Raw genomic sequence first — 115,343 nt, 5'->3', positions numbered from 1 at the left:
AAGTTGTGGAGCCTTCATTTTTCAAAAACAAAAATCGAAAAGCTGGCAAAAGTAATTTCTATTTTGATGAAGTTTCATTGGTGAATCTAGGTGACGATATCCTAGGGGAGAAGAATACTCTTGCTTTAGTTGGCCGATTTGTTAAACAGACCAAACTTGAACGTGAGCAGTATCGTGATGCAGCTGGAAAGTTAGTAAAAGATAAGAAAAAACTTGATTCGGCACCTTCTGCGATTTTTGCTTTAATTTTAAACAACCATAGATTACTTTATGCTGCTGAAACGAAATATGCTCCAACTCCAGAAAATTTTAGAAGTACATTGTCATATTTTTTAAGAAATGAACAAATTAATTATAAAGATAGTTTACCGAAAGAAGAAAGAAATCCCTTTTTAAAAGAATTCCCAATTGTTGAGCTGACACTGACTCCGCTGACCAACCAAAAAACTTTAAATGAGAATATATACTTATTCAATAAGTTGAAAAAAGTTACATTTATTCTCAATGATCGTAATTCTGAAATTGATGGAGAGGATATGTTCCGTCAAATGCAAGAAACTTCAGATGAAGCTGGAGGTCAAGGAAAATTTGAAATTACTAATAACAAAGGTTTAAACCAAAAAGTTATTGCGAAAGAAGCTAATAAAGCAACTATACAAGGCAACCAAAATATTATACTTCTTGGTACTGACGCCACTGGAAAAAAATTAAAAATTGACAATGAAGATGTTAAAATTCAAACAACTATTGATGTCGTTCAAAATAATATTTTTGCTACCGTTGTACATATGTTTTCAGCCTTTACAAAACTTATTCAGTCCAAAGAAATTAAAGTCAAACAAACAGATGCGGAAACCCAAGAAATTCTAAATACTATTGATACAAATAAGGTTATGACAATCCATCAGAATGAGACCGAATGATGAACGGATTATTGGAAGAAAAAAATATTCGTGAGATCTATAAAAAATCCAAAGCTATACCTTTGTCAAATTTTAATAAGTTTTTCCCAATCCTACTCGGCCTATTCTTTTTCTTCATCCTTATAATTAATAATGTAAGCATTGAAACAAGTTACACTAAAATTAACGAGTTGGTTTCTTTCTTGTTTTCATCATTATTTGCAACATTAGGTTTTTTAGTAGCTGGATATACAATATTTTGTACAATAACTCCCTTAGATTTACAAAAAAAAATGATTGAATACACTGATAACAAATCTAAGCTAATTTTTTTTAAGAAAGTTCATTTTACATTTATTAGAGTATTCATTTATTTTATAATATTCAGCTTCTTATTGTTTATTATATATTTTTTTAAAGACCTAAATTTAAGTTTAGGAAGCGATACTTTTAAAATAGATACCCTAAGGGACATCTATAAATACACTAACTATTTAGTTCTTACATTCTTAGTAGCTGGTACTACTTTTCTATTTTGCGAACTTAGCTCATTTATTTTCAATATTTATAATTCAGTTGCTACAACTTTGCACTGGTTGATAAATATTAAATCTGATTCCAATAAAGACCATTAAATATATCCACTGATAGGAGTAAGGGGTTACACCTTATGATTATCGACTTGCATATTAACTTCAATCAATTGATCCCCAAAACCACATCAAGTAATTATTTTCTTTTCCCTGTGCATAAGCCCACTCCGCCACTTTATGCGACCGCTCCTTATCTGTCAGAAAACCAAGCACTGAGATCCGATCCACAATAATCAAATCGTGTTCTTCATTGCGCTACTGCCATTTATGCAAAAACTCATCTGATGCCAGTAAATTACTTTTCTTAGAATTGCAACTTGAGTCCGCAAGCACAAAATTATGCCCTGTATCCGATGAATACATTGACCAAGGGATAAAATGATCGACGGCATAACGACCTTTCCGCATCGATTTATTGCAGTAGAAACATTTGCAATCTTGTAACTCAACTAAGATATTTGCCACTGCATTTAATTGGTTACGACTTGGCTCAAACATGAATTGTTCAAGGTTAGGTAACTGATTCAAAATCGGTGCATTACTACTGTTCTTACGGATGTAGTCTATCTTTCCATATCAACGTTTAACGATGCTTGTGCAAACTCATCCGCATGTTGATTGTAATAATCTATTGTTTTCATTCTTAGTACTTAGGCTAAAACTAATCTTAGTCTACAAAAAAATAAAAAAATAAGGGAGCAAAGCATCCCTTATTCTCGACTCGCCAACTTATTTTCAATCCACTTATGGATCTCATAAGCTGACCAGCCAATACGGTTTTGGGTAATTTTAACTTTCTTTGGAAATGTCGGATCATAATACGGTGAGTTTTCATCCATCATTTCATAGATTGTAGAACGTGCAACACCCACAATTTCTACAACTTGCTTAATACTGATGAGTTGATTCATTTGAAAAGTTTGACCAACAAACGCATTCATGAGTTTACTCCTAATCATTCATGCGAGCGGTTATTCGCTCAAATGATACGCAGCTCCATAAAAATTTAATCTCCTTAAAACTCAACAATCATTCAATTCAAAGTTTGAACAGAGCGCTGTAACTCATTCTGTAAATTCAAGCTTGTGATTTTCTTTTGTTGAGCATCTTCGCTGCCTTCATCAGATGGATAAAACTCTTCAATAACGTCTAACCCATCACCTGAATCCATTTCAAAAACTGCATTTGCATAACCCTGCCTCGCCTTATGATCTAAAGCTTCCTGATTAAAACCACTAGATTTACTCTGTTGATCAATTTCTTTAGCAGTCTGTATTGCTGACTTTAAATCAACTCCCTCACGTAAAGTTAAATCCACGTAATACACAGGCTGGCGGTAACTTTGGGTTGTAGATTTACCCCGAAGGGTGAGTTGCAGCGGTAAACATGAAAGTAATCCATTCGATGCTGCATGGTAGTAGCTCAGACGTGCAGCCAAGGTCCTTATACTGTTAAAACCAGTGGTTCTAAATATAAAAGTACCAAGCTCATCCGACTCATCTAAATTGACATGTAGTCGACCGTAAGGCTTGCAGTGTCCACCTTGAGCCATTGAACATAAATCAGGGGATGGACAAAGATGCTGCTCTACACCTTGACTAGTCAAGCGCTGGCAGGTTTCACCATTACCCACACAAACGGGTCGTCCTGTTTGACGATCAAATAAGCTGTACTCTGCACGCAGATTCAGCTCAGGATCATTGAAGATCATCCGTACAGGTATTGAGCGGAGTTTTTGATTGGATGCTTTAGCCCGCAGCTGTTCATCTAACGGATGTTTGATCCAACCACTATCTTTACTTTGGATTTGACTGGTAATGGTGAATTGGTCATCCTTTTCAGGCAGACGCTTGCCATTCTTTTCCACCATTCGGCCAATGCTGATTCGCCCTAAAATAGGCGGTGTGATTGCTAAGCCTTTAATCATGATATTCCTCTTTTTAACAATGAAATCGGCATAAAAAATCCCATGCTGTTTGGCATGGGATCGTTATGTCCTTAAATTGATTTGCTTGCGAATAGCAAAAGATTGATTTCATCTCATTCACCATCTGGATAAATATTGAAGCGTCTTGAACCAGATTTACTTTGCGGAAATTGGCTCAGATATTCAGGGTACTGTTTTAGTAGTGCTTTGCTGTCCAGGCTAATCGAGTCTTTGGCCTTTTTCCATGTCACCGAACCAGCTTTAAAGGTTGCGCGCTCAGCCTCCTGCATCTTGGCCTGCAGCTGGTGCTTCAGCAGATCGAATTGCTCTTGGTGCTTTTCAATTTGATTGCGTGCTTGAATCAGCTGCTCAAACTGTTGGTTGGCTTGATCATCTAACGAGAGATCGGTCGTACTTAGCGGTACATGCTCTGGATACAGTAATTGCAAAGCTTTAGCGGCCGATTCACTAGCATCTGCATCAGGCGGTGTATCCTTTTCCACGCACTCCCAGAAGTAACGCTCTGCATTCACGATATGCTGAATCACCGATTCTGAACGGATCACTTTAAATATACGGGTTTCATGTCCGCAAATCAGCACACAGATATGTGCTGCCTTCTTCCCCGTCACAGCCAGTTGATGCTGTACCTGACACAGTACATATAGAGGCACACCATCCCGCCAAAGCTTAGCGCCATATTCCCCTGCTGTTTTACATTCCAAAATCTGCACATCTGCGTCACCCACTACAGAGTAATCCAAGTTTGCTAACATGAAATGCTTGTCTGGATCAGGATGCTGCAGCACAGCATTCACCCGACGGACTTTATAGTTGGTATGCATGCTGTAGTATTCAGCCACTAAGGGTTCCAAACGCTTGCCCCAATATAGCGGAGCATGGCCTTCGCTTTCATCTTCAATCGATTGCTTGATCCGTCCAGTCTTGATCATCCAGAGTTCCAGCATCGACATATAAGGGTTGAGCCCACAGGCTGCTGCACAGTCACTGCTGCCGATGCCTTGCCTTCGCACTTCCAGCCATTCGGCCTGAGTCATATTTTTAGTCGCCATAAAACGTTTTGCGGTAAAATTTTTAGGAGCACGGAATACTTTAGGCTGTGCAGATGCTGCAGGTAGATTTGATAAATGATTCATTGTTAATTCCTCTAATTTAAATTTTGGGCATAAAAAAGCCGTGCCTAAAGACACGGCTTTAAGAGCTTGGTATTTGATTCATAAGTGAAGAAAATATTTGGCCTTGTTCTGTAATACTTAGGCTAATTTATAAAAAAGAACTATTGGGCTTAAGCAAGCATACGCAGCGCTTGTTCGAGTCCACGTTGCTTCAACCCAGCACCTGCGCCAAACCATGCTGAATCGAGTCGGTGATCTTGACTCATAGCCCGGCGTTCATGATCGGCAAACTCGGTGATACTGCAAAGTAAGCCATAAGCGGTATCTTTAGCTGAACTCAGTTCTGCCCCACGTCCATGCCCATTAAACATAGTCATGACTTTAGACATGGCACGGCCATTCGGCTCGGTCTTGTTTTCAGCTTTAGGGGCTGAATTAGCTTGGGTAGCGACATTTCTGTAGAACTGAATAATGCCTTCATCCTGTTCCGTTGGACTCAAGCTGCTATTGTTAAACACGGCATCAAAATAAGCTACTGCTTCGCTTTGAGTGACTTTACGCTGACTGAGCTGTTTCATTTCATACATATGTTCATCCCATGCCCGGACAGAAATTCCCAACTGCTGTTTAATCTTTTGGGCATCAAAGCGAGTGCTGTGCGGGACTTTGACCACACCTGCACTGCTGTTCTGTCCTTTGAGAGCAATCGCTAAGGTGTTATTGCACACCACACGGATTGAAGTGAACTGTGCAGTTGTCGCTAATGTTCCATCACAGCCCGTAGCCAATAAGATATAGCCATTACTGACATCTTTACTTTTGAGTGCTGCTGTCTGTCCGGTTTTAGCCAAAGCCCAGAATTTTTTTCCGCCTTTGAGTACCCCAGCTGTTTCTAGCTCAAAACCTGATTGTTCAGTTAAATCACGGTAGAACTCTAATATCTCAGCAGGCTGGACTTCCTGATAGCGCTGACTGACCACAGATAGAGGTGCATGGGTGTCCGAGCGGTAAAGTACACGCTGTTCCTCGAAAGGCATGATGATGCTTTGCCCGCGTTCGTTTTGCGCCATGTAGCTGACATTGGATGATTCAATACGCCAATCCATGCCTGCCTGTTTCGCCCAGACTTCAATCGGCTGATTTTGCGACAGTTGATTGCCAAGACCGTGCCAAGGGGTTTCTCCGACATAAGCCATTTTTTCAATTAAATGTGCCATATACTTATTTCCTTTTAATTTTTGCTGACTATTCAAATTAGGGGGATTAAAAACAACTACCGTCTAAATTCCATCAAATCTAGTTAAAGTAGTGTCCGCACTCCAAACAATGGTGATGTACTTGCGGCTGAGATTCATCTTTCATCAGGGTTTCGGAATGCTGCTCGTGGATGTGTTTCAAGATGCAGGCTGCACAGCCAACTGCCCCACCGATTAAAGCCCCAAATACATAAATCATCGTACGCTGCCCCTTAATCAGTCGAGCGCTAGATGCACCCATCGCGGCATAATTCACAACGTTCTGAATCAGATTTTGAATAGGCGGCTTTAAAGATCTTGGCTGCTGAAATTCAATGGATGTAGAAAGTTGAGGGCCGACCCTTTCAATTTGGTCACCGCCACATGCAGGACAAATAATTAAATTCATCTTTATTTCCTTAAAGTTTAGACATAAAAAAAGCCGAGTCCTTCATGGACTCGGCTTTTTGATTCGTTGATTTTGCTGTCTTAACCAATGAGATCGGCTAGTTAAAGCTATAACTTACAGTTCCTTCAGTGGTTTCAATATCTACCTGTACCACATTGGCAAAACTGCATTTAGTGATTCTTAATCTAGCAAGTTGCCCCATCTGAAAATGCAATGGAAAGTTAAATCTTCGATCATGACCGATAAAGCTGCACTGTCCGTTATTGACTATGACATTCGTCACCTCTATCGGTTCAGCTGTATTAGAACGAATGGAAATCACTGGAGTACTCCACGAGTACAAACCCGCTTCATTTAACTCTACTGAAAACGTATCAGGATCAAGACTTGAACTGCAGCCTTGTAAAGTCAGTACAGATATAAATGCCAATACAGCAAAGCTCAGATTTTTAAATAAGTTATTCATTATAAATTTTTCCTAAATCGTGTATTCAAATGTAGATATATACTTTCCCAGTCAATTGGCATTGAGAAGAGAAAGCCATTACATCTGGGTAATATGTATTTGAAATTTCTTTATTTTTAAAAAGCACTAAAATACAAATTTTTCATTTTCACCCATGACCCAAATACTGAAGCTCATCAGGTTCTTTAGGAATTTCTGGCTTAACGTATTTTTGTAATAATGATTCTGGAGATAAATAGTTTTCTAGGCCAAACTTAAATTTCCATATCGGTGATGTCAGCACGTCTTTAAAAGGTATTGTGTCAATTTCCTCAACAGCATCATTGTTTTTCCAGAATACATTGACCGCACTTTTTTGCTTAAATGTATTCGGCTTAATGATTGGGGAGAGATACAATCTAGAGGTATAGTTCTGCTGATCAGGATTGCCATAACGTACTAAATAAAAAAATATCCCATCCAAATTCAAGGTGTTATTTTTGGGTGTAAATACATAGCCGATGTTAAGTTGTCCAAAGTTTTCTGCGAGAGTCTTTGCTAAATCAGGCGGAACCTTGATGATTAGTTCTGATTTAACCACAGAGGAAACATATCGGCTTTTCTGTTTAAAGTTAATTGTCATTAACTCTTTATCAGCATTATATTGGTAAGCGCTTTCGCTTCCGATTGAAGTAATATCAGGAGCAATATAATTCAACACTCTTTCCAATAATTCAACATCATAGTCGATTACATTATTTAGGGAATTTTGCTGAGCTTGCTTAACTCGTTCCTCATAATGCTGTGTTTTTTCAAATTCCTGTTTGGGTTTAACCTTTGGTACTTGTAAGGCACGTATATAGTTTATGGCGAGATTGTTAGCATATTTGAAATATTCATCATTACTCAAATCGACTAACATATTGTTGTCTAAGTTATGCCCCGGCATTCCAATAACAAGAAGCTGACTCTTATCTAAATGTAATTGTTTCTTGATAAATTCATGATTGTCGGGGAAGAATAAATCATTCTCAAGCTTGCTCGGTTCTTTGTAATGGAGCACATTCATTTTTTCAGGGTAAAAGTAAATCAAATTACTTCGCAGTACATCACTGTCTATTTTCTCCCAACTTTGATCAGGACTGATTTCCGCTTTCGGTACAATCACGACTGATGTTTCAGTAACACTCTGCAAAGCTTCTTTGCTTTCTGTTGTTTGCTCTTCTACAGCAGGATCACTTTCAGGCTGATCTTTACTAGAGCAGGCGCCCAGTCCCATCAATAAAATACATAAAGACAGATACTTTAATTTTGTTGTCATCGTGCATCATTCTCTTTCTTTGTCCATAAGTGCCTCTCAGCAATCGCAAAGCTGGACTTATAGCGGTTTGATGTTCTTCTTGGAGTTCTGCCTTTTATTCTGATGTAACTGTTGCGTAGAATGAGTTGATCTACAAATCAGCGATAAAATAATTCAGATGTGCAGGCCAATAAAGGAACAAGCGCCTTTACTGAGCGTCCCCCAATTGCTAAATTTTTAAAATGCGGTTCTATCCTGCGAAGACAACGCCACAGAGAGTACTGGGGTAAAAAAGAGAATGAGAATTTAATAATGTAGTACGCATGGCGGACTCCTTTGGGTATAAAGAAGTTTCACCACATTACTGTCAAATAATGGTGGCGAAACGAAAGAGGGTTGACAGACTGATACCCAAAAAGATCAGCACATCCGAAGATGTCCCCCTCCCGTTCCGCCGCAGAGGGGGCACGTAGGGATGCCCACAAAAAAGAGAGACTTTTTCGTGTGCTTTGGGTAAACGGTCTGTCAAAACCGACTGACCATATGGGCCAGCAGGTCAAGGATAATTGGCAGGATTTAAAGTGTCAACGTTGTATTTTTACTAGAATAATCAATTGAGTGTTTTCGCTATACTTCTGATTCAGAATGACTATTGAATAATCAATATCATCTAAACTTCAACTGAGACTTCAATCTCAACATGAATTAGACAACATACTCAATTATAATGGTGTTTAGCGTTATTAAAGGAATCTGTATATGCAGCGTTTGAAGTGTATTGGAGGTCCACTGTATGGGCTCGAATATTCACACTCGCAGGATTCATTGATAAGCAAACAGGCAAAGAAACCCTTTACTGTAAGCTAATCTTAGACTTTACCCCACCTCAAGCATTCTTCATTGCAGAAGCAATGTCTCCTGATTTTGCTTATGCGCTGGCATTACAACTGATGGGGCAAAAATCTCATTCATAGCTTTGTGTTTTATCTCAATTTGTGATCATGCTACGTTCACTGATCTTGTGACTAATCCATGCATTGACCTCATGCGCAATCCACCCCACTCGATTACTGGTTAAATTAATCTGTTGAGGAAAGCTGGCATTCCATTACTTTAAATTAGGAATTATGGGAATAAATAGTGGTACATAAGCCTAAGTTCAATACTGTACGTATCGAAAGTCCCATCTATCCACTAGATTAAATACAGGGATCTATCTATTTTCATTGACTTGGATGAGCTCCAATCACCGTTTCCTTCCATTGAAGATTTTAAAACCACGTGTTGTGATACATATCTTATTCATCTGCTCATTTACGCTCGTCAGCGTATCAGGTAAGTCACTAAGATCATCCAATGGATTTTTAGGCTCAGGAAAGTTCAAAAGCCCATCTGGGTTATATCCAAAGGGATTACCCTGTGGTTTCTGTACTTCTTCATCTGGAATGTCAAATAAAATACCCATACCGTACGTAACATCTTGCCACAGTCTTAGAAGATCAATTGAATAGTCAACATCATCGGAATAAAAAGCTTTTTGAAAGGTAAGGAAGAATCTGATCACGTAACAATTTCGTGTAGTGTCGCGTATCAAGTGATAATAGCTAAATATCACTTGTGAGCGAAACCATGGCCGGGACGTTAACTTCTTTTCAAATTCTCGAAATGATTGAATCACCTGATCGACTGATAGCAACAGTTCAGTACCTGCTAGATAACTCAGATAGAATCTTAATTCAGGCGCATCTACACTCAATTTACTGACATCACAATAAAGGTCACGTAATTGATTAACTCTCTTCTCGTACTGCTCATTAGTTTGATTTAAAGCCTCATGGAAACCAGTTGTTACAAATAACAGTTTCAATTTACTTAAAATATGCTCAGTCAGCCATTTCTCTGTATGTTTGTCCGTTGGAATAAAATAGTACTGACGGAGGTCGATTTTCTGCAGAACAGTAAAATATGCATTTCTGAAATGTGTCACCCAAAAACTGCAATCTGACTCCCGATGATGAAACATCAGCTCATTCCACTCTCGAAAGTACTCCAATAAAACTTGAGTCGTTTGTTCAATGATTTTCTGAATATGTTCATCAGGAGTCATCGGTGGGATTGGTGAACCGAAACGCACTTTGGTAAAGAAACTTTGTATATCCTGTTCTAAATTTGGCGCGGTCTGGTGTTCAATGTGTGTAATGTCCATTAGATCAGTCCTATGTATTGATATCATTCATAGAACTGTCCACTCCATATTTTTTTACAGTTAAATGACGATTGGCTCATCCAATCAATCTTCATCATCTCGTGCAGAACAAACTCCTGCCAATGTTGGATCATTAATCTTGTACTTACGTCCATGCACGCGGTAAATACCTTTAAAGAAAGTTCTTTTGTTCGTTGGCTTAATCAACATCCGCTGCATGAACTTTTCAGGCTGAGTGAGATAACGGGCAACATTCAAAGCATTCTGCTCTTCTAAAGACTGATAGCGATGAATCATGCCTATCCCTAATAAGCCTCGATCAGCGTATTGTTTTTTCTTTTCAGGGGTATTGTTATTGAGTCCGTAACCTAAGCCTTGAGTGATCTTTTGCCACGTTTGAATCACTTCATCAGCCAAGTACCAATCCTGACAACGCTCAGAACCGTTGTAGATCAGCATTAAATGTGCATGGTAGCCTTTTGTAACACCCTGCTCTAATGCCAGCCCATAACCCAAAAGATGCTTAAAACAGCCATTCTTATCTTTCAATAAATTACGCACTGACTCAATATGGTTATAGAAATCCTGCACCATAATATTTGACATAGATACTTTTAAATATCCCAAATCAACACGCACAATCAAGACTTTATAATGATCTTTAATAATCCTCTGCACATAAGCTAGAAAACTCTTTTGGTTATCAGTTTCCTGCCCTTCGAACATTCGAATTTCATCTAGGTATAGTGACCTATGACGTCTCAACTGATTTCGAAGATTAGATACTTCTCTATATCGTAACTGTGTCAGATATTCGTCAATCCCTAAATCACCTCGACCAGCGTCAACTAAGCGCACCATTTCTTTAAACGCGCCAATCAAAGTACAGCATTCAATATCCTCCTGGTCAAAAACCTTAAATGCAGGAATCAATTTGCAAAGGTGATAAATGAACGATGTATCACATAGCTCAATATTCAATAAGTAATCAACAAAGTTAGTCACTGCATTCATTACAGCAGCTTGATGAGAGAGATCGTATTGCAACATCTGAAGATTCCTTAGTTATGTTTGATGCATAACTAAGGAGTTACAGTTATTTATTATGTATATGTGATCTACACTGTCGATATCTATGATCTGTATAAGTAAATAAATTTATAATTAGTTTATTAATTAATAATATTATTTACCGACTTGGTCTACAAACCAACTGGAACAAAACTAATCTGTATATAAGGTAGTGTACTTTTCGCTCTCACAAAATTCTTGCAATTTTACTCAAATATCTATTTACGAGAGTTAAGGCAGAAATTAGCTTTTATTTTTTTAGGATTGAACAGTCCATACAGCTTCTGATCCGCTAAGCTTAGGTCCAACTCTTTGCTTTTAAGTGCATACTCAACAGGATCAACTGAAATTCGCTCTAACTCAAGTATATGAAAAGCATCTTGTTCAGTATTTTGCTTTAACTCTTCAGCACCATATCGACAAAAATAAACTCGGTCACAAAGGCTTGCTTTTTGTAATGGTAATCCCACAAGATCAAAATATACTTTTGAACTTACTAACTTGCACACATCTTTGATGATAAGCATCATTTCGCTACGTAATAGGGTTTGGCTTATGGCATATAAGATTTTTGCTCTTGATTCTTCAACTAGCTGCTTCAGTGGAATTTGTATAACCTGAGTGTTTTCTTCACAGGAAGTTAGCTGAGATTTAACTTCAGGTAATGTAATTTTAGTTAAATTCCTATCAAACCAATCTAGTAATGATCTTGGCATTGGTGAATTCCCCCACACTTGTGCTTGATCTAAATTTGAAATTTTTATCTGAAGTAAATAGTTAAGTAAGAAATCAATTCTAGTAACATTCGATTGATCAGTGTTCAATGATGATTTCCCCATGCGGAAGCTGGGTAAAATAAGTTGTATATACTGACCAAAATTCTTTTCGAATTTACTCACAAAATTAAACTCTTCTCGAATCTCATAGCTCAGTTTGCTTTGAATAATTTGATAATTAGTTTCATCGGATACTTTGGCAAGCTCTTTCACAACACTATCGCAAGGGTGTGATGCTTTGTTTGCTTGATCAAATGCAGCCAGATACTGTATAAAATTAAAAGCTTGCTCTACGACAGATGTATATTCATTGGGTAATTTCAAAAAGTAATAATGTCCAAATATCCTCTTTTTACTCCAAATGGAGGCTGAGAGATTTAAGCAATACACCGGAGCAACAGAATTAAGTAAATTATTATTCAATGTTCCATCTAGTTTGGAGCGAAGAATCCCCATGTCAAATAAATCAGCAATTGCTCTTTGCAATGCATTACGGCTCATTCCAGTCCATTTAGATAATTCATAAGTTCCGACATCAAAAATGATCCCATTAGAATCACTAGACAGCACCATGTTCACTAAAACAAGCCACTGCTTATAATTGAGTTCCAACAACTCATTAGCATTTTTTTGCTTATGGCTAATTTTGACATCAAACATTAAACCAAATAAAACTTCCAAAAAATCATGTCGTGGATGACTAGCTACAAGCTCAGAAGCAGTTTTTTTTAACCTCATTTTTTTTATACTTTGTTTACCCAATTTTTTCTCTTTTAACTCTAATGCAGATTGATCACTATCTTTTGCTTTATCTAAAGCAACAATCAACTGGTCAGATGGTTTTCCCCCCCATTGATAACCTACTTGTCTCGGTAGAAGTACTTTATTCAGTTTTATAACTTTTTCTTCTGCCCGTTCGCATAACCCTTTTTCAACCAATACATCCAATGTTTTTTTTAATGTTAACCAATTCACTTTCACGTCTTCAGCCAAAGCCTTCAGATCCGATATTAAAATTTTACGACCTCCATAACAGACCAATAATCTTAGATAAATTATCCGATCTATTGGAGATAAAGTAGTTTCCATCTGCCTTAGCATAAGTATTGAAATTGATCTTAGTTCCCCCTGTCTATTTAGCTTATTCTTGGATTTTTTCATAAAAACAACTATTAAAAATTAAATAACAATTAGTTTAATTTAATATATAATGTTTATTAACATAATTAATTAAATATCGTTTTAATCATTTACTTAATGATTAAAAATCGATTTATCGGATATAAAAATGGAGCCAATATGGGCCGTCCTCAAATTTATTTAAAAGATTGGTGTTTAGAAGATAGTCTACTTAAAGCAGAATTCTTGAAAAACGAATCGGAAAATCCGATAGGTCTAGTTATCAAAGATCCCCAGCAAGGCTACATTCCAAATTTCAATAACTACCCTCAATTTAAGACAGGAATTTTTAATCTTGGGATGCTGAGGAATGGCACACAAGTTCGAATCACGCAAAGCTGCTATGAAAAATTAAAAGCTAAATTCCGCACTTTTAAGAAAAAAGACAAAGACAAAGACAAAGTTAAGAAGCAATATTATCTAGACCGTAAAACTGCGAATTTTTTATCTAAATTTAAAGAAAAAAACCACTTTGATCGTGAAGAGATTGTCATTGAATATCTAGTCAGCAATAAACAGAACCAAGAACTACAAAATGAACACTTTAAAAAAATAGACCAATCAACTATTCGTGTTCAAAACTTAAAAAATGAATTGGAAAATAATAAAAACTTATGTGCACAAGCCCTAAAAGATACACAAAATTTACGTATTCGCATTGATGCATTAGACGACCTCTTAGCCAGAGCATATATTTTAAATGACTTCTTTAAAGAGACTTTACAAAAGAACGGAGTTAATTTTAACCGACCTATAATTGATGATGAGACTGTTGAAAAGTATAAATTTGAAATAAGAAATAATTTAAGAACCTACTTAGATTGAAAAGTAGTAGAAACTAGCGCTTTTATATATTCTTGTTAGTTACATTCTTATTTTAATGGGCACTAAATTACACTTAGCTGTATTAGCTCAAACCTAATCTGACAGTTACCCGTTTTTTATTGTGTCTGTCAGGTTAAATTTGATCTAGATTTTTCTCCTTGTGATTTATTTTAACCAAGCACTCACTTTTGTCCCATACCACTCCATAATCTTTACACGCTCATCCCAATACTGTGCTCGGTTATATGCAGAACGAATACGGTTCTGTGGCACATGCGCAAGCTGACGCTCAATTGCATCTGAATTAAACAAATTTGACTCATTCAGTACTGTACTAAATAGCGATCTAAAACCATGGGTTGTCATTCGACCTGTATAACCAGAACGCTTAATTACAGCTAAAATTGTTTCACTACGCATAGGTTCTTTATTGTTTAAACGATGTGGGAATAATAGATCTTGGTTGTGAGTCAAACGTAGTGCCTGAAGCTCATCAATCATCATATCTGTTAAGGGTACACGATGGGGTAAACCATTCTTCATACGCTCAGCAGGGATATCCCACTTACGTTCTTCAAGATCAAATTCTTCCCAACGTGCTTGCAACAACTCACTTACTCGAACGCCAGTCAACATAACCAGAATGATTGCATGGTGAGTCTGAGCATCTGCTGGATAGGCTTTAATCCTTCTAAGAAATTCAGGCATTTCACTTTCAGGTAATGACGCTAAATTCTTCACTTTTTTATTCTTAAGCGCATAAACCAAATCACTGGCTGGATTGTCATATCGGTAGCCGTGGGCTATGGCATATTTCATCACCATACCGCATCGAGATAGCGTGCGTTTAGCTACTTCAGTAGAACCTCTAGCTTCAATTTTTTTAATAACCTGCAAGATCTCAGGTGCCTGAATCTGATTGATTCGTTTATTTGCAAGTGTACCGTAAAGCTCGTCCAAAGAAGCTCGTACATTACTAATATGTTTAGATGACCAAGTCTCTCTTTGGTTATCAAACCAATCTTCTGCCACCTCTTTAAAAAATGGCTTGATGTCTTCGTATAAGACTGACTTGGAATGCTTGTATTTCAGCTCAAGGGCAAGCTCTCTTGCTTTCTTTAAGCTCATATCAGGATATGGACCCAGTGACTCTGACTTGCGCTTACCATGAACGGTATAGCGCACATTCCAATATTTTTGCCCTGCTGGTGTAACCAATAGAGATAAGCCATTTTCATCAGAAAGACGATAACGCTTATCTTGGGTCTGTGCTTTTCTGCATTCCGTATCTGTGAGTTTCATCTGTATATACCCTTTATCAAGACTAAAAATAATTGGGTAAATTTTCCCAATAATTACCCACAAAAGGCAAAAATTGGGTCACACAGCTTAGGATAGGATCGGACAATATAACCAATAAAAAAGCCCTTAAACATTGAATTTAAGGGCTTTTTCACATTCAGTCGAACATCTCTGAATTGAATTTTGGTGGAGATGGCGGGAGTTGAACCCGCGTCCGCCAGCACTACGCTCGAGAATACTACATGCTTAGATATCGTCTATTGATTTAGCTCTTTGTGACCCGACGAACAGGGTACAAATCGCGATCCTTTAAGATTTAGTATAAGACCCCAAGGCTTGATCTTATACGGACTTGTGTGCGTTCGCTTCAGTCGGGACCCCTAACCACAAGTATTCAGGGATGCGGACAAGCTGCCCTTAGGCAGCTAGAGCGTAAGTTTCGTCGTTTGCGACTAAAATATGCAAATTTGATTTACGAGAGAAAATGCGCTCTCGACATGCATCTATGAGTTTCATCACCAGCGTCGAAGCCAGAAACATCCCCAAAGTAGCGTCATCATAGCATAACTTCAAAAAATTGCGATGCAATTTCGAAACAATTACACATTGATCTGCGCTTAATTACATAATTGCGTTAATATTTTATTTTTCAAGACCGCAAAAGAAAAATATATGAGCTATTTATTGGCACTCGATCAAGGAACGACTTCAAGTCGTGCGATCATTTTTAACGAACATGGACAAGTTCAAGCTACAGCTCAACGGGAAACCCATATTCAAACCCCGCATTCGGGTTGGGTGGAGCAAGATGCTCAAGAAATTTGGAGTACACAAATTGCCGTCGTGCAACAAGCACTCGCTTCTGCTCGTATCCTCGCAAAAGATATTAAAGCCATTGGACTGACCAATCAGCGTGAAACCACTGTGGTTTGGGATAAACGCACAGGTCAACCCCTTGCTCCTGCAATTGTTTGGCAAGACCGCCGTGCAACCGAGTGGTGTGGACAACTGACCCAACAAAACCTCAATGACCTCATTCACAAAAAGACCGGTTTACGTATCGATCCCTATTTTAGTGCTGGCAAATTGGTTTGGTTATTAGAGCACACTCAAGGTCTACGTGAACTCGCAGAGCAAGGTCATGTGGCTTTTGGCACGATTGACAGTTGGTTGGTGTGGAACCTGACGCAAGGTGCAGAGCATGTGATTGAAGCCAGCAATGCCTCACGAACCATGCTAATGAACTTACAGCAACAAGCTTGGGATGAAGAACTCTTAGAATTATTCGATATTCCCCTGTCGGTCCTCCCTAAAATCATCAGTTCAGATGAATATATTGCAGATACCGCGACAGGTTTACTTGGCGCAAACATTCCCATTACCGGCATTTTAGGTGATCAGCAATCTGCGTTATTTGGACAATCATGCTTTGACGCAGGAACAGCAAAAAATACCTATGGTACAGGCTGTTTCATGCTCTTTAACACCGGCACTGAAGTTCAATATAGCCACAATAAATTACTCTCAACCCTTGCATGGCAAGCTCAAGGTCAAACCCATTATGCACTTGAAGGCAGTGTATTTATGGCTGGCGCTATCGTGCAATGGCTAAGAGACGGTTTAGGGATTATTCAAAAAAGCAGTGATGTTGAAAAACTTGCGTGCCAAGTTGAACACACCGATGGCGTGGTTCTGGTTCCTGCCTTTACTGGGCTAGGCGCTCCGCATTGGGACAGTGATGCCCGTGCCCTCCTCTGCGGCATGTCACGTGGTACCAATAAATCCCACATAGCTCGTGCTGCCCTTGAGTCCATCGCCTTTCAAGTGTCGGATGTATTGACCGCCATGCAGTCAGACCTGTCTAGTCCACTTAAAGAACTCAGGGTCGATGGCGGTGCCAGTAGCAATGATATGCTGATGCAATTTCAGGCCGATATTTTAAATGTGCCTGTACTGCGTCCTAAACTTTTAGAATCAACAGCATGGGGCGCTGCCGCAATGGCCGGACTCAAAGCGGGTGTGTTTTCAAATCTTGATGAAATTGCCGCATCATGGCAATTAGAACGTGCTTTTGAACCCAAAATGAATGCTGATCAATGTGAATTTCATTTGGCTCAGTGGCAGTCTGCACTTAAACGGGCGCGCTCGGACCTTTAATTTTTTCCAATCAACGCCGTACGCAAAAAAACCGCTCGAATGAGCGGTTTTTTATACTTGATGATATTTAGTGTGCATGACCACCACCCACACCTGCTTTAGGTCGCGGACAGAGCCAAATGATCAGTGCGGCGAATATAAAGACACCCGCCAAGACTAAAAACACATGATTAGCTGAAAGCGTTAAGGCTTCTTTATCCACCAAACTGGAGATGTAACCCAGAGCAGCTTCTGAACTCATTCCATGATTCACCAAGGTATTTTGTACCTCAGTAACATGTAAATTACTGACCATTTCACTGCGTGCGACTTTGGTGTGATCATCCCAAATGGTTACTGCAATCGAGGCTCCAATTGCCCCTGCCATGGTTCTTAAGAAGTTCATCAAACCTGCTGCAGATGCCATGTCTTGTGGCAGTACAGATGCTAAGGCCATATTTGACAAGGGAATAAAGAAAAATGGCACGGCAAAACCTTGTAATATTTGCGGTAAAGCCAAAGCCATAAAGTCTGCATCCGTGGTCCAAAAGGCGCGCATAAGGGTGACTCCGCCCAAGATACTTAAACCAAAACTCGCCAAAGCACGTTGATCGTATTTGGTTGCAAGCTTTGCAACAATTGGCGACATGGTCAAACTACCGACGCCCATCGTTGCCGTGAGATAACCGGCCCACGTTGCGGTATAGCCCAAGTTAATTTGTAACCACTGCGGAATCAGGACAATACTGCCAAAGAAGGCACCAAAACCAAACGCCAAAGCCAAGACCGAAATGGTAAAACTTCGGTACTTAAACAGCAGTATATTCACCACTGGATGCCGCTCAGTCAGCTCCCAAATCGTGAAAACGATCAGCCCAACAAATGCCGTCAGTGCCAGCACCACGATAAATGGATTATTAAACCAATCTCGTTCATGGCCCAAGTCCAACATCAATTGCAAGGCACCGATCCATAACACCAACAGCAGCAAGCCACCGCGGTCAATTTTCAATTTCTGTGTTGGAGTTTCAGCCGTTTTCAGTAAGCGCATCGCTGCGATAGCACAACCGATTCCGACAGGAATATTGATAAAGAAAATCCAATGCCAAGATAAATTATCACTGATCGTACCACCCAAAATTGGACCTAAAATAGGGCCAACTACAGTGGTCATTGCCCACATCCCCATGGCTTGGGATTGCTTTTCAGGAGGGAAAATGCGCATTAACAACGTTTGGCTCAGTGGCATAATCGGACCACCAAACAAACCTTGCCCAATTCGGCAAAACACCAACATTTCTAAACTGGTCGACAAACCACACAGTATCGAAAATACTGTAAAGCCAAACAGGCTGATCACAAAAACCCGTACAGAACCAAAGCGCCCAGCGAGCCAACCGGTTAATGGCACACAAATCGCTTCTGCCACGGCATAAGAGGTAATGACCCATGTCCCTTGGGATGCCGACACTGCAAGGCTACCGGTAATATGCGGCACAGATACATTGGCAATGGTCATGTCGAGCACAACCATAAAGTTCGCCAATGCCAAGACCAAGGCAGCGAGAATCAGACGACCACCTTTCAGGTCAGTCATTTGCATTTGCTGATTCATAGGCAATTACTTCGATTTCAAGTCAATCGTCGCTTCCATAGACAGCCCCACACGTAGTGGGTGTTCTGCCAACTCTTTTGGATCTAAACGTATCCTCACAGGTAAACGCTGAACCACTTTAATCCAGTTTCCTGTGGCATTTTGTGCTGGAATCAAGGCAAATGCTGAACCTGTGCCACCAGAAAAACCGGTCACTGTGCCATTAAATTTAACTTTGTCACCATAAAGATCAGACGTCAGCTCAACTTTTTGACCCGCTTGCACCCCTGCCAATTGGCTTTCTTTAAAGTTGGCATCGACATATAACTGAGAGACTGGCACCACCATCATTAATGACGTTCCCGGTGCAATGCGTTGCCCAACTTGAATATTACGACGTGTCACCACACCATCAAAGGGTGCTTTGATTTGTGTACGTTCTAAGTCCAACTGAGCTTGTTGTAGACGTGCTTGTGCAACTAAAACATCTGGGGTTGAGTTTTCATTGCTGTCTTGAATTAATGCATCATTCGCTGCTTTATTACTTTGTGCCGCTTTTTGACTAGATTTGGCTTGAGCGAGCCCTGCTTGAGCCACATCAAAACTGGCTTTAGCGGTATTCACAGCACTTTGCGCTGTGCTTAATTCTTCTTTAGAAATCGCACCCGTAGCAGCCAATTGTTGACGGCGTTGTAATTCATCTTGTGCTTTATTCAGATCGGCTTGTGCTTTGGCCACTTGTGCGCTTGCACTATGAATTGCATCATCACTGACAAAGATTTGTGAATTTAAAGAACTACTATTCGCCGCAGTTTGTTTGTATTGGCGTTTTGCTTTAAGTAATTCAGCCTGTGCCTGAGCTAAGGCAATTTCAGCATCACGAGCATCAATGCGAACAAGCACATCACCTTTTTTCACTTGCTGCGTATCACTCACCAAAACCTCTGCCACTTGCCCCGTGACCATCGAGGTAATCGACGCTGTTTCTGCACCGACATAGGCATTATCGGTACTGACGGAATGATTTAGAAATATTGACCAAATCAAATACATCACCAAAGTAATCACGATCAATACAGCCACTATACCAAGGCCTTTTTTTCTGCGTGCTTTTAATTCCTGATCGGTGGGCTGCTCTGTAGATGGGGTTTCTGGCAGGTTACTAACGGTATCTGTCATAGATTTGTCCTAAATCTAGCAGACTTGGTCATGGCATCATGAGCTTTGCAAAGCATGTCAACTTTGCTGTCAGATAATGGTGTCGTGAGAAAGTCTATCTTCTTCAATTTTCCGGCATTTTAAAGCTAAAAAATCATATCCTGAGAATAGAAAATGTAACTCGTCAGTCTTTTTTTCGTCGGCAACAGGATAAAATCATGCCCTGCTGCCAATACTGGACTTTATTTTTTCATCATTTTGAATGTGTTAACTTAAAAATGGCTTAATAAGCATACGATGCAATCGCCGTTGCAATCGCTTTACCTTCATCATTGACCATGGTCATACGCATAGTGCAACCCTTACGGCCTAAACGTAAGGTTTCAGCTCGTGCAACGAAATACTGTCCACGTCCTGGCGCCAAATAATCCACACGCATATCGACGGTCGCTAAGCGAGATACCTTTTTACTCGTTTCTGCTAGATCTTCAGCTGTGGCCTTTTTATACAATTCAGCCATCGCTGAAATACCACCGATACTGTCGAGTAAAGTTGCCGCAACACCACCATGTAAAATTTGGAATGCGACATTTCCTATTAGATTACTGGCCATGTCCACACGTGCTTCGATCTGACCATCGATCACCGTCATTTTCATGGCATTGTGTACAAAAAATGGGGAGCTGTTAAATGCTTGAGCAATGTTATTTAATAAAGTATCGATTTCATTCTTCGAGTTTAGGTCAATATTACCGGTCCAACTCTTATTTACATCTGTCATAGCCTACTCGAATCGCTGTCATTGAATAAAAAAATAATACGGGGTGCGCCAAACCCTCATTATGCGTCTACAATAGTCAAAGTTTAATACTGATCAATGAGATTGTTATGACCTATACGTTCAATCGTCCAGCTTTTCCTGCTACCCGCATGCGTCGCATTCGTAAAAATGACCAGCTTCGCGCTATGGTGCGTGAAACTCAACTGACGACTGATCATCTCATTTATCCAGTATTTGTGTTGCCAGGCCAGCAACAAACTCAAGATATTCCAAGCATGCCAAACGTACAGCGTCTATCTGCTGACTTGTTACTAAGAAAGGCAGAACGTTTACTCGAATTGGGTGTTTCAAAATTAGCTTTGTTCCCAGTTACACCACAGGAAGATAAAAGCTTAACGGCTGAAGCAGCTTGGCATGAAGATGGCTTAGTCCAAAGCACCATCCGCTTATTAAAAAAAGAACTACCAGAAATGGTTCTCATCACTGATGGTGCGCTCGATCCATACACTACACATGGTCAAGACGGTATCATTGATGATACGGGCTATGTACTGAATGATGAAACCGTTGAATGCTTAATTAAACAAGCGCTCAGCCATGCCGAAGCGGGTGCAGATGTGGTTGCACCTAGTGACATGATGGATGGTCGTATCGGTGCAATTCGCCAAGCCCTTGAAGCCAATGGCCATATCTATACCAACATCATGGCTTATTCTGCAAAATATGCGTCTAGCTTTTACGGGCCATTCCGTGATGCGGTAGGTTCTTCAAGCAACCTCAAAGGTGGCAATAAATATAACTATCAAATGGACATCGGTAACCGTGCAGAAGCTTTACATGAAATCGCACTCGATATTCAAGAAGGCGCCGACATGGTGATTGTAAAACCGGGTATGCCGTATTTAGATATCGTCCGTGAAGTCAAAGATAATTTCGGTGTTCCAACATTTGTCTATCAAGTGAGTGGCGAATACGCCATGTTAGCAGGTGCCATTCAAAATGGTTGGCTATCTGAAAACGTGATTATCGAATCGCTTATGAGCTGCCGCCGTGCAGGTGCAGATGGGATCTGGACTTACTTTGCTGAAGATGCAGCACTCATGTTGAAAGACATGAAATAACCTGCAAAGCCTTCCTGAAATGGTAACGTTCAGGAAGGCTTTTTTATATCTGTAAAAGTTAAAAAACAGTCTTGGAAGAAAAACTTCGGCGTTGCTGAAGTTAAGATCAAACTCATACATTCATCGGTTAAAAGAACATGAATATTGCCATTATTGGGGCGGGTATTAGTGGTTTACTCAGCGCATTGGAACTCGTTGAACGCGGTTGTACGGTGACGATTTTCGACCAACAACGCACAGGTTCTGCCGCATCTTGGGCTGGTGGTGGCATCCTCTCCCCGATGTATCCTTGGCGATATCCCAATGAAGTCAATGCGCTCACACGTTATGGCAAGCAGAGCTACCAAAAATGGAATGAAAAATTAAAACCTATGACTGGGATTGATTTTGAAATTCATGAAACTGGCATGTTGATTTTTGATGAAGATGATTTTGAAATTGGCTTAGATTATGCCCGTTTGCACCAAGACCCAATGCAACAGTCGGAATATTTACAATCCGAGCAAATTGAGCAGATTAATCCTCACATTTCAGCACGCTTTGCACATGGCATTTATTTTCCGCAATTAGCCAACATCCGTAATCCACGACTTTTGCAGTCATTAATGGCTTATTTACAGCAGCATCCCAAAGTTCAGATTTATGAACATTGCCTGATCCACCAATTAAACCGTTCGGACAATCGAATCCAGTCCATCACCACCGCAGATGGTACGCAACATACAGCAGATCAATTCGTTATTGCCACGGGCGCTTGGTCAGCCGCATGGAGTGAACAACTAGACATTGAGATACCCGTACAACCCGTGCAGGGACAAATGCTTCTCTTTAAAACTCCGCAGAACTGGTTGCCGACCATGTGCATGAATAAGGTCATGTACTTAATTCCACGCCAAGATGGTCATGTGGTTTGCGGCTCAAGTATGCGCCAATGTGGCTTTGATACTCAGACAACAAATACAACCTTGCAGCATATTCAAAAATCCTGCTTTGACATGGTACCAGAGCTTGCCAACTTTCCGATTGTGAAATCTTGGGCTGGCCTGCGCCCATCTTCGCCTGAAGGGATTCCATATATTGGGCAGATGCCAAATTTCGACAATCTTTGGGCAAATTTTGGGCATTTTAGAAATGGTTTATGCATGGGACCAGCTTCAGCTCAGTTATTGGCTGAACTGATGACTGGGGAAACGCCTTCATTCAATGCAGACCACTATAGTCCGAGTCGCCTGTTTCAAGATGCATTGTTAAGCGTCGAATAATGGTCGATCCGTCAAATTCAACTAAGCCAATAAATCCTGCAAGGCTTCTTTTAACGTCGGAAATTTAAACTCAAAGCCTTGCTGTAATAAAGCAACTGGCTGAACCAATTGACCATTTAAAATTAATTGCGATTGCTCACCCAATAAAATTTTAAAAACAATTGCAGGCACATTGAGCCATGGCTTTTTCGCTAATTGACATGCTGCAATCTGCGCAAACTGAGCCTGCGTCGATTTTTCAGGCGCAACTAAATTAAAAATATGCGGATCGATTGGCGTGGGTTCAAGCAACGCATGTTTTTTCTCAGCTTGTTTCATTAAAAACAGCATACTTCGGATCACATCTTGTATGTGTATCCACACAAAAGGCTGCCGACCAGAACCTATTTTATTGACCAAATTGAACTGAATCGGTCGCAGCATTTGCGGTAAGATCCCGCCACCTTCAGCCAAGACCACACCTAGTCGTGTGATAATGGTATTTTGTTCAGGAAATTGGCGTGTGACTTGCTCCCAACTTTGGCATAGCTCTGACATAAAAATGGCTTGTGGTGCAGTATTTTCATCGCACACTTTTGTCCATTGTTCTTCAATATCAATACCATAATAGCCAACAGCCGAACCTGAAATAATGCATTTCGGAAAAATTTTACGTTTACGTAAATATTGATACAGCGCTTCCGTGGTTTTGACCCGACTTTCTAATAATTGCTGTTTACGCGTCTCTGTCCAGCGACCTTTGCCGATACTTTCACCTGCAAGATTAATCACATAATCAATTCTGTCATGAGGAATTTGATCGAGCTGCTGTACCCAAGTTAAATGTGGTGATTTAGAAATACGCCCAGCCTTACGACTGAGCCCAATCACTTTATAATCCGCAGCTAAAAGTGCCTTGATGAGATGTGTGCCAATAAAACCGCTGCCACCTGTCATCAGTACTGTGGGCTGATGCATAATTTGTTCTTATCTATATGAAATAATACTATTATCTATAGAACAAGATCACCAAACGATCAAGCTTTATGCACCAAACTTTTGAGCAGCCATCCGCTGTGCTTGCGGACCATAAAACCAATAGGTGATTAAATACAAAGGGATAGCCATCAGTAATAACATGATCACCATTAAACTCATAAACTGAGGATGTTGAACATAGAGCATTAAATTTTGCCAAATTTCAGGATTTTTTCTTGAAAAAATTGCGATACCCAAAAGTACAAAACCAAAATTATATAACCAAAAAATCAGGCTAAAACCTAGGGTAAATTTTTTACGTTCTGCCTGTGTCGGTGCTCTCTGATTTTTATTTAAAAACCGAAATAACACCACGATCATGGCAATCAGATAGGGTACGACCGTTAAAATACCACCCACACCCTGTGGCAATAATGCTGCGATCACACCGCAAATACAGGTCATGATTAAACAAATGAAAAAAAACAAGAAAAAATAACGTGTTAAAGACACCATGACCCTAACCCAAGAAGAAGTTGACACCTAGTATAAAAAAAAATGCATTTATTTTCATTTTCATGTCAACCAATCTGTAATCGACTACGTTATATAGGGTACAAGGTCTGTAGCAACCGATGATTTGGACGGCATCCACAATGTTTCGGTGACCTTTTTAAAAGCAATAAGCTTCATTTTGAATTTAAGTATGAACAGCAGCCATCACTTAAATTTAAAATCGATTTTTTGACCGACGATTTCATCATCACTCGAATCGTCGGTCTTTTATTTTGTGCCTCATGCATTTAGCATCGAATTTAATTTTTATATTCTACACCCCAAAAAAATCAGCCGATAAAATATCGACTGACTGAAAAATATATGCAACTTTAAAATAATTCACAATTGCAAATCTATGTTATGCAGCACAGTAGCGATTACGCCCCTGTCTTTTGGCTACATAAAGGTTTTTATCAACTTGATCCAGAAATTGCATTGGATTATCCAGATCTGAAGGAATAATGGTTTTTACCCCCATGCTGAGTGTGACGAGTTCCGACACCGCAGAGGCTTTATGCGGTAATCGTGCAGCACGCACGGCATCCATAATTCTATCGGCCATCACTGCTGCTGCGGCTTCATTGGTCTCTGGTAAAATCCAAGCAAATTCCTCGCCACCAAAACGCGCAACTAAATCACGAGGTCGTGTACAACAAGATTCCAAACTTTTAGCAATTTGACGCAGACATGTATCCCCAATCACATGACCATTCAAGTCATTGTATTGTTTAAAATAATCTAAATCAATCAAAATTAAACTCAGCGGCTTTTGCGTGCGGATTGCGTTTAACCATTCACGCTGGTAAAAGTCATCAAACAAACGTCGATTTGCAATACCAGTTAAGCCATCTTTATATGAATATTCTTCGAGCTGACGTTGCAATTTTTGTAGTTGTTCCTCTTGTTTTTTCCGCTCGGAAATATCAAACATAAAGCCGACAAGACAATCTACATCACCATTTGGTTTACGCACGACATGAACAACATCACGTATCCAAAGATATGAACCATCTTCTTTAAGTGCACGATAATCTGCTTCATGATCTATACCAGCCATAGACTGTGAAACACAATAATTCAGTACATAATTACGGTCTTCCTCGTGCATACGTGATGCCCAATCATCTACCGTTTTCCAACTACTTTGTTTCCAACCGAGTAACTTTTCAATTTGCGGTCCAATATAACTAAATGTTTTACTGTCCCAATCAATACACCAAGGAATGGCTAATGTAGACTCTAATAAAGTCTTATACACCATATTATTTGCAAGTTTTTCTTCATCAAAAGGATTATTTGGCATGTTGCATCTCCTGCTACCCCAAATGCAGGCAATATACCCGCTGTACAATAATTCACCTATATACAGGATTAGAACAACATTTTATATTCCTAGTTCTTGGTATTTTTTAACCTAATTTCAGATCTCTACTATTTGAAACGTGTAATCCATCAAAGAAAATATAACAACAATGAACCCGCCTACTATTTTGAAATACAAAGTTCTGATACCAAGCGTTAAGTTGTCTATTATTCTGCCGTTTTTGGTTGGTCATTTACACGAGTTACAGGATTCCCTAATCAGTAACCCCAGACTTCATGGTGACCTCTTAGAATGCTCTGTACAGACTCCACCGATGCATTGCATTACCAATACATTTACTCGTAGTTTTGAAGTTAAAGATTTCAACCAAATCACTAAGAAAATTCTGGTACAAGATGGCCAAATTGCTATAGAAAAATTTGTGATACTTGGATAATACTGGCAAGGCTATTTCATATATACAGCCCATAATACTTTTTGCCTCCTGCAAGTGGATGCAAATGCACATTAATGCAGTTATGGCATAGTTTAGATTGGATACTTTGTAACTGTCGAAAACGACTTAGTTGGACTGATGAATGATTAATCTCCCTCGTAAACATAACCATCTGTGATACTTTATAGCCCAATCAATTTTTTGATTTTTTGGTGCTTGCATGACTGTTCGTTTTTTTCATACTTCAGATTGGCATTTAGGACAATTTTTTCATAATCATGAGCGTGACTACGAGCACACCCAATTTTTAAATTGGTTACTTGAGCAAATCCAAGAAAAACAACCGAATGCATTACTGATTGCAGGCGATATTTTTGATGTGGTGAATCCAGCATCCAGTGCACAAAAACAACTGTATCAATTTTTAACCGATGCCCATGCTATTGCCCCACATATGCAAACCTTGATGATTGCAGGTAACCACGATTCGGGTTATCGCATTGAACAGGTTGAGCCTTTTTTAGCGAAGTTTAATGCCAAAGCCGTGGGGATTATTTCAAAACAAAACCAGCAATTTGACCTCGATCGTTTACTTGTCCCGATTTATGATGCTAATAAAAACATCATTGCATGGTGTTTAACTTTACCTTATTTACGCAGTGCTGAAATCACAGGTTTAAATGAGCAAACCACCAACAGTCAAAATGCCATTGCTTATTTACATCAGCAGTTGATTGCGGCAGCAAAAGCTCGTAAACAGCCTGATCAGGCGTTGATTCTGATGTCACATGCACATATGCAAGGAGGTGAAACGTCTGATTCGGAACGCCCGATTGTGGTCGGTAATGAAGAAGCTTTATCAACAGCGTTGTTTGATGATGTGATTGATTATGTGGCACTTGGACACTTGCATAAACCGCAAAAAGTGGGACAAACGCATATTCGTTATAGTGGTTCACCTATTCCATTATCATTTAGTGAACGAAATTATAAACATCAAGTGGTCGATGTCCGTATTGATCCTAAAGCAAGCGTAACTGAGCGCTGCCAATACGAATCGCTGATTATTCCTCGTACCGTTGATTTAATTCGGATTCGTGAAGAATTAAAAGATTTGATTAGTGCTGTACAAGCCTTACCGCAAGGTGAAATTGAACATTTGAATGCGCGACATTTTTTAGAGATCGAGTACACCACCGATGCACCGCCCCCTGTTGATTTACGTCAGCAAATTGAAATGGCACTACCTCCGAATCGTTATCGTTTGCTGCGGATTGCGCGCATCTATCAAAAGCAAACTGAGCAACATGATACTTTCACTACAGTCGATCTTAAGCCACCAACGCCTGAACGACTGTTCTTGAATCTTTGGGAAAAGATGGGCTATGAGCAAGATGAATCGGTTAAACGTGATTTTTTAACATTGCTCGAAGCCGCGCAACACGATTTGGATCAAAAAGTACAATAAGGATATGCCATGAAAATTTTACGACTCAGTTTAAACAACTTGGCATCTTTGGCGGGTGAACAACATATCCATTTTGAAAATAGTCCATTATCTCAAGCAGGTTTAATTGCGATTACGGGAAAAACAGGTGCAGGTAAATCCACGCTACTCGATGCCATGTGTTTAGCCCTCTATGACGAAGTACCTCGTCTGCGTGGCGCTGCGGGCAGTATTCGCGATGTTGGTGGTAAAGATATTTCCATTAAAGATTCCAAAAATATTTTGCGCCGTGGGACGACTTCAGGTTTTGCTGAACTCGAATTTATTGCCCTGGATGGCAAACGCTACCAAGCGCGTTGGGACATTAGCCGTGCGCGTAAAAAAATCGATGGTAATCTCAAAGTTGACCGCGCTGTCATCTGCCTTGATGACGGTACGACCCTGACGCAAAAAATCTCTGAAGTCACTCCACTGATCGAAAAGCTGATTGGTTTAAGTTTTGAACAATTTACTCGTGCGGTATTATTGGCACAATCTGAGGTTGGGGCATTTTTAAAAGCCAAAGATCATGAACGTGCCGACTTGTTGGAATATCTCACGAATTCGCAAATTTTTAGCGAAGTGAGTAAAAAATCAGCAGATAAATATAGTGAAATCAAACAGCAACGTGCCGACTTGGAAAAACATATTGGACATTTAGAGATTTTATCGGAAGATGAACTCGCCACGCTCAATCAACAACATCACGCCATAAAACTTGCCTTACATCATTTAGCACAATCCGAAAAATTGCTCGAAAATGATCTGAAATGGCACAAAGATAAACATGAGCTATATGCAAGTGTTCAAGCGAAAAAAGAAGTCTATGATGTTCAAGTGGACGCTGATCTAAAACTGCAACCACAAAAAAAATTATTAGCACAATTGGATTCATTTCAGCCGATTCGTGCACAGTATGAGAGACAAAATGCTGCTCAACTGCAACTTAATCAATTGACACAAGCACTGAGAGATTTTCAGCCGCAGTTACAACAGGCTCAATCGCAACACGAACAAGCACTACAGCAATTACATCAAGCTGAGCAAAATGCGCAATTATGGCAAACACACCTCGAACAGCTTAAACCGCAATTAGAAATTGCGTATCAACTCGATCACGACATTCAAAGCAAAATTAAGCAACATCAGAGTGTTAAGCTTGAGCAACAACAATTTGCCCATCACCACGTTCAACCCCTTGAGCAACAATGCGCTCAGCAGCAAGCAAACTTAAATCAAGCGCTGCAACGCAAGCAACAACTCGAACAACAACTCCAGCAACAACAGCAATGGGCGATTTTTGATGCAACAATTGCCACTACAGCACAACGTCTAGATGATTATGTACAGCAATATCAAGCTTTGAACAGCAAACAACCTGAATTATTGCAACAGTCAGTAGAGAGCTTGCAACAACAATACACTGACCTCAAACAACGTATGCAGTCATGGTCAGCGCAATACCAAGACATTGCCTTACTTGAGAAAAAAACGCAGCAAACTCAGCAAACATTGCAGCAGCAAGATCAAGCTACTCGCATTTTGGAACGTCTTGAACAACAAGCCACACACCTCTCACAGCACGAGCAACAATGTCAGCAATTGCAACGACAATTACAAGCCGATGCAAAAATTGCAGCGGATTTAAAACAGCAGACCATTACACAGCAGCAACACGTACAACTTAGCCAAACGTCTCTGCAACAACTCGAGCAAATGTTCGAACAGCAGCGTTTGCTGCAACATCAGAGTGTGCAAGATTTACGTGACCAACTTAAACCGAATGAAGCCTGTATGGTCTGTGGTAGCCATGCGCATCCCTTTGTGGAACATAAAGATTTGCTGAAGCATGCTTTGGAACAATTGCAAGACCAACAATTACAGCAAGCCAAAAAAGATCACGAGCATCTGTGCAAACAGCTGAATCAATTAGAAATACAATCTTCAAAAATCGAAGCAACGACGCAGCAACAACAGCGTCAAATCGATGAACTCTCACAAAGCATCAGCGTGCAGAAGCATAAGTTTGACAATGAACTACGATCACAGCACTTGGACTTTGATACACAGCAATCTTCTGCTGATCTTTTACAACAGATTCAAGTGGCTTTAGCGCAATCAACGCAAACAACGCAACAACTGCTTGATGATTTACAGCAAGATCAACACACCCTCCAAACATGGCGTTCAACACAGCGACAAGCTGAACAACTACAATATGGTTTACAACAGCGACAACAACTCGAATACCTGATCGAACCTATTACTCAGCAACTTAATAACATGCAGCAACAGCATTGGCAGGCGCATCCACTTCATTATGCTCAACAGATCTTGCAGGAATTACAACAACGTCAGCAATTATTAACGCTAATCAATGAGCAACAAAAACAGTGTGAGCAGTTGCAGGCTGAACAGAATCAACAGCAATTAAAACTTGAATTTTTACAAAAACAATCTCAGGAAAAATTAGATCAATTGGCAGAGATTTCTAGCGCTGGTAAACACTTACGTGAACAACTCAATACTCTGACCGAAAACTATGCAGGTCGTCAGTATCAGTATGTCAGCGAATGGCAAGCAACGCTTGATCGAGAACAGCAGCAATTACAACACGCAATTACTGAAATACGTCAGCAGCTCAAAGGCTCTGAAGACGTATTACAGCAATTGCTTTTAAAACAGCAAAATTTAAATAGTCAAATCAGCTTAAATACACAACAGCTTCAGCAGGCAAGCCAACACATTGCAACATGGCAAGAAACGCATCCTGATTTCTATCCAAGTCTTATTGAACAATGTTTGACGATTGACCATGACCAGCACCAAGACATCCGTCACAACTTATTGAATCATCAGTACACATTGGATACTGCCAAGACTTCATGGCAAACGCTTGAAGAACAATATCAAAAGCATCTCAAACAACAGCCTGAACTCAGCTTTGAAGAGCTACAAAGCAAACTGATGACATTGGCATTGGAGAAAGCGCAGCAGCAAAATGCGTTTAACGAAGCTGATGCGCAACTGCGTATGAATGCTAATAATCAAAGTAACTACGCCAAATATCAATCACAGATTGAGCAAATCAAAACTGAAGAATATCGTTGGGGTCGCATCTACGACTTAATCGGGCACAAAGAAGGCACGAAATTTAAGAAAATCGCCCAAGAGCATCATTTGGATATCTTGGTGGAATATGCTAACCAACAATTACAGCCTCTTTCACAGCGCTATCAATTACATCGTATTCCTGACAGTTTAAGTCTAGCGATTATCGACCTCGATATGAACAGCGAAGTCCGCCCTGTCCTCTCCCTATCTGGTGGTGAAACTTTCTTGGTATCTTTAGCGCTGGCTTTAGCGATTGCCAATATGGCGTCAGGCTCCATGAAGCTCGAATCACTGTTTATTGATGAAGGTTTTGGTACGCTTGACCCTGCCTCCTTACATATGGTGATGAATGCACTCGATCACTTACAAAGTCAGGGTCGTAAAGTTGTCTTGATCTCGCATGTACATGAAATACATGAACGGATTCCAGTACAGATTCAAGTCAAACCTGTCGGTGCTGGTGCAAGTACCATTCAAGTCGTATCTTAAAAAAAGCCTGCTTAAAGCAGGCTTTATAATTTTTGATTCTCTAGATCATTACGTCCCGAGTGGACGTAGCGTTAAAATCTGTTCACTACGCCCAAATGGGCCATGGACATCATGCAATACAGAACTACTCAAACCAACACCATCCGCTCCATACTGCTGCACGGTTTCCAGACCTAACCACTGTCCCTGTGGTAAACGGTGCAAATGGATTTGTAGATCCAGATTTGGAAAGCCCCAGCCAAATGGCCAATCCTGACGCGGAACAATACCATTGGCGGTATCAACCATGCCCATTAAACGGACAAAATCAGCAGTCGGCTCACCTTCAACCATGTCATGCTGTGTTCTCAGCCACACAATGCCTTGACCTGCACGGCGCCCATGGCTTCTTGCTTCAATCGACTGAATATATCCCCCCGGCCACTGACGGATACCGTCCCAAATCGGCGCAGTTTCTGGCCCAGTCACATCAGCATCCTCCAAACCTTTCACGGACTGGCTATTTTGCGTCATCATGCGCCAAGTGCGTGCCAGAATGCAGGTTTTGCCCTGAGCCCGCATTTCAGATTCAATCAGTTCAATGGTTTTTCCCGGACGAATCACTTGCGTGATTATTTCAAACTCGCCAGCAGGAATTAAGCCCAAAATATCGAGGCTAATGCGCCCGATACGCATATCATGACGTGGTGAAAAACGGTCTAATTCAGCACAAATAATGCCTGTAGCTGGTGCCATGTGTTGCTCATGTGCATTCCATGCACCTTGTGCTAAATTGGTCGAATGGTAATGTGCCGTGACACAGCCTTGCGCATCTACGTCGCGTTGAATCAACTGATAATATGCCGTCATGAACTTCCCTATTTGTCCAAGTGTGAATTACTTCAATATCAAAAACATCCTGATTATTTTGTACTCAACTTTAATGGAAAGTTCAAATTAAAAGGCTCACTTTGAACCCATAGGTTTCATCTATTGTGAAAATTTATCTGCTGTGCTTACACTTTATAAGCCTAGTTTTTGAAAGCAGGCTGAATCTTCTGTCCTATTTTGAATAATCACGTGCGCCAAACAATGCTGTCCCCACGCGAACCATCGTTGAACCCGCAGCAATAGCATCAGTCATATCGCCTGACATCCCCATACTTAATGTATCCCAATCTTCAGGTTTCGCATGCTGTGCTTTGACGTGTTCAAAGAGCATTTTGGCATCAGCAAACGCTTGCGGATTGTTTGGAGCAGGAATCACCATCAGTCCACGTAAGCATAAATTCGGTAGCGTAGAAATCTGAGCGACCAAATCTGCTACTTCATTCGGCTGACAGCCATCCTTCGTATCTTGCGCATCAATATTGACTTGTAGGCAAATATTCAAAGGCGGTTGAGTCGCTTCTCGCTGGCTTGATAAACGCTCCGCAATAATCAAACGGTCTACCCCATGCACCCAAGCAAAGTTTGAAGCCAAATGTTTTGTTTTATTGCGCTGTACATGACCAATGAAATGCCATTCAATCTCTAAATCTGCCAAAGCCTCTATTTTTTCAAGCGCTTCTTGCAGATAATTTTCACCAAATGAGCGTTGCCCCGTTGTATACATTTCTCTTAGTATTTTAGCAGGATGCGTCTTAGATACAGCCAACAATTCAACCGACTGCTGTGGTCGACCCACAAGTTGGCAAGCCTGCTCAATTTGCTGCAAGACTTGATTTCGTGCTTCTTGAAGTTTATTCATTGACGGGGTTCTCATTTCATTCATCTTTTTTTGCATTGCCCTGCAACTAAGTGTTGGTTAAGCTGTGGGAAAGCCTTATTATTCTATCAAAATAATTAAGATTTAATTTTTATCTCGGGGATTTTATGGACATTACAGAACTATTGGCCTTTGCTGCCAAAAATAACGCTTCGGATTTACATTTATCTTCTGGTATGCCACCAATGATTCGTGTGGATGGTGAAGTTCGTCGTATCAACCTTCCTGCTCTTGAACACAAAGAAGTGCACAAATTGGTTTACGACATCATGAACGATAAACAGCGTCGTGATTACGAAGAAAAATTAGAAACTGACTTTTCATTTGAAGTACCTGGCGTGGCTCGTTTCCGTGTGAACGCATTTAACCAAAACCGTGGTGCTGGTGCCGTATTCCGTACCATTCCTTCAAAAGTACTAACCATTGAAGATCTTGGCATGGGCCAAATCTTCAAAGATATTTGTGAATATCCACGTGGCATCGTATTGGTGACCGGTCCAACAGGTTCGGGTAAATCAACCACGCTTGCTGCGATGGTTGATTACATTAACGACAACCGTTATGACCATATTTTAACGGTCGAAGACCCGATCGAATTTGTACACGAATCAAAAAAATGCTTGGTCAACCAACGTGAAGTACACCGTGATACGCACGGCTTTAACGAAGCACTTCGTTCCGCACTGCGTGAAGACCCGGATATTATCTTAGTCGGTGAGATGCGTGACCTTGAAACCATTCGTTTGGCACTGACAGCTGCTGAAACCGGTCACTTGGTCTTCGGTACACTACATACAACCTCTGCCGCAAAAACCATTGACCGTGTGATTGACGTATTCCCTGCTGAAGAAAAAGATATGGTTCGTGCAATGTTATCCGAATCACTTCAAGCCGTAATTTCACAAACCCTACTCAAGAAAAATGGCGGTGGTCGTGTGGCTGCCCATGAAATTATGATTGGTATTCCTGCGATCCGTAACTTGATTCGTGAAAACAAAGTCGCACAAATGTATTCTGCGATTCAAACCGGTGCCAACTACGGTATGACCACACTCGATCAAAGCTTAAAAAACCTTGTCGCAAAAGGCATTATTAGTACGCAAACTGCACGGACTGCAGCGAAACAACCCGAATCTTTCTTGTAATTTTTTTATTTTTCTGGGGCGATCGTTATGGATTTTAACGGCTTACTTGATTATATGGTGGAGAAAAAAGCATCGGATTTGTTTATTACAGCCGATGTTGAACCCTCGATTAAGATCAATGGGCAAATTTTGCCAATTGGCTCGACTAAGTTACCAGGCCCGACTGTCGGTCAAATCTTACATTCGATTATGTCTGACAAACAGCGTAAGGAATTTGCCGATACGCGCGAATGTAACTTTGCCATTAGTAATACCAGTAAATCTGCTCGTTTTCGTGTCAGCGCCTTTCAACAACGTGACCAGCCAGGTATGGTGCTGCGTCGTATCGAAACCGTTATTCCAACGATGGATGAGTTGAAATTACCACCCATTTTAAAAGAATTAGCGATGACCAAGCGTGGCATTATCATTTTCGTAGGTGCAACGGGTACAGGTAAATCAACCTCTTTGGCATCTTTGATTGGCTATCGTAATGAAAATAGCAAAGGTCATATCATTACGATTGAAGACCCGATTGAATTTGTACACCAACACCGAGGCTGTATCATTACCCAACGTGAAGTGGGTATTGATACCGACTCTTTCGAAGTTGCCTTAAAAAATACGCTACGTCAGGCACCTGACGTGATTCTGATTGGTGAGATTCGTTCACGAGAAACCATGGACTATGCGATTGCCTTTGCTGAAACGGGTCACTTGGTTTTTGCTACTCTGCATGCCAACAACGCCAACCAGGCCATCGACCGTATCATTCACTTCTTTGAAGCGGATCGTCATAGTCAGCTGTTCATGGACTTGTCTTTGAATTTAAAAGCAATGGTTGCGCAGCAATTGATTCCAACCATTGATGGTAATTCACGTCGTGCTGCCATTGAGATTTTGATCAACTCACCTTTAATTTCAGACTTAATCCGTAAGGGTGAAGTGCATGAAATTAAAGACCTGATGAAGCGTTCTCGTGAACTAGGTATGCAAACCTTTGACCAAGCCTTATATGACCTTTATAAAGCCAAGCAAATTAGCTACAAAGATGCGCTAAAACATGCCGATTCACCGAATGACCTGCGTCTACAGATTAAATTGTCTGAAGAAGGCGGTGAGCATTTACTGCGTGCAAATTCAAATATTACCTTTGATGGTCAACATTAATTTTGCTTAAACGCTTTCGGAAATAAAAAACAGACTTCACATGAAGTCTGTTTTTTTATTCATTCTCATCCGTATCGGATTATTTTTTACGATATGCTTCTTGGCATTCAGGCGCATCACAATAGCCATAAAGATTTAATGAGTGACCTGTAAGTTGGAAACCAAATTTTTCTGCCACTTGATGTTGCTCATGCTCAATCACATCATTAGTAAATTCCACCACTTTATTGCAGTTTTGACACACAATATGGTCATGGTGATCTTCTTGCATAATCTCAAAAACAGAATGATTGTTTTCAAAATGATGGCGTTGAATAATACCTGCAGCTTCAAACTGTGTTAACACGCGATACACAGTTGCTAAACCCACATCTTCACCCTGTTCAAGTAAAGTCTTATAAATATCTTCTGCGCTTAAGTGATGTTGTCTTGAATTTTCAAGCAATTCCAATATTTTAATTCGTGGAAGTGTAACTTTAAGTCCAGCTTTACGTAAATCTTGATTTGAAATAGGCATGAAAAAAGGTCTCTCAACAAAATTAAAGTTGGAATATGCAACAAAGTGTAGATGCAGTATGATCTATCCTTGGATCAAATGCATCATAATTAATTTGGGATAGTTTAGCAAAATGCAAAAAATCATGCTGACGTTATTCGTCACTTCATTGCTCGTAGGCTGTTCAACCTTGGGCGTTTATAAAGTTGATATTCCACAAGGTACACCTTTAACTCAAGCACAAGCGGCTAAAATTCAAGTGGGAATGAGCCACCAACAAGTTCGCTTTTTGCTAGGTAGTCCAACTGTTGCCGATCCAATGAATCCGTTACGTTGGGACTACATTTATAAGTATACCCCAGGAACATATGCTAAAAAAGCCAAGATTCCTGCTGCACATGGTCAACACTTAAAAATCTTCTTTGACCAAAACGGTATCGTTCAAAAAATTGAAGGCTTAGAAACCATTCCAGAGTCTCAACCGGGCTTACCAGGTTCTAAAGAAGCGATTTTAACTGCGCCACCACTATAGTCGCTTTAAGATAAAAATAAACCCCTAAATTTAGGGGTTTTTTTTATAAGTACAATTGCTTGAAACGATTGCCTCGACAATAACGGCCGACGGGATTTTTCTTGGCGCGATTACGACGAATATCTTTCGGATTAATGGTTAATGCACGATAGATTTCGACGCGATCACCTGCTTCAAGTAACTGAGATGAATCGCTTACACGCGCCCCGAAGATTCCTAGTGTTAATACTTCTGGTAAATCCACTTGTTTTCGAATGCCACTTTGCACAATAGCATCTTCAACCGTCATACCGGGATTAAAGCTCAGCGGAATTAATATCTGCTGTTCCACGCTCGCATAAGCGACCCATACTTGTAACTGAGCTGTCATTAGAATAACTGCCCAATCACAGCCACCAATGCCAATATTATTGACAAGGGCACTACGATACGTACGGCAATACGCCAAATATTATAAAAGGTTTCATGACTGAAGTTCATTGACTTACGTAGATGACTAATCTTCATAATCCAACCTGCGAAAATCGCATAAATCAGACAAATAATTAAGCCCCAAATCAACAAGGCAATATTAAATACTGGAACAACTGTGCTCAGTGCCCATACAAAAACCGCAACCAATAAAATCGCCCATTGCACCACTACGGCCAATTGGCGTTGTTGTAATTGTTCACGTGCCATTTGAATCAGAAATGCTGAAGCTGCGACTAAACCCACAACCAGTGCTAAAGCAGGTACTTGTGCTTTTGCTGCGAAAAAGGCAAAAGCAACCACTGCCAAAAGTTGAGCGATCCAAATTGGAAATACCGTTTTGCTTGCAATCTCTTGTTGCTTCACAGCTGGCAAACTTGACTGCCAGTACAAGCCCATCCCCAAACCACTTGCTACGAGCGCCAAGACGGTTGCATTGCCCCACTCACTAAATTCGAGCGCAGTCATTTTCCACTCTGGTAAGGCAGTTCCCATAACATTCGCTAAGACTACTGCAGCAATCACACCAATAGCGGTCAAAATCACTAAAAATTGGCGTGGTACAAACGACAATGCAAATGCAATGACCGCAAGGACAGCCAAAATAATGCTATAGGCAAAACCATTAGCTGTAAAAATTGCCACATATTGCGACGCGGCTGAAAGCATGGCACCTGCTAAAAATGGAATAAATACTACGGCAAGCCAACCGACTATACGCCATTTGGGTGAAGCATCCGCATCACGTGTTAGCGAAGACAGTGCTTGAACTGCTGTAATTTTTGAACGTTTTGCTAAAGCAATTTCCAAATAACATAGCGGTAAAGCTAAAATAAGCATTGTACCTAGCCACAACAGCCAGAAATCTAGCTGACGTTCAATTTGAATACCTGTTACCGGTGCTAAAGTTGCAATAATGATAAAAGATAAACAGAACGCCATCAGTGGCGATAACCATTTCGACATCGCATTGTCCTGCATGACAAATTCCTTTGAAAATTCTAGCGCTATTTTGCCTTGCTGTGCCTTGAAAATCAAAAACAAAAAGCAAATCACCTTAAAGGTGATTTGCTGCGCAAATGATATTATTATAATTTAATTGTTTTTATTTCCTTTTCTGAGGTTATGAAAAGAAACGTGCAAACCAATTTTTGCCTTTTTTCTTTTCTTTTTCTTTGATGATACCCATCATATTTTCTTTAACAGCACCGACATAATCAGCATCATCGTGCTGAATATGGTTAATCAGCCATTTTGAAAGCACTTCATGTAATTCATTTTCAATCGCATGCCCCATTTCAAAACGGTCGCGGTAAGATTCAATTTTTTTAATAAATAAATCATGTACGCGTTTATGTGGCACACGATATTTATAACCCGCTTCTTCTTGTAAAGATTCTTCGAAGGTAAAATGTGATTGCGTGTAATCAATAATGTTTTCCAGAATTTGTTTTACACGATCACGATCTGTATTTGCGTCAATGCCATCAATTTCATTGATGTAGTCAAGAATCCGTTTGTGTTGATCGTCAATCACATCGATACCAGTATTGTATTCTGGAACCCATTTCATTTTCATTACGACCACCTATAAATATGAAGGACTTATCACGTAAATTTCATCATATAATTAAAGGACTTAAATAAAAATGAAGTAAAAAGGTTGGTTTTAATTGAAATACTGCCATTTATAATGTAATCAATTGTTTTTATTATGTTAATTTATTTAATCCCGAGCATAAAGCTAAGATATTTTTTAATCAATTCAATATCTTAGAAACCACCCTTAATGCAATAAAGTGTAAGATATTCATTTTTATAATGAATATCTTTCATTCAAAATTAATACTGATCTGCACGTGTGACACGTTTTAAAGATGGGTCCAGCCGCTCACGTTCTAAACGTTCAACAACCGTCTTTGCAGCACGTATTGGACGACCATATTGAAATAAAATCATTTCACCCGGCTCAAATGCTGTCCAAACTTCATTTTGCGTTAAGGGTTCAGTGGTAATCACGGCAACACGGTCTTCAGGCGTAGTGACTTCACTAAAATCGACTTCAACATCAATATCAATCAACTGTGCAGGCTGAAATGGAAACTCTCGAACCAGCCAATGCAGCTTGGTAATCGCATAACTAAATAGCGCCTGCCCATTCGACAAACAAAAATTAAAGGTGCCATGTTCTGCAATTTTAGGAGAAATTTCTAATAACAGATCAAACACCTGATCGAGTGTAGGTTCGCTATAACCAAAACGTTTCACCATTTGCTCGAGCAAATAGCAAAAGGCCAATTCACTGTCGGTATTGCCGACGGGGCTGAAGCGCCCTGTGAGCTCAGGCTGAAAGCCATGCAGGTCGCCATTATGCGCAAAAATCCACTGTCTGCCCCACAATTCACGACTAAATGGATGTGAGTTTTCAAGATTAATTTTGCCTTGCGTCGCTTTACGAATGTGTGCAATCACATTGCGAGATTTAATCGGGTAGTTTCGGATCAGCTCAGCAATCGGAGACTCTACAGCAGATTGATTGTCGACAAATAAACGACATGCTTTATCTTCAAAAAAAGCGATACCAAAGCCATCACAATGATCTGAGGTAATTCCTGCTCGCTGCGAAAATCCCCGAAACGAAAAAGTAATATCGGTGGGAGTCGCACAATTCATTCCGAGCAGCTGGCACATATTGATCATTTCAGCAGTAAATCTATGATTTCTCTATTGTGCATGACAGTTTTAGTTGTTGTAAATCTAAAATAGGCGCCATTATAAGAGTTTTTATAATCCAACAGGGCAAATACTTTATTTGATCTATACAAATCTCACTTAGCCAACTGATAAATAATAAAAAAGCCTCAAAAGAGGCTTTTTTATATCAAAAAATGCTAAGTATCTTAAGCTTTTTTCACATTGGTTCGATTGGTGATTAATGTACCCACACCATGATCCGTAAAGATTTCAAGTAATGTTGCATGAGGTACACGACCATCAACAATATGCGCGCTGATTACGCCACCTTTGACTGCATCTAATGCACAGCCAACTTTCGGAATCATGCCGCCGTAAATCACGCCAGTTTCAATCAAACGATCGACTTCTTGGGTTGTTAACCCAGTCAACAGATTTTTATTTTCGTCTAAAACACCCGTGATATTGGTCAATAGAATTAGCTTTTCCGCACCCAATGCTTCCGCCACTTTACCTGCAACCAAGTCAGCATTGATGTTATAGGTATTGCCGTCTTCGTCTACACCTAATGGTGCAATCACAGGAATAAAATCGCTTTGGGTAAACATTTCAAGTACGTCAGTTTTCACACCAACCACTTCGCCAACTAGACCTAAATCAATCTGTTTTACTGAACCATCTTCGGCAGTTTTTTCCATCAATAATTTTTGCGCACGGATCAAATTACCATCTTTACCGGTTAAACCAATCGCACGGCCACCGTGTTTATTGATTAAGTTCACAATCGATTTGTTCACGCTGCCGCCCAAGACCATCTCGACAACTTCCATCGTTGCAGGATCAGTCACGCGCATACCGTCGATACGATCAGACTCACGGCCTAATTGTTTGAGGAATGAATCGACTTGTGGACCACCGCCATGCACCACAATCGGGTTTAAACCAACCGTTTTCAGCAGCACGATATCACGTGCAAATGAGCTCTCAAGCTCAGGATCGGTCATGGCATTACCACCATACTTCACTACCAGCGTCTTACCCGCAAAACGTTGAATATACGGCAAAGCTTCCGTCAGGATTTGTGCTTTGTCGATGCCAGTATGTTGATGTGGCATTTGCCTCTCCTTATTGAGCATCTGGAATGTCATGAGCAATGTCTGGATAGTGCTCAACTAACATAGAAACAAACAGATCTCGTATTTCTTTTAAGCGTGCTGATGAATTGGCATCAAAGCGTAAAGTGAAATACTCACCTGTATTCGATGCTCGAATGATGCCAAATCCATCATCAAAATCAAGGCGTATTCCATCAATTTTACTGATTTGTGCTGGAATTCGCGCAGAATTGGCTTCAACTTGCTTTAAAACTTCCGCTGGATCATGCTGATGCGTACTGACATATAAATCTTCGGTACTAAAGCGCTCTGGATATTTCGCCAAAGCTTGTGACAATGTCAGTCCCTGAGCTTGAATATATTCTAAGACCCTTAAAGCAGCATATAGACCATCGTCATAGCCACCACCACGACCATCATTAAAAACATAATGCCCTGCGTATTCACCACCAAAAACCGCTTTGCCTTTAGATTGGGAAATATATTTTCGCAAGAAACTACTACCTGTTCGAATCATCACAGGCTGTGCTTCTAGATCACACACAGTATCGCGAATCATCGTTGAACATTTCACATCAAATACCACTTCTGCATGTGGTTTTTGAGTCAAACAAATTTCAGCAAATAAACACAATAGTCGATCTGCAGAAACCACTTTGCCAGATTCATCAATCAACACTAAACGATCACCATCACCATCTAAAGCAATGCCAATATCGGCTTTTTGTAGCTGTATGGCTTGGCGGAGATGGGTTAAATGTTTGAGCTGTGATGGATCTGGAGCATGATCAGGGAAATGTCCATCAGCTTGGCAACGTAATGCCAAAACTTCACAGCCTAATTTATTTAATAATAAGGCTGCACAATGCCCAGCTGAACCATGCATGCCATCGATCACAACTTTAAGTGGTTGCTGTAAATGAATGTCATCTAAAATAAATTTCTGATAGGCCAAACAATATTCAGGCTTGATTTCGTGTGGCTCAAGTTCAATCATCAAATGCACACGTTCCGATGAAAAACAATTTCGTGCTTCGACTGCAACGTGTTGAATCATCTCTGGACAAGGTGGCTCACCTTTGATAATCCACTTGATACCATTATCTGATTTTGGATTATGGCTCGCCGTCACCATAATGCCATTGCCTTGAAATTGTCCCGCAATAAAATACAACATCGGGCTTGAGCAGCAGCCAATAATTTCCGCTTCAAGGCCAGCCTCATGGCAGACTTTTTGAATTATTTTTGCATAGGTTGGACTGGTTAAACGCGCATCATAGCCAATAGCAAGTCTCTTTTGCCCTACATCTAAATATTGTTTAACTAAGCCACAAGCAATTGACTGAACTAAATCAGCATTTAAGAGCGATATTTTCCCGCGAATGTCATATGCACGAAAAATATGTTGCGGAAAGTGACTAAACAGTGAACCCATACTATGTTCTTCTAATTACATCTTTATTAATTAAAAAATCTAAAATTCTATTGAGAATTTAAGCTTTTAATTAAAGGATAAAATCCTGAAAAAAAGTGTAGCTTTTTTTATAACAAATTTAGTTAACAATCAATTAATAATATTTAAATACTGATCTAAAAATTACACTCGCATTTATCCAATAATTTATTTTTAATAATTAAATCAACATCTTACGTTAATAAAAATATCAATTTATCATTTAGTCTTAAATATTTTACTTTTCAAATATTTTTGATTATTTATTCAAATGTGTATAAATATAGTAAATCGATCAAATTTAAACCAATACACAAAATTCTAATTATTCTTTACCCTCACCCCCTAAAATATAAACCAAGTAAACTCATCAGAATTAAAAATCCTGATAAGATCAAAAATACTCTAAATATAGATTTGAATTTGAATAAATTAAAATTTAAATAAAATGATATAAATAAAAACCATCACGAGGATGGTTTTTTATTAGCTACTTGATTGTAGGCATTTACTTGTCAACACACTGGAGCAAAAGTCTTGCGCTGATTAGTTTTTACCTGTATGACCAAAACCGCCAGCTCCTCGTTCAGTGGCTTCAAACTCATCTACAATATCAAACTGAGCTTGTACAACTGGCACTAAAACATATTGTGCTAAACGCTCACCCGGCTCTAGGCTAAATGCCGTTTGGCTACGGTTCCAAACAGATACCATCAATTCACCTTGGTAGTCAGAATCAATTAAACCGACCAAGTTACCCAACACGATTCCGTGTTTATGACCTAAGCCTGAACGTGGCAGAATTAAACCTGCATATTGCGTATCTTCGATATAAATCGATAGGCCTGTTTTTACCATAACAGTTTGACCCGGTTCAATCACGGTGGTTTCTTCTACACATGCACGTAGATCAAGACCTGCTGAACCTGCTGTTGCATAAGTTGGCATTGGCCATTCCGTACCTAAACGTGTGTCGAGAACTTTAACTTGAACTTTCATGGTTCATTCCTGTTTCAATAAAACGAATTTCAAAAAATAAATAATATATTCTACGCTTTAAGCTTTAACGCTTAATCAGCGCACGTAAATTTTCTAAATAATGCTGTGCTTGCTGTTTAGGATCGATATCCCCTGCCAGCTTTTTCTTGCGCCCTAACCACTCCAATTCATCTTGTGGCAGTTCGTCCAAGAAACGGCTTGGTGTCATTTGTCGCATTTGACCACCGGCTTTACGCTGCTCTGCAAGAGTCATGGTTAAACCTTGACGTGCACGAGTAATCCCCACATACATCAGTCGACGTTCTTCCTCAACCGTGTCGGCAGCAATGGAGTTTTTATGCGGTAGAATTTCTTCTTCCAGACCAATCAAATAAACGAATGGAAATTCCAGACCTTTCGACGCATGAAGTGTTAACAAATTGACTTTATCGGTGTCTTCTTCTTCTTGTTGCTGTTCTAACATATCGAGCAGCACCATTTTACGAATCACACTTTCAATGTTCTTTTCATCTACATCTTCAGCGCGGTTTATCAAACTTTGAATACTGCTATATAGCACTTCAATATTATCCAGTTTGGTTTTTTCCTGCGCAGGTGTAGCTGCAGATTCTTTAACATAGTCGATATAACCTGCTTCAATCATCATGCGACGAATGATCGGAACAGGTTCATCATCTTCTAATAATTCACGAGTAAAGGTCGAAATAAAGTCCGCAAATTCGGCCAATTGGGTTGTGGCTTTTTTCGGAATCGCCATGCTTAAGCGCTGGTCACCTGCTGCACTGAGTAAGGATAAATTACTTTCCTGCGCAAATAAGCCAAGCTTTTCCAAAGTCACAGGACCAATCGCACGTTTTGGCGTATTAATAATTCGTAAAAATGCACTGTCATCTTCAGGGTTGATGATCAAACGTAAGTAGCTCATCAAGTCCTTAATTTCAGCACGAGCGAAGAAAGACTGACCACCCGATAATTTATACGGGATCTGCATTTGGCGTAGCTGTGTCTCTAGAGCACGCGCTTGGAAATTACCACGGTATAAAATGGCGTAGTCTTTCCAATTTTTACCGTTCATCAGTTTGTGCGTAATCAAGTCTTTTACGACGCGTTCTGATTCATCATCGTCATTACGACAAGTAATCACGCGGATCACTTCACCATGGCCTTTATCTGACCAAAGCTTTTTATCGAAAATATGTGGGTTATTGCCAATAACTGTATTGGCAGCTTTTAAAATACGACTGGTCGAGCGATAGTTTTGCTCAAGCTTAATCACTTTCAGATTACGGAAATCTTCCTTCAATAAAGCCATATTCTCAGGCTTAGCACCACGCCATGCATAAATCGATTGGTCATCATCACCTACCGCGGTGAACTGTCCCATGACACCCACGAGTAATTTCACCAAAATATATTGCGCGGTGTTGGTATCTTGATATTCGTCGACCAATAAATAGCGGATTCGATTCTGCCAACGATCACGCACTTCTGCATTTTCTTGTAATAAGCGCGTCGGCATGACAATCAAATCATCAAAATCCACAGCATTGTAGGCACGTAAATTACGCTCATACAGTTGATACAGATGTACAAACTGAACGTCTTCTGCTGTTTCACAGGTGGTATGCGCTTGCTCAGGTGGAATCAGATCGTTTTTCCAATCTGAAATCATTTTCATGGCTTTGGCAATCAGCTCTTTACTTTCTGCACCGGATAAATTGTCGCGATGCATTAAGTCCATCAAAATGCGTTTGCAGTCATCTGCATCTAAAATTGAAAAGTTATTTTTCAGTGGTGTATTTTTTAATTCCAAACGGAGCATGTTTAGCCCGAAGTTATGGAATGTAGAAACCGACAGCCCTTTTGCCTCTTCACGGCTCATCAGCTTCGTCACACGCTCTTTCATTTCACGCGCAGCTTTGTTGGTAAAGGTCATCGCGGTGATACGGTGCGCAGGAATACCACAATGCTTCACCAAATAGGCAATTTTACGGGTAATCACCGATGTTTTGCCTGAACCTGCCCCTGCAAGTACTAACAAGGGTCCTTGAGTGTATTTCATTGCTTCAAGTTGCTTGTCGTTCAACTGACTTGCCAGTGACATAGTCTTTCCTCTTATTAATTCGAGGATGATTATAGTCATCTGAAACGATCTTGCCTAATGCAAAATGTATTTTATCGGTCATTAAAAATGCCATAAAAAAAGCCACCCGAGGGTGGCCTTTCGTTTCGAACTAAAACTTATTTAGTTTCGTAAACTGAGATTTCTACGCGACGGTTTTGTTCACGACCTGCAGCAGTTGAGTTATCCGCTACTGGAGAAGTTGAACCGTAACCACGTGCAGTAATACGAGTTGAAGAAATACCTTGAGACGCTAGGTAGTTTTTCACTGAGTTTGCACGGTTCTGAGAAAGTGGGTTGTTGATCGCATCAGTACCAGTGTTGTCTGTGTGACCGTGTACAACGATTGCAAGTTTGTTTGCAGTACCGTCTTCACGCAATACTTTAGCAACGTCATTCAACGCAGATTGGAACTGAGATTGAATAGTTGAAGAGTTAGTTGCGAAAGTTACTGATGGCATAACAAGGTTGATCGAACCATCTGGATTACGACCTACGTCAACACCAGTACCAGCCAATTCTTGTTTAAGACGTTTTTCTTTCTTATCAAGAAGAAGACCTGCACCACCACCAACTACAGCACCAATTGCAGCTGCTTGACCCATTTTGTCTTTATCAGCATTAGAATAAGCAATACCAGCGCCTAAAAGAGCACCTAGACCAGTACCGATTGCTGCTTTGTCATATTCCATGTTTTGACAACCAGTAAGTGCCATTGCCCCAACTACTGCCGAAATTACTAGTGCACGCATTGCATGCCTCCTTCTTTGTGTTTTGTTGTATGGTTGAAATGATGAAGTAAAACAAATGGCTGAACCATTGATTTTTTGTTAATAATAAAACGTTTAGTTACAATTTGTAATATGAATACGAGATTTATTTGTTAATTCCATCACAATTTCTTCACAGTTCTGCAGATGCCCTTTTTTATTTAATCAACTCGAACTATATTTATTAGAATCAATCATTATTTGGACAATTTCCGCTAGGACTTTTTATATGTCATCTCAAACAAATAAGCAACCGACACTAAAAAAAATTAGCAAAGGACTTACCGTCGGTTCAGTTATGACAGGCAGTACTTTTTTCCATGGTCCTCCTGTACTAGCCCTTGGTCTAACCAAACTCTTTAAAAAATCAAAAAAGGTTGATGAAACCAACATAAAAATTACCAACAGTTGGCTCATGGTCAATAACTGGTTAATTGATCACGTTTTACCCAACACAAAATGGGATATCACCATCGATGAAGGCCTCGACTTAAATTTGCAGGGTCGCTATCTCATGACCTGTAATCATCAGAGTTGGGTCGATACAACAGTTAACCAATATTTTGGTTTAACCCGTATGCCACTGACGCGTTTCTTTACCAAATGGGAACTCATTTTCATTCCATTTGTTGGACAAGCTTTTAAAATTTTAGGCTTTCCAATGATGAAACGACACAGCAAAGAACAAATCGCGAAAAATCCTGAACTTAAATATCGAGATATGGAAGAAGCGCGTAAATCTTGTGAACAGTTATTAAGCCAACCTTTTACCCTGCTGAACTATTTGGAAGGCACTCGCTTTACCCCTGAAAAGCATGCGCAGCAGCAGTCGCCGTATCAAAACCTTCTAAAGCCGAAAGCGGGTGGTTTAGCACTGGCACTCAATATTTTAGGGGATCAAGTTGATGCTCTCGTAGATATGACCATCGTCTATCCAAATGGTGCACCAGGTTATGGCGAATTTTGGCTCGGTGAAGTTCCACGCATAGCCGTGGATTTACGTAAAATTGAAATTCCAACGTGGGTGCATGGCGGCAACTATGAAGATGATGCAGAATTCCGTGAAAAATTTCAGCATTGGGTAGATGAGCTGTGGACGGAGAAAGACCAACTCATTACTCGTATGAAAGCTAAATACTCAGTTACTGAATAATTAAGAAGAAGTTTTTATGTCGCAGAACAGCATGCCGCAAAACAAGAAATCTAAATATCATCATGTCAATCCAAACAGTTGGTCATTCAAACTGTTTTTGATTTATGACATTTTCATGGTGTTTATTATTGTTTTTAACTTGTTCTGCCTGTGCATGAACTTTTTCCTCATGAGCAATCTTGGCAGTTGGTTCTTTAACAGTATCCACCTGCCCGATGTGCTGAGTTTTTACCGTGAACATTTGCATCCATGGGTGATTACCACCGAAGCGTGGTTTATTATCTTTTTGATTGTAGAACTGTTGGTGCGTTGGGCGATTGCTATCATCAACAAGCACCATCAGCGCTGGTTCTTCTTCCCGTTTATTCATTGGTACGAAATTTTAGCCATTGTGCCGCATTTACGTTTCCTTCGTTTATTTCGTGCGGGCGTGATTGCGTATCGACTATATGAAATGGGTTATCAGATCGTACCATCGGCATGGCAAAAGAAAGCTTTGTTTTATTATCGTGTGGTGATGGAAGAATTGTCTGATCGAGTGGTACTCACCGTACTCGATGGGGTTAGACATGAGTTAAACACCAGTACCACACATAAAGATTTGATTAGCAATGTCGTTCAGCATCACCGCGAATTATTCACCCAAGTCTTGGCCGAAATTTTGCAAGAAAATTTAAGCAAAGAGCTCCGTGCTGAACGTGAATTGATCGCCAAGAATGTCGGACAGATTGTCAGCCAGGCCATCGAAGATACCCCTGAACTCACGCAGCTATTGCGCTTAGTGCCGATCGTTGGCAGCCGCATTGAACAGCAGATTCAAAGTATTGGGCAACGTTTGGGCGAAAATATTACCCATGGTTTAATTTCCCCATTGGCTTATCCCAATACATCGACGGCTCAGAAACCCAATCTATATTTAGACATTTCACAGCGTATTAGCCGTATTGAAATCGAAAATAATGCCCAGCTGGATGAGTTGGTTCGCTCTGCGGTTTTTGAAAGTCTAGAAGCCATTCGTAAGCAAGTGAAAGTAAAACAGTGGCAGCAGATTATGCAGGAACAGGACCAAGCTACAGAATAAACACTCAGTCAAAAATAATTGTGAACTCCGCTAGAGTATTCATGAAAATTGTTCTAGGATTTGCTCTATTTACAACATAACTACTTCGGCACAAAAGTAATAGTTAGAAGTCTCAAGGATTCAATATGGCTGATATACGGATAAAAGGCAAAATGGTCAATGCGATTCGCATTCACCTCGATACCAATGATCATGATGCGATCCGCCAGCAACTTACTCCAATGTTCCAAAAGGCTTTTCCACCCGGAACATTAGCCGTGATTGAAAGTACGGTTGATCAAGAACTAATTGCACTGATTCAACTGCTTATTAGTATTGAAATTCAACCAATTGGTGTCACTGAGGGTCCGCTATCGGACCAAGCACGTGCTATCCAATTTCCCGTAGTTCCTGCGGATCGCAAACTACAACAAGTTAAACCGACACGCGAACAAGTGGTTGAAGAGCCCGCGCCTGCAGAAGAAAAAACCGAAGATAAAATTGCTGCAGTCGAAGTACCAACCATTCGTCATGCCACGTCGTATCACAATGAAATCTTGCGTACAGGTCAATGTTTAGTCCAAGACCATGGCGATATCATTATTAATGCTGGGATTAATAGTGGTTCAGAAGTAATTGCTTCAGGAAATATACATATTTATGGTAGTGCTCGTGGTAGAGTCATTGCCGGAGCTGGTGGGAACACGGCTGCACGTATTTTCTGCCATTCATTAGAAGCTGAATTGGTTTCAATTGCAGGGACTTACTGTGTCGCTGATGACATTCCACCTCATGTGGTCAAACAGCCAGTACATATTTATTTGAATGACCAGCAAGAGCTAGTATTTGAAGCTTTGCAATTTTAATGTATAAATAATCACCAAACCCCTAATTAAAAAAGGGGATTTAAACCATAACAGGAGTGGATTCGGTGGCGAAAATTGTTGTCGTAACATCAGGTAAAGGTGGCGTAGGTAAAACAACTACAAGCGCATCTTTTGCAACAGGTTTAGCCCTTCGCGGCCACAAAACTGTTGTGATCGACTTTGATGTGGGTTTACGTAACCTTGACTTGATCATGGGCTGTGAACGCCGCGTTGTATATGACTTTGTAAACGTATTGAATAACGAAGCTCGATTACAACAAGCGCTTATTCGCGATAAAGATATTGAAAATCTCTACATTTTGCCAGCATCTCAAACACGTGATAAAGACGCGTTAACAGATGAAGGTGTAGCACGAGTGATGGACGAACTTTCTCAAGAGTTTGATTACATTATTTGTGACTCACCTGCGGGTATCGAACGTGGTGCAATTTTAGCAATGTATCATGCTGATGAAGCGATCATTGTGACGAACCCAGAAATTTCTTCAGTACGTGACTCTGACCGTATTATTGGTATGCTCGACAGCAAAACCAAAAAAGTAGAACAAAACGAAGGTCGTATCCGTAAGCATCTCTGTATTACACGTTTCAATCCAGAACGTGCGGATAAACAAGAGATGTTGACGATTGATGACATTTCAAAAGATATTTTACGCGTTCCGACTTTAGGTGTTATTCCTGAATGTAAAAGCGTTCTACAAGCATCGAACGAAGGTAAACCAGTGATTCTGTTTACAGAAGAAGCGGCTGGCCAAGCGTATGATGACCTTGTTGCACGTTTCCTTGGTGAAGAGCGCCCTTACCGTCACATTACGGTAAAACCTAAGGGTTGGTTAGCACGTCTATTTGGAGCGTAATCATGGCAGGATTCTGGAGCAAACTTTTTAGCAGCGACGAGAAACCGTCAAGCGCACAAACGGCAAAAGATCGTTTAAAAGTCATCGTGGCATCTGAAAATGGTCTAGGTAAACGCCTCAGCCAAGACAAGATCGACATGATGAAAAAAGAAATCATGCAAGTGGTAAACCGCTATGTTCGTGGTGTAGATGAGCAACATATTCAAATGTCTGTTCGTTCTGAAGCGAATATTGAAATGCTTGAAATGAATATCAATTTGCCTGAAGAACGTTAATCTGAATTCTGATTAGCCAAGTAAATTGAATCAAGGCAAAATGTGAGGCTGGATCAGTAAAGCGCTGCTTTACCCAGCCGCAAGATGAGAAGCTTTGCTTCGAGTGGGCTGGATTAGTTTTATTCCTTTGTTAGATCAAAAGCTTTGCTTCGAGTAAACGGGATAAAAAAATAACTTTAGATCCAACCATAAAATGAGTCGCTTAACTTAGAGATGGCGAATAAAACCATTTTACTTGCGTACTCATTTTTGCCTTTTTGTATTTTTAAACCAGCAAGGAGATTGCGATGGCATTATCTCAGCCAGCAACGTTCAACGAAGAATGGTCAGATGAGCGTGTATTTGCCTACCTTACTCAGCTTCCTCCTGAAGGAGTGAATGGCGACTTTCACGTGCTTTACCATGCTTTCAAACATATGCGTCCAAATGACTATGAGCGTCTTTTGACTCAATTCGTTGCCGATGGCCGTGATGTGAACGCAACTAATCCTGAAGGTCAGCGTATTCATGACGTAATTGCTCAATACCCACGTCAAAGCGCAGGTTTCCTCGAAGTATTGGCAAAATTTGCTTAATTTCGAGTACCAAAAAAAAGCCCGCATGATGCGGGCTTTTTTATCAGATTTAAAATCGGCGTTATTGAATATCATCATGATCAATGCACGATCAACATGAGCAATGGAAACATCAAGCCAAAACCAATGGTTTGTACACTAATAATCGCCGCCATCAGTTGTGAATCGCCCCGATAATAGCGTGTCAAAATATAAGACGATGATGCCGTCGGCAAAGCAAAAAAGACCACTAAAATCATCCGCTCAAAATCAGTCAAACCCATCCATGTACTCAATAGATAAGCAATACATGGCATTAACATGAGACGCCCTATCGTATTTAAACTTAAACGACGTAGATCGGCGCGCATTTGCTGAAACTGTAATGCTGCCCCAACGGAAAGTAGTCCGAGCGGTAAACTCATGGCTGCCAATATTTTTAATAATTCAGGTAAGTCTTTAAACAGACTCAAGCCTGATAAATTAAACAATACCCCTGCCACACAGCCTAAAATTAAGGGATTTTTTGCGATGGACTGACTGGTCTGCCCCAATTGCTTCAGGCTTAAATTTGAAAACGCCAAGACTGAAATAATATTGACTAAGGGCACTGCAACGGCAATTAACATGGCAAACATCTGCATGCCTGTAGAGCCAAATAAAGCGCCCATGAGCGACAAACCAATATAGGTATTAAATCGGATATGACTTTGGATATACACACCAAAACGCTGCACGGGGATATGCATAAACTGCTTGATCCCCCACAACACGATGCTGATCAAACAGGTGCCCGCAACCAGTACTGTCAACATTCGTGAAACAGTGTTCATATCCAATTGCACGGCTGATACATTCAAAAAAAGCAGCACAGGAAATAAAACGTAATAATTGAGTTTTTCTGAATTTGCCCAAAACTCATCCTGAACAAACTGTGTGTATTTAAGCACATAGCCCATCGCGATTAATGCAACGAGGGGAAACAATGCGACGACGATATTCATGCTGTACGCCTTGAAATAAACAAGCTATTTCAACTTTAACCATTTATGTAGCACAATATAATCCTCATCTAGACTCATAACAAAATGAGTAATTACTCATGGCAATGACATTTTCTCAGCTTGAAATTTTTATTAAAGTCGCAGAACAACAAAGCTTTACTCTCGCTGCTCGACAGCTGGGAATTACTCAGTCAGCTGTCTCTCATGCCCTAAAGTGTTTAGAGCAACATTGGAATGTCAGTTTATTTAGCCGTGAACAAGGCGAAATTAGCCTGACTCATATCGGTCAGCAGTTATTGCTGCATGCCAAAGAAGTCATCAATACTGCACAAATCATGCAGCAAGAAGTGCATGCCGCACATGGTATTCAACAAGGAACGCTGAGAATTGGCTCTTTTGGTTCTTCTAGTTCGATTCATCTGCTTCCAGAGCTGCTCAAAGCGTATCGTGAGCGTTATCCGCACATTGAGATCTATGTCGAAGAAGGTACCGATGCAGAAGTATCTCGTTGGATTTCTGAGCGTCAGATTGATGTTGGTTTTGCCGTACTCCCTAAGCCACAGCTGTTCACTTTCCCGTTAATTCAAGATATTTTCATTGCCTTGATTCCAGATAGTTATTCAGTTTCCAAACACAGTCATTTAAATATCCAAGACCTGCAAAACTACCCCTTTATCATGACCCGTGCAGGTAGTCAGTCTCATGTGGAAAAGTTACTGCAACAACATCAAATTCAACCCAAAATCACCTATCAAATGTCGCAACTTTTAACCATTTTAAATATGGTGAATTTACAAGAAGGTATCGCTATCGTTGCAGATATGGCTATGCCCAAAGAATTATTAGCTTTACATCCGCATGTGGTGAAACGTCCACTTTCACCTAATACGCAACGGCAGATTGGACTCGCCGTAAAAAATCAAAAACTCATGAGCCCTGCCTGCAAAGCCTTTATCGAATTGGCCCAATCCATGTTTTACCAAGAAGAGTTCTCAATCTAAAAATAAAAAAAACCTGCCGAAGCAGGTTTTTTGTTTTAGGACTTAGACCAAGATATCTCGTTTACCATTTGGCCCCATCCCACTGACGATGCCATTTTCTTCCATCTGATCAATAATCCGTGCAGCACGGTTATAGCCGAGACTGAATTTACGCTGTAAAGATGAAGTCGATGCTTTACGTGTTTCCAAAACGAAACTAACACATTGATCATACAGCGCATCACGGTCTGATCCACCATCACCATCTTCAAAACCGCGAGATGTCGGCTCTTCATCATAAGGCGTGAGGATCTCATCGACATAATTCGGTTCACCGCGCTCACGCCATGCATCACAAATACGGTTCACTTCATCGTCTGAAATAAACGCGCCATGTACTCGTTCAGGTTCAATTTTACCCGGTCCGAGGAATAACATATCACCATGACCCAGTAAGTCTTCCGCACCACCAGCATCTAAGATAGTACGTGAATCCAGTTTACTGTTCACACGTAACGCAGCACGGGTTGGAATATTGGCTTTGATCAAACCTGTCACCACATCTACGGTTGGACGCTGTGTCGCCAACAGCAAATGAATCCCTGCCGCACGTGATTTTTGTGCAAGACGGGTAATCATTTCTTCGGCTTTTTTACCCACTTGCATGATCATATCTGCAAATTCGTCGGCAACAATTACGATCAACGGCATCGGCTGTAAACGTGGGGCACGACTTTGCGTTGCAGAGTCATCTGGCTTCCAAGTTGGATCGATGAGATCTTCACCATTGGCCATTGCTTCTTCAATTTTGCGGTTAAAGTCAGTCAGCTTACGCACTTTCATCAAAGACATCAGCTTATAACGACGTTCCATTTCATTCACACACCAGTTCAATGCACTCACCGCATCTTTCATGTCGGTTACAACAGGCGTTAACAAATGTGGAATATCGTTATAGTTGGCAAGTTCCAACTGTTTCGGGTCAATCATGATGAGTCGCAGTTGCTCAGGTGTATATTTCAACAACATCGATAGCAACATGGCATTGACTGCGACTGACTTACCAGAACCTGTAGTACCTGCCACCAACATATGCGGTGCTTTCGCCAAATCGGCCAAGACAGGATTACCGGAAATATCTTTACCCATCGCCATACTGAGTAAGGCATTTGGATCACGGTATGCAGGTGTTTCTAACAGTTCAATAAGACGAACCATTTCACGTGAACTATTTGGGACTTCAATCCCGATATACGGTTTACCCGGAATCACTTCCACCACACGTACAGAAGCCATAGACATCGAACGCGCCAAGTCACGTGAAATATTGGTGACTTTAGACGCTTTCACACCAGGTGCCAAGTCAAGTTCAAAACGTGTTACGACTGGTCCCGGCTGTGCCTCTACAACTTTGGCTTTGACATTAAACTCTTGCAGTTTAATTTCTAAAAGTTCAGACAAGCGAGACAATTGCTCTGCAGTGAAATTGACTTTCTTATTCGGATCAACCGGATCTAAGATTTCCAAGCCCGGCAAAGTCGGTAAATCCAAGCGTTTTTGTGCCACTTGCATCGCACGTGACATAGGACGACCAGAGGCATCAGTTAAAGGCGCATCAAAGTCAAAATCATCTTCGAAATCTAAATCGATGTCTTCAGGTTTGCCCGCCGTTTCTTGCCACACTTCACGGAAAGCATCTTTATTCGAGCTGATTAAGGCTTTTTCATCATCAGACACAAAAGTCTGCGGCTGCGTATTGATTTCAGCACGAACCAAAGGTGTAGATTGCGCATAACTACTGGTTGTGCGAACCGGCTGCGCCTGTTCTATCGCTCGCTCTGCTTCTTCAACCAGCAAATCATCGAGATCATTAAATTCAGTTTCAGCACTGATATTTTTCGGTGTGGTCAGCGGTGTAATCTGTGCAGCTGCTACACCTAAACCTGCAACTGTGGCAGCAGCACCTGTAGCAAATTCATTTGAATGCGTTGCTGGACTTTCATTTTGCGCTGTATTAAATGGACTATGCACATCCGTCGCTGTTTTACTATTTGGGACAGCCGCTAACAGCTCATCGAAGATTTCATCATCATCCCAATCCACTGATTTTTTAGCCGCTGGCGCCGCTTCTGTCGGAGAAGTCGAATGCACATCTGCTGTTTTGTTGAAATATTCAGTTTGATTGGCAGGCTGCTCTTCTTCTGCAGCTTTCAGTAAAGCATCAATATCTTGTTTGTGCCGTTGGTCATCATTTGAATGCAAGGCACGCCAAACCTCTCCCGTCGCAACAACACGTTGTTGATCTTGCTCAAGCTGACGCACTTTCGCCAAAGTATGTTCAAAATCTTCATCGGATGGTGTAGCAGTCTCCGGCGAATTTACCGTAGATAAATGCTGTGCATTGCCTTCTTTGTCTGCACATTCTTTATCAGCAATATCATCAAATAAACGCTCAGCAACACGATCACGTACTACAGGGTCAACCTCTACAGCATGATGCTCATGGGCGGGTGTGACTGGTGCAATCACTTTTGATACATTAGTAATCACACTGCCTTTTTTAGTAGATGGTACGGTACGGTCAAAAGCAGTATCTCCTTCTGGGACATTGCGATAGAACAAATCTTGGAGATAAGCCGGTGTGGACTTCATGGTTGCCCATGTCTTATTCCACTTGATACCAAAGGCCAAAGTGAACAACATGATCCAAAATGCAATGAGAAATACTGCTGCACCATAGACCGTTAAAATTTGTTCAAGACTTTGACCCAGTTCATAGCCAATGATCCCGCCCGATGCATTTTCTAAGGTATCTTCAGGGACGTTCCAAAATAGGAAAAGTAAACTTGAAGTTGCCAGTAAAATAAAGAACTGAGCGGCATAGCGAAATGGACGGTTTAGAAAACTACGTGGCCACCATACTTGAATTGCTTCGAGAAATAAATAGACAGGTATCAGCAGACTTGCCCAACCTAAAAATCCATAGAGTAAGTCAGCTATCCATGCACCTGCGACGCCGCTGGCATTTGAAACTTGCTGAGTATCACTGGATAAATGCATCCATCCCGGATCAAATGGCGTATATGTGACTGTTGCAAGGAACAGATATATCCCAAATGAAACAAGGAATAATGTCATTATTAAGCGCTGTGCATATGCACCCGACACCGCTGTCATATACGTTCCTGTAACCAATTCTTCATGAATGTTTTTGTCATTACCCACAACAAAATGGGCTGAATCTAAACCTGTTATTATGCACCTGTTCAATAAAAAAGATGCAAGATAATTTAAGTATAGTTGTTAACTTTATTGTATATAGCTCAAAACGATTTCGATGATCAATAATATCGACTTTAATCTCACACAATCGTTTCAAACTTTGACGTATAATTCCACAAATTATCATATAAAAAAAGGATTCTACGGATGAGCGCTCGTCACTCACGTCTAATTATTTTAGGTTCTGGTCCTGCAGGTTATAGCGCTGCGGTATACGCTGCCCGTGCGAACCTGAAACCGACACTCATCGCAGGTATTCAATTAGGCGGTCAATTGACTACAACGACAGAAGTAGACAACTGGCCAGGTGGTGCAGAAGGTTTAACAGGCCCTGCCCTAATGGAACAAATGCAAGCTCATGCTGAACGTTTTGGTACAGAAATTGTGTATGACCATATCAACGAAGTGGACCTCAATGTTCGTCCGTTCGTGCTTAAAGGCGATATGGAAGAGTTTACTTGTGATGCATTGATTATTTGTACAGGTGCAACTGCACAATATTTAGGTCTTGAATCAGAAGCTGCTTTCATGGGTCAAGGCGTGAGTGCATGTGCAACATGTGACGGGTTCTTCTACAAAAACCAAAAAGTTATGGTTGTCGGCGGCGGTAATACTGCTGTGGAAGAAGCGCTTTATCTTTCAAACATTGCTTCTCATGTCACTCTTGTACACCGTCGCGACACTTTACGATCAGAGAAAATTCTGCAAGATCATCTTTTTGCAAAAGAAAAAGAAGGTAAAATCAGCATCATCTGGAATCACCAAGTGGATGAAGTGATTGGTGATACGACGGGTGTGACTTCTGTACGTATTAAATCTACGCAAGATGATTCAACTCAAAATGTTGATGTCACTGGTATGTTCGTGGCGATTGGTCACAAACCAAACAGCGGTATTTTTGAAGGCCAATTAAACTTACGTGACGGCTACATCCAAGTTCAAAGTGGCACAGCGGGTAACGCAACACAAACGTCTATTCCGGGTGTATTTGCTGCGGGTGATATTGCCGATAGTATCTACCGTCAAGCGATTACTTCTGCAGGTTCAGGCTGTATGGCTGCACTCGATGCTGAAAAATACCTTGATGCACTCGGCGAATAATCTTTTGCTTCATTCATTTGCTTAGCTAAATAATTTTAAAAAATTAGCCGACCTGATGGTCGGCTTTTTTATGTATGATAAATATCCGTGTACCTCAATAAGAAGCTTGGCATGCCGATACTCCCTCCTTCTGAATTTACTTTCCCCGATCCTGTTGAATGCGATCCCGAAGGTGAAGGCTTAATTTGCATCGGTGCTGACCTCTCCCCTTCCACACTGTTTGAAGCCTATAGTCACGGTCTTTTCCCATGGTTCAGTGAAGGTGATCCGATTTGTTGGTGGTGTCCTGAACCCCGCTGCATTATTCAACCGCAGGACTATCATCCAAGCAAATCGTTATTACGCAGCATGAAAAAAATGGACTATAAGATCACCATTAATCATGCGTTTGAAACTGTGATTCGCTCATGTTCACTGCCGCGTAGTTATGCCAATGAAACATGGATTTCAGAAGATATTATTCAGGGATATTCTGCGCTGTTTGACGCAGGCTATGCTTATAGCATTGAAGTTTGGGAAAACGAGATCGTTGTCGGTGGCCTCTATGGCGTTAATATTGGTCATGGCTGCTTTGGCGAGTCTATGTTTAGTACACGAACAGATGTCTCTAAAATGGCGTTTTACACCTTAATGCTCATCGGGCAAGAGAGTCAGCTCCCATGGATCGATTGCCAATTGGTCAACGATCACCTCTTAAGCTTAGGTGCGAGTACACTTTCTCGCCAACAATACCTTAATTCGTTACAAGATGTTGTGAAACAACCCTCTATCGATTGGAAAAAGTATCAGGACAGTGTATTTTCAAGTAAAACAATAGCGCAATGGGCAAGTCTCAGCGCATGACAATAAAAGAGGGATATTACGATGAATTCCTATCAACCGAAGTCCCTGTTGAACGAATTACAGTACTACATCACGCCTCCGCATGATTGTAGCTACTTAGAAAATAAATCTGCCCGGATGGTCTTTCTTGATCCTGTCCATCGTATTGATGTGGTCACGTTATCTGAACTTTCCCGCATGGGTTTTCGTCGTAGTGGGGATTTTGTCTACCGCCCTGAATGTCATCTTTGTCGTCAATGTCTATCCTCTCGCGTTCCTGTTCATGAATTTCAAATGAACAGCGTGCAAAAAAAAGCGTGGAAACGGAATCAAGATTTAACGGTGAAAATTTGCCGTCCTCAAGATGCCGATGCAATGCATTATGCCTTGTATGAACGCTACATCAATGAACGACATGCTGATGGTGATATGTACCCACCTAGCCAAGATCAATTTGAAAAATTTTTAATTAATAGCTGCACTGACAGTTTCTTTTTAGAGCTATGGTTGGATGAGCAACTAATCAGTGTATCTACCTGTGATCCACTTGATGATGGTATTTCAGCGGTATATACCTTTTTTGATCCTGATGAAAGCCGTCGCTCACTAGGTACTTTTGCCATTCTGAAACAAATTGAGCATGCACAAAAGCTTGGACTGCAATATGTCTACTTGGGCTATTGGGTGCCCGATTCGCAAAAAATGAATTATAAATCTCAGTACATTCCACTGGAACTTCTGCTTGATGGACAATGGCGTCGACTCAACCGACCACTGACCCAAGAAGAAATTAGCCAACTGGGGGATTCCCTGATGACCACCTTACCTTCCGGCTGGAACAATCCTATTATTAAATAAAAAGGATCAAACAAAAGATATTCAATAAAATAGCATCCGTTTATTCACGAATGCTTTCTTTAAATTTGATCACTCTTCACCGCTTTTATTTAAATAAAGCTGCAAAATCATCACCACAAGTCTTCACCATAATAATGGCGTGCTCACGAGTTCCATCGGCATTTGGATAATAATTCTTTCGCAAATCGATTTGATGAAAATCCGCTTTTTCATATAAACGGATCGCTGGTTGATTACCTTCTCGCACTTCTAAGAAGATTTGAATGGGGTTATTTTTGAGTAAGGCAATAGATTCATCGAGTAATTGAAAACCTAATCCTTTGCCTTGCTGGCTCGGATCGATCGCCATTAACAATAAATTTGCTTCATCTAAAACGGGTTGTAAAATGCAAAAACCTACAACTTTTCCTTGTCGCTCAATCACCGTACTTTGATAGGCAGCAATCGATTCTTGAAATTGTTTTATGGTCCAAGGATGGCTTTGTACGCGGCGCTCGATATCGTAAACCTGCTGGACATCAGCGTCTTGCATCAAACGAATCATCTTCGTTTATCTTTCTATAGCTAGGGTATGCGCATTATAAAAAGTTTGCTTCTAAAGTTGAATAAAAAAAAGAGCGATTTACATCGCCCTTCTGAAAAAGTCACCACAGCGCTGTGATTAGAGACCCAAATATGCTTTCCACGTTTTTAACAAACCTGAAGTATCTAAATCATTCGGGTGAAAACCAGGTTTAAAATACATCAACATTTCTTTACCCATACCAGTGATGATGCCTTTTGAAGGGCTATAACCATAGGTATAAATATCTTTTAATGCTTCAAAATTAAGCTTGTTATCTTCTTTTAATAAACGAGCGACAAAATAACTTTGTACGAAGAATAAAGTCACCATTGCGCCAATCAATGAACCTGTACGGAGTGCGTAGGCCTTTATTCCCTGACCAAAGACACCTTCAAATACATCATAAGCTACGGCTTTATGCTCATTTTCTTCAATCGCATGCCATAACCACATATTTTTCATGGTTTCATCAGTCATCAAGGCTTGAATATGTGGGTTTACCAATAACTGTGAAGCAATTGTTGCAGTGAAATGCTCAAGTGCCGTAGTTGCAGTAAGATCCACCATTTCTTGAGTAATACCAACAGGTTTACCAATCCGTGCAAAGACTTTACGCACACCTTGGATAACACGACCCGTTGCCTTATCAAGTGTTTCGACATCATGACCGTATTTTTGTGCAGAAGCATTAAAACCCTCATGCTCTTGCGTATGCATTGCTTCTTGACCAATGAAAGCACTAATTTCTTTTTGTAGGGCTTCATTATTTGCGATCGCGGGGTGTTTACGTACTGCACGCACACTATCAATAAAGAACATTTCACCCGCGGGAAATAAAGCAGACAATGCGGTCATAAAATGTGTCAAACCTGCTGAGCCATTCATCCAGTACTCTGGTACCGCATCAAAATCAAAATTCATGCGACGTACAGGGAAACTTGCACCTGCTCGATTAGTAATCTTTACTTTAGCGTTCATGCCTAACTCCTTTTTGAGTTATGAAATACTCAAACTTTTATTGGTTTTCTTGAGTTCATATTACGGTTTTATTGACACGTAATTATTTCAGTTAAGGACAGTGAATTATCACTAAAGGACAGCTTTAAAAAATATTGTCAGACAATTTCCCTATCACATTGAATAAGCATAAAAAAAAGCGCCTCAAAGAGGCGCTTTTTTTCACACATTTAGTGATTATGCAGTTACTTTAGAAACTACACCCGCACCAACTGTACGACCACCTTCACGGATCGCAAAGCGTAAGCCAGCGTCCATTGCGATTGGGTGGATTAATTCTACTGACATTTCTACGTTGTCACCAGGCATAACCATTTCAACGCCTTCTTTAAGCGAGATCGCACCAGTTACGTCAGTTGTACGGAAGTAGAACTGTGGACGGTAACCGTTAAGGAATGGAGTATGACGGCCACCTTCGTCTTTAGAAAGTACATATACTTCTGCGTCGAATTTAGTATGCGGTTTGATTGTACCTGGTTTAGCAAGTACTTGACCACGTTGAACGTCTTCACGTTTAGTACCACGTAGAAGAACACCACAGTTCTCGCCCGCACGACCTTCGTCAAGAAGTTTACGGAACATTTCTACGCCAGTTACAGTTGTTTTAACTGTATCTTTAATACCAACGATTTCAACTTCTTCGCCTACTTTCACGATACCAGTTTCAACACGGCCAGTTACTACTGTACCACGACCTGAAATTGAGAATACGTCTTCGATTGGCATAAGGAATGCTTGGTCGATAGCACGTTCTGGTTCTGGGATGTAAGAGTCTAGAGCTTCAACAAGAGCAACTACAGCATCTTCGCCGTATTGACCAGCTTCACCATTAAGCGCTGCAAGAGCAGAACCACGGATTACTGGAGTGTCGTCGCCTGGGAAGTCATAAGTAGAAAGAAGTTCACGAACTTCCATTTCTACTAGTTCAATTAGCTCTTCATCATCAACGATGTCACATTTGTTCAAGAACACAACAATGTAAGGTACACCTACTTGACGAGAAAGCAGGATGTGTTCACGAGTTTGTGGCATAGGACCATCAGTCGCTGAACAAACCAGGATCGCACCGTCCATCTGAGCCGCACCAGTGATCATGTTTTTAACATAATCGGCGTGACCTGGGCAGTCTACGTGAGCGTAGTGACGGATTGGAGAATCGTATTCTACGTGTGAAGTATTAATTGTAATACCACGTGCTTTTTCTTCTGGTGCAGAGTCGATTGCAGCGTAATCTTTCGCTTCACCACCGAATTTTTTTGCACATACAGTTGCAATTGCAGCTGTTAAAGTAGTTTTACCGTGGTCGACGTGACCAATTGTACCCACGTTAACGTGTGGCTTATTACGTTCGAACTTAGCCTTAGCCATGAGATCTTCCTTTTTAAACTACTCATGCAGGGATACTGCATGAGCATTTGGTTTTTAACTATGAATTAGTTTGGGCTTATAGTAATCGAAAGATTACTCGTCGTCACCTTTTTTACCGCCAGATTGGAACTTAGCGATGATGCCTTCAGCCACGTTACGTGGTGTTTCAGCGTATTTAGCGAATTCCATAGAATAAGTCGCACGACCTTGAGACATAGAACGCATATGAGTTGCGTAACCAAACATCTCAGAAAGTGGAACTTCTGCACGGATAGCTTTAGTACCACCAGGTAAATCGTCCATACCTTGAACAAGACCACGACGACGGTTTAAGTCACCCATGATATCGCCCATGTAGTCTTCTGGAGTTTCTACTTCAACTTTCATGATAGGCTCAAGAAGAACAGGATCTGCTTTCATGAAACCGTCACGGAATGCGTAAGAACCAGCCATTTTGAACGATAATTCGTCAGAGTCGACGTCATGGTAAGAACCATCGAACAATGTCGCTTTGATGCCAACAACTGGATAACCAGCTAGGACACCATTCTTCATACGTTCTTGGATACCTTTGTCAACCGCACCGAAGAATTCTTTAGGTACTACACCACCAACAACTTCTTCAGCGAACTCGTAGTCTTTACCAGCATCTTCAGCAAGTGGTTCTAAACGTACGTATACGTGACCAAACTTACCTTTACCACCAGTTTGACGTACGAACTTACCCTCTTGTTCAACTGACTTTTTAATAGTTTCACGATACGCAACCATTGGTTTACCAATGTTCGCTTCAACGTTGAATTCACGCTTCATACGGTCAACAATAATGTCAAGGTGAAGCTCACCCATACCAGCAATAATTGTTTGACCAGATTCTTCGTCAGTACGTACGCGGAATGAAGGGTCTTCTTTCGCCAAACGACCTAAAGCAACTGACATTTTTTCTTGGTCTGCTTTAGTTTTAGGCTCAACCGCAAGCGCAATTACTGGCTCTGGGAATTCCATACGCTCTAGTGTAATTACATTATTTTCATCACATAATGTATCACCAGTAGTAGTATCTTTAAGACCTACACATGCTGCGATATCACCCGCACGAATTTCTTCAATATCGTGACGGTCATTTGCGTGCATCTGTACGATACGGCCAACACGTTCGCGCTTCATTTTAACTGGGTTATAGCAAGGGCTACCTGCTTTAAGTACACCAGAGTAAACACGTACGAATGTTAAGTTACCTACAAATTTGTCGTTCATGATTTTGAACGCAAGCGCAGAGAACGGAGCATCATCAGACGCTTCACGAGAACCTTCAGTTTCGTCTTTGTCGTCAAGGATACCTTTAATCGCCTCGACATCAGTCGGCGCAGGTAAGAATTCAATTACAGCATCCAACATACGTTGAACACCTTTGTTTTTGAACGCTGAACCACAAAGCATTGGTTGAATTTCATTCAACAATGTACGTGCACGTAAACCTGAAACGATTTCTTCTTTAGTTAACTCACCTTCTTCAAGGTACTTATCCATAAGTTCTTCTGATGCTTCCGCAGCAGCTTCAACCATGTTAGTACGCCATTCGTTAGCAGTATCAACTAATTCAGCAGGGATTTCGCCATATTCAAACTTCATACCTTGAGACGCTTCGTCCCAGATAATCGCTTTCATTTCGATTAGGTCAACAACACCCTGGAAGTTTTCTTCTGCACCGATTGGAACAACGATTGGCACTGGATTACCACCAAGACGTGTTTTAACTTGTTCAACAGCACGGAAGAAGTTCGCACCAGTACGGTCCATTTTGTTCACGAATGCAATACGTGGAACTTTATATTTATTTGCTTGACGCCATACAGTTTCAGACTGAGGTTGTACACCACCTACAGCACAGTAAACCATGCATGCACCGTCAAGAACACGCATAGAACGTTCAACTTCAATAGTGAAGTCTACGTGTCCTGGGGTATCAATTACGTTAATACGGTGCTGTTCGAATTGGTTACCCATCCCTTTCCAGAAGCATGTTACTGCCGCTGAGGTAATAGTAATACCACGTTCTTGCTCTTGTTCCATCCAGTCTGTAGTTGCAGAACCTTCGTGAGTTTCACCAAGTTTGTGACTCTCACCTGTGTAGAACAAAATACGTTCTGAAGTGGTAGTTTTACCAGCATCAATGTGCGCAGAGATACCAATGTTACGATAACGAGAAATTGGGGTTTGACGAGCCATGATTTCTAGCATTCCTAAATTTTGTTGTTTAAAACAGGACGCTTTAAGCTGCATAGCAACTTAAAGCGATTCGATGACAAAACAGTGACAACTGATTTGTCACCCTCCTGAATAGGGGCTGTTTTATCCGCTTAGAAACGGTAATGAGAGAAGGCTTTGTTGGCTTCAGCCATACGATGCACATCTTCACGTTTTTTGATCGCTGCGCCTTTACCTTCAGCTGCATCAAGCAACTCACCAGCAAGACGTAAAGCCATAGTTTTTTCAGAACGCTTAGCAGCAGCATCTACTAACCAACGCATAGCCAAGGCAGTACGACGGGATGGGCGTACTTCCATAGGCACTTGGTATGTAGCACCACCAACACGGCGTGCTTTTACTTCGACCATAGGACGAACTTTTTCAAGAGTAGTCTCGAAAAATTCAACTGGGTCTACTTTAGATTTTTCTTGAACGCGGTCTAAAGCACCGTAAACGATACTTTCAGCAATAGATTTTTTACCATCTTGCATTACGTGGTTCATGAATTTAGCGATTGTTTGGCTGCTGAACTTAGGATCCGGAAGGATTTCACGGGCAGCAACTACGCGACGTCTTGGCATTTTAATACACCTAATAAATATGACACTTCAGGTTACTCCAGCAGGTGCACAAAGTGTCATGTGCTTTCGCTGGCCTTACTATACGTCGCTTGGAATTTTCACAAAAAATGCAGAAATCAGACAAGCGAGACGATAAAGGATTGCAGTTCTAACGAACTAAGAAGTTAATCTTTTCAGATTATTTCTTAGGACGTTTAGCACCGTATTTAGAACGAGACTGGTTACGATCTTTAACACCAGCACAGTCTAAAGAACCACGAACGGTATGGTAACGTACACCCGGTAAATCTTTAACACGACCACCACGGATAAGAACAACACTGTGCTCTTGTAGGTTATGGCCTTCACCACCGATGTAGCTAGAAACTTCAAAACCTGAAGTTAAGCGAACACGGCAAACTTTACGCATTGCTGAGTTAGGTTTTTTAGGTGTAGTTGTGTAAACACGTGTACAAACACCACGACGTTGTGGACAAGCCTTCAACGCAGGAACTTTAGATTTTTCAACTAAAGTTGTACGACCCTTACGGATCAACTGATTTGTTGTTGCCATTTGGCAATTCTCCCGTTAATAAAAAGCCCCAAAAAATACTACTTTTTGAGGGCATGCAATTGTAAGCGAAGACTTAAAATTGGTCAACAATATACGATCATCGAAAACATTTATTCATCATGATTTGCGCAATTTTTCACCCACAAATAAATAGTTTATTTTTCAGAAGAATCTGCTAATTTTTTTGTAACTTTATCTACGGCTGCTGTTTTGGCTTTACGCGGCTTAGTTTTGGGTGCAGCTTTTCCACTGGGACATCCTCCTGCTGTACAGATTCCAACACATCAAACTCATCTTTTTCAGCTAAAGCAGGTTTTTGCGCAGCCCCGGGTGCATGAGGCTCAACAACTTTCTCCGCAAGTGCCTCCAAACCTTCTGAGACTTTTTGTTCCTGCTCTACTTCCACTTCGGCTGCATCAGAGTTTTTAACTTGTGCTTTTTTGATGACTTTTACTGCGCGGATACTCTCATGACCTGTAACATCTATAGTCTGATCTAGTACAGGCTCAGCCAAATCCATATCTTTCGCCTTAATACCTTCTAGTAATTTAGGTGTTGCTTGAGCAAGCAACTCAAGAGAACGCTCATAGGCATGTAAAGGTGACAAGCTAATATCCTGATGCTGCAAAATATATTGGCGCGCATTAGAAAAGACTTGCTGTGCCTTCTGATTCACTTCATCCACTAAACGGCGACTATACACCACACTTACACCAACACTCGCCACAGGAGATAATCGTGATAGCTGATTTAACAATGAAACTTTTGGCATTTGATTGAGCCATGCCCACTTAAACTGACCATTTTCATCTAGTACATATTTTTTCAATGCTGCTGCATCAGTATCTGAACCCACCAATTGCTGCAATTGATGTAAATCACTATTTTGTAGCGTACTACTCAGAGCTTTTATTGCCATAAGCAAAGTTTGTTTTTCTGCAATTAAACTCAAGTCGACCTGTTTAAAAATAAACTGAACAATATCTTGGTCACTTTCTTTGCTTAAGTCGAAACCATAAGAACGTCCAACTTGATAAATCACTCGCAGAGTCATAATCAGTGAAGCAGGGATATCAATACTTGAACCAATGACACCTGTCGCACCTGTTAAAGCCCCTTGAATCGAAGCAATCCATTTATTTTGCTCACCCAGAGCCTGACTAATACGACGCGAACGATCGACATCTTGTGTCAACTCTTCTAAATCACGTACCCCAGCTTCATCCAGTACAGCATCTACAGATGAAATATCCGAACTAAAATGATTAAGTCGATCAAATAAATAATCAGAAATTTTGTCACTAAATTGAGGAGCAACAAAATTAGCCACATTATTTACAGTATTAAAATGTCGACCGAATAATTGTCTAGAAACATTTGGAACGTGTTCACGTAAGATTTGCTGAGGATTATCATATTTTTTTACATCAAATACGCCCGCTTGCCTTGACTGCCCCTCCAAGGTTTGACCATTTTTTTGAGGTTGAATGACCTTAGTTACGGATTCGGGTGCAACATGATTAATGATGGACACCCCAGTAGAACTGAGCTTTTTAGCCACTCCAAAGGCGTTTGAGAGTAGACCTGCCGTTGGTTTATTATTCGTTTTCACCATTCCCTACCTCATTAAAACTATTCTTGAAATTATTGATAAATACTAGGTGTAGTCAAACTTTATCACAACTTGAATATGTATCTTTAAGTTAAGTTTTTTGCTGCAAAGTTGCAAATTAGCTCAGTCAACAATAGGCATAGGATTTGCCATAAGAATTCAAAAAGCTTTCTGCTATCATTATTCCAATCAAATTATATGAGTTCGCCTATTTAGAAAGTTTCCTTCGTATACTTTCAATAGCTTGCTCACACACTACCTATAAAGGATCTGTAGATGAAACGTGTTGTAATCACTGGTATGGGCATCAACTCATGCATTGGTAATACATTAGAAGATGTCACTCATTCTTTGCAAAACGGGATTTCTGGAACACGTTTCAACCCAAGTTATGCTGAACTTAATTTTAAAAGTCATGTCAGTGCGGCTGCAGAACAAAACTTTGACGGTATTGACCGCCGTTTAAAACGCTTTATGGGCGTATGCGCAATGTATGCATACAACTCAGCTTTGGCTGCGGTAGAAAATGCAGGCTTAACAGCAGAACAAATCGGTGGTAATCCACGTTACGGTATTGCGGGTGGGTCAGGTGGTGGTTCAACTGCATCTGTTGTTGAAATGAAAGAACTTCTAGACACCAAAGGTGCACGTAAAGTTGGTCCATTCTTTGTACCACGTAATATGACCAACACCATTACTGCAAACGTGGGTGTTGCATTTAAAATGCAAGGTATTGCACACACCATTACTAGCGCATGTGCAACATCTGCAGATGCCATTGGTTATGCATACAATTTGATTCAATTAGGCAAACAAGACTTAATGCTTGCTGGTGGTGGTGAAGAAGACCATTGGTCACAAAGTCTTTTATTTGATGCAATGGGTGCACTTTGTTCAAAATACAATGACACTCCTGAAACTGCTTCCCGCCCTTACTCTGCTGACCGTGACGGTTTCGTGATCGCAGGCGGTGGTGGCTTCGTTGTACTAGAGTCACTTGAACATGCTCAAGCACGTGGTGCAAACATTTTGGCTGAAGTTGTCGGCTATGCAGCAAATTCTGACGGCGCAGACATGGTTGCACCATCGGGCGAAGGTGCGACGCGTTGTATCCTTATGGCTTTAGAAGAAGCTAAACAACATGGTGTGGATACCATCGACTATGTTAATACACACGGTACATCTACTCCGGCAGGCGATGTCACTGAACTTAAAGCGATGGAGCGTGCCTTCGGTGAAGGGCAAGTTCCTCCGCTCAGCTCGACCAAATCGATGACCGGTCACAGTCTGGGTGCTGCAGGTGTACAAGAAGCGATTTACTCTATTTTAATGATGCAAAATGACTTTATAGCACCAAATATCAACGTGACTGAACTTGACGAAGGTGCAAAACCTTTTGATATCGTACTTGAAAAACGTGATGCAAAATTGAATACTGTGATGAGTAACAGTTTTGGTTTTGGCGGTGTAAACGCTTGCCTCGTTTTCAAAAAATGGGAAGCATAATATAAAGTTTGCTGCTTTGGCGCTTCGGTGCCAAAGCACATACCCACCGCCCTTTTAAGGGTTAATATATGGATGCTCCATCAGATGCTTTCCTCTGGGTAAAAGCATTGCATATCATCGCAGTTGTTTGCTGGTTCGCAGCGCTATTCTATCTCCCTCGCCTTTATGTCTACCACGCCATGAGTGATGATGCTACGAGTCATCAGCGCTTTCAAATCATGGAACGCAAGCTATATCGCGGCATTATGTGGCCTGCAATGATTGCTACACTGATCACGGCGCACTTCCTCGTCGATTGGGGTGATGCAACACGACACTACCATGAAGCGCTTTGGTTCTATTTAAAAGTTGGATTGGTTGGACTATTGGTGATTTATCATTTTGTTTGTGGTTATTACCGTAAAAAGCTTATCGAAAATGCACATTATAAGTCGCATAAATTCTGGCGTTATTTTAATGAAATGCCAACTTTGATTTTATTTGCGGTGGTTATTTTAGTTGTGGTGAAGCCAAGCTTCTAAACAACTGTAAAAAAGCCCCTACTCATTGGGGCTTTTTATTTATCTTATTTAATATTCAAAAACTACAACTGCACACAGCTATCTAAAATATTCCAATTGTGTGCTCTAAATTGCTCACGCGGATACGGCACTTCAGCACACAACATCCCCTCTTTCTTAAAGAAACGTCGGCCGTGGCTATTTTGATTCAACAAATTAAAAATCATAATACGATCATTCAAAATGTGCCCTGCAAGCACATAGCGCTCCCAAGGCACCCCCTCTATATTGGACAAAGTATTGCCCAAATAGTTTTTGATATGCCAAGATGAATACTGTCCCTGCTCTTGACCAGCCTGCATCCTAAACGAATCATAAGAAAGCTCAGATAGCTGTGCCGCCTCTTCATATTGCTTAAACAATTGATTTGCAGTTTGATTTGGCAAATACAACCAATACATCAAGGAGGTACTCCAACCCGATGATTGCTGCACCTGCTTCAACACCGCATATATGCCATAGGCTTCCCATTGTGCTGCTGAGCGCAAACTCAACTGACTGGCACTTAAAGGCTCCAAATAAACAACTTGTCCAGTCTTTAATTGCTCATTACGTATAATTCGAACATAACGTGCCAGCCAGTTTTGAATCAGCATCCTTTCAACCAATGAGATCGGGCGCTCAAGCATCTGCTGTAATCTGTGATATTCAGCCATATATGCATCCAGCTTATCCTCTTTATTTAACGCAATATTGATCTGATAAAGGATCACCAACTGATTTAAATACTTAAAGTCTGGATATGCGGAATTGCTCGGCATACTTAAACTGCGGTATTGGTCTGCATGCTGCAACCATGTATTAAAGCGCTGCAACGGCACCTTTTCTTGCTGTATCAACGCACCGAGCACCTGATGATGCTCAACAACAAATGCGCTAGCCGCCTTAGGATCATCGACCAGCAATTACTGAAACTCCGCAACTAAATTCGTCTGTTCTTCTGACCACTTTTCACGCGTTAGCTTCGCATTCAATGGCTGGCCCAAAACATTCTGATGCTCTTGCCCCAACAAACTAAATGCCCAATCTTGATGATAACGATAGCACCCAATATTCAATGCTGAAAACCGATCTACAGCATTCAGCCCAAGCAAGTTAAAATACGGCTCTTGTGTGTAATTTGAATGATAAGAAATTTCAGCCTGCTGCCACTTGAGCACCCGAGGATCAATACGCTCATCCCACCGCGGTCAAAGACACACAACAACTGCAAGCAACAGTAAGATAATAAAGATGATTTTTTGTTTCATTGATTTCTTATTTTGAATTATTTCAGCCGTATTATATTTAACCCCACCATTAACGCATACAAAAAAAGCCATCGAAAGATGGCTTTTTTACTGTAAACACAAATATTTATGCAGGAATACGCAGCACTTGCCCTGGGAAAATGTCATCGGCATTTTTTAACAAAGGACGGTTCGCTTCAAAAATTTTATTGTATTGATTTGCATCACCATAAAATTCTTTAGAGATTTTAGACAAATTATCCCCTGATTTAACAGTGTAGAATTTACTTTCAGGCTCAGGACTCGTCACTGTTAACTGATCATCTACTTGTGCCACATGATCAATATTCCCTACTGCTAAGATAATCTTTTCACGATCTGCTTGGCTTTGTACCTGACCTTTCACTGTTGCTAGATCTGAAGTCCCGTTATAACTCACAGACAAACCAGTTACAGGCAAGCCCAGTGCTTTAATATGACCCAATAACTTATTGGCAATTTCTTGTGCAGATGGTTCAGAAGGTGTTGCTGGCGCTGACTGAGGTTCTGCAGGCGCTGTATTTTTTTTACCAATACCTTTTACAAAATCAAAAAGACCCATGTTTTTCTCCGTTGTTTTTACTGTTTTAAATCATTTAACTATTGTTCAAACTCTATTTTTATAGCTAAAAAATAACCGCTTTTGAGTTGTTGTTGGTGACAGAAACGTAAGCTAATGTAAAAACAAAATATTCGGCATAAAAAAAGCCACCGAATGGTGGCTTTTTAAATCAGCATCACTGAAATCTAAAATTAACCTAGTTTCTTAGAAACATAGTCAATTGCAGATTGTACAGTAGTGATTTCGTTTGAATCTTCATCAGGAATAGTGATGTCGAAATCGTTTTCGAAAGACATAACTAATTCAACTAGGTCTAGAGAATCTGCACCTAAGTCATCCATGAAAGAAGCTTCGTTTTTGATCTCGTCTGCTTTAAGACCAAGTTGTTCAGCTACTGCTTGTTTTACGCGTTGTTCGATATCGCTCACAGGAATTCTCCTCATTGCTTGTGGCGTTTTTAATGCCGTTAGTTTAATTGAATCTAAATCGTTTTGAAAGTTTATACTTGAGCGCTTAGCTCATGTATAAACCACCATTTACATGTAATACAGTTCCGGTAATGTAACTTGCCTTTTCAGAAGCAAGAAAACTTACGGCATTTGCGATATCTTGCGGCTCACCTAAACGGTTTAAGGCCACTTGATCACTCATCTTTTTACGAATTTCTTCGCTTAACTGTTCTGTCATTTCTGTTGCAATAAAGCCCGGAGCCACTGCATTTACAGTGATTTGGCGGCTTCCCATCTCTTTTGCAAGGCTGCGACCAAAGGCCTCAATCCCTGCTTTTGCAGCAGAATAGTTTGCTTGTCCAGGGTTAGCAAAATGTGCAACCACAGAACTAATATTAATAATTCGGCCAAAACGTGCTTTGGTCATACCCTTTAAAACACGTTTAGAAAGTCGATAAACGGCTTTCAAATGAATGTTGAGAATGTCATCCCAATCATCTTCTGACATACGAAGTAACAAATTATCTTTGGTAATACCAGCATTGTTCACCAAAACCAATACTGAACCAAAGTTTTGCTCAATGTCTGATACCAATGCATCAATTGCAGTTGCATCACGTACATCTAGAACTTTACCCGCACCATTTTCAGCAAAAGCTGCAGATAGTTTTTCCGCACCCGCTTCTGAAGTTGCAGTACCTACAACAAAATAACCGTCTTGAATCAATTGCTGAGCAATTGCTGCTCCAATCCCTCGGCTCGCACCTGTTACTAAAGCAACTTTGCGTTCTTGTGTCATGCAATTTTCCCTTCTGCCACTAAAATGGCATTCAGTGCATCTTCCATACGACCTTTCGTGTCGAGTGGGAATGCTTTTTCAATATTTGGCAAACGTTTTGCGAGATTCGCAAGGACATTACCCGGACCACATTCAGCAATGTACTGAATACCTTGGTCTTGCAAATACTGCATGGTCTTTGTCCACTGTACAGATTGGTATAACTGTGCAGTTAACGCCTGACGTAATTGCGCTACATCAGTCGCGATTTCAGCGCCTACATTTTGTATTACAGGTATAGTAGGCAGCTCAATGGCAGTTTGTTCCAATGCTGTCGCAAACTGTTCAGCAGCAGGTTTCATCAATGCACAATGCGATGGCACAGAAACCGGAAGTGCGATTGCCTTACCGCCATTATCTTTAGCAGCAGCCATAACCGCTTCAACCATGGCTTTATCGCCCGCAATGACAACTTGACCTTGTGCATTGTAGTTTGCAGCATCTACTGAACCTGGGTCTTCTGCTTGAGCACAAAGTTCAATGACTTTGGCATCATCTAGACCCAAAATTGCCGCCATTGCACCTTGACCTTCAGGTACAGCACTTTGCATTAACTGACCACGTAGGTTCACCAGTTTAACGGCATCACCTAGGCTCATCGCTCCCGCAGCAACCAAGGCGCTGTATTCACCTAAAGAGTGACCCGCAAGGTATTTCGGTGCAACACCACCTAACTCTAACCACACACGCCATAAAGCAATACTGGCAGTCAGTAGTACAGGTTGAGTAAATTCTGTTTGGTTTAACCCTTCACCACTTTGAGCAATTTGCCAAAGATCAAAGCCAGCCGCTTCTGATGCTTCTGCAAATGTTGCTTGCACACTACTAAACTGTTCTGCAAGTTCAGCGAGCATGCCGACTTTCTGTGACCCTTGACCCGGGAACACGAATGCAGTTTTAGTAGCTTGAGCTGCTTGCTCGAGTTGTTTAGCAGACATAAAAAAATCCTTTATCAAGACTGGTGAATTTATGCTATTTGGACATTTATTCAACACAATCCCATGTAAGCTTGTTTCAGGGACGGAAATTTAACACTTAATTTTTGTCTTGGTAATTGCCAAATGCAACAAAAAATCGGTACAAAAAAAGGGAGCTTAAAGCTCCCATTTTTTCTACTAAGCTTGACGCTTAATACATCACCAATTATTCAGCAGATGCTTTAGCGAATAATTGACGACCACGGTAGATACCATCTTTAGATACGTGGTGACGACGGTGAGTCTCGCCAGTAGCTTGGTCTACAGTTAATGCATTCTCGGTTAAAGCGTCATGTGAACGGCGCATGTCACGGCGAGAGCGACTTTTACGGTTTTGCTGAACGGCCATGATGGCTCCTTACAAAGATCGAAAAAATGGATCAGAACAAATTCGATTGTCTTATACTCAAGAGTATAACACAAAAATTAGTTAAGTTTACCCTTCAAACCTGCCAAAACATCAAACGGGTTGTCCCGTTTTTCTTCAACAAGCTCTTCAGCGGCAGGTTGATGCTTATGTTCACAAGCGTCATGCTTAGGTGACAAAGGCATCAACAATAACAATTCATCCTCTATCAGTGAGAGTAAATCAGCAGTCGCAGGCGCATCATATGAACCTTTGGTTGTTGCTTCACTTTCACCTAAAACGATGAAATCAGCATCCTCATCCAAGCGCTCTATCAGTGACTCGTCATCTACAAGAGCTAGATGAAAACTTGAAACAAGTGGGATCTCAACAGTATCCAGACAACGCTGGCATTCCATTGGAACATTTGTTTCAACATGACCATCTAGCCATACAATGCGATGATAAGCATCCATTGATAGCTTACAGTCTATGTTAATCAATTGATCATCAATTGATCCAACAGCTTCACGAGCAATACGAACAAAGCGAGATAATGGCAGTGTTCCTGACCATTTAAAGCCCTGTTCAGCCCATTTAAACGGCTCAATCTGTGCCGGAAAGGTATTTGCTGACATAATTAAGGCGGCAATTCTACAAATTCATCAGTACTCTGTCAAAGATTAAGATACAATTTTGTACTTATTTAGACAGACCATTTGGGTAACTTAAGTTATGCATCTGTTGCAGCCGCAAACAGAAGTGAATGTTTCATCACTTATGAGCACAATTTCAACGCTTGATTCTGACATTTCAACTGACCAAGTGCAACTCTCGGCTTGGGAGAAACTTTCCACAGAAACAGAACACGTCGATTGGCTCATCTTACACTTTAATCATTGGTTTTCCCACCTGAATGTGTGCTTAGTGAAAGGTGACTGTGAGCCCGAGTACTTTCCTGCCGATTTAAACGGCCCTGCCCGCATTCAATTTGCTCATGGTTATTTCAATAGCGCCTTGCATGAAATTAGTCATTGGACTATTGCTGGTGATCAACGCCGTTTACTTCCTGATTTAGGCTATTGGTATGCACCAGATGGTCGCAGCAAAGAGCAACAAGCCCTCTTTGAACAGGTAGAAATTAAGCCGCAAGCGATCGAATGGTTATTTGCCAAAGCCTTTGGACGTAAGTTTCGTGTATCACTCGATAACCTCACTGGTGAAGGCGGAGATGGCAGCAGCTTTAAAGACAATGTCTATGCTCAATTACAGGCTTATTTTAAGGGTGAAGCCAAACTTCCACGCGATGCTTGGCGCTTTATCCAATGCATTTGCCACTGTACACGTGCTGGCAAAATGTTACAGGCGAATGAATTTCAACGTGAAATGCTTGATTAAATTATACAATTTGACTGCATTTCACATTGCACAAAGCAAGTAGACCGCGACATAATGTCTAGAGCTTTTAATAATAAGAGGAAAACGACATGTTGCATTTAAGAATACATCCGGAAAATCCTCAGCCCCGTTTAATTACGCAAGCCGTTGAACGGATTCGTGCCGGCGATGTGGTGGTTTATCCTACAGATGCCGCCTATGCCATCGGCTGCCAAATTGGGAACAAAAATGCCATGGAACGCATTGCCCAAATTCGTCAGCTCGATGCTAAACATCAAAATGCGATTATTTGTGCAGATTTATCTGACATTGCCACGTATGCCAAAGTCGACAATGCCATGTATCGTTTATTGAAAAATAACACCCCTGCTGTCACTACCTTTATTTTGCCTGCCACCAGTGAAGTTCCTCGCCGTTTAATGCATCCTAAAAAGAAAACCATTGGACTGCGTATTCCGAGCAACCCGATTTGCCAATTATTACTCAAAGAATTGGGTGAGCCTTTATTAACATCGACCTTAATTTTACCGGGCCAAAAAGAACCGATTGATGATCCTTACGAAATTGAACTGCAAATCGGCAAACGAATAGATGTATTAATTGATGGCGGCTTAGGTACTTTAAATACCACTAGCGTTGTAAACCTTGCAGGTGAATACCCTGAAGTGATTCGCCGTGGTGTCGGTGATGTCAGTGCATTTGAATAGCATGTACTATTAAATACATGCTGTCGATTAGAAGCACAGCATGTAAAATACATCGGCTCAAAACGCGGTTAAAGCACCTTTCGATAAAGGAATCGACCTGATGACTTTATTTCAGATTTTACTCAAGCTCCAAAATGCGACAGACCTCAGTATCTCCGAGCAAAACAGCCTTAATCATTTTGCTATATATGCCACTGAGCCTTGGACTTTAGAATCCACGGCTCAACTAAGGGCAATAGATAAAAATTTAATTTCACCAATAGCGACAACACAGCCGCAAATTTTTCATTATTTTCTGCATGCATCAACGGTCAAATCGCTGTTTAAACGTAGAGCTAATCAAAATCTCTGCTCGCAAGCGCAGTGCCAACTCATCATCGAATTTGCACTTGAACAAAGGGTCTTACCAACAGGCTCAAAACCTTGATAGTGTGCTTTTCCTCAAGCGTAATAAAGCTGCATAAATTCCTTTAAATGAATTTTCTGCTGCCCCTGCTCATCAAAGTTGTTTGTATCGAGCCATGCTGCATATGCTTGAGACAACATTGGCCAATCCTGATCCAACATCGCAAACCAAGCAGTATCACGATTACGACCTTTCACTATCACATGTTGACGAAACAACCCTTCAAATTGAAAGCCAAAACGCAAAGCAGCGTTTTTCGAAGGCGTGTTCAAGTCATCACACTTCCACTCCACCCGTCGATATCTCGCTGCAAAGCATGCTTTTAACAACAGATAAATAGTTTCTGTTGCTGCGGTTGATTGCTTCATTAAACTTGAAAAATAGACATTGCCAATTTCAATGACAGCATGTGCTGGGCGTACATTAAGCAAACCAACCCATCCTACAATGGCATCACCAACCTCAATGACATAATGCATCGAACCGGCAAAATGAAAGGATTGCTGAAAATAATCACGCAATTGCTGCATGCTTTGAATTTGAGAATAAGGCAAATACGTCCAACAGCGTTCATCGGGTTCTTGTTGTACTGTCTGCCATAGCCGCTGTAAAAGACTATCATCAAGCTGATCGGGCAACATCGGAATAAGTCGAACAGATTGCCCCACTTCAGTTTTACATCTGAACTGGCAAGGTTCAAACTGCGCCAACGTCATCCCTACGGCCTGACCCCATTGATTATATTGTTGTGGCATAGCAAATATTCTTTTAGTCAATTCAATCAAATCATTTCATGCTGGACGCCCATCATCCAGATATCACAGCTTAAATGAGTTCACGATTTGATGAGTGTATTTTTTATAATTAACACAAGATGTGATCGATATCACAGCTTTAAAATTTTACATGTGTATAAATAAAGCCTATTCCCTATAAATTTTAAGTTTTTTACCCAATTCAACCGTTCAGTAATTTCTTTAAACGCATTTTTCCATTACACTATTCCCTATAACTTTTGTGCTTTTACTTTCGATGTGAGATCGAAGCGAAAGCTGTCTGCATGCCTTTGAAAATTCGCGTGGCCTATAATTGCAATGAACCAAACTGTCCATAATTCTATGGAAGATGCTCCACACATTCGCGTTTTGGATGAGTGGCAAGAAGCTATTCCAGAAGATTTGTACATTCCACCCGCTGCATTTGAAATTCTATTAGAGCATTTCGAAGGACCACTCGACTTTCTGATTTACCTGATTCAAAAAAATGGCTTCGACTTATTACAAGTCGATATTGCCCCAATTGCATCCCAATATTTGTCTTATATGGATGCAATGAAAGCTCTAGATATTGAATTAACCGCAGACTATATGGTGATGGCAGCCCTATTGGCCGATTTAAAATCGCGTCTATTATTGCCAAAACCTAAGTCGACCGCTGCACATGAACAAGATACTAAACAGGAATTGATTGACCGTTTAGAAACGTATTTGCGCATCAAACAAGCTGCGGAAAGATTAGGTCAAATGTCGGTGTTGGATCGAGATACTTTCGATACCAATGTCAGTTTAGGAACGATTGTCGAAACCAATGATGGTTATGACATTCAATTACTTCGTGATGCCATACTCTGTGTTTTTAATCGACCAGAACCGGTTACCCACCAAATTTTACAAGAGCCTGTTTTACTCGAAGAACGTATTGCTTATATTGAAACTAAGCTTGAGTCAGGTGAAGTATTAGATTTTGCGGACTTACTCAAGCCAAGCCAAGGTCGCATGGGTGTTGTCGTGACATTTATGGCTGTATTAGAACTGACACGCCAACAAAAAGTCCAAATTGTCGCATCAGGTGTAGAAGCACCGCTTGCAATTCAGGGAGCACGTGCATGAACACTGAACTTAAACAAATGACTGCGGTGTCTTCAGAAGATAATCTGCATGAAATTTTGATGCAGCTTGAAGCCATTATTTTTGCCAGTGAAGCGGCGGTGAGTATTGCCCGTTTAAAAGAGGCTTTCCAAGACCGTTTCAGTAAAACCGAATTACGCCAATATTTGCAGCAGCTTTCAATGCTGCAACACGGCAAATCAATTGAACTTGTTGAAACCGCTCAAGGTTTCCGTTTTCAAGTACGTGCAAAATATCGTAATATTATTGCACAGACCTGGCCTGAACGACCAACTCGTTTATCGCCATCCTTGCTCGAAACTCTTTCTGTCATTGCTTACCATCAACCGGTAACCCGCGCAGATATTGAGCAAATCCGTGGGGTGACCAACAATAGTCAAATTTTACGTACGTTATTTGACTGGAACTGGATTAAAGAATCTGGTTTTCGTGAACTCCCAGGACGACCCGCGTTGTTAGTTACAACGCCTCAATTTTTAAATGCTTTTGGTCTAACCTCATTGGGCCAATTGCCTCCCCTGCAGGATGCCAAGGAAGCTTTTATGGCCCTCGATGCGAATGCACCGAAGTCATAAATAGGTGAACTGTTGATGATAATTTCTAAGGTTATGCTGTCATGAGTGAAAAATTGCAAAAGGTGCTCGCACGCGTTGGTTTGGGTTCTCGCCGTTATATGGAAGAAGTCATTGCCGCTGGTCGTGTGAGCGTAAATGGGCAAGTTGCCCAAGTGGGTGAACGTATTGAACCGGGTGATGAGCTTCGCATCGATGGTCGTAAAGTTCAGTTCCAAATTGAAGACGAAATTCGTCGCCGTGTGTTGATTTACTATAAACCAGAAGGCGAAATTTGTTCACGCAATGACCCTGAAAACCGTCCAACGGTATTTGAACAATTACCTCAAATTACAGGTGATCGTTGGGTGATGGTGGGTCGTCTAGATATCAACTCTACAGGTCTATTGCTGTTCACGAATGACGGTGAACTGGCGAACCGTTTAATGCACCCTTCTAGCGAAATCGAACGTGAATATGCCGTTCGTGTCATGGGTGAAGTCACTCCTCAGTTAAAAAACAACATGTTACAAGGCGTTGTTTTAGATGATGGCCCTGCAAAATTTGAGTCATTCTCTGAAATTGGTGGTGACGGTATTAACCGTTGGTATCAAGTGGTCGTAAAAGAAGGTCGTAACCGCGAAGTTCGTCGTATTTTCGAATCTCAAGGCTTAAAAGTGAGCCGTCTTTTACGTACACGTTATGGTTCAGTAATTCTGCCACGCGAACTGCGTACTGGTCGTTGGATCGAGCTAGATAAACAAGATATCGACAACTTAACCAAGTCGGTTGAACTTAAACCACGTCAAGGTACTGGCCTGTTTGGTATGGCTAAACGTCGTACTGAACGTATGCAAGACAAACCAATGGCAGCACGTCGCGGTGGTTACTTACGCCAACAACGTCGTGACAGTGACGAAAACCAGCCACTACAAAGCAATGGTTATCAAGACAATCGTGGCGAACGTCGTACTGGTCGTAGTGAAGGTGGATTCCAAGGCAATGGATTTAACCGTTCAGAGCGTCGCAACGACGGTTTCAACAATAACCGTAATGATCGCAACAGTGAAAACTTCGGTAACCGTGAACGTCGTAACGACAATTTTGGCAATCGTGAGCGTCGTAATGACTCTGTGCCAAGTCGTGCATTTAGCGGAAACAACAAAGGCTTTAAGAAATTTTAATTTCTTAAGTATAAAAAAACCGCTCATTTGAGCGGTTTTTTTATACCAACACTAAATAAATTGTTCAGTGGTTTGTGGAATCGCACTCAGCAAACGCTTGGTATATTCATGCTGTGGTGATCGATACAGCTCATCCGAGTTTGCAATTTCAACGATATCACCATGGTTCATCACCATGATTTGGTCAGAAATATATTTCACCACAGATAAATCATGTGAAATAAAGATATAGCTCAAACCAAATTCATCTTGTAAATCTTGCAATAAGTTCAGAACTTGGGCTTGAACCGAAACATCTAGGGCAGAGACAGACTCATCACAGATCAAAATTTCTGGCTTTAAGGTCAAGCATCGTGCAATGGCAATACGTTGACGCTGACCACCAGAAAACTCATGTGGATAGCGATAAAATGCTTGGGCAGGCAAACTGACACGCTCAAGCAAATCAAACGCCATTTGCTCGCGTTCAGCATCATCCTTCCCTATCTGATGCACTTGCATCGGCTCCATCAAAATTTGACCCACAGTAAATCGTGGATTGAGCGAAGCATATGGGTTTTGGAAAATGATCTGTATTTTGCGCTGATATTGAGTAAATTCTTTGTCACTCATCGCCAAAATATCATGACCTTCAAACAGCGCCTGACCACCTGTCGCTTCCTGTAGTCGCATCAGTAAAAGGCCAATTGTGGTTTTACCTGAGCCAGACTCTCCAACCAACCCGAGCGTTTTACCTTTCGCCAGTTGAAACGAGACACCTTTGACCGCCTGATACTCATCCTTACCAAATAAACCCTTGCGGCTATAAAACGATTTTTTCAGGTCTTTGACATCTAAAATAATCTGTTCATTACCCGTAAGACCACGCGTTCGTTGTCTACGGGTTTCCTCAGATAAATGCACATCCTCAATCAGCTCATCACCATTTTGACGCATAAAATCACTGATCATTGGCAATTTATAAGGACGTTCTGACATCTGCGGACGGCACTTTAGCAAAGCTCGAGTGTAGATATCTTTAGGATGATCCAGCACTTCATTGACCAAGCCTTGTTCACGGATTTCTCCATGACGCATGACAATCACCTGATCGGCAATTTCGCTTACCAATGCTAAATCATGCGTAATGAACAGCATCGACATCTCACGTTTCTTTTGCAAGGCTTCAAGTAAATCTAAAATTTGCTTTTGAATCGTCACATCAAGTGCTGTGGTTGGCTCATCAGCAATTAACAACTTTGGCTCACATGCAATCGCCATAGCAATCATGACCCGCTGTTGTTGACCACCTGACATTTGGCTAGGATAGGCATCAATTTTCGTTTCAGGAGAAGGAATACCCACTTCCTTCAATAATTCCAGAGTCCGTGCTCTTGCCTGCTTACGCCCCATACCTAGATGAAGTCGTAATACTTCTGCAATTTGATCACCCACTGTAAAGACTGGATTGAGTGACGACATCGGTTCCTGAAAAATCATCGCAATATCTTTACCACAGATATTACGCATTTCTCTTGGAGACAGACTCAGTAAATCCTGCCCTTCAAAAACTATTTTACTGCTTGCATCTATACGGCTTTGATCACGTGGCAACAGCCCCATGGTTGCCAACGAGGTCACCGACTTGCCACTGCCAGATTCTCCCACAAGCGCCACAGTTGTATTGGCAGGAATGTCAAAAGATATTCCTTTGACCGTTTCGATATAGCTTTTGTCTTCGGCCTTAAAGCTCACTTTCAGGTTTTGAACACTGAGGAGCGTTGGTTTAACAGTTTGATTTTGTTCCGTCATCCTTTACTCCTCCTTATTTCAATTTTGGATCTAATGCATCACGCAATGCATCAGTAAACATCGAAAATGCTGTAACCAAAACCGCCATCGCTACAGATGCTGCGATAAGCTGCCACCATTTACCTAAAATCAATTCACTTTGTGCTTCATTAAGCATACTACCCCATGACACAACCCCAACAGGAACACCAAATCCCAAGAAGCTCAAAATCACTTCCGACTTAATAAAGGCCACCACTAAAATCGAGATTTGCACCAATGCAATATGACTGACGTTCGGAAAGATATGCACAAAGATGCGTCGGAAATGACTCACCCCTATCGCTTTGGCAGCAAGTACATATTCACGCGAAGTATGTTTCATATACTCTGCACGAATCAGGCGATACACCCCCGTCCATCCAGTAAGCCCTAGAATGAGGACAATCGATAAGATCCCCTTTTGTTGTAATACAGCTGCAATCGCAAGAACCAAGAGTAAATACGGAATCGAGGTAAAAATGTTATAAAACCAGTTTAAAATATCATCGACCCAACCACCGAAGTAGCCAGAAATTGCCCCTAAAATTGTCCCAATCACGACAGCAAGTAATGCAGCTACCACGCCAACAATAATAGATGTTTCAGCACCTTTAATGGTTTTTTGCAGGACATCCTGCCCCCATTTATCCGCACCAAACGGTAAAGTTTGTTTTAGCTCGCTTTGTTGATCTAACAAATGGCCACCCAATTGCTGATCAATCGCTTTCATATCTTCTGCTAGTGGATCGACAACTCCATAGTAGTCAATTGCATTGGTACCACCTTGCTCAGTCGCAATCTCTGCATTCAGTTCAGCAATTACATCTTTTAAAGGATCAACAGGATTTTCAGGCAATGCCATATCTTCTGCTGATGCTTTGGTTTTGGCTGTTTCATTAAGTTCCGCCCCAATAAAACTTGGAGGTGCATAACTCACAGCCACTTCTTTATTCCAATTGGATGCAACCAAGCCTGTCATCGACAATAGCAACACCACGAAATAACACAGTACAACGAACAACGACACCATCGCTAATTTATCGGCTTTTAGGCGTCGCATCGCCAACTTCCACAAGCCAGTCGATGCAGGTGTTGATGCCGTTGCTTTGGTCTTATTGAATATTCCTAGCATAGGCCACCTACTTCAACTGAACGCGAGGATCGACAAGTTTATAAATCAAATCCGCGATTAAGTTAAAAATCATTGTAGCCGCTGCAACGTAGACCGTAATCGCCTTAATGACAGGGAAGTCACTGCGTTCAACAGCAATAATGACTTCACGACCAATACCCGGAATACCAAAGAATCGTTCAATCAGGAAAGCGCCTATCAGCAGTGCCGGTAGACTCGACATGACATCGGTAATAATTGGAATTGAGGCGTTACGCAGTACATGTACACCTAAAATACGGCTTTCACCCACCCCTTTCGCACGCGCAGTTCGAACATAGTCTTGATTGACTTCATCCAATACAAAACTACGGTACAAGCGCAAAGTTGGTGCAATACTCACCACCAACATAATTAAGATAGGCAGTAAACCGTATTTAAATAAGTTTTCGCTAAAGTGATCACTCCAGCCTTGAACCGGAAACCAGCTTAACTGATATGCAAAAACGTATTGGAAAACAATAATGTAAACCAAAATACTAATCGACATACCAATCGTACATAGCATCATAATCATACGATCGGTTAATGTGCCACGAACTGAAGCCACAGCAAGTGCCAAACCAATTGAAATGATCGTTTGCAAAATGGTTAAAGGAATTAAAATCGTCAGTGATGGTCCTAGACGGGTCAAAATAATATCTGACACCGACTCACCTGTACTCCAACTCATTCCATAATCAAAAGTTAAAATCTGCTTAATGAAAATCCACAATTGGACATAGTAGGGTTGATCAACCCCCAACTGTTGACGGATGTTTTCAATTTGCTCTGGGTTCGACATTTTGCCTGCTAGAATATATGCAGGGTCTCCACCTACCCAGTTAAATAAGAAGAATATGAGCAGAACAACCCCCAACATCGTTGGGATCATCTGCCATATACGCCGTATGATATATGCCAGCATAAAGTTGTCCTTACTTCACTCGTTGTCCAGTAATTTCATCAAAGAAAGCTTTGTTATCAGGTTTACGACCTAAGAAATCATGCACCAATTTTTCTGCTTCATATTGACCACCTTGCGACAAGATCGTTTTACGGTAGCGTTGTCCCACTTCTGGGTTATTTAGGTTATCTCCGAAAGCAGACAACATATCGAGTGCCATCACTTCAGACCACATATAGCCATAATAGCCAACTTGGTAACCGCCCATGATATGGTTGAATTGTCCTGGGAATTCAGTGCTTGGGACATAGCCTAAAGCTGTCTCGCCTTCCATTTTCTTCCAGACATCTAAGGGTTTAACACTCAAAGCATCTGATGAGTGAAGTGCCATATCATATTTTGCATACAAGGCTTGACGTGCATAATGCAAACCACGTCCATAGCTATGAACCGCTTTTAATTTATTAATCAGTGCGTCATCTACAGGTGGACACGCTGGATTACAGTAATTTGCGAGTGTAGATAAAGTTTCTTTACGACGCGCCCATTCTTCATACATTTGTGAAGGTGCTTCTACAAAGTCGCGCTCTACTGAAGTCCCCGATTGGGATGCATAGCGTGTATTGGACAAAATACCGTGCAAAGCATGACCAAACTCATGAACAAAGGTTTCAAGTTCATCACTATTTAGACCTTTACGGTTAAAATTAGTCACCAAAGCAGAAATCGGTTTACGCTTAGTCAAGGTACTACCACCTTTTACGCCCCAAACAGCCGCATGACCATACTTCCCTTCACGTGGGTATTTATCGATATATAAACCACCAAGCAACTCACCGGTCTTTTTATCTTTTACATCGTAATATTCAACTTCTGACTGCCAAACATCGACTTTCGCAGGCTTAAATTCAATACCATAAAGGTCAGATGAAATGGCAAAAATCCATTCTTGAGATGCTTGGGTTGGGAAATAGTCACGCAATTTTTCTTGATCGATTTGGTACTTTTCTTTGCGAAGTTTTTCACTCCAGTAACTCTCACTCCAGCGATTGATTTCAGCTTTTTCGAGTGGAATTTTCAGGCTTTTCGCTTTGAACTCACGTAAAGTCTCAACTTCTTTTTTCTCTAAAGGTGCCACCGTTTGATGAACATCGGCTAAGAACTTATTCACTGTTTCAGGGTCTTTTGCCATACGGTGTTGCAACACCCATTCGGCATAGCTTTTTTTGCCAAAGAGCTGCGCAATTTCATAACGTAAATCCATTGCTTGCTTTAACAATACTAAGTTTTTCTCAGTACCACGACGCGTGAATGCAGTTTGGTAACGCTTACGCGCATCATCGCTTTCTGCTAGTTCCATAAATGGACGGTATTCTGGGTATTCAAAACCGAGCAAATAATTGCCCTTTTCATTTTTCTTTAAGCCCGAAATATAGCTGTCTGGCAAGCCTTTCAACTCCGCCGGTGTAAACTCCAGTTTTTCTTTATTATCTCGTACATTACGCGCATATTCTTGTTCAATTTTTGCTAATTCATCAAAGATAGCTTTCAAACGAGCACGTTTTTCAGGTGTAAATTGTACCCCTGTATTTTCAAAACCATCCAAGATGTCTTGACGCATTTTTTTATCAATTTCGTCATTGGTTTTGAGTTTTTTAATTTGCTTGTAAAGTTTTGGATTTTGATAAACCGAAGTTTGAAACTCCATAATTTTAATTTCACAATCTTCCGCCGCCTTACGTAAAGCCTCATCAGGATCGACGTTACTATACAGTCCGATTGGTCCATAAAAATCTTCAAATTTGGCAAAAATTTGATCCCACTCCGCCAAAACAGGTGCTGCTTTTGCATTATTTTTTATCTTTTTTTGCTCAAATGCCGCTAAATCTGTTTTCACTTGCTGAATTTTGGCATCACACAGCGCAGGTATTTCTTTGGCTTGGAACTTTGGCAAAGTACTCCGTATTGAATCTTCGGCTTGAACGAATTGGCTAGCGCCGATCATCAACATACTGAGTGTGGTGAGTTTCAAAGCTTTATTTTTCATAATTTCTCCAGTTTTGTTCCATTTTATTTTTTCGGGTCAATATCGATGTACATCCATTCTGTTGCCAAAATTGGATGCTTTTTATAACCAATCACGCGTGGTTGTGACAACACACTACGGTAACGTGCATAATTAATTTGGACAGGCATGTACACTTCTAATATGCGTGACATTTTCCGATAGATTGCATCACGCTCCGGTCCCGGCTTCATACGCTGTGTCTGTTCATATAAACGGTCGTATTCAGGTATTTTTGAACAGCCGTTGTTGGTGACATTGATATTTTTGCCATAGAACAATTGCATAAAATTGTCTGCATCTGGATAGTCTGCGATCCACGCAGATGCTTTAAACATTGTTTGACACTGTTTTTCGGCTTTTAAAGCTTCTGCAAATGGCATCGACTTTGTTGTCATTTTAATTTTGATGCTATCTAAAGTTTTCTTCCAAAATTCACCCAACTGCTGACTACGGCTACTATTGCCCGATATCGTCATTTCAATCGTAAGCGGTTTACCATTCGGTTGAGTACGCCAGCCATCTGCGCCGACTTTATAGTTATAACGATCGAGCAATAAATTTGCCGCTTTAACTGAGTATGGAATACTCGACTTATAATTCGGGTCATAACCGACAACGCCGAGTGGAATTGGGCTTTGTAATTTTTGTGCATCACCATTCATCAAAATTTTGATTTGATTATCTGCTGAATAAGCCATCGCCATTGCACGACGTAATGCAATTTTTTCTTTACTAAAACCTCCAACCACAGGGTTTTGCATATTCCAATAGTGATAGTCGATAGAGGGGTCAGAAATCCGCGACATTTGGATGCCTTTTTTAGCCAACTCAGGCTTTAGCTCTCCATCTTTTAAGGCTTGTACCGACAAATCTCCATCTAGCACCAACAAATCCGCTTCATTTTTTGCAAAGGTCAACCAACGTGATTGTGATTCTTCCATCACCTGAATATCAATCACGCCAATTTGCGGCATTTTTTTGCCTTGCATGGCTTTTACAATCTTTTCATCTTTGGCATCTGATGCTTTAAAGTCCCAGACAAAGCCACGATAGTTAGGATTGGCCTTTAAAATAATTCGTGAACCAGGTGTCCAGCGTGTCAAAATATATGGCCCTGTGCCCACAGGTTTACCCATCACAAAACCCGCTTTGTCTCGATATTTTTCGACCACTTCACGTGCCATGGCCGATGCAGGTTGATGAGCTAATAACATTGGAAAGTTTTGATCTGGAGAATTTAAACGAATGACAAGGGTATACCGATCAGGGGTTTGTATGCCTTCAATGGGCGCATCATAATCAAACTTACCTGTTTTTTTCGCCTTTTCTAGAACCTTCTCCATGCCTAAAATGCGACCATCGAGTAGCCAACTGTTTGGTGAGCGAAGTTGCGGATCGACTAAACGTCTAAAGGTATATGCATAATCAGCCGAGGTTAACTCTCTTTTTTTGCCTTTAAATACAGGATCATCAGCAAAAAAAATGCCTTTTTGCAGGCGAATGGTATAAGTCAAACCATCAGCACTGATTTCTGGCATCGCAGCAGCCGTTTTAGGAACCAACTTTGCCGGCGATGCTAAATAGTCATAGGTATATAAGGTTTCAAAGATTGATGTATTCACATGTGCAGAATACAGATCATGCACGCCAACTGGGTCAAAACCTGTTTCTGCGACAGGGAAAATATGACGTAAAACTTTATTTGGATCTGCTGGATTCTTTGCCAATGCTAATGTCGGCATCGCACTGAACAACACTCCCCCCATCAAACACGCTGTAGCAAATTTGGTTAGCGTAAAATTCGAATTTCGCTTCATTGTAATCCTGACTCAATTATTTTTTACTAGGCTGAATATCGAGATATTGCCAACTGGTGTTCATCATTGGATGTGTTTTATACCCCTGAATTTCAGGGTGAATTAACCAATTACGAATCCGTGTAGAATGGATAATCCAAGGGTTATCCGCTTCAATTTGACGGTTCATTTTTTCATAAAAAGGTTCACGATCTTTAGGTTTCAACACAATTGCTTGCTTATATAATGCGTCATAAGCTTTAGATTGATAACAACTTAAATTCCCTTGTCCTGAATTTGGCCCATATAGTAATTGAGCAAAGTTCTCCCCTTCAGGATAATCTGCAATCCACGCTCCAGACCACATCATATATTTACATTGCATTGCTTCTTTTAAATTGTCAGCAAAGTTACTGACCTTAAACTGTACCCGTATCCCAATGGCATCGAGATTTTTTTTCCATAACTCAGATTGAATCACTGATTTAGAGCTATTTTCAGTATTTATTTTTAAGGTCAACGCTTTACCATCGGGCAAGGTTCGATAACCATCAACACCTTTCTTATACCCAAATCGATCCAGTAATTTATTAGCCAGCAATGGGTTATATCCCAAACTACTGCGATATTTTGGATTAAAGCCACTCACGCCTTCTGGTAAAAACATTTCAGCCTTTACGGCCTGCCCTTGATATAACTGTTTAATCGATTCAGCTTGATTGTATGACATGCTGATGGCACGGCGTAAAGCGATCTTTTCAAGGCTTTGACCACCGACAAGCGGGTCTTGCATATTGAACATGCTGTAGGTGATTTCAGCATCTTTATTTGGATAATGCTTAATGCCGAGCTTTTGCATATCAGGCTTAAGTTTATTTTGAGAATCTAAGGCTTGTGTGACAGCATTTGAGGTCAATTTATCAAAATTTAGCTGCCCTGTTTTAAATGCTAACCACCGTGACTGTTCTTCTTCAATAATACTGACGGAAACCTTGCCGATTTGTGGCATTTTCTTCCCGTTCATTTCTTTGACTAACTGATTGTCCCAAGCGGTGCCTGTCGATTTAAAATTCCAGACAAAACCACGATAATTCGGGTTTGCAACCAATTCTATCTTGCTACGTGGAACATATTTACTGAGCTGATACGGTCCTGTTCCCACAGGATGCTGTGCAATTTTATTGCCATAAAATTCAACAACTTCTTTTGAAATTGCACCAAACGTAACATAGGCCAAAATATATTGAAAATTATAGTCAGGGCGCGTCAAAGTAATTTGCAAAGTATAAGGATCTATCGCTTTTAGGCCGGCAATAGCCGCATTGTAATTAAATTTTCCTGACTTCTTTGCATCCGCAACGACCGCATCCCCGCCTAAGATTTTGCCATCAATAAATGAATAGGTCGGAGAACGGTTAGCTGGATCTAAAATTCGTTGAATCGCGTAAATGTAATCTTGCGCAACTAGCTCGCGTTTTTTTCCCTTAAAGGCTGGATCATCTGAAAAATGGATGCCTCGTTTGATTTTGAAGGTATAGACTTTTCCTTCTTGTTCAATCTTTGGCATCGCTTCAATAGTATTTGGAACAAGAACAACAGGACGTGCTAGATAGTCATATTTCAATAAGGGTTCAAAAATGGCTTCCGCAATATTGCCACTATAATAATTATAGGTTTTGACCATATCAAAACCATCATCCGGTGCTTCAAATGCAATATTTAAAACTTTATTCGATTGTGCAGAAGCTTGAACCTCGGCCATCATCCCTGTTGAAATTAATAATGCAAGGAGCGCTATTTTAAATTTTCTAGTTTCCAAACCTTTTCCTTTCTGATGATTTTTTAATAATACAAAGCCGCAAGCAGACTTTAAATAAAGCCACCTTTACTAAAATAAAATGAACCAGTTTAAATTAAGTTTTAAACGTAGAACTTAATACAGTAATTAATATAAAGCGAAATTCATGCCACCACTCCTTGGTTGAAAGTTATCTGAATTAAATATCCTTTTAAATTCATTTTTTAAGATAAATTTATACTAATAGCGACTTTCCGAGTAAAGCTCGTTTTTATCAAAAATTCAACTCTTGTTGTTGAACGCATCCAAGCATATTTTGCACAAATATAATACATTTCTGATTCATAATGGATCACCTTCAGATGAAATGACGAGTCATCAGCACATAAACCAATGAATTATATGTTTTTATTTTTTATTTATTTCACTGATTAATCTTATAAATCAAACACATAAATATGAATTAACTCACACTTTTTAAGGTTTAATTTGCACCTAATCATGTTTTTAAAAAAAATTTTGATCAAAAGTTAAATTCCTGATAAAACCTAATTAAAAGGATAACTTTAAAAAAAATATACTTACCGTTCATCTTAAAGTTCTCCACTTTAAACTCAATAATGTAGATATTTATCAGTATTTTATATTTGAAAAGAAAATTTAAATATAAATTTGGCACTTGAATTGCTTAAAAAGAATCAAGCAATATCGCTAACTACAACAAAAAGGAATACTTTTACTATGAAAGAGAAAAAAAATGCTAAATCTGTGGGGGGCACACCATTTAGCAAAACAATACTTAAATTAAGTACTCTTAGTTTAAGTATGCTGTGTTTATCTTTAGCGCATGCAGCAGAAACAAATGAAGAAGAAACAGTTAAGCCAACGAAAGTAGCCAAAGTAACTGTGACTGGTTCATCCATTAAAGGGGTTTCTGCTCAAAGTTCTTCACCTATTACAGTCATTAAAGTTGAAGAATTAACTAAACAAGGGGTCACAACGACTGAAGAAGCCTTAATAAAAATTAGTGCGAACCAAGCGGGCTACAGTACAGCGCAAAACGTTGGTGCAAGTAATACATCAGGCTCAACAGCGAACTTACGTGGGCTAGGATCAGATAAAACCCTTGTCCTACTTAATGGACGTCGTTTGGCTTATAGCCCATTTAGTACCTCTGAGACCAACTTAAATACCATTCCGCTTGCAATGGTTGAACGTATTGAGGTTTTACGTGATGGTGCCTCTGCAATTTATGGTGCAGATGCAATCGCAGGTGTAATTAACTTTATTACCAAAAAGCAATACACAGGTTTAGGTATTAGCGGTGGTTTGCTCAAACCTGAGGATAAAGGCGGCGAAGAATACGATGTTTCGATTTTTGGTGGCTATGGCGACTTAGATGAACAAGGTTTTAACGTTTATGGCGCAATTGACTACCGTAAAGCCAAAGAAATTATGGCAAAAGACCGTAAAGTCAGCCGTCGTGGTGGCCTTCTACCTGAGTTAGGTATCGATGCAGGTTCAGCAAATGGCTTCCCTGCTAACTTTCTTGATCCAAACGGCGGGCCTTTAGATGCTGACGGAAATCCTGAAGGTGTATTAGCGAACCCGTATGGTGGTGCAGCGAATTGTAATAATTTAACCAATGTCACTGAAGATGGCGGACTCTGCTTCCTCAATACGCAAGCTTTAATTGGTATTCAGCCAGAAACTGAGGACTTGTCTGCAATTGGTCGTGCAACCATCAAACTTAGCGATAACTTCAACGCTATTGGTGAATATGTCTATGCAAAAAGCAAAGTGACGACTTCTATTGCTCCAGACGTATATAGTCGCTCTGTCACGATTCCTAAAAGCAGTCAATATTATCCAGGCGAGGGTATTACCCCTGGTGTTGATGGTCTAAGTGGTGATCCATTACAACTTTACTTACGCTCTCAAGCGGGCAACCGTGTTTCACAATCTATCAATGAATCTCATCGTATTTTTGCTGGACTTGAAGGTGAAGCATACGGTTGGGATATCAACGGTGGCGTAACTTACGCAAAAGGCGAAGCATCAGATAGCTTTGTTAGTGGATACTTAAATCGTAACAAACTACAAGAAGGATTAAATGACGGCACAATCAACCCATTTGGTCCATCTGCAGATGCTAACGTTTGGACCTCATTAAATGTGAGTGGTACAACAAACGAAGCAACACTTGATTCCACAACATTTGACTTTACCGTGAGCCGCCCGATTTACACCTTACCAGCTGGTGATGTTGGTTTTGCATTTGGTGGAAGTTTTACAACTCAAGATTGGGAAGCAAAAGTAAACTCTGAGTTAGTACGCCTTGTACCGGGTAGTGGTATTGACCCTGACAAACCTCTGAGTAAAGGTGACCGAGATATTACTGCCGCTTTTGCTGAGCTTCAAATTCCAATTACCAAAACAATTGAAGCTCAACTTGCAGCACGTTATGACGACTACAGCGATTTTGGCGACACTTTCAATCCAAAAGTCGGTATTCGTTGGGAACCAATGAAGCAACTTATGTTCCGTAGTACATACAGTACTGGTTTCCGTGCTCCAAGCCTGTGGGAAATTAATGCGCAACAAAGCAAAACCTACACTGGGGCAAAATATAACGACCCTGTCCTTTGTCCAGGCGGTAATCCAACTTCACCTCAATATCAAACCGAATGTAATACTCAATTCTACCGTATGCAAGGTGGTAACCCAGATCTTCAGCCAGAAGAATCTAAAACATTTACCGCAGGTTTTGTTTACGAACCAATTAAAAACTTAGTTTTAGCTGTTGATTATTACAACATTGAAATTGAAGAATTAGTTGGCCAAGTGGGTGAAACTTCAATTTTTGAAGATCCCGAGAAATATGCTTCATTATTCGTGCGTGGTGCCGATGGTCGTATTGAATACATCAATACCATTCTAATGAATACAGGGGGTATTAAAACTCAAGGTATCGACATTAGCTTAGATTATCTTTCACCATTAACCGCGACAGGTCGTTTTGGCTTTGGCATTAATGGTACCTATGTCATCAAAAATGACTACCAAGAAGAAAAAGGCGGTGATTGGGAAGGCTTAGTAGGTGTGTATGACGACCCTGCTGTTTTACGTTGGAAGCACACAGCGAACCTAAATTGGAGCTATGAAAACTGGAAAATCATCTTCGAACAACAGTTCTTCCGTGGCTACGATGACCAAAACCAAATCGGCGAAGAAAAATTTGATAAACACCGTGTGCCTGATTACACACTGTATAACGTTGCAGGAACATACAGTGGTTTCAAAAACTTAGAAATCACTGGTGGTATCAAAAACCTATTTGCTGAAGAGCCTGCTGCATCGAACGTATTAGATAACTTCCAATATGGTTATGACCCTCGTTATAGCGATCCTACTGGTCGTACATTCTATGTCCGTGGTACTTACAAGTTCTAAAAGCTAAATTTGCCAGTACGATTCCAACTGGAATTGTACTGGCACTATTTATTTAATTAATTAGTCAAACATAAAAAATGCAAAAAACACTTATATCTCAAGTGCCAATTTCACTATTGATTGTTTGTCTCACATTTCAGGAGTAGTAATGGGCAAAAGCTTTTCCGAATTAGAAAATAATTCCGGCAAACGCCTGATCGGAATTGGGGCAGTCATTCTTCTGCATCTCATTGTACTCTACGGATTAATTACTGGCCTGTCCAAAAAAGGTGAGAAAACTGTAGAAGAACCTGTTGAATTAATCATTATTCAAGATAAAAAACCTGAGCCAGAAAAACCGAAACCAATTGAAAAACCACCTGAACTACCAAAACTCGTTAAGGAAGTGCTCAAAACACCAGACCCTCAACCTGAACAAAAGGTTGTTGAAAAAGCTGCACCAACACAAACAGTTAAAGCCGTTTCAACACCTACGCCTACAACCTCTCCATCTCCTAGCCCTGTTGCAGCACCTGCACCAGTCGCTGCGGCAGCACCCGCTCCTGCCCCTGCTCCAAAACCAGCTGGGGAAACACGTGGTGCATCTGAGGGAAGCGTTGGATGTAAAGAACCAGATTACCCTCGTGAAGCTGCAATGGCAGAAGAAGTAGGAACTGTCCGCATCTCTGTATTGGTTGGGCCTGACGGCAGTGCGAAACAAGTGAAGGTCAAAAAATCGAGTGGTACTAAATCTCTAGATAAGGCTGCTAGCAAAGCATTCAGCTTATGTACATTTAAGCCTGCACTCAAAAATGGTGAGCCAGTTGAAGATTGGTTTGATATTGAATACGAATTTAAACTTGATTAATGAATCTACAAAAATTTGGAGAATATAAATGAATAAAATGATGAAATCTGCGCGTATTTTTGCATCTGCTACAGTTTTAGTAACAAGTACATTACTCCCACTGCAAGCAGCATTTGCTGAAGAATCTGCAAATACTGCAACAACACAAGTAGAAACTACGAATACAACAAATACACCTGCACCGCCACCAATGCCTACAGCAACCAAAGAAGTCTATAACCCGTATGGCTTAGAAGCACTATGGCGTGAAGGTGACATCGTTGCTAAATCGACACTCTTTATCTTGGTCCTGATGTCGATTGGAACTTGGTACATCATGGTCACTAAATTTATTCAACAAGCTAAAATTAAACGTCAAGGCAAAGAAGCCGAAGCTAAATTTTGGGATGCTGCTTCAATTGATAGCGCAGCAGAAACCTTAGACGAATCGAGTGCATACCGCTTTATTGCAGAAAAAGGCATTAATTCAACCAAAAAACATGGCGGTAATCTGCTGGAACGTATCGACTTCAACACATGGGTGACTATTTCAATCCAGCGTGCTATCGATAAAATTCAAAGCCATTTAAGTGGTGGATTGGCTTTTCTCGCAACTGTCGGTTCGACTGCACCATTTGTGGGTTTGTTCGGTACAGTTTGGGGTATTTACCATGCTTTAACGGCAATTGGTATTTCAGGTCAAGCATCTATTGATAAAGTTGCAGGCCCAGTCGGTGAAGCCCTAATTATGACGGCAATTGGTTTGGCTGTAGCAGTACCTGCGGTTCTTGGCTATAACTGGTTAACGCGTCGTAATAAAGCAGTTCTAGATAATGTTCGTACCTTTGGTTCAGATCTACACACCGTACTTTTAAGCGGTGAGATCAAAAACAATAATAACGACACAAAATAAGAGAGGCATCAGCCATGGGAATGATGGTCAATTCAGATGGTGACGAAGATGATGTAATTTCAGCCATTAATACAACACCTTTGGTTGATATTATGTTGGTGCTGCTCATTATTTTCTTAATTACAGTACCTGTTGCAATCCATACAGTTCCGGTGAAGTTGCCTGAGGAAAAGAACACGCCTTATGAAACCAAACCGATCAATATTCAGATTGCTGTCAATAAAAATGGCGATATCTTCTGGAATGAAAAATACATTGCAGATAAAGATACGCTGATCAGTCGACTACAAGCGGAAGCTAAAAAGCGTCCGCAACCTGAAGTTCATATCCGTGGCGATCAGGTGACAAAATATGAAGCGATTGATGAAGTCATTAGTGCAACACAAGCAGCAGGAATTGGCAAAATTGCTTTTGTCACCACCCCTGTTGCCGCACCATAATCGGATGAGGGACAAGGTATGGGAATGAATGTCGGTTCCGATAAAGACGATGATGTTATGTTGGACGTCAACATGACGCCATTGATCGATGTGATGTTGGTTTTGCTCATTATGTTTATTATCACAATTCCAATTCCAAATAATTCGATCAATATTGATTTGCCAAACGGTACGCCACCGCCAACCAATGAAAAGCCGCCTGAGCCAGTCACTTTACGGATTGATGCGCAGGGTAAATTATTTTGGAATGGTCAACCCGTTGCCAATAAGCAAGCTTTAGAAACACTTTTTGCTGGTGTTGCACAACAAGCAGATCAAGATACGATCAAAGTGCAACCTGACAAAATGACAGAATATAAAGATGTCGCTATGGTGATGGCAGCAGCACAACGTTTGAATGTCAAAAAAATTGGGGTCTCAGCAAATCAATAATTGCTCCCCAACAAAAAAAGCCAACTGATCACCTCAGTTGGCTTTTTTAATTCTTCACAGAAATCTATCCAGTTAGTGACTCAGAAATAAACACATAGTATTTATTAAGTATTTTTCTGCTTCCAAAAATCATATAGCTCATGATCACAGTTTGGCTTTAACTGACTAAAACTTAACCCTTGCTGTTCATGTGGTTCAAGTCTTAATTTTTCGGCAATCTCTGCTGTAGATAAACCATAGGCTTCTGCATCAGCATTTGAATAAGCATATACAATTTTTTCAACTCCAGCCATTCGCAGAGCCGCCAAACACATTGGACATGGTTGTCCGCTCGCATAAACGACACAGTCCTTCAAAGACGTCGTATTTAAATTTTGTGCGGCTTGTCTTAATGCATTTAACTCGGCATGAGATGTCGGATCGCCCGAGATTAATATTTCATTCACCCCTGTACTCACCACAGCACCATGCTTAACGATCACAGCACCAAATGGTCGCCCACCTTGCTCAATATTTTCTTTCGCAAGTTGAATCGCAAGTTCTATAAACGCATGATCCGTCATAATTACACCCCATCATTGTCAATATATAGAGTTAGCCCATTATGCCAATACAGGAACATCAATCCATAACGCCTCTGGAAAGTGTTTGGCTAAATATGCTTTTAAATATTCAGCAGTATCTTTGGAAATCAATGCATCTTGCGATTCATCATTTAAATTATAAGCCAGTGCATAAAGTGCCAAGCCACGACTTTTTAGTGCTTCCAAACTTAAAATCGTATGGTTAATGCTGCCCAAACGACCTGATGTCACCAAAATAACGGGATATTGTTTCTCTACAACATAGTCGATGGTTAAAAGATCCGTGGTTAATGGCACCATCAACCCACCCGCACCTTCGAGTAAAACGTTGTCATATTTTTCAGTTAAACGTTTTGTCGCGTATTCAATTTTAGCAAAATCAATGTCACGTCCATCGATTTTGGTGGCGAGATGTGGCGACGCAGGATAACTAAATATTTCAGGCATCGTGAGTTTGGTTTCATCTTCGACCAACAACCCCGTACCCATAATTTGACGATGTTGTTCTATATCCTCAGAAACATCAACATTGCCGGTTTGAATCAGCTTTTGCGTGATCGTTCGCGTGCCTTGTTCATTCCATATTTTAGCCAAATAGCCCGTGGTATATGTTTTACCGATGCCTGTATCGATCCCACTAATGAAATAAACTTGCCCTGTCATGGCATTCTCCGTGCAATACAAAAAATCGGATGATAGGTCAGTGTATAACGCATCTGCCCAGTTTCATCACGCAAAGAAAACTGTTGATATGCTGAATAAAAATCAAAGAGCGATTGTTTCGTCCAACGAAAATGTGAGGCTGTCGCAGTCACACCTGTCGCTTTTAAATGCTGCAAAACCTGCTTTGGATGATCAAAATATAATGCCGCTGTCTGCTCTGAAAGATGCAGAATTTCAAAACCATTTTGACTTAATATAGCTTGAAGCATGTCGATATCGAGGTAGTCCAAACCCTGCCCAGTCAAAGCTTTTATTTCCTGTAAATTCTGCTGTCCAAAGGTCGAAAAACAAAAATATGCCTCTGGATTTAAACTTTGAAAGGCTTTTTCGACAATGCCCGCAAAGTTCCCTACCCATTGCAAAGCCGAACTCGATGCGATCAAGTCGATATGCTGTGGAAATTCAAGTTGTTCGATATCTCCAAGTCTGTACTGAATCTGCGGACTTGACTGAAAATGCTGTTGAATTTCTGCATATAGATCATTTAAAACCAAACGATTGATTTGCATATTTTCCAGCATTAAATGGCTTAAATTCCCCGAGCCACATCCAATTTCAAAAAGCGTTTCCACAGGATGATTTTGCAACTTTGGACAATACTGCTGCATCAACTCAAATAAATGTTGAGCAATCTCTTTTTGTGCTACGGCATGCTCAGCATAGCTGTGCCCTGCCTGAGCAAAGCGCAACGCCACTTGGCATTTATCAATCTCAAAATTATTCACAGGTCACTCACAACAATTGAGTCAACTGATCCAAATCAGTTTGTGTAATCTGAGCAGTGAGTGAAATGCGTAAGCGCGAACTATGCTGCGGCACAGTGGGTGGACGTACAGGCATGATATAAAAACCTGCCGCTTGCAAAGCTTGAGCCTTGGCAACAGTTTTATTCGACTCGCCAATAATGACCGGCACAATATGTGATGTAGATGGACAATCAAAACCTTTGGCTTGCACCGCTTGTTGCAAATTTTGACTGATTTGCTGTAAATGGTGACGCTCTGCTTTTAAATTTAAAACGTTCTTGAAAATAAAATCTGTCCACGCCATACAGATCGGGGGCTGTGCAGTACTAAAAATCAACGGTCGCATCGAGTTAATCAAATAGTCACGAATAATCGCATGACACATGAGATACCCCCCTATTGAAGCCAGTGCTTTACCAAATGTCCCGACTAAAAGATCAATATCATCAATCACCTGATATTGTTCAGCACAGCCTAAACCACGCTCACCGCGCACACCGATTGCATGCGCCTCATCGACATACAAAATCACTTTGGGAAATTGTTTTTTGATCCGTACCAGTTCAGCCAAATCGGTTTCATCACCATCCATGCTGAAAATCGATTCAGTCACCACAATGATCCGCTCATAAGCCTCATCTTCATGATATTTGCATATAAGCTGAGAAAGATGCGCCAAATCATTATGGCGATAACGTACATATTTCGCAGTCGATAATCGGATGCCATCAATCAAACTGGCATGAATTAACTTATCCGCCAATATCAAGGTTTTACTGTCTACCAGTGCAGGTAAAATCCCGATATTCATATGATAGCCGCTGTTAAATAACAGTGCAGATCGACCATGAAAGGCATCACTTAATGTTGATTCAAGTTGTTCATATTCAGAAAAGTTTCCTGTCAATAAACGCGATGAGGATGAACTCATCCAACGCTGTGCGTTCGGGGTTTCATCAAAAAACTGTTCACGTAGACGAAGGTTTGAAGCCAAACCTAAATAGTCATTTGACGCTAAATTCAACATGGTATGATCGTGAATACTAATGTAACGATCATGCTGATGATTTGAAGTGAACTGACGTAAGTTGCCTTGCTGTTTTAGTTGATCAAGTTGATCTGAAAAATGGTTGAGCAGATTCATGCTGGCTGCACCATGTTTTTCACCACCTCAACCATGTGTTCTAACAAATTTTTTAATTCATGCTCTGAAATAATATATGGGGGCATAACATAAACCAGCTTACCGAATGGACGAATCCAAATACCACGACGGACAAACTCCTGTTGTAGGGTTTTCATATCTACATTAAAGGTCAATTCCACCACACCAATTGCACCAAGTATTCGCACATCTTTGACATGTTCAAGCGATGAAAGTGCTGGTAAATGAAACTTAAATTGTGTTTCGATACGTCGAATATTCACTTGCCAATCTCGAGACAGCAGTAGTTCGGTACTTTTTACAGCCACAGCGCAAGCCAAAGGATTTGCCATAAAGGTTGGCCCATGCATAAATACACCTGCCTCACCTTGACTAATGGTTTCTGCGATATACTTGGTAGTCAGAGCTGCTGACAAAGTCATATATCCGCCAGTCAAGCCTTTGCCAATACACATAATGTCCGGCTCAACTTCAGCCCATTCCCATGCAAATAATTTTCCGGTACGGCCAAAGCCTGTGGCAATTTCATCAAAAATCAATAAGACCTGATATTTCTCACAGAGTAATTTAGCTTGACGTAAATATTCAGGGTGGTAGAAACGCATGCCTCCCGCACCTTGCACAATCGGCTCAAGAATCAATCCCGCAATATTTTCATGCTGTTCAGAGAGAGTCTTTTCTAGTTCAGCAATATCCGCAGGATTCCACGCTTGGTCAAAGCCAACTTGCGGCGCAGGAACAAAAATTCGATTTGGCAAACTTGAACCAAAAATTTGATGCATCCCTGTCACGGGATCACACACAGACATCGCATTCCAAGTGTCGCCATGATAGCCAGAACGTGGTGTGACAAAATTGGTTTTATTCGGTTGATGTAAAGATGCCCAATACTGCACTGCCATTTTCAAGGCTACTTCGACAGCAACCGAACCTGAATCAGCAAAGAAGATTTTATCTAAACTGGGCGGTGTGATTTTTAACAGTAATTTAGCCAGTTGAATCGCGGGATCATGTGTCAATCCACCAAACATGATATGAGACATCTGTTGCAGTTGATCGGTCACAGCTTGATTTAGCTCAGGATGGTTATAACCATGAATCGCACACCACCATGAAGACATGCCATCAATCAATTGACGACCATCTTCAAGCTCAATCATCACCCCTTGCGCACGTTTCACTTTAAACGTTGGAAGGGGCTGAGTCATCGATGTATAGGGATGCCAAATATGCTGCTGATCAAATTGTAGATCGGTTAAATTGGCCATCCCTCACTCCATGTATCAGGCTTAAACGTCAATGTGGCAAGATGTTAAACCCACGGCAATGAAAAATAAATTGCCATAAAGCCCAGCTAGTCAGAGATTTGTTCTATTTTCTTTAAATATTGGCAGATTTTGCAACTTATGACTTCAGATTGAAACAATGGAAAGCCATGTGAGCCAGAAACCAATTCAGTCTCCAAAAACTTTACAGCTAAATTACGCAGTAAGCGTTCAACTTTGTAACTAACTAAAAAATCTTGCTTAGCAAACAAATGGTATTGATGACCAGTGTAATTTTTCAAGATACTGACATTATTAAGCTTCTCCAAACAGTTCAATCCTGCTCGAAGCACATCTAAATTTTGCGCTTGAATCAAACTTTGCAAGGTGATGAAATCTTGCTTGCTGCTATCAGTACCCTGACAAACCATATAACCAAACTTTTTTAGGGTCGAAATTGCATCCTGCTCGAAAGATTGTTTGAAGCTTTGAAAACTGACTTGATCCATCGCAGCAGGCCACTGTTCATCAGCCACAAAACTTGGATTTGAACCTAATGTGATCAGCACTTTCTGTTGTTGATATTTTTTTTGAATTTCATCTACCAAAATCGTCGCCAATTGACCACCAAGGGACCAGCCAATAATCACATCAAATTGCTGCGCCAATTCAACTTTCTGTTCCAGCACTGCTAGATTTAAGGCATCAAAAATATTCCATAATTCGACCTGATAACCTTGAGCGATCAATGCCTGCTGTAAAGGAGCAAGTAATTTACGACCGCCGCCCCAACCAGTAATAAGTAAAATCTGTTGTTTCAATGCAAACTCTAAAATTAAACGATTCCAAATAGTATAAAAGTTCAGAGCACGTTTGATAGTGGCATTTCAGCACATCAACCGGTTTGCCAAAAGACATTCGAAATCGACTTTGATAAATATAAAATCAGCTAGCCTACAGCGCTTTAAAATTTGCTAAGATCGGATAAAGAACGATATAAACTGATGCTCTATGAAAGTTTCTTCATTGCTAAAAATCTGTTTCATGACATGTGCTTTAATAGCAACTACCCAAATCACAGTTGCCGAAACATCAATACTCAGCACCAGTCAAAACAAACAAAAACAATGGGTAGGCACACCCGCACCCAACTTTAAATTGCAAGATCAAAATGGAAAATGGCACGAACTGAAGCAATATCAAGGGAAATGGCTTGTTCTGTACTTTTACCCCAAAGACAACTCACCCGGTTGTACAGAAGAAGCCAATCAATTTAAAACCCTGTATCCACAATTTTTAAAAACTAATGCGGTTGTTTTTGGCGCAAGCTTAGATGATGTTGCTTCACATCAAAAGTTCTCTAAAGCACTGGGACTTCCCTTTCCAATTCTTGCCGACCAGCAACATAAGCTGGCTACACAGTTAGGTATTGTACGAAACTTAGGGATTTTAAAAGTTGCCAAACGTGAAACCTTTCTCATTGATCCGAAAGGCATTATTGTTTATCACTATACCAGCGTGAATGCACAGACACACGCGGCGAAGGTCCTGACAGATATTAAAAAACTACAACAATAGTTTTCATGGTCCAATAAAAAACCCAGCAGAAGCTGGGTTTATTTTGATATTTTTTAAATTACATTTGAGACTGAATATAGTTTGGAAGACCAATGAGTTCGATCAAACGCATTTGCTTTTCAAGCCAGTAGGTATGATCTTCTTCAGTATCTGACATTTGCTGACGGAGCATATCACGGGTCACATAGTCACCCTTTTCTTCACACAATTTTACGCCTTGAGCAAGTTTCTCACGAACATGATATTCAAGCGCCAAATCCGCTTTTAAACAAGTCACAACGTCTGTACCGACTTCAATATCATCACGATTCATATTCGGCGTTCCTTCAAGGAACAATACGCGACGAATCAATGCATCTGCATGTGAGCCTTCTTCTTGGCTTTCATGATCGATACGTTCAAAGATTTTACTTAAGCCCCAATCTTCATACATACGGGAATGAATTAAGTATTGATCACGAGCAGCCAGTTCGCCACCGATCAGCATATTTAAGTAGTCTACGACTTCTGGATTGCCACGCATTTTCTTCACTCCATACCCTTTTCAAATATTATGGACAAGTTTCAAAATGAATGCAAAATATAATTTTTGTAAGTTTATGATTTATATAAAATTTAAATGATAAACATACGCATTTGCAGTTCAATTCCGCGCATTTTTCACATATAAAAGAAGCCCTTGCAGAAAATTTAAGGCATTTAGAACACGAAATAATCAAAAATCGCTGGATGCTGTTTTTTGTAACAATTAACAATGCGTCTTGTTTAGCAAAAATATCTCCTGATTGATTCAACACACGGTGCTTATCGATATGGGAAACTTTATATTGATACCCTATGCATTGCAGTCAAAGACAAGGCGAAAATCTCCAACGAAGACAGACTTAAGCTGAAGTCCAACGTGCATTCTTCCACGCTTGCTGTTGCCTTAAATCTAGAAAAGTCCAAGCGACAAAACGGCTTTCTTTTTGTCCCTGCGTCATTTTAATGGTTTTCACATCCACTGCACCGCTCTTCGCTAAGGCCTTTAAAAGCACTGGCAATGTTGTTTTCTTGGAAACCAGCGTACTAAACCAAAGACATTGTTCAGCAAACTGGATGCTCTCTTGTACCATTTGGCAGACAAATCGCTCTTCGCCGCCATCACACCAGAGTTCGTTCTTTTGACCGCCAAAGTTTAATACCACCTTGCTCCGATCAACTGGCTTGCCCAGTTTTCTTAATTTTTGCGTTGCTGTCGCGTTGGCTTCATCTTGCGAGGCATGAAATGGTGGATTACACATGGTCAAATCAAAACGATCTGAAGGTTTAATCACACCATTAAAAATATTGCTCGCTTTTTTCTGCAATCGAATCTGAATGCCTTTACGCAGATTCGGATTAGCCTCCACAATAAATTGAGCACTTTTAACCGATGCAGCATGTATGTCTGAGCCTACAAATTTCCAGCCATAGCTGCGATGACCAATAATCGGATAAATACAGTTCGCGCCAACCCCAATATCTAAAACTTGAACAGCGTGTCCAGTTGGAATCTGAGCTTTATTGTTGGCACTCAACAAGTCAGCCAAATAGTGAATATAGTCAGCCCTGCCCGGAATAGGCGGGCAAAGAAAATCTTTGGGAATATCCCAATATTGAATGCCATAAAAATGCTTAAGCAATGCTTTATTGAGTATTTTCACAGCGTGTGGATCAGAAAAATCTACCGATAAATCATTATATTTATTTGGGCTGACAAAAGGCGTAAGTTCTGGACAGCTCTGTATCAACTGAGGAAAATCGTAACGACTGCGATGCAGATTTCTTGTATGTAATTCCGATTTTTGCTGCGGAAAAGATTTCTTTGCTTGCGCCATGTGTATGCCAATATTCAACGGGAGAACAGAATTATCTGATAAGGCAGGATCTATACCTACAAATTAGTCAATATTGTACGTGAATTTGACCATCAATGACGCCCCAATCCTGTTATTTGTCTATCTTCAGAATGAATAACGACTTGGATAACTATTCATATTTAATCTGGACATTTTTGTTTGCTATATCATTAAACAAAACCGTGAAACATGAAGAATCAACAAAAAGCCCCATCGTTGATGATTGGGCTTTTTATATAAGTATAAGATATTGATTTATATGAAATAAAAAATAGAATTTCGTATAAGGTGTATTATGTTAATTTTAAGATGCAGAGGGTTTAGGGCGTAATTGTTTAACCCACTCATTCGGAACACCATTAAAATGATCTCTTAAACGATCTTCTACATGTTCAGGATCCCATACAGCAGCACGTTCCAAATCTTTTACTTCTTCATATGTTGCTGGAATATCGATACCTTCAGTTCCATCTTCATAATAAATAGAAATTGAATGATCAAACATATCTTGCTTAAAGAAGTAAACCTTCTGTTTTAAATCGTCATTTAATTCTACATTCCCAATAATATGCCATTTCTCGGATTTAAATGCGTAATTCATGACAGGTACTTTAAACAAAATCGAATGTGATGTTATGAAATTAACATTCAACTCTAAATTTTTCGTCTGTAAATTGTAGAACCCTGCCAATGGAGATTTTAAAACTATGCCATAGCCATAGCTTAGATTCCCCAAATTAATTGCAATCACATCACCTTCTTTAATTCTCTTACGTTTTGTTCTTTGTTCCATAATTTCTGATCTACTTACCAAAATCTCAAATACATTCCTGCAAATAATAAGGTTCTGTCACATTAAGAAACTAGCTTAATTTACTATTGAGCTTTACAGAAGCTAATAGAAATAAACTATTTAACATAATGGCTGTTATACAAAATGAAGAAGCCTAGACCGAAGATCTAGGCTTTAAATTTAAAAAATATATAAAAATTAAGTCTATAGTATCAATTTTTTCAACTTCGCATCACGTGTATTATGCTAATTTTAGAGAAAATCAAGAATCAGTTGGAATAATCAATGACATTAAAAGCGTTATATATAGAACTTTATTATGGAGAATATTCTTACTCAGAAAGTAGAAAAAATTAATTGAATATATTGATAACAATGAAAATACTCCTGCTGAATTACTTGAACTATATCCTAATTATGAACCACTATTACTCAGTGTAATACAGATAAAAGATTCTGAATTTTCATCCAATTGTTTAGAAGCCGAAATATTGGCAGCTAAATTCTTTTTAGATGTTTTAGCTGACTATAAAAATGGTAATTTAAACCCTCTTAAGCTATGTAAAATTTTTAGTAATTTAGAAAAAGGGTTCCTTGATGCACCAAGAGGACTTGAAAATAACATAGCTTACTATCCCGAATGGATAGGTGACCTCTATGACGCTTGTGACTGGTGCGATGAAACATGGACAATCGAAAATTCACCTCATTTAATAGATGCTATACAGCATCAGATTAATGTCATTCATGGGTGGCTTTTGAAGCCTATTTAACATCATAGAGGTTATACGAAATAAAAAACCAAGACCTAAGATCTAGGCTTTAAATTAAAGCGCACAAGTTAGATATGACTCTTTGTCCATTTTTCTGTGAGATTTTGCATCCATACTCATAAGAATATACATCTATCCAACATTCATCCCATATTTACGTTTTTAAGATCAATAAAAAAGTACTTTTACAGCATTCTCTGCTGAATTTAGTGCGCATTAAACCCAATCATCAACATATATTTTTTCAAATCAATCAAAGACAAAACTAAATATTCTCAATATGATAAAAAAATGCGTCTATTAAAGTTGAAGAATATGAATAGCAAGACAACAAAACAGATACTCGTCACAGGCGCGACAGGCTATATTGCCAGTTGGGTCATTAAGAACCTACTTGAATTAGGCCATACAGTGCATGCCACTGTTCGCGATCTGAATAAAACATCAGGTTTTGCACACCTCGAAAAAATTGCAGCTGATACAACTGGCACTTTAAAACTGTTTCAAGCAAATTTATTGGATGAAGGTGCATTTGATTCAGCCATGCAAGGTTGTGACATTGTGATCCACATGGCATCTCCATTTGTCGTCACCAATTATAAAGACGCAATAAAAGATATTATTGAACCGGCTATTTTAGGCACTGAAAATGTGCTCAACAGTGTCAATAAAACTGAGTCAGTAAAACGTGTTGTCGTGACTTCAAGTATCGCATCAACCTATGGTGATGCCATTGATATTCTACAGACCGAGCATAATGAATTTGATGAATCGCATTGGAATACCTCCAGTTCAGAAACTCATCAGCCTTATCCATATTCAAAAGTGATGGCTGAGCGCAAAGCGTGGGAAATGCAAAAAGTACAAAACCGTTGGGATCTGGTCTGTGTCAATCCAGCATTGGTCATGGGGCCATCTTTAACTGCGTCAACACAGTCAGGAAGCGTTGAAGTGCTACAACAGTTTGCCAATGGTATGACTTTGGCGGGTGTTCCACCAATGTGGAATGGAATTGTCGATGTCCGTGATGTCGCCGAAGCGCACGTACAAGCAGCATTAACCCCTAAAGCATCAGGTCGTTATATCATTAGCGGTGGTACTTTAAGTTTATTAGACATGGGCAAATTATTACGCGCACATTTTGGGAATAAATTTCCATTTCCGCGCAATACCTTACCGAAGTTTGCCTTTAAGGCATTTGGCCCTCTTGCCGGCTTTCCTCGTAAATTTGTTGAACTCAATATGGGCTACCCAATTTACTTTAATGCAGATAAGAGCAAGAAAGAATTAGGGATCGAATACCGCAATATTCAAAACAGTGTGGTTGAACATTTCCAACAACTCCTCGATGACGGTGTGGTTAAGCAATATATTCCGTGAATCACTCATCAACAAAAAAGCCACCTTAAATAGGTGGCTTTTTATATTCAAAAAACTAATCTAACTTAGAAATCAAAAGTCACACCAACTTTATAGGTACGTGGGCCACCCACTAAGGCATAACCTGAGTTAAATGTACCTTCCCAATATTGCTCATCAGTCACGTTATCAACATTGGCTAAGAATGTAGTATTTACACCACCCAAATTGGTTTTATAACGCGCACCAAGATCTAAAATTGTGTAGTCTGGCAGTTTAAGTGTATTGGTTTCATTTAAATACTGTTCACTCACATAATTTGCACGCGCATTCACATTTAAACCATCTACATAAGGTACCGCATAATCTAAGCCAAGCGTTGCGGTAAAGTCAGGAATACCATATACCGTATTGCCTTGATTAGTTACACCATTTTTCACCGCTGCTTTGGTATATTCAGCATCGATATAAGCCAAACTACCCATCAGATTTAGACCTGTATAAATCTCTCCTGAAAATGCCCACTCCACACCACGTGAACGTGTTTCTGCATCATCTGTGGTAATTTGATTGATTGTACTGTTGGGTTGACCATCAGAATATGAAGATACCATGGTCGATGGTTTTTTAATTTGATAAAGGGCAAATGTATTCAACCAAGAACCTGCTTGATATTTTGCACCCAATTCATATTGTTTGGTTTGGAATGGCGCAAAGGTGACATTATTGTTGGCATCTGCAACGTTATTCACCGTTACCCCTTCAGAAAGTCCCTCTACATAGTTTGCATAAATAGAAAGATTCTCACCAAAAGGTTTAACCACGACACCTAAGCTAGGCGAAATTTTATCATCTTGATAGCCAGTCTTTCTTTGTAAATTCTTGGTATCGATATCCTGATAGCGTGCACCAACAATCAGCTGCAATTTATCATTTAACATCGAAATCTGATCAGACACCGTATAGCTGACATATTTATTGTCTAAGTTTGGTTGAACCACAGGATAAGCTGAAGGCATACCGATAGTGGTGTTAGGATCATATAAATTGGTTGACTCAATATTCTCTTGCGTCGCTTTCACATGCTGATCTGTTTCTTTGGTCAAGTAGTCAGCTCTTATATTTAAGGCATGTTTTACAGCACCTGTATTAAACTTATATTGGAAACCTGTATTGGCTGATGTAATCGACTCAGATGACCCTGTACGATAGTACTGTGAAGTAGCATGACCATCAGCTTGCCCTACGATAAGACGCGTACCAAAAATGTGTCCGCTATAGGCCTTTTCAATATGCCCTACACCTGCATACACATTTAAATCAGGTGTAAATGCATATTCACCACTTAATCCTACAAACTCACTATCTGTATGACCTTCTAAATTACTAAAATAATTGGTATCGCCTTTAGGCGCATCAAGTACGCCATTATAGATATGACCATGTGCGTCTTTCACGCCGAACGCGACCATTGCAGGTGACCCACCATTACGATCATCACGTACCGCATAGGCATCAAAATTAAGTTTTAACTTATCCGTTGTATAGTCTGCAGCAATTGCACCTGATGCATGTTTATCTTCCATGCCTTCAATAATGTGCTCACCTTGACCATAAGCACCATTCACACGTAGACCAAATTCTTTTTCAGCACCAAAACGTCGCGAAACGTCAAAACCTGATTGGTAAAAACAACCTTCTTCCATTGAAGCTGAAACTTGAGTTTTTTCTTTATCTGCACGCTTAGTTTTAGCGATGACCACACCACCGACCCCGCCAGCAGGCGACATACCTGCAACCAAGGCATTCGGGCCTTTTAAAACCGTTACCGAATCTAGAAATTCAGTCGGTACGCGTCCATAAGGCGCCATACCGTACATACCATTGAGTGCAATGTCATCGTGATTGATGTCAAAGCCACGAATATTAAAGTTTTCGTTTAAATGGCCTTGGTTGGTTGTAATACGGATACTCGCATCATTTTTTAATACTTCACCAACAGTCGTAGCCTGCTGTTCTTCAATTAACTTTTCACTATATGCAGCAACGCTAAATGGCGTATCAACAATTTTTTTATTTCCCAAAGCACCAAGTTCTGTCTGCGCTTTCAACTTACCATTTGCAAGTTGCTTTTCTGCAGGTACCTCAATTTCAATTGTTTCAAGCACGGTTCGCTCTGCTGCATTTACTACTGCAGATGTGCCCACCCCTAAGATCGCGATTGAAATCGCACGGACTAAATGAGTTTTTGGAAAATTGATCATTGTTGAACGCTTAATTTATTTGAATAAGAATCATTATTATATTTATAATAATTCTTAACTGCATCATGAATCCCGATAATTATATTTTTTTAATGAAAAATATAATTATTCATTTTTTATAAATTGTAGATAAAATAAATGTAAATATTTGTTTTTAATTAATATTATAAAAAATTAAATCAAAAACTGTGTATGTTCAATTAAAGCTCTAAGGCAAATAAATGATTAATTAATATACAAATAGTTTGAATTTTTACATGGTTAATTGCCACATGAATAGATAAATCCTTTTACATCCAACGATTATTTAAAAGTAAATAACGCTTTTGCGTTAGTGCCTTTTAGCCAAATTTAAATCTCCTTTTTTAAATTTTTAACAAAAAAAAGCGACTCAAAAGAGCCGCTTTTTTCTAACCGAAGTTAAACTCAAATTATTGAGCTTGACCAGGTTGAGCCACTACAGTACGGCTACCAGAAATCGTAGCGAATACGCGACGGTTCATAGCACGGCCTTCTTTAGTGTTGTTGTCAGCGATCGGTTGATCCCACGCGAAACCTTGAGTAGATAAACGAGCTGGGTCAACGTTGTATTCGTTAACAAGTGAAGATTTAACAGAGTTAGCACGAGCTAGTGATAAACGTTCGTTTAGAGCACGTGGACCAGTGTTATCTGTGTGACCTTCGATGTTAGCTGTAGCATTAGGGTATTCACCTAATTTTTCAGCTACTTTAGCAATTTCAGGTTTGTATTGATCTTTGATGTTTGATTTGTTTGTATCAAAGAACACACGAAGTTCCATGTTAAGATCTTCAGTCAACTCTTGAGGAGCTGGAGCAACTGGAGCAACTGGAGTTACAGGAGCAACTTCAACTACAGGAGCAGCAGGTTTCAAGTGACCGCCAAGAACTACGTTAAGACCAGCTAAAGCTGTGTAGTTCCAGAAATCTTCATCGATGTTGTAAGTAGCACGAGCTTCAGTACGTAGAGATAAAGCATCGTTTAAGCGCCAGAAAGCACCTAAACCAGCATTACCCAAAGTACCTTCTTCAGTAGTACCACGAGCTTGTGCAGATGGAGCTAAACCACGAGCAGCAGCTTCGTCAAATTTGTATTTGTAGTGACCAGCACCCAACAATACATATGGCTTAACTTTGCTGTCATAGTTTTTAGTGATCAAATCAGAAGTAGCATAGAAGTTACCATTGATTTGAGTTTGTTTGTATTCGCCGAAATCAACGTCTACATCACCTTTAACTTGGTTATATTCAGCTTCGAAACCTAACCATGGAGTTAATTCAACACCAAGTGCTGCACCAACAAACAAGTCATCTTGTAGCTCAGGACTTTCAGTTAAGTTACCACGGCTGTTGTTGTGTTGAGAATCTTGGAAAGTGTAACCAAGCATTAATGGAGTAACAGTTACGCCTGCGTTTGCAGCTGCTAAAGGAGCAGCTACGAGCATTGCTAATGCAATACGACTCATTTTCATGGATTTATCCTCCAGAGATAACAATTGTTGTTCAAGCTCAAGCCGAAAAATTGGCTATCCTGAGATAGGCTTTCTTATACCCCAGTTTTTTTTTTAAGCTATTCACGCTGAATCATACAAACACTTTATTCTTTTTCCAAGTGCTTGATTAATCTAATCAAGTAAATTATTGACAAAATTACTTACAATTTCCGTTGTAATTCGGTAAATTTTTACTCAATTTTGAGCAGTGAATCGCCTATTGTCACTTGCTATTTTCATTTTAACAGCTTTATCTAAAATTGAGTAATAAAATTCTATACTCAAAATTAATATCGCCATTAAAAACACATATAACATTAGACATATAAAAATAATATTAAATTTTGGATTAAATCAATGCTTTACAATAAAGAAACCGGCTTTACGTTATTTGAACTTTTGGTCTCAATTGCGATTATGGTCATTATCGTGACGATAGCTTTACCACATTTCAACAATTTAATGGCGCAGCGAGAAGCGAATAACATCAAATTGACTATTCAGAATCACAATGCATTCGCACGGGCTCAGGCCACTATTTATCATTCCAATATTGTGATTTGTCCTAGTCTTAACTTTAAACTTTGCCAACCTAACAACTGGAACAGTGGTCTGATCATATTTATTGACAGTAATAAAAACCGTCAAGTCGACGCAAATGAAAAAATATTGCTGCAAGATAAACTCAATTTAAAATATGGCGATCTGTCTTGGCGTGGGACCTTACACATTCCGAGCCTAACCTTTCAGGCTAGCTCCGGTTTACCCAATGGTTCAAATGGTAGTTTCTACTACTGTTCGAAATCAACGCTTCAACCGATCCGGGCAGTCTTAAGTCGAATGGGACATATCCGATTTGAAAACCCAGCCACTTGCTAATTTGAGAACCGGTGAGTCCAAAGCAGCCTTTTAAATTTGCTTTATTCCTGTTCAATTTTACTTATACTGCTGACGTATTCAAAAATTAATGTATAAGAAAATGGAGACATGTAATGACTGATATCGTCATCGTGAATGGTGCCCGTACAGCAATGGGTGGTTTTCAAGGGAGTTTAGCCGCTGTCACTGCACCAGAATTAGGCGCAGTTACGATTAAAGCAGCCATCGAACGCGCGGGTTTACAACCGACAGATGTTGAAGAAGTCATTATGGGCTGTGTGCTTCCGGCTGGCCTGAAACAAGGTCCTGCCCGTCAAGCGATGCGTAAAGCCGGTCTTCCAGATTCAACTGGTGCCGTAACCATCAACAAGCTGTGTGGTTCAGGTATGAAGACCGTGATGCAAGCGGCAGATATGATTAAGGCAGGTTCGGCTCAAGTCGTGGTTGCAGGTGGTATGGAGTCAATGACCAATGCCCCTTATGTTTTGACCAAAGCACGAGCTGGCTACCGTATGGGCCACGGTGACGTTAAAGATCATATGTTCTTAGATGGCCTAGAAGATGCAGAAACGGGCCGACTTATGGGGTCTTTTGCGCAGGATATGGCAAACACAAAAGGCTATACACGTGAACAAATGGATGACTTCGCCATTCGCTCGCTTAAACGTGCGCAAACTGCAATTACTGAGGGATATTTTGCTGACGAAATCGTGCCTGTCACTGTTTCGAGTCGTAAAGGCGATGTGATTATCGATAAAGACGAACAGCCTTTTAACGCTAATATCGAAAAAATTCCAACGCTGCGCCCTGCTTTTGCTAAAGATGGAACGATTACCGCTGCCAATGCAAGTTCTATTTCTGATGGTGCGTCTGCTTTAGTTTTAACATCAGCAGATCAAGCTTCAGCAAAAGGTTTAAATCCGCTCGCAAAAATTGTGGCTTATGCATCAAATTCTCAGCATCCATCCGAGTTTACCATTGCACCTGTGGGCGCAATTCAAAAAGTTCTAGATAAATCGGGTTGGAATGTTGCTGATGTCGATTTATGGGAAATCAATGAAGCCTTTGCTATGGTCACGATGTGCCCAATTGATGAATTTAAATTAGACGCTGAAAAAGTAAATATCAACGGTGGTGCTTGTGCGCTTGGACATCCTGTTGGTTCTACAGGTTCACGCATTATTTTAACGTTGATCCATGCCTTAAAACGTACAGGTGGTAAGCGTGGTATTGCAGCGCTATGTATAGGTGGTGGTGAAGCGACTGCTGTGGCGATTGAATTGCTTTAATCCTCCCCTAACCCCTCCTTTAATAAAGGAGGGGGACTGAAAATCCCTCTGTAAGAGGGATTTTTTATGCTTACATTTTAGACATAAATTGTTCACATACAGGTCAGCAAGGGCTCTTAAAATAAATGTCGACATAATAAAAAATGGATGACCATTATGCAGCTCAATCACTACTTGAATTTTCAAGGCAATACCGAGGCAGCGTTTAATTTTTATCGTTCTGTATTTGGTGGAGAGTTCCTCAATGTAATGCGTTATGGTGATATGCCTGCTGAGGAAGGCATTTCACTGTCTGATGCAGAACAGCAAAAAATTATGCATATTTCCCTACCGATCAATGAATTTACCGTGCTGATGGCCTCTGATGTCAGCGAACAATTTTGTGCACAAACTAACCAACCCTTTACAGTAGGCAGCAATCATTATATTTCGATTAATTTAGAAAGCAGTGAACAAGCTGAGGCCAAACGACTGTTTGATGCATTGTCCAAAAGTGGCTCTATAGAAATGCCTCTCGAAAAGACCTTTTGGGGTGCACTGTATGGTGCATTTACCGATCAGTTCGGTATTAAATGGATGGTCAATTGCCAGCTTGAAAACGAATAATCACTCATTAAAAGTATTTCGATCTATAAAAAAGCCTCCGAATGGAGGCTTTTTTTATCAATCAAGTTACTTAAGCACCTGTTTGATAATGTGCTTGCGGCACAGCAGTTGATGCTTGGTATGGATTGGTAAAATCACCTAAGCCAGCAGCGGCTTCAGCAATATCTTTACCTTCTTTCACCACAAAAGTATCGAAACCTGAACGCTTCATGTAGTTCAACACGTCTTTGAATACATCACCTGTCGCACGTAGTTCGCCTTGGAAACCTTGGCGACGTAACAATGCAGCAAATGAATAGCCACGACCATCATTAAAACCAGCAAACTCGATAAAGATTGCATCTAACTGATCAAGCGGGAATTCATTGGTTTCAGGTGAAGCATCCACCGTTACGAAAAGTGCTTTTTTACCAGACACATTCGCAAGTTGATCTAACTGCTCAACTGTTAAAACCACGTCACCTTGTGGCAACACACCATCTTCACCAATGACTTGGTAAGTATTGTCTGCAATCGAGCCATCTTTAGAGAGGACTTGTAGTGCTGTATTAAGCATATGCACGCTCCTTAAATGGTTGGATGCCAACACGGCGGTAAGTATCAATAAACTCTTCGCCTTCTGCACGAAGGTCTAGATAAGTATTTAAGATTTCTTCAATGATGTCTGGTACAACTTCGGCTGCAAATGATGGGCCTAAGATGTCACCAATTGATGCATCATGGTCGGCATTACCACCCAAAGTGATTTGATAGAACTCAGCACCCTTTTTATCTACACCTAAAATACCGATATTACCGACATGGTGGTGACCACACGCATTCATACAACCAGAGATGTTCAGATCCAATTTACCTAAATTGTAAATGGTATCTAAGTCATCAAAACGACGTGTAATGGCTTCAGAAATTGGAATCGATTTCGCATTTGCCAATGAACAGAAATCACCGCCTGGGCAGCAAATGATGTCGGTTAAGAATCCAATATGCGCACGTGCAAGATTATGTTGATCAAGGATTTTCCATAGATCAAACAAATCTTTTTGCGGTACATCTACAAGCGCAATGTTTTGCTCATGTGTGGTACGGAACTCACCAAAGGTATATTTGTCAGCCAAGTCAGCAATCAGGTTCATTTCTTCAACAGTCATATCGCCTGGTGCAATACCCGCACGTTTCAAAGAAATCGTAACGATGCGGTAACCTTTGACTTTATGTGCATTGGTGTTGATGTTGAACCATTGTTTAAATTTCGGCTCTGCGGCAAATTGCTCTGTGAAATCTTCATCTGCATAATCTTGGTAATCAAATGGTGTGAAGTTCTCATCCATTTTCGCCAAGGTATCAGCATCAATTTTTAATGTTTTGATGGTATGTGCAAATTCAGCTTCTACTTTCTCTGCAAATACTTCTGGTGTTAATGCTTTCACCAAAATTTTGATACGCGCTTTATATTTGTTATCACGACGACCGTGTAAGTTGTATACACGAAGTACCGCTTCTAAATAAGCAATCAAATCTTCACGTGGCAAGAAGTCACGAATAAAGCTACCAATCACTGGTGTACGGCCTAAACCACCACCAACTTTGATTTTATAGCCAATCTCGCCTGCTTCATTTTTCACGATATACACACCGATATCATGGAAAGACGTTGCCGCACGATCAGTTTCTTCCAGTGCTGAAACTGCAATCTTGAACTTACGTGGCAAGAAAGCGAATTCTGGGTGGAAAGTTGACCATTGACGAATCAATTCACACGTTGGGCGTGGGTCAGCAATTTCACCCGCAACCACACCTGCATATTGGTCAGTAGTTGTGTTACGAATACAGTTACCCGAAGTTTGAATCGCATGCATTTGAACAGATGCGAGCTCTTGTAACATATCAGGCACATTTTCTAGTGCAGGCCAGTTAAACTGAATGTTTTGACGAGTAGATACGTGCGCATAACCACGGTCATAGTCCTGAGCCAATGACGCAATTTTACGTAATTGTTTAGAATTCATCAGGCCATAAGGTACTGCAATACGTAGCATCGGTGCATAACGCTGTACATAAAGGCCGTTTTGAAGACGCAGTGGACGGTATTCATCTTCCGTCAATTTACCTGCTAAATAACGTTCCGTTTGATCACGGAACTGTGCAACACGTTCATTAACCAGTTGCTGGTCAAAATCAGTATATAAATACATGGCGTACAGCTAGTAATTTCTATTATAACAATGCACAGCATAACGAGATTTTATCTATCAAGAAAATGCGTTTTTTACATATTTAATAGCGATTTTATTGATAAGACTGTCGCAATTTCACTGATATAGCGGATTCCGGTCATTTACTTTTTATTTATTAATATATTAAGCCTCTTTCATAAATCAAAAAACGAACAGTCTCTTGCTGATTATTTGTACCGAAGAATTTTAAATATTCATGCATAATCTGCGGATGAAATATATCGATTCAAAGAAGCTTTCTGAAAC

Annotated in this window: 106 protein-coding genes, 1 other RNA gene and 3 pseudogenes (1 of these 110 running past the window's edge); 41 read left to right on the top strand and 69 right to left on the bottom strand. The window is 40.5% G+C overall.

Translation table 11 applies throughout. The features are described from left to right. Both FTU02_RS11870 and FTU02_RS11865 read left to right on the top strand, forming a co-directional pair. Positions 1-923: the 3' portion of a hypothetical protein gene (locus FTU02_RS11870; RefSeq protein WP_121523161.1), read on the top strand. Its footprint begins 82 nt before the window's first position; the window shows 923 of its 1,005 coding nt (coding positions 83-1,005); the start codon falls outside the window, past its left edge; its stop codon occupies positions 921-923. Next, positions 920-1,537 (top strand): hypothetical protein, encoded by a 618-nt coding sequence (locus FTU02_RS11865; RefSeq protein ID WP_180115489.1) that lies wholly within the window; start codon positions 920-922, stop codon positions 1,535-1,537. The genes FTU02_RS11870 and FTU02_RS11865 overlap by 4 nt, the downstream gene beginning before the upstream one ends. 60 nt (positions 1,538-1,597) lie before the next feature. On the opposite strand, the pseudogene FTU02_RS11860 reads toward FTU02_RS11865, so the two are convergent. The 8 genes and pseudogenes from FTU02_RS11860 to FTU02_RS11825 form a co-directional block, all read right to left on the bottom strand. Further along, positions 1,598-2,062, bottom strand: a pseudogene (locus tag FTU02_RS11860) (HNH endonuclease domain-containing protein); the annotation flags it as partial. A 143-nt stretch (positions 2,063-2,205) separates the two neighbouring features. Continuing rightward, entirely contained in the window at positions 2,206-2,436 is a 231-nt protein-coding gene (locus FTU02_RS11855) for an AlpA family transcriptional regulator (RefSeq protein ID WP_180009639.1), read from the bottom strand. Between the two features lie 92 nt (positions 2,437-2,528). After that, a complete protein-coding gene (locus FTU02_RS11850; protein ID WP_180115490.1) occupies positions 2,529-3,422 on the bottom strand; it encodes a hydrolase or metal-binding protein in 894 nt (297 codons plus the stop codon). A gap of 113 nt (positions 3,423-3,535) precedes the next feature. After that, a complete protein-coding gene (locus FTU02_RS11845) occupies positions 3,536-4,579 on the bottom strand; it encodes a YqaJ viral recombinase family protein (protein WP_180115491.1) in 1,044 nt (347 codons plus the stop codon). 149 nt (positions 4,580-4,728) lie between these two features. Further along, positions 4,729-5,775 carry a DUF932 domain-containing protein gene (locus tag FTU02_RS11840; RefSeq protein ID WP_180115492.1) on the bottom strand — a complete coding sequence of 349 codons (1,047 nt, stop codon included), beginning with the start codon at positions 5,773-5,775 and terminating at the stop codon, positions 4,729-4,731. A gap of 79 nt (positions 5,776-5,854) precedes the next feature. Then, positions 5,855-6,202 (bottom strand): hypothetical protein, encoded by a 348-nt coding sequence (locus tag FTU02_RS11835; protein WP_180115493.1) that lies wholly within the window; start codon positions 6,200-6,202, stop codon positions 5,855-5,857. A gap of 97 nt (positions 6,203-6,299) precedes the next feature. After that, positions 6,300-6,668, bottom strand: coding sequence for a hypothetical protein (locus tag FTU02_RS11830; protein ID WP_180115494.1), 369 nt, complete (start codon positions 6,666-6,668; stop codon positions 6,300-6,302). Positions 6,669-6,816: 148 nt separating this feature from the next. Next, complete coding sequence (locus tag FTU02_RS11825) at positions 6,817-7,968, bottom strand: hypothetical protein (protein ID WP_180115495.1); 1,152 nt, start codon at positions 7,966-7,968, stop codon at positions 6,817-6,819. Positions 7,969-8,706: 738 nt separating this feature from the next. Between FTU02_RS11825 and FTU02_RS16360 the strand changes: the two are divergent. Further along, positions 8,707-8,921: pseudogene (locus tag FTU02_RS16360) on the top strand (hypothetical protein). 14 nt (positions 8,922-8,935) lie between these two features. Here FTU02_RS16360 and FTU02_RS11820 read toward each other — a convergent pair. The 4 genes and pseudogenes from FTU02_RS11820 to FTU02_RS11805 form a co-directional block, all read right to left on the bottom strand. Continuing rightward, positions 8,936-9,040: pseudogene (locus FTU02_RS11820) on the bottom strand (AlpA family transcriptional regulator); the annotation flags it as partial. A 153-nt stretch (positions 9,041-9,193) separates the two neighbouring features. After that, on the bottom strand, positions 9,194-10,153 hold the full coding sequence (locus FTU02_RS11815; RefSeq protein WP_180115496.1) for a hypothetical protein: 960 nt from the start codon (positions 10,151-10,153) through the stop codon (positions 9,194-9,196). Between the two features lie 84 nt (positions 10,154-10,237). Continuing rightward, on the bottom strand, positions 10,238-11,203 hold the full coding sequence (locus FTU02_RS11810) for an inovirus Gp2 family protein (protein WP_257223734.1): 966 nt from the start codon (positions 11,201-11,203) through the stop codon (positions 10,238-10,240). A gap of 239 nt (positions 11,204-11,442) precedes the next feature. Continuing rightward, complete coding sequence (locus FTU02_RS11805; RefSeq protein WP_180115497.1) at positions 11,443-13,089, bottom strand: hypothetical protein; 1,647 nt, start codon at positions 13,087-13,089, stop codon at positions 11,443-11,445. A 210-nt stretch (positions 13,090-13,299) separates the two neighbouring features. Here FTU02_RS11805 and FTU02_RS11800 point away from each other — a divergent pair, with 210 nt between their 5' ends. Next, positions 13,300-14,004, top strand: coding sequence for a hypothetical protein (locus tag FTU02_RS11800; RefSeq protein WP_180115498.1), 705 nt, complete (start codon positions 13,300-13,302; stop codon positions 14,002-14,004). Between the two features lie 165 nt (positions 14,005-14,169). On the opposite strand, the gene FTU02_RS11795 is transcribed toward FTU02_RS11800, so the two are convergent. Both FTU02_RS11795 and ssrA read right to left on the bottom strand, forming a co-directional pair. Then, positions 14,170-15,306, bottom strand: coding sequence for a tyrosine-type recombinase/integrase (locus tag FTU02_RS11795; protein ID WP_180115499.1), 1,137 nt, complete (start codon positions 15,304-15,306; stop codon positions 14,170-14,172). Positions 15,307-15,490: 184 nt separating this feature from the next. Beyond that, positions 15,491-15,850: a transfer-messenger RNA gene (gene ssrA / locus FTU02_RS11790) on the bottom strand. Between the two features lie 128 nt (positions 15,851-15,978). Here ssrA and glpK point away from each other — a divergent pair. Then, positions 15,979-17,463: a glycerol kinase GlpK gene (gene glpK / locus FTU02_RS11785; RefSeq protein WP_180157254.1), complete on the top strand. Its 1,485-nt coding sequence runs from the start codon at positions 15,979-15,981 to the stop codon at positions 17,461-17,463. A gap of 67 nt (positions 17,464-17,530) precedes the next feature. Here glpK and FTU02_RS11780 read toward each other — a convergent pair whose 3' ends face one another. From FTU02_RS11780 to FTU02_RS11770, 3 genes are all read right to left on the bottom strand, one after another. Continuing rightward, the gene (locus tag FTU02_RS11780; protein ID WP_180102393.1) at positions 17,531-19,057 is read right to left on the bottom strand and encodes a DHA2 family efflux MFS transporter permease subunit; all 1,527 of its coding nucleotides are present in this window, start codon (positions 19,055-19,057) and stop codon (positions 17,531-17,533) included. A gap of 6 nt (positions 19,058-19,063) precedes the next feature. Beyond that, a complete protein-coding gene (locus FTU02_RS11775) occupies positions 19,064-20,215 on the bottom strand; it encodes an efflux RND transporter periplasmic adaptor subunit (protein WP_180157252.1) in 1,152 nt (383 codons plus the stop codon). 262 nt (positions 20,216-20,477) lie between these two features. Next, positions 20,478-20,975, bottom strand: a complete 498-nt coding sequence (locus FTU02_RS11770) for a thioesterase family protein (RefSeq protein WP_180102395.1) — start codon at positions 20,973-20,975, stop codon at positions 20,478-20,480. 107 nt (positions 20,976-21,082) lie between these two features. Between FTU02_RS11770 and hemB the strand changes: the two genes are divergently transcribed. After that, the gene (gene hemB, locus FTU02_RS11765; RefSeq protein WP_111885258.1) at positions 21,083-22,096 is read left to right on the top strand and encodes a porphobilinogen synthase; all 1,014 of its coding nucleotides are present in this window, start codon (positions 21,083-21,085) and stop codon (positions 22,094-22,096) included. A 137-nt stretch (positions 22,097-22,233) separates the two neighbouring features. After that, the gene (gene thiO, locus FTU02_RS11760) at positions 22,234-23,358 is read left to right on the top strand and encodes a glycine oxidase ThiO (protein ID WP_180157250.1); all 1,125 of its coding nucleotides are present in this window, start codon (positions 22,234-22,236) and stop codon (positions 23,356-23,358) included. A gap of 21 nt (positions 23,359-23,379) precedes the next feature. Here thiO and FTU02_RS11755 read toward each other — a convergent pair whose 3' ends face one another. The 3 genes from FTU02_RS11755 to FTU02_RS11745 all read right to left on the bottom strand — a co-directional run bounded on the left by FTU02_RS11755 (position 23,380) and on the right by FTU02_RS11745 (position 26,176). Then, positions 23,380-24,315: a TIGR01777 family oxidoreductase gene (locus tag FTU02_RS11755; protein WP_180157248.1), complete on the bottom strand. Its 936-nt coding sequence runs from the start codon at positions 24,313-24,315 to the stop codon at positions 23,380-23,382. A 66-nt stretch (positions 24,316-24,381) separates the two neighbouring features. Continuing rightward, positions 24,382-24,831 (bottom strand): ABZJ_00895 family protein, encoded by a 450-nt coding sequence (locus FTU02_RS11750; RefSeq protein WP_180115507.1) that lies wholly within the window; start codon positions 24,829-24,831, stop codon positions 24,382-24,384. Between the two features lie 400 nt (positions 24,832-25,231). Continuing rightward, on the bottom strand, positions 25,232-26,176 hold the full coding sequence (locus tag FTU02_RS11745; RefSeq protein ID WP_111885262.1) for a GGDEF domain-containing protein: 945 nt from the start codon (positions 26,174-26,176) through the stop codon (positions 25,232-25,234). A 677-nt stretch (positions 26,177-26,853) separates the two neighbouring features. Here FTU02_RS11745 and FTU02_RS11740 point away from each other — a divergent pair. After that, on the top strand, positions 26,854-28,101 hold the full coding sequence (locus tag FTU02_RS11740) for an exonuclease SbcCD subunit D (RefSeq protein WP_180157246.1): 1,248 nt from the start codon (positions 26,854-26,856) through the stop codon (positions 28,099-28,101). 9 nt (positions 28,102-28,110) lie between these two features. After that, a complete protein-coding gene (locus tag FTU02_RS11735) occupies positions 28,111-31,722 on the top strand; it encodes an AAA family ATPase (protein WP_180157244.1) in 3,612 nt (1,203 codons plus the stop codon). A gap of 48 nt (positions 31,723-31,770) precedes the next feature. Here the strand turns inward: FTU02_RS11735 and FTU02_RS11730 are convergent, their stop codons facing one another. Then, the gene (locus FTU02_RS11730) at positions 31,771-32,571 is read right to left on the bottom strand and encodes a thioesterase family protein (RefSeq protein ID WP_180157242.1); all 801 of its coding nucleotides are present in this window, start codon (positions 32,569-32,571) and stop codon (positions 31,771-31,773) included. Positions 32,572-32,764: 193 nt separating this feature from the next. Then, the gene (locus FTU02_RS11725) at positions 32,765-33,451 is read right to left on the bottom strand and encodes a YggS family pyridoxal phosphate-dependent enzyme (protein WP_180157240.1); all 687 of its coding nucleotides are present in this window, start codon (positions 33,449-33,451) and stop codon (positions 32,765-32,767) included. A 125-nt stretch (positions 33,452-33,576) separates the two neighbouring features. On the opposite strand from FTU02_RS11725, the gene FTU02_RS11720 reads away from it, so the two are divergent. Together FTU02_RS11720 and FTU02_RS11715 are read left to right on the top strand one after the other, a co-directional pair. Beyond that, on the top strand, positions 33,577-34,614 hold the full coding sequence (locus FTU02_RS11720; RefSeq protein WP_078190026.1) for a type IV pilus twitching motility protein PilT: 1,038 nt from the start codon (positions 33,577-33,579) through the stop codon (positions 34,612-34,614). Positions 34,615-34,641: 27 nt separating this feature from the next. Next, the gene (locus FTU02_RS11715; RefSeq protein WP_168379063.1) at positions 34,642-35,763 is read left to right on the top strand and encodes a PilT/PilU family type 4a pilus ATPase; all 1,122 of its coding nucleotides are present in this window, start codon (positions 34,642-34,644) and stop codon (positions 35,761-35,763) included. Between the two features lie 79 nt (positions 35,764-35,842). Here the strand turns inward: FTU02_RS11715 and fur are convergent, their stop codons facing one another. After that, entirely contained in the window at positions 35,843-36,280 is a 438-nt protein-coding gene (gene fur / locus FTU02_RS11710) for a ferric iron uptake transcriptional regulator (protein WP_078193101.1), read from the bottom strand. A 112-nt stretch (positions 36,281-36,392) separates the two neighbouring features. Between fur and FTU02_RS11705 the strand changes: the two genes are divergently transcribed. After that, a complete protein-coding gene (locus tag FTU02_RS11705) occupies positions 36,393-36,791 on the top strand; it encodes an outer membrane protein assembly factor BamE (protein ID WP_078193102.1) in 399 nt (132 codons plus the stop codon). 43 nt (positions 36,792-36,834) lie between these two features. On the opposite strand, the gene FTU02_RS11700 is transcribed toward FTU02_RS11705, so the two are convergent. From FTU02_RS11700 to FTU02_RS11660, 9 genes are all read right to left on the bottom strand, one after another. Beyond that, on the bottom strand, positions 36,835-37,161 hold the full coding sequence (locus FTU02_RS11700; protein ID WP_180077386.1) for an RnfH family protein: 327 nt from the start codon (positions 37,159-37,161) through the stop codon (positions 36,835-36,837). After that, positions 37,161-38,243, bottom strand: a complete 1,083-nt coding sequence (locus FTU02_RS11695; RefSeq protein WP_180157238.1) for a hypothetical protein — start codon at positions 38,241-38,243, stop codon at positions 37,161-37,163. Before FTU02_RS11695 ends, FTU02_RS11700 begins: the two co-directional genes overlap by 1 nt. A 142-nt stretch (positions 38,244-38,385) precedes the next feature. Continuing rightward, positions 38,386-38,841 (bottom strand): bacteriohemerythrin, encoded by a 456-nt coding sequence (locus FTU02_RS11690; RefSeq protein ID WP_078190032.1) that lies wholly within the window; start codon positions 38,839-38,841, stop codon positions 38,386-38,388. 263 nt (positions 38,842-39,104) lie between these two features. Then, positions 39,105-39,953 carry a class II glutamine amidotransferase gene (locus FTU02_RS11685; protein ID WP_180157260.1) on the bottom strand — a complete coding sequence of 283 codons (849 nt, stop codon included), beginning with the start codon at positions 39,951-39,953 and terminating at the stop codon, positions 39,105-39,107. Positions 39,954-40,162: 209 nt separating this feature from the next. After that, the gene (argB, locus tag FTU02_RS11680) at positions 40,163-41,071 is read right to left on the bottom strand and encodes an acetylglutamate kinase (protein ID WP_078190033.1); all 909 of its coding nucleotides are present in this window, start codon (positions 41,069-41,071) and stop codon (positions 40,163-40,165) included. A gap of 10 nt (positions 41,072-41,081) precedes the next feature. Beyond that, positions 41,082-42,506 carry a phosphomannomutase/phosphoglucomutase gene (locus FTU02_RS11675; RefSeq protein WP_180157236.1) on the bottom strand — a complete coding sequence of 475 codons (1,425 nt, stop codon included), beginning with the start codon at positions 42,504-42,506 and terminating at the stop codon, positions 41,082-41,084. Between the two features lie 564 nt (positions 42,507-43,070). After that, positions 43,071-43,523, bottom strand: coding sequence for a dUTP diphosphatase (dut, locus tag FTU02_RS11670; RefSeq protein ID WP_180157234.1), 453 nt, complete (start codon positions 43,521-43,523; stop codon positions 43,071-43,073). A gap of 64 nt (positions 43,524-43,587) precedes the next feature. After that, positions 43,588-45,627, bottom strand: coding sequence for a UvrD-helicase domain-containing protein (locus tag FTU02_RS11665; RefSeq protein ID WP_180157232.1), 2,040 nt, complete (start codon positions 45,625-45,627; stop codon positions 43,588-43,590). A gap of 137 nt (positions 45,628-45,764) precedes the next feature. Further along, a complete protein-coding gene (locus FTU02_RS11660; protein ID WP_078193108.1) occupies positions 45,765-46,397 on the bottom strand; it encodes an OmpA family protein in 633 nt (210 codons plus the stop codon). A 247-nt stretch (positions 46,398-46,644) separates the two neighbouring features. Between FTU02_RS11660 and FTU02_RS11655 the strand changes: the two genes are divergently transcribed. The 6 genes from FTU02_RS11655 (at position 46,645) to FTU02_RS11630 (ending at position 51,222) form a co-directional block, all read left to right on the top strand. Next, positions 46,645-47,568: an acyltransferase gene (locus FTU02_RS11655; protein WP_180157230.1), complete on the top strand. Its 924-nt coding sequence runs from the start codon at positions 46,645-46,647 to the stop codon at positions 47,566-47,568. A 16-nt stretch (positions 47,569-47,584) separates the two neighbouring features. Beyond that, complete coding sequence (locus FTU02_RS11650) at positions 47,585-48,649, top strand: preprotein translocase subunit SecA (protein WP_373684245.1); 1,065 nt, start codon at positions 47,585-47,587, stop codon at positions 48,647-48,649. Between the two features lie 125 nt (positions 48,650-48,774). Continuing rightward, entirely contained in the window at positions 48,775-49,494 is a 720-nt protein-coding gene (minC, locus tag FTU02_RS11645) for a septum site-determining protein MinC (protein WP_078193110.1), read from the top strand. Between the two features lie 65 nt (positions 49,495-49,559). Then, on the top strand, positions 49,560-50,372 hold the full coding sequence (gene minD / locus FTU02_RS11640) for a septum site-determining protein MinD (protein ID WP_067670152.1): 813 nt from the start codon (positions 49,560-49,562) through the stop codon (positions 50,370-50,372). A 2-nt stretch (positions 50,373-50,374) separates the two neighbouring features. Then, a complete protein-coding gene (gene minE, locus FTU02_RS11635; RefSeq protein ID WP_078190039.1) occupies positions 50,375-50,647 on the top strand; it encodes a cell division topological specificity factor MinE in 273 nt (90 codons plus the stop codon). Positions 50,648-50,934: 287 nt separating this feature from the next. Beyond that, positions 50,935-51,222, top strand: coding sequence for a PA4642 family protein (locus FTU02_RS11630; RefSeq protein WP_067766167.1), 288 nt, complete (start codon positions 50,935-50,937; stop codon positions 51,220-51,222). A gap of 80 nt (positions 51,223-51,302) precedes the next feature. On the opposite strand, the gene FTU02_RS11625 is transcribed toward FTU02_RS11630, so the two are convergent. Next, positions 51,303-52,205, bottom strand: coding sequence for an AEC family transporter (locus FTU02_RS11625; protein WP_180157228.1), 903 nt, complete (start codon positions 52,203-52,205; stop codon positions 51,303-51,305). A 104-nt stretch (positions 52,206-52,309) separates the two neighbouring features. On the opposite strand from FTU02_RS11625, the gene FTU02_RS11620 reads away from it, so the two are divergent. Then, entirely contained in the window at positions 52,310-53,206 is an 897-nt protein-coding gene (locus FTU02_RS11620) for a LysR family transcriptional regulator (RefSeq protein WP_180157258.1), read from the top strand. Positions 53,207-53,248: 42 nt separating this feature from the next. On the opposite strand, the gene FTU02_RS11615 is transcribed toward FTU02_RS11620, so the two are convergent. Then, on the bottom strand, positions 53,249-56,362 hold the full coding sequence (locus tag FTU02_RS11615) for a DNA translocase FtsK (protein ID WP_180157226.1): 3,114 nt from the start codon (positions 56,360-56,362) through the stop codon (positions 53,249-53,251). A 252-nt stretch (positions 56,363-56,614) separates the two neighbouring features. Here FTU02_RS11615 and trxB point away from each other — a divergent pair, with 252 nt between their 5' ends. From trxB to FTU02_RS11600, 3 genes are all read left to right on the top strand, one after another. Continuing rightward, positions 56,615-57,568, top strand: coding sequence for a thioredoxin-disulfide reductase (trxB, locus tag FTU02_RS11610; RefSeq protein ID WP_111885274.1), 954 nt, complete (start codon positions 56,615-56,617; stop codon positions 57,566-57,568). A 111-nt stretch (positions 57,569-57,679) separates the two neighbouring features. Then, the gene (gene aat, locus FTU02_RS11605; RefSeq protein WP_180157224.1) at positions 57,680-58,411 is read left to right on the top strand and encodes a leucyl/phenylalanyl-tRNA--protein transferase; all 732 of its coding nucleotides are present in this window, start codon (positions 57,680-57,682) and stop codon (positions 58,409-58,411) included. Positions 58,412-58,432: 21 nt separating this feature from the next. Further along, on the top strand, positions 58,433-59,248 hold the full coding sequence (locus FTU02_RS11600; protein ID WP_111885276.1) for an arginyltransferase: 816 nt from the start codon (positions 58,433-58,435) through the stop codon (positions 59,246-59,248). An 85-nt stretch (positions 59,249-59,333) separates the two neighbouring features. Here the strand turns inward: FTU02_RS11600 and rimI are convergent, their stop codons facing one another. The 7 genes from rimI to FTU02_RS11565 all read right to left on the bottom strand — a co-directional run bounded on the left by rimI (position 59,334) and on the right by FTU02_RS11565 (position 67,197). Then, positions 59,334-59,792 (bottom strand): ribosomal protein S18-alanine N-acetyltransferase, encoded by a 459-nt coding sequence (gene rimI, locus FTU02_RS11595; protein ID WP_111885277.1) that lies wholly within the window; start codon positions 59,790-59,792, stop codon positions 59,334-59,336. A gap of 117 nt (positions 59,793-59,909) precedes the next feature. Further along, a complete protein-coding gene (locus tag FTU02_RS11590) occupies positions 59,910-60,791 on the bottom strand; it encodes a metal-dependent hydrolase (protein ID WP_078193116.1) in 882 nt (293 codons plus the stop codon). A gap of 216 nt (positions 60,792-61,007) precedes the next feature. After that, positions 61,008-62,198, bottom strand: a complete 1,191-nt coding sequence (gene tuf, locus FTU02_RS11585; RefSeq protein ID WP_180077405.1) for an elongation factor Tu — start codon at positions 62,196-62,198, stop codon at positions 61,008-61,010. A 93-nt stretch (positions 62,199-62,291) separates the two neighbouring features. Next, on the bottom strand, positions 62,292-64,427 hold the full coding sequence (fusA, locus tag FTU02_RS11580; protein WP_111885035.1) for an elongation factor G: 2,136 nt from the start codon (positions 64,425-64,427) through the stop codon (positions 62,292-62,294). A 131-nt stretch (positions 64,428-64,558) separates the two neighbouring features. Beyond that, positions 64,559-65,029 (bottom strand): 30S ribosomal protein S7, encoded by a 471-nt coding sequence (gene rpsG / locus FTU02_RS11575; RefSeq protein WP_005011815.1) that lies wholly within the window; start codon positions 65,027-65,029, stop codon positions 64,559-64,561. A 178-nt stretch (positions 65,030-65,207) separates the two neighbouring features. Next, on the bottom strand, positions 65,208-65,582 hold the full coding sequence (gene rpsL, locus FTU02_RS11570) for a 30S ribosomal protein S12 (protein ID WP_000246374.1): 375 nt from the start codon (positions 65,580-65,582) through the stop codon (positions 65,208-65,210). 196 nt (positions 65,583-65,778) lie between these two features. Next, a complete protein-coding gene (locus FTU02_RS11565) occupies positions 65,779-67,197 on the bottom strand; it encodes an EcsC family protein (RefSeq protein ID WP_180157222.1) in 1,419 nt (472 codons plus the stop codon). Positions 67,198-67,470: 273 nt separating this feature from the next. On the opposite strand from FTU02_RS11565, the gene FTU02_RS11560 reads away from it, so the two are divergent. Together FTU02_RS11560 and hemJ are read left to right on the top strand one after the other, a co-directional pair. Next, the gene (locus FTU02_RS11560; protein ID WP_111885033.1) at positions 67,471-68,700 is read left to right on the top strand and encodes a beta-ketoacyl synthase N-terminal-like domain-containing protein; all 1,230 of its coding nucleotides are present in this window, start codon (positions 67,471-67,473) and stop codon (positions 68,698-68,700) included. A gap of 68 nt (positions 68,701-68,768) precedes the next feature. Beyond that, positions 68,769-69,221, top strand: a complete 453-nt coding sequence (gene hemJ, locus FTU02_RS11555; protein ID WP_180022661.1) for a protoporphyrinogen oxidase HemJ — start codon at positions 68,769-68,771, stop codon at positions 69,219-69,221. Between the two features lie 62 nt (positions 69,222-69,283). On the opposite strand, the gene FTU02_RS11550 is transcribed toward hemJ, so the two are convergent. The 8 genes from FTU02_RS11550 to FTU02_RS11515 form a co-directional block, all read right to left on the bottom strand. After that, positions 69,284-70,165: a hypothetical protein gene (locus FTU02_RS11550; RefSeq protein WP_180157220.1), complete on the bottom strand. Its 882-nt coding sequence runs from the start codon at positions 70,163-70,165 to the stop codon at positions 69,284-69,286. Beyond that, positions 70,166-70,420 carry a hypothetical protein gene (locus tag FTU02_RS11545; RefSeq protein ID WP_180157218.1) on the bottom strand — a complete coding sequence of 85 codons (255 nt, stop codon included), beginning with the start codon at positions 70,418-70,420 and terminating at the stop codon, positions 70,166-70,168. A 196-nt stretch (positions 70,421-70,616) separates the two neighbouring features. Beyond that, a complete protein-coding gene (lysM, locus tag FTU02_RS11540) occupies positions 70,617-71,090 on the bottom strand; it encodes a peptidoglycan-binding protein LysM (RefSeq protein WP_180157217.1) in 474 nt (157 codons plus the stop codon). A gap of 191 nt (positions 71,091-71,281) precedes the next feature. Next, positions 71,282-71,518: an acyl carrier protein gene (gene acpP, locus FTU02_RS11535; RefSeq protein WP_078190054.1), complete on the bottom strand. Its 237-nt coding sequence runs from the start codon at positions 71,516-71,518 to the stop codon at positions 71,282-71,284. Between the two features lie 85 nt (positions 71,519-71,603). After that, positions 71,604-72,338, bottom strand: a complete 735-nt coding sequence (fabG, locus tag FTU02_RS11530; RefSeq protein ID WP_078190055.1) for a 3-oxoacyl-ACP reductase FabG — start codon at positions 72,336-72,338, stop codon at positions 71,604-71,606. Then, positions 72,335-73,315 carry an ACP S-malonyltransferase gene (fabD, locus tag FTU02_RS11525; protein WP_180157215.1) on the bottom strand — a complete coding sequence of 327 codons (981 nt, stop codon included), beginning with the start codon at positions 73,313-73,315 and terminating at the stop codon, positions 72,335-72,337. The genes fabG and fabD overlap by 4 nt, the downstream gene beginning before the upstream one ends. Before the next feature lie 205 nt (positions 73,316-73,520). Next, positions 73,521-73,703 carry a 50S ribosomal protein L32 gene (rpmF, locus tag FTU02_RS11520; protein WP_004279227.1) on the bottom strand — a complete coding sequence of 61 codons (183 nt, stop codon included), beginning with the start codon at positions 73,701-73,703 and terminating at the stop codon, positions 73,521-73,523. 77 nt (positions 73,704-73,780) lie between these two features. Next, positions 73,781-74,338, bottom strand: coding sequence for a DUF177 domain-containing protein (locus FTU02_RS11515; protein ID WP_078194223.1), 558 nt, complete (start codon positions 74,336-74,338; stop codon positions 73,781-73,783). A 97-nt stretch (positions 74,339-74,435) separates the two neighbouring features. Here FTU02_RS11515 and FTU02_RS11510 point away from each other — a divergent pair, with 97 nt between their 5' ends. The 3 genes from FTU02_RS11510 to FTU02_RS11500 all read left to right on the top strand — a co-directional run bounded on the left by FTU02_RS11510 (position 74,436) and on the right by FTU02_RS11500 (position 76,232). Beyond that, positions 74,436-75,098, top strand: coding sequence for an elongation factor P hydroxylase (locus tag FTU02_RS11510; RefSeq protein WP_180025025.1), 663 nt, complete (start codon positions 74,436-74,438; stop codon positions 75,096-75,098). 89 nt (positions 75,099-75,187) lie between these two features. Then, positions 75,188-75,805, top strand: coding sequence for an L-threonylcarbamoyladenylate synthase (locus tag FTU02_RS11505; protein WP_180157213.1), 618 nt, complete (start codon positions 75,188-75,190; stop codon positions 75,803-75,805). A gap of 100 nt (positions 75,806-75,905) precedes the next feature. Further along, positions 75,906-76,232, top strand: a complete 327-nt coding sequence (locus FTU02_RS11500) for a hypothetical protein (RefSeq protein WP_180157211.1) — start codon at positions 75,906-75,908, stop codon at positions 76,230-76,232. Positions 76,233-76,246: 14 nt separating this feature from the next. Here the strand turns inward: FTU02_RS11500 and FTU02_RS11495 are convergent, their stop codons facing one another. Next, positions 76,247-76,966 carry a GNAT family N-acetyltransferase gene (locus FTU02_RS11495; RefSeq protein WP_180157209.1) on the bottom strand — a complete coding sequence of 240 codons (720 nt, stop codon included), beginning with the start codon at positions 76,964-76,966 and terminating at the stop codon, positions 76,247-76,249. Positions 76,967-77,305: 339 nt separating this feature from the next. Here FTU02_RS11495 and FTU02_RS11490 point away from each other — a divergent pair, with 339 nt between their 5' ends. The 3 genes from FTU02_RS11490 to rluB are packed head-to-tail and all read left to right on the top strand — an operon-like array spanning position 77,306 to position 79,853. Continuing rightward, positions 77,306-78,100: a ScpA family protein gene (locus tag FTU02_RS11490; protein ID WP_180157207.1), complete on the top strand. Its 795-nt coding sequence runs from the start codon at positions 77,306-77,308 to the stop codon at positions 78,098-78,100. After that, on the top strand, positions 78,097-78,693 hold the full coding sequence (gene scpB / locus FTU02_RS11485) for an SMC-Scp complex subunit ScpB (protein ID WP_180157205.1): 597 nt from the start codon (positions 78,097-78,099) through the stop codon (positions 78,691-78,693). Before FTU02_RS11490 ends, scpB begins: the two co-directional genes overlap by 4 nt. A 41-nt stretch (positions 78,694-78,734) precedes the next feature. Next, a complete protein-coding gene (rluB, locus tag FTU02_RS11480) occupies positions 78,735-79,853 on the top strand; it encodes a 23S rRNA pseudouridine(2605) synthase RluB (protein WP_180157203.1) in 1,119 nt (372 codons plus the stop codon). Positions 79,854-79,904: 51 nt separating this feature from the next. Here rluB and FTU02_RS11475 read toward each other — a convergent pair whose 3' ends face one another. From FTU02_RS11475 to FTU02_RS11450, 6 genes are all read right to left on the bottom strand, one after another. Beyond that, positions 79,905-81,644 (bottom strand): ABC transporter ATP-binding protein, encoded by a 1,740-nt coding sequence (locus tag FTU02_RS11475; RefSeq protein WP_180092470.1) that lies wholly within the window; start codon positions 81,642-81,644, stop codon positions 79,905-79,907. Positions 81,645-81,657: 13 nt separating this feature from the next. Continuing rightward, the gene (locus FTU02_RS11470) at positions 81,658-82,797 is read right to left on the bottom strand and encodes an ABC transporter permease (RefSeq protein WP_180085375.1); all 1,140 of its coding nucleotides are present in this window, start codon (positions 82,795-82,797) and stop codon (positions 81,658-81,660) included. A 7-nt stretch (positions 82,798-82,804) separates the two neighbouring features. Continuing rightward, a complete protein-coding gene (locus tag FTU02_RS11465) occupies positions 82,805-83,743 on the bottom strand; it encodes an ABC transporter permease (protein WP_078190067.1) in 939 nt (312 codons plus the stop codon). A gap of 10 nt (positions 83,744-83,753) precedes the next feature. After that, the gene (locus FTU02_RS11460) at positions 83,754-85,769 is read right to left on the bottom strand and encodes a M3 family metallopeptidase (RefSeq protein WP_180085377.1); all 2,016 of its coding nucleotides are present in this window, start codon (positions 85,767-85,769) and stop codon (positions 83,754-83,756) included. 23 nt (positions 85,770-85,792) lie between these two features. Then, positions 85,793-87,556, bottom strand: a complete 1,764-nt coding sequence (locus tag FTU02_RS11455; protein WP_373684252.1) for an ABC transporter substrate-binding protein — start codon at positions 87,554-87,556, stop codon at positions 85,793-85,795. 67 nt (positions 87,557-87,623) lie between these two features. Continuing rightward, positions 87,624-89,351 (bottom strand): ABC transporter substrate-binding protein, encoded by a 1,728-nt coding sequence (locus FTU02_RS11450; RefSeq protein ID WP_180157256.1) that lies wholly within the window; start codon positions 89,349-89,351, stop codon positions 87,624-87,626. A gap of 774 nt (positions 89,352-90,125) precedes the next feature. On the opposite strand from FTU02_RS11450, the gene FTU02_RS11445 reads away from it, so the two are divergent. The 5 genes from FTU02_RS11445 to FTU02_RS11425 all read left to right on the top strand — a co-directional run bounded on the left by FTU02_RS11445 (position 90,126) and on the right by FTU02_RS11425 (position 95,448). Then, positions 90,126-92,837, top strand: a complete 2,712-nt coding sequence (locus FTU02_RS11445) for a TonB-dependent receptor (protein WP_180157199.1) — start codon at positions 90,126-90,128, stop codon at positions 92,835-92,837. A gap of 148 nt (positions 92,838-92,985) precedes the next feature. Continuing rightward, entirely contained in the window at positions 92,986-93,684 is a 699-nt protein-coding gene (locus FTU02_RS11440) for an energy transducer TonB (protein ID WP_180022671.1), read from the top strand. Between the two features lie 28 nt (positions 93,685-93,712). Next, a complete protein-coding gene (locus FTU02_RS11435; RefSeq protein WP_078194237.1) occupies positions 93,713-94,576 on the top strand; it encodes a MotA/TolQ/ExbB proton channel family protein in 864 nt (287 codons plus the stop codon). 14 nt (positions 94,577-94,590) lie between these two features. Continuing rightward, positions 94,591-95,016 (top strand): biopolymer transporter ExbD, encoded by a 426-nt coding sequence (locus tag FTU02_RS11430; protein WP_078190074.1) that lies wholly within the window; start codon positions 94,591-94,593, stop codon positions 95,014-95,016. 18 nt (positions 95,017-95,034) lie between these two features. Then, the gene (locus tag FTU02_RS11425; protein WP_078190075.1) at positions 95,035-95,448 is read left to right on the top strand and encodes a biopolymer transporter ExbD; all 414 of its coding nucleotides are present in this window, start codon (positions 95,035-95,037) and stop codon (positions 95,446-95,448) included. A 104-nt stretch (positions 95,449-95,552) separates the two neighbouring features. Here the strand turns inward: FTU02_RS11425 and FTU02_RS11420 are convergent, their stop codons facing one another. From FTU02_RS11420 to FTU02_RS11395, 6 genes are all read right to left on the bottom strand, one after another. Further along, the gene (locus tag FTU02_RS11420) at positions 95,553-96,011 is read right to left on the bottom strand and encodes a nucleoside deaminase (protein ID WP_180157197.1); all 459 of its coding nucleotides are present in this window, start codon (positions 96,009-96,011) and stop codon (positions 95,553-95,555) included. 39 nt (positions 96,012-96,050) lie between these two features. After that, positions 96,051-96,695, bottom strand: coding sequence for a dethiobiotin synthase (gene bioD, locus FTU02_RS11415; protein WP_180157195.1), 645 nt, complete (start codon positions 96,693-96,695; stop codon positions 96,051-96,053). Continuing rightward, positions 96,692-97,480, bottom strand: a complete 789-nt coding sequence (gene bioC, locus FTU02_RS11410) for a malonyl-ACP O-methyltransferase BioC (RefSeq protein ID WP_180157193.1) — start codon at positions 97,478-97,480, stop codon at positions 96,692-96,694. The genes bioD and bioC overlap by 4 nt, the downstream gene beginning before the upstream one ends. 7 nt (positions 97,481-97,487) lie before the next feature. Continuing rightward, on the bottom strand, positions 97,488-98,645 hold the full coding sequence (locus tag FTU02_RS11405) for an 8-amino-7-oxononanoate synthase (RefSeq protein WP_180157191.1): 1,158 nt from the start codon (positions 98,643-98,645) through the stop codon (positions 97,488-97,490). After that, the gene (bioA, locus tag FTU02_RS11400) at positions 98,642-99,934 is read right to left on the bottom strand and encodes an adenosylmethionine--8-amino-7-oxononanoate transaminase (protein ID WP_180157189.1); all 1,293 of its coding nucleotides are present in this window, start codon (positions 99,932-99,934) and stop codon (positions 98,642-98,644) included. Before bioA ends, FTU02_RS11405 begins: the two co-directional genes overlap by 4 nt. An 86-nt stretch (positions 99,935-100,020) precedes the next feature. Next, a complete protein-coding gene (locus FTU02_RS11395) occupies positions 100,021-100,752 on the bottom strand; it encodes a YqiA/YcfP family alpha/beta fold hydrolase (RefSeq protein ID WP_180157188.1) in 732 nt (243 codons plus the stop codon). Positions 100,753-100,975: 223 nt separating this feature from the next. On the opposite strand from FTU02_RS11395, the gene FTU02_RS11390 reads away from it, so the two are divergent. Next, entirely contained in the window at positions 100,976-101,509 is a 534-nt protein-coding gene (locus FTU02_RS11390) for a peroxiredoxin (RefSeq protein WP_373684244.1), read from the top strand. 58 nt (positions 101,510-101,567) lie between these two features. Here the strand turns inward: FTU02_RS11390 and bfr are convergent, their stop codons facing one another. From bfr to FTU02_RS11375, 3 genes are all read right to left on the bottom strand, one after another. Further along, entirely contained in the window at positions 101,568-102,032 is a 465-nt protein-coding gene (bfr, locus tag FTU02_RS11385) for a bacterioferritin (protein WP_067762676.1), read from the bottom strand. A gap of 361 nt (positions 102,033-102,393) precedes the next feature. Next, positions 102,394-103,368 (bottom strand): 23S rRNA (adenine(1618)-N(6))-methyltransferase RlmF, encoded by a 975-nt coding sequence (gene rlmF / locus FTU02_RS11380; RefSeq protein ID WP_180157186.1) that lies wholly within the window; start codon positions 103,366-103,368, stop codon positions 102,394-102,396. A gap of 325 nt (positions 103,369-103,693) precedes the next feature. Further along, entirely contained in the window at positions 103,694-104,182 is a 489-nt protein-coding gene (locus tag FTU02_RS11375) for an immunity 26/phosphotriesterase HocA family protein (RefSeq protein WP_078194246.1), read from the bottom strand. Between the two features lie 491 nt (positions 104,183-104,673). Here FTU02_RS11375 and FTU02_RS16470 point away from each other — a divergent pair, with 491 nt between their 5' ends. Next, the gene (locus FTU02_RS16470) at positions 104,674-104,955 is read left to right on the top strand and encodes a hypothetical protein (protein ID WP_257230545.1); all 282 of its coding nucleotides are present in this window, start codon (positions 104,674-104,676) and stop codon (positions 104,953-104,955) included. A gap of 315 nt (positions 104,956-105,270) precedes the next feature. Further along, on the top strand, positions 105,271-106,335 hold the full coding sequence (locus FTU02_RS11365) for an aldehyde reductase (protein WP_257232778.1): 1,065 nt from the start codon (positions 105,271-105,273) through the stop codon (positions 106,333-106,335). A gap of 65 nt (positions 106,336-106,400) precedes the next feature. Here the strand turns inward: FTU02_RS11365 and FTU02_RS11360 are convergent, their stop codons facing one another. Together FTU02_RS11360 and omp38 are read right to left on the bottom strand one after the other, a co-directional pair. Then, entirely contained in the window at positions 106,401-108,578 is a 2,178-nt protein-coding gene (locus tag FTU02_RS11360) for a TonB-dependent siderophore receptor (protein WP_180157184.1), read from the bottom strand. Positions 108,579-109,009: 431 nt separating this feature from the next. After that, entirely contained in the window at positions 109,010-110,068 is a 1,059-nt protein-coding gene (omp38, locus tag FTU02_RS11355; RefSeq protein ID WP_180077451.1) for an outer membrane protein Omp38, read from the bottom strand. Positions 110,069-110,446: 378 nt separating this feature from the next. Here omp38 and FTU02_RS11350 point away from each other — a divergent pair, with 378 nt between their 5' ends. The 3 genes from FTU02_RS11350 (at position 110,447) to FTU02_RS11340 (ending at position 112,863) form a co-directional block, all read left to right on the top strand. Beyond that, positions 110,447-110,968, top strand: a complete 522-nt coding sequence (locus FTU02_RS11350) for a GspH/FimT family pseudopilin (protein WP_180157183.1) — start codon at positions 110,447-110,449, stop codon at positions 110,966-110,968. Positions 110,969-111,081: 113 nt separating this feature from the next. Continuing rightward, on the top strand, positions 111,082-112,257 hold the full coding sequence (locus FTU02_RS11345) for an acetyl-CoA C-acyltransferase (RefSeq protein ID WP_180157182.1): 1,176 nt from the start codon (positions 111,082-111,084) through the stop codon (positions 112,255-112,257). A gap of 156 nt (positions 112,258-112,413) precedes the next feature. Beyond that, positions 112,414-112,863 carry a VOC family protein gene (locus FTU02_RS11340; protein ID WP_180157181.1) on the top strand — a complete coding sequence of 150 codons (450 nt, stop codon included), beginning with the start codon at positions 112,414-112,416 and terminating at the stop codon, positions 112,861-112,863. Between the two features lie 70 nt (positions 112,864-112,933). On the opposite strand, the gene FTU02_RS11335 is transcribed toward FTU02_RS11340, so the two are convergent. Both FTU02_RS11335 and FTU02_RS11330 read right to left on the bottom strand, forming a co-directional pair. Continuing rightward, positions 112,934-113,419, bottom strand: coding sequence for a DUF934 domain-containing protein (locus tag FTU02_RS11335; RefSeq protein ID WP_168379542.1), 486 nt, complete (start codon positions 113,417-113,419; stop codon positions 112,934-112,936). Beyond that, positions 113,412-115,055: a nitrite/sulfite reductase gene (locus FTU02_RS11330; RefSeq protein ID WP_111885012.1), complete on the bottom strand. Its 1,644-nt coding sequence runs from the start codon at positions 115,053-115,055 to the stop codon at positions 113,412-113,414. Before FTU02_RS11330 ends, FTU02_RS11335 begins: the two co-directional genes overlap by 8 nt. Positions 115,056-115,343 lie beyond the last annotated feature (288 nt).

Source organism: Acinetobacter sp. YH12045 (genome assembly GCF_013419925.1).
GTDB classification, from domain to species: domain Bacteria; phylum Pseudomonadota; class Gammaproteobacteria; order Pseudomonadales; family Moraxellaceae; genus Acinetobacter; species Acinetobacter amyesii.
The sequence above is the reverse complement of the archived record's forward strand: the minus strand, read 5'-3'. Positions and strand labels throughout refer to the sequence as shown.

What these genes read in the sequence shown, in the direction of transcription:
- FTU02_RS11705 (WP_078193102.1), top strand. Translation starts at nt 36,393, where the DNA reads ATGCAAAAAATCATGCTGACGTTATTCGTCACTTCATTGCTCGTAGGC.
- rimI (WP_111885277.1), bottom strand. Translation starts at nt 59,792, where the DNA reads ATGATTCGTTTGATGCAAGACGCTGATGTCCAGCAGGTTTACGATATC.
- FTU02_RS11810 (WP_257223734.1), bottom strand. Translation starts at nt 11,203, where the DNA reads ATGTTGCAATACGATCTCTCTCATCAAGCTGCTGTAATGAATGCAGTG.
- FTU02_RS11660 (WP_078193108.1), bottom strand. Translation starts at nt 46,397, where the DNA reads ATGCGTGCACTAGTAATTTCGGCAGTAGTTGGGGCAATGGCACTTACT.
- hemB (WP_111885258.1), top strand. Translation starts at nt 21,083, where the DNA reads ATGACCTATACGTTCAATCGTCCAGCTTTTCCTGCTACCCGCATGCGT.
- FTU02_RS11735 (WP_180157244.1), top strand. Translation starts at nt 28,111, where the DNA reads ATGAAAATTTTACGACTCAGTTTAAACAACTTGGCATCTTTGGCGGGT.
- FTU02_RS11445 (WP_180157199.1), top strand. Translation starts at nt 90,126, where the DNA reads ATGAAAGAGAAAAAAAATGCTAAATCTGTGGGGGGCACACCATTTAGC.
- fusA (WP_111885035.1), bottom strand. Translation starts at nt 64,427, where the DNA reads ATGGCTCGTCAAACCCCAATTTCTCGTTATCGTAACATTGGTATCTCT.
- FTU02_RS11700 (WP_180077386.1), bottom strand. Translation starts at nt 37,161, where the DNA reads ATGACAGCTCAGTTACAAGTATGGGTCGCTTATGCGAGCGTGGAACAG.
- FTU02_RS11390 (WP_373684244.1), top strand. Translation starts at nt 100,976, where the DNA reads ATGACATGTGCTTTAATAGCAACTACCCAAATCACAGTTGCCGAAACA.
- FTU02_RS11795 (WP_180115499.1), bottom strand. Translation starts at nt 15,306, where the DNA reads ATGAAACTCACAGATACGGAATGCAGAAAAGCACAGACCCAAGATAAG.
- FTU02_RS11825 (WP_180115495.1), bottom strand. Translation starts at nt 7,968, where the DNA reads ATGACAACAAAATTAAAGTATCTGTCTTTATGTATTTTATTGATGGGA.
- FTU02_RS11450 (WP_180157256.1), bottom strand. Translation starts at nt 89,351, where the DNA reads ATGATGGCCGAGGTTCAAGCTTCTGCACAATCGAATAAAGTTTTAAAT.
- FTU02_RS11770 (WP_180102395.1), bottom strand. Translation starts at nt 20,975, where the DNA reads ATGACAGATGTAAATAAGAGTTGGACCGGTAATATTGACCTAAACTCG.
- bfr (WP_067762676.1), bottom strand. Translation starts at nt 102,032, where the DNA reads ATGCGTGGCAATCCAGAAGTCGTAGACTACTTAAATATGCTGATCGGT.
- argB (WP_078190033.1), bottom strand. Translation starts at nt 41,071, where the DNA reads ATGCCACATCAACATACTGGCATCGACAAAGCACAAATCCTGACGGAA.
- FTU02_RS11475 (WP_180092470.1), bottom strand. Translation starts at nt 81,644, where the DNA reads ATGACGGAACAAAATCAAACTGTTAAACCAACGCTCCTCAGTGTTCAA.
- FTU02_RS11715 (WP_168379063.1), top strand. Translation starts at nt 34,642, where the DNA reads ATGGATTTTAACGGCTTACTTGATTATATGGTGGAGAAAAAAGCATCG.
- FTU02_RS11775 (WP_180157252.1), bottom strand. Translation starts at nt 20,215, where the DNA reads ATGACAGATACCGTTAGTAACCTGCCAGAAACCCCATCTACAGAGCAG.
- FTU02_RS11600 (WP_111885276.1), top strand. Translation starts at nt 58,433, where the DNA reads ATGAATTCCTATCAACCGAAGTCCCTGTTGAACGAATTACAGTACTAC.
- FTU02_RS11830 (WP_180115494.1), bottom strand. Translation starts at nt 6,668, where the DNA reads ATGAATAACTTATTTAAAAATCTGAGCTTTGCTGTATTGGCATTTATA.
- FTU02_RS11685 (WP_180157260.1), bottom strand. Translation starts at nt 39,953, where the DNA reads ATGTGCCAGCTGCTCGGAATGAATTGTGCGACTCCCACCGATATTACT.
- FTU02_RS11560 (WP_111885033.1), top strand. Translation starts at nt 67,471, where the DNA reads ATGAAACGTGTTGTAATCACTGGTATGGGCATCAACTCATGCATTGGT.
- tuf (WP_180077405.1), bottom strand. Translation starts at nt 62,198, where the DNA reads ATGGCTAAGGCTAAGTTCGAACGTAATAAGCCACACGTTAACGTGGGT.
- FTU02_RS11655 (WP_180157230.1), top strand. Translation starts at nt 46,645, where the DNA reads ATGTCATCTCAAACAAATAAGCAACCGACACTAAAAAAAATTAGCAAA.
- FTU02_RS11330 (WP_111885012.1), bottom strand. Translation starts at nt 115,055, where the DNA reads ATGTATTTATATACTGATTTTGACCAGCAACTGGTTAATGAACGTGTT.
- FTU02_RS11840 (WP_180115492.1), bottom strand. Translation starts at nt 5,775, where the DNA reads ATGGCACATTTAATTGAAAAAATGGCTTATGTCGGAGAAACCCCTTGG.
- FTU02_RS11620 (WP_180157258.1), top strand. Translation starts at nt 52,310, where the DNA reads ATGACATTTTCTCAGCTTGAAATTTTTATTAAAGTCGCAGAACAACAA.
- FTU02_RS11455 (WP_373684252.1), bottom strand. Translation starts at nt 87,556, where the DNA reads ATGGGGGGAGTGTTGTTCAGTGCGATGCCGACATTAGCATTGGCAAAG.
- FTU02_RS11490 (WP_180157207.1), top strand. Translation starts at nt 77,306, where the DNA reads ATGAACCAAACTGTCCATAATTCTATGGAAGATGCTCCACACATTCGC.
- glpK (WP_180157254.1), top strand. Translation starts at nt 15,979, where the DNA reads ATGAGCTATTTATTGGCACTCGATCAAGGAACGACTTCAAGTCGTGCG.
- FTU02_RS11750 (WP_180115507.1), bottom strand. Translation starts at nt 24,831, where the DNA reads ATGGTGTCTTTAACACGTTATTTTTTCTTGTTTTTTTTCATTTGTTTA.
- dut (WP_180157234.1), bottom strand. Translation starts at nt 43,523, where the DNA reads ATGAAAGTTCAAGTTAAAGTTCTCGACACACGTTTAGGTACGGAATGG.
- FTU02_RS11360 (WP_180157184.1), bottom strand. Translation starts at nt 108,578, where the DNA reads ATGATCAATTTTCCAAAAACTCATTTAGTCCGTGCGATTTCAATCGCG.
- FTU02_RS11510 (WP_180025025.1), top strand. Translation starts at nt 74,436, where the DNA reads ATGCATCTGTTGCAGCCGCAAACAGAAGTGAATGTTTCATCACTTATG.
- omp38 (WP_180077451.1), bottom strand. Translation starts at nt 110,068, where the DNA reads ATGAAAATGAGTCGTATTGCATTAGCAATGCTCGTAGCTGCTCCTTTA.
- minC (WP_078193110.1), top strand. Translation starts at nt 48,775, where the DNA reads ATGGCTGATATACGGATAAAAGGCAAAATGGTCAATGCGATTCGCATT.
- FTU02_RS11345 (WP_180157182.1), top strand. Translation starts at nt 111,082, where the DNA reads ATGACTGATATCGTCATCGTGAATGGTGCCCGTACAGCAATGGGTGGT.
- FTU02_RS11615 (WP_180157226.1), bottom strand. Translation starts at nt 56,362, where the DNA reads ATGACAGCGGTGTCGGGTGCATATGCACAGCGCTTAATAATGACATTA.
- FTU02_RS11420 (WP_180157197.1), bottom strand. Translation starts at nt 96,011, where the DNA reads ATGACGGATCATGCGTTTATAGAACTTGCGATTCAACTTGCGAAAGAA.
- FTU02_RS11350 (WP_180157183.1), top strand. Translation starts at nt 110,447, where the DNA reads ATGCTTTACAATAAAGAAACCGGCTTTACGTTATTTGAACTTTTGGTC.
- bioD (WP_180157195.1), bottom strand. Translation starts at nt 96,695, where the DNA reads ATGACAGGGCAAGTTTATTTCATTAGTGGGATCGATACAGGCATCGGT.
- FTU02_RS11805 (WP_180115497.1), bottom strand. Translation starts at nt 13,089, where the DNA reads ATGGAAACTACTTTATCTCCAATAGATCGGATAATTTATCTAAGATTA.
- FTU02_RS11440 (WP_180022671.1), top strand. Translation starts at nt 92,986, where the DNA reads ATGGGCAAAAGCTTTTCCGAATTAGAAAATAATTCCGGCAAACGCCTG.
- FTU02_RS11465 (WP_078190067.1), bottom strand. Translation starts at nt 83,743, where the DNA reads ATGCTGGCATATATCATACGGCGTATATGGCAGATGATCCCAACGATG.
- minE (WP_078190039.1), top strand. Translation starts at nt 50,375, where the DNA reads ATGGCAGGATTCTGGAGCAAACTTTTTAGCAGCGACGAGAAACCGTCA.
- FTU02_RS11755 (WP_180157248.1), bottom strand. Translation starts at nt 24,315, where the DNA reads ATGCATCAGCCCACAGTACTGATGACAGGTGGCAGCGGTTTTATTGGC.
- FTU02_RS11630 (WP_067766167.1), top strand. Translation starts at nt 50,935, where the DNA reads ATGGCATTATCTCAGCCAGCAACGTTCAACGAAGAATGGTCAGATGAG.
- FTU02_RS11365 (WP_257232778.1), top strand. Translation starts at nt 105,271, where the DNA reads ATGAATAGCAAGACAACAAAACAGATACTCGTCACAGGCGCGACAGGC.
- FTU02_RS11495 (WP_180157209.1), bottom strand. Translation starts at nt 76,966, where the DNA reads ATGCCACAACAATATAATCAATGGGGTCAGGCCGTAGGGATGACGTTG.
- fabD (WP_180157215.1), bottom strand. Translation starts at nt 73,315, where the DNA reads ATGTCTGCTAAACAACTCGAGCAAGCAGCTCAAGCTACTAAAACTGCA.
- FTU02_RS11335 (WP_168379542.1), bottom strand. Translation starts at nt 113,419, where the DNA reads ATGCTTAATACAGCACTACAAGTCCTCTCTAAAGATGGCTCGATTGCA.
- FTU02_RS11740 (WP_180157246.1), top strand. Translation starts at nt 26,854, where the DNA reads ATGACTGTTCGTTTTTTTCATACTTCAGATTGGCATTTAGGACAATTT.
- FTU02_RS11815 (WP_180115496.1), bottom strand. Translation starts at nt 10,153, where the DNA reads ATGGACATTACACACATTGAACACCAGACCGCGCCAAATTTAGAACAG.
- rlmF (WP_180157186.1), bottom strand. Translation starts at nt 103,368, where the DNA reads ATGGCGCAAGCAAAGAAATCTTTTCCGCAGCAAAAATCGGAATTACAT.
- bioA (WP_180157189.1), bottom strand. Translation starts at nt 99,934, where the DNA reads ATGGCCAATTTAACCGATCTACAATTTGATCAGCAGCATATTTGGCAT.
- FTU02_RS11690 (WP_078190032.1), bottom strand. Translation starts at nt 38,841, where the DNA reads ATGAAAATGAAATGGGTTCCAGAATACAATACTGGTATCGATGTGATT.
- FTU02_RS11665 (WP_180157232.1), bottom strand. Translation starts at nt 45,627, where the DNA reads ATGTCACTGGCAAGTCAGTTGAACGACAAGCAACTTGAAGCAATGAAA.
- fabG (WP_078190055.1), bottom strand. Translation starts at nt 72,338, where the DNA reads ATGACACAAGAACGCAAAGTTGCTTTAGTAACAGGTGCGAGCCGAGGG.
- aat (WP_180157224.1), top strand. Translation starts at nt 57,680, where the DNA reads ATGCCGATACTCCCTCCTTCTGAATTTACTTTCCCCGATCCTGTTGAA.
- FTU02_RS11565 (WP_180157222.1), bottom strand. Translation starts at nt 67,197, where the DNA reads ATGGTGAAAACGAATAATAAACCAACGGCAGGTCTACTCTCAAACGCC.
- rpmF (WP_004279227.1), bottom strand. Translation starts at nt 73,703, where the DNA reads ATGGCCGTTCAGCAAAACCGTAAAAGTCGCTCTCGCCGTGACATGCGC.
- FTU02_RS11865 (WP_180115489.1), top strand. Translation starts at nt 920, where the DNA reads ATGATGAACGGATTATTGGAAGAAAAAAATATTCGTGAGATCTATAAA.
- FTU02_RS11850 (WP_180115490.1), bottom strand. Translation starts at nt 3,422, where the DNA reads ATGATTAAAGGCTTAGCAATCACACCGCCTATTTTAGGGCGAATCAGC.
- hemJ (WP_180022661.1), top strand. Translation starts at nt 68,769, where the DNA reads ATGGATGCTCCATCAGATGCTTTCCTCTGGGTAAAAGCATTGCATATC.
- trxB (WP_111885274.1), top strand. Translation starts at nt 56,615, where the DNA reads ATGAGCGCTCGTCACTCACGTCTAATTATTTTAGGTTCTGGTCCTGCA.
- FTU02_RS11430 (WP_078190074.1), top strand. Translation starts at nt 94,591, where the DNA reads ATGGGAATGATGGTCAATTCAGATGGTGACGAAGATGATGTAATTTCA.
- FTU02_RS11470 (WP_180085375.1), bottom strand. Translation starts at nt 82,797, where the DNA reads ATGCTAGGAATATTCAATAAGACCAAAGCAACGGCATCAACACCTGCA.
- FTU02_RS11730 (WP_180157242.1), bottom strand. Translation starts at nt 32,571, where the DNA reads ATGACGGCATATTATCAGTTGATTCAACGCGACGTAGATGCGCAAGGC.
- rpsG (WP_005011815.1), bottom strand. Translation starts at nt 65,029, where the DNA reads ATGCCAAGACGTCGCGTAGTTGCTGCCCGTGAAATCCTTCCGGATCCT.
- FTU02_RS11625 (WP_180157228.1), bottom strand. Translation starts at nt 52,205, where the DNA reads ATGAATATCGTCGTCGCATTGTTTCCCCTCGTTGCATTAATCGCGATG.
- FTU02_RS11505 (WP_180157213.1), top strand. Translation starts at nt 75,188, where the DNA reads ATGTTGCATTTAAGAATACATCCGGAAAATCCTCAGCCCCGTTTAATT.
- FTU02_RS11780 (WP_180102393.1), bottom strand. Translation starts at nt 19,057, where the DNA reads ATGAATCAGCAAATGCAAATGACTGACCTGAAAGGTGGTCGTCTGATT.
- FTU02_RS11425 (WP_078190075.1), top strand. Translation starts at nt 95,035, where the DNA reads ATGGGAATGAATGTCGGTTCCGATAAAGACGATGATGTTATGTTGGAC.
- FTU02_RS11590 (WP_078193116.1), bottom strand. Translation starts at nt 60,791, where the DNA reads ATGAACGCTAAAGTAAAGATTACTAATCGAGCAGGTGCAAGTTTCCCT.
- fur (WP_078193101.1), bottom strand. Translation starts at nt 36,280, where the DNA reads ATGCCTATTTCAAATCAAGATTTACGTAAAGCTGGACTTAAAGTTACA.
- FTU02_RS11855 (WP_180009639.1), bottom strand. Translation starts at nt 2,436, where the DNA reads ATGAATGCGTTTGTTGGTCAAACTTTTCAAATGAATCAACTCATCAGT.
- FTU02_RS11650 (WP_373684245.1), top strand. Translation starts at nt 47,585, where the DNA reads ATGTCGCAGAACAGCATGCCGCAAAACAAGAAATCTAAATATCATCAT.
- FTU02_RS11460 (WP_180085377.1), bottom strand. Translation starts at nt 85,769, where the DNA reads ATGAAAAATAAAGCTTTGAAACTCACCACACTCAGTATGTTGATGATC.
- FTU02_RS11675 (WP_180157236.1), bottom strand. Translation starts at nt 42,506, where the DNA reads ATGGGTTCACTGTTTAGTCACTTTCCGCAACATATTTTTCGTGCATAT.
- FTU02_RS11500 (WP_180157211.1), top strand. Translation starts at nt 75,906, where the DNA reads ATGACTTTATTTCAGATTTTACTCAAGCTCCAAAATGCGACAGACCTC.
- scpB (WP_180157205.1), top strand. Translation starts at nt 78,097, where the DNA reads ATGAACACTGAACTTAAACAAATGACTGCGGTGTCTTCAGAAGATAAT.
- FTU02_RS11405 (WP_180157191.1), bottom strand. Translation starts at nt 98,645, where the DNA reads ATGAATCTGCTCAACCATTTTTCAGATCAACTTGATCAACTAAAACAG.
- thiO (WP_180157250.1), top strand. Translation starts at nt 22,234, where the DNA reads ATGAATATTGCCATTATTGGGGCGGGTATTAGTGGTTTACTCAGCGCA.
- FTU02_RS11515 (WP_078194223.1), bottom strand. Translation starts at nt 74,338, where the DNA reads ATGTCAGCAAATACCTTTCCGGCACAGATTGAGCCGTTTAAATGGGCT.
- rluB (WP_180157203.1), top strand. Translation starts at nt 78,735, where the DNA reads ATGAGTGAAAAATTGCAAAAGGTGCTCGCACGCGTTGGTTTGGGTTCT.
- FTU02_RS11745 (WP_111885262.1), bottom strand. Translation starts at nt 26,176, where the DNA reads ATGCCAAATAATCCTTTTGATGAAGAAAAACTTGCAAATAATATGGTG.
- FTU02_RS11725 (WP_180157240.1), bottom strand. Translation starts at nt 33,451, where the DNA reads ATGAATAAACTTCAAGAAGCACGAAATCAAGTCTTGCAGCAAATTGAG.
- FTU02_RS11720 (WP_078190026.1), top strand. Translation starts at nt 33,577, where the DNA reads ATGGACATTACAGAACTATTGGCCTTTGCTGCCAAAAATAACGCTTCG.
- FTU02_RS11375 (WP_078194246.1), bottom strand. Translation starts at nt 104,182, where the DNA reads ATGGAACAAAGAACAAAACGTAAGAGAATTAAAGAAGGTGATGTGATT.
- FTU02_RS11695 (WP_180157238.1), bottom strand. Translation starts at nt 38,243, where the DNA reads ATGCAGGACAATGCGATGTCGAAATGGTTATCGCCACTGATGGCGTTC.
- FTU02_RS11435 (WP_078194237.1), top strand. Translation starts at nt 93,713, where the DNA reads ATGAATAAAATGATGAAATCTGCGCGTATTTTTGCATCTGCTACAGTT.
- lysM (WP_180157217.1), bottom strand. Translation starts at nt 71,090, where the DNA reads ATGGGTCTTTTTGATTTTGTAAAAGGTATTGGTAAAAAAAATACAGCG.
- FTU02_RS11835 (WP_180115493.1), bottom strand. Translation starts at nt 6,202, where the DNA reads ATGAATTTAATTATTTGTCCTGCATGTGGCGGTGACCAAATTGAAAGG.
- FTU02_RS11340 (WP_180157181.1), top strand. Translation starts at nt 112,414, where the DNA reads ATGCAGCTCAATCACTACTTGAATTTTCAAGGCAATACCGAGGCAGCG.
- FTU02_RS11845 (WP_180115491.1), bottom strand. Translation starts at nt 4,579, where the DNA reads ATGAATCATTTATCAAATCTACCTGCAGCATCTGCACAGCCTAAAGTA.
- FTU02_RS11800 (WP_180115498.1), top strand. Translation starts at nt 13,300, where the DNA reads ATGGGCCGTCCTCAAATTTATTTAAAAGATTGGTGTTTAGAAGATAGT.
- rpsL (WP_000246374.1), bottom strand. Translation starts at nt 65,582, where the DNA reads ATGGCAACAACAAATCAGTTGATCCGTAAGGGTCGTACAACTTTAGTT.